The sequence below is a fragment of the Paracoccus wurundjeri genome (genome assembly GCF_030678915.1).
GTDB classification, from domain to species: domain Bacteria; phylum Pseudomonadota; class Alphaproteobacteria; order Rhodobacterales; family Rhodobacteraceae; genus Paracoccus; species Paracoccus onubensis_A.
The window spans coordinates 111,651-226,993 of sequence record NZ_JAUUTZ010000005.1; the positions used below are offsets into that span (position 1 = coordinate 111,651).

108 protein-coding genes (2 of these 108 cut by a window edge) are annotated in these 115,343 nt (G+C 60.9%); 38 read left to right on the forward strand and 70 right to left on the reverse strand.

Annotation, left to right across the window (positions count from 1 at the left end; genetic code table 11):
- The 16 genes from phnD to Q0601_RS07070 form a co-directional block, all read right to left on the reverse strand.
- On the reverse strand, positions 1-712 hold the 5' portion of the coding sequence (gene phnD / locus Q0601_RS06995; RefSeq protein ID WP_305288572.1) for a phosphonate ABC transporter substrate-binding protein. Its footprint begins 191 nt before the window's first position; 712 of the gene's 903 nt are visible here — the first part of the coding sequence; the start codon lies at positions 710-712; the stop codon falls past the left edge of the window.
- A gap of 16 nt (positions 713-728) precedes the next feature.
- Positions 729-1,535 carry a phosphonate ABC transporter ATP-binding protein gene (phnC, locus tag Q0601_RS07000; RefSeq protein WP_305288574.1) on the reverse strand — a complete coding sequence of 269 codons (807 nt, stop codon included), beginning with the start codon at positions 1,533-1,535 and terminating at the stop codon, positions 729-731.
- Between the two features lie 77 nt (positions 1,536-1,612).
- Positions 1,613-2,809, reverse strand: coding sequence for an alpha-D-ribose 1-methylphosphonate 5-triphosphate diphosphatase (locus Q0601_RS07005; protein ID WP_305288576.1), 1,197 nt, complete (start codon positions 2,807-2,809; stop codon positions 1,613-1,615).
- Entirely contained in the window at positions 2,796-3,548 is a 753-nt protein-coding gene (locus Q0601_RS07010; RefSeq protein ID WP_305288578.1) for a phosphonate C-P lyase system protein PhnL, read from the reverse strand. The genes Q0601_RS07005 and Q0601_RS07010 overlap by 14 nt, the downstream gene beginning before the upstream one ends.
- Positions 3,549-3,557: 9 nt before the next feature.
- A complete protein-coding gene (locus tag Q0601_RS07015) occupies positions 3,558-4,385 on the reverse strand; it encodes an ATP-binding cassette domain-containing protein (protein ID WP_305288580.1) in 828 nt (275 codons plus the stop codon).
- Complete coding sequence (locus tag Q0601_RS07020) at positions 4,382-5,296, reverse strand: alpha-D-ribose 1-methylphosphonate 5-phosphate C-P-lyase PhnJ (protein WP_305288582.1); 915 nt, start codon at positions 5,294-5,296, stop codon at positions 4,382-4,384. Before Q0601_RS07020 ends, Q0601_RS07015 begins: the two co-directional genes overlap by 4 nt.
- Positions 5,293-6,447: a carbon-phosphorus lyase complex subunit PhnI gene (locus Q0601_RS07025; protein ID WP_305288585.1), complete on the reverse strand. Its 1,155-nt coding sequence runs from the start codon at positions 6,445-6,447 to the stop codon at positions 5,293-5,295. The genes Q0601_RS07020 and Q0601_RS07025 overlap by 4 nt, the downstream gene beginning before the upstream one ends.
- A complete protein-coding gene (phnH, locus tag Q0601_RS07030; RefSeq protein ID WP_305288586.1) occupies positions 6,447-6,977 on the reverse strand; it encodes a phosphonate C-P lyase system protein PhnH in 531 nt (176 codons plus the stop codon). The genes Q0601_RS07025 and phnH overlap by 1 nt, the downstream gene beginning before the upstream one ends.
- Complete coding sequence (gene phnG / locus Q0601_RS07035; protein ID WP_305288587.1) at positions 6,977-7,456, reverse strand: phosphonate C-P lyase system protein PhnG; 480 nt, start codon at positions 7,454-7,456, stop codon at positions 6,977-6,979. The genes phnH and phnG overlap by 1 nt, the downstream gene beginning before the upstream one ends.
- Positions 7,453-8,196 (reverse strand): phosphonate metabolism transcriptional regulator PhnF, encoded by a 744-nt coding sequence (phnF, locus tag Q0601_RS07040; protein ID WP_305288590.1) that lies wholly within the window; start codon positions 8,194-8,196, stop codon positions 7,453-7,455. Before phnF ends, phnG begins: the two co-directional genes overlap by 4 nt.
- 182 nt (positions 8,197-8,378) lie before the next feature.
- Entirely contained in the window at positions 8,379-9,758 is a 1,380-nt protein-coding gene (locus Q0601_RS07045) for a M20/M25/M40 family metallo-hydrolase (RefSeq protein WP_305288592.1), read from the reverse strand.
- Between the two features lie 141 nt (positions 9,759-9,899).
- Positions 9,900-12,038 carry a TonB-dependent siderophore receptor gene (locus Q0601_RS07050; protein WP_305288594.1) on the reverse strand — a complete coding sequence of 713 codons (2,139 nt, stop codon included), beginning with the start codon at positions 12,036-12,038 and terminating at the stop codon, positions 9,900-9,902.
- A gap of 143 nt (positions 12,039-12,181) precedes the next feature.
- A complete protein-coding gene (locus tag Q0601_RS07055; RefSeq protein WP_305288597.1) occupies positions 12,182-12,982 on the reverse strand; it encodes an ABC transporter ATP-binding protein in 801 nt (266 codons plus the stop codon).
- Positions 12,979-14,016 (reverse strand): FecCD family ABC transporter permease, encoded by a 1,038-nt coding sequence (locus Q0601_RS07060; protein WP_305288599.1) that lies wholly within the window; start codon positions 14,014-14,016, stop codon positions 12,979-12,981. The genes Q0601_RS07055 and Q0601_RS07060 overlap by 4 nt, the downstream gene beginning before the upstream one ends.
- Complete coding sequence (locus Q0601_RS07065) at positions 14,013-15,053, reverse strand: FecCD family ABC transporter permease (protein ID WP_305288600.1); 1,041 nt, start codon at positions 15,051-15,053, stop codon at positions 14,013-14,015. The genes Q0601_RS07060 and Q0601_RS07065 overlap by 4 nt, the downstream gene beginning before the upstream one ends.
- Entirely contained in the window at positions 15,050-16,048 is a 999-nt protein-coding gene (locus Q0601_RS07070; protein WP_305288602.1) for an iron-siderophore ABC transporter substrate-binding protein, read from the reverse strand. Before Q0601_RS07070 ends, Q0601_RS07065 begins: the two co-directional genes overlap by 4 nt.
- Positions 16,049-16,400: 352 nt before the next feature.
- Here Q0601_RS07070 and Q0601_RS07075 point away from each other — a divergent pair, with 352 nt between their 5' ends.
- A complete protein-coding gene (locus Q0601_RS07075; RefSeq protein WP_305288604.1) occupies positions 16,401-18,728 on the forward strand; it encodes a membrane-bound PQQ-dependent dehydrogenase, glucose/quinate/shikimate family in 2,328 nt (775 codons plus the stop codon).
- Between the two features lie 98 nt (positions 18,729-18,826).
- Here the strand turns inward: Q0601_RS07075 and Q0601_RS07080 are convergent, their stop codons facing one another.
- From Q0601_RS07080 to Q0601_RS07110, 7 genes are all read right to left on the reverse strand, one after another.
- Positions 18,827-20,491, reverse strand: a complete 1,665-nt coding sequence (locus Q0601_RS07080) for an alpha/beta hydrolase (RefSeq protein ID WP_305288605.1) — start codon at positions 20,489-20,491, stop codon at positions 18,827-18,829.
- A 315-nt stretch (positions 20,492-20,806) separates the two neighbouring features.
- Positions 20,807-22,594, reverse strand: a complete 1,788-nt coding sequence (locus tag Q0601_RS07085) for a gamma-glutamyltransferase family protein (protein ID WP_305288606.1) — start codon at positions 22,592-22,594, stop codon at positions 20,807-20,809.
- A 9-nt stretch (positions 22,595-22,603) separates the two neighbouring features.
- Positions 22,604-23,368, reverse strand: coding sequence for an aspartate/glutamate racemase family protein (locus Q0601_RS07090; RefSeq protein WP_305288607.1), 765 nt, complete (start codon positions 23,366-23,368; stop codon positions 22,604-22,606).
- Positions 23,365-24,123: an ABC transporter ATP-binding protein gene (locus Q0601_RS07095; RefSeq protein ID WP_305288608.1), complete on the reverse strand. Its 759-nt coding sequence runs from the start codon at positions 24,121-24,123 to the stop codon at positions 23,365-23,367. Before Q0601_RS07095 ends, Q0601_RS07090 begins: the two co-directional genes overlap by 4 nt.
- Positions 24,123-25,127 (reverse strand): ABC transporter substrate-binding protein, encoded by a 1,005-nt coding sequence (locus tag Q0601_RS07100; RefSeq protein WP_305288609.1) that lies wholly within the window; start codon positions 25,125-25,127, stop codon positions 24,123-24,125. Before Q0601_RS07100 ends, Q0601_RS07095 begins: the two co-directional genes overlap by 1 nt.
- Positions 25,128-25,174: 47 nt before the next feature.
- Positions 25,175-25,948 carry an ABC transporter permease gene (locus Q0601_RS07105; RefSeq protein WP_305288610.1) on the reverse strand — a complete coding sequence of 258 codons (774 nt, stop codon included), beginning with the start codon at positions 25,946-25,948 and terminating at the stop codon, positions 25,175-25,177.
- Between the two features lie 23 nt (positions 25,949-25,971).
- The gene (locus Q0601_RS07110; protein WP_305288611.1) at positions 25,972-27,147 is read right to left on the reverse strand and encodes a M24 family metallopeptidase; all 1,176 of its coding nucleotides are present in this window, start codon (positions 27,145-27,147) and stop codon (positions 25,972-25,974) included.
- Between the two features lie 92 nt (positions 27,148-27,239).
- On the opposite strand from Q0601_RS07110, the gene Q0601_RS07115 reads away from it, so the two are divergent.
- Positions 27,240-28,148, forward strand: a complete 909-nt coding sequence (locus Q0601_RS07115; protein WP_305288612.1) for a LysR family transcriptional regulator — start codon at positions 27,240-27,242, stop codon at positions 28,146-28,148.
- 194 nt (positions 28,149-28,342) lie between these two features.
- Here the strand turns inward: Q0601_RS07115 and Q0601_RS07120 are convergent, their stop codons facing one another.
- Positions 28,343-29,560, reverse strand: a complete 1,218-nt coding sequence (locus Q0601_RS07120) for an SGNH/GDSL hydrolase family protein (RefSeq protein ID WP_305288613.1) — start codon at positions 29,558-29,560, stop codon at positions 28,343-28,345.
- The gene (locus Q0601_RS07125) at positions 29,557-30,750 is read right to left on the reverse strand and encodes an MFS transporter (RefSeq protein ID WP_305288615.1); all 1,194 of its coding nucleotides are present in this window, start codon (positions 30,748-30,750) and stop codon (positions 29,557-29,559) included. Before Q0601_RS07125 ends, Q0601_RS07120 begins: the two co-directional genes overlap by 4 nt.
- A gap of 109 nt (positions 30,751-30,859) precedes the next feature.
- On the opposite strand from Q0601_RS07125, the gene Q0601_RS07130 reads away from it, so the two are divergent.
- The 4 genes from Q0601_RS07130 to Q0601_RS07145 all read left to right on the forward strand — a co-directional run bounded on the left by Q0601_RS07130 (position 30,860) and on the right by Q0601_RS07145 (position 34,134).
- Positions 30,860-31,696, forward strand: coding sequence for a LysR family transcriptional regulator (locus Q0601_RS07130; RefSeq protein WP_305288617.1), 837 nt, complete (start codon positions 30,860-30,862; stop codon positions 31,694-31,696).
- Positions 31,697-31,877: 181 nt separating this feature from the next.
- Entirely contained in the window at positions 31,878-32,825 is a 948-nt protein-coding gene (locus tag Q0601_RS07135) for a bifunctional helix-turn-helix transcriptional regulator/GNAT family N-acetyltransferase (protein WP_305288619.1), read from the forward strand.
- Positions 32,822-33,721, forward strand: coding sequence for a DMT family transporter (locus Q0601_RS07140; RefSeq protein ID WP_305288621.1), 900 nt, complete (start codon positions 32,822-32,824; stop codon positions 33,719-33,721). Before Q0601_RS07135 ends, Q0601_RS07140 begins: the two co-directional genes overlap by 4 nt.
- A complete protein-coding gene (locus tag Q0601_RS07145) occupies positions 33,718-34,134 on the forward strand; it encodes a thioesterase family protein (protein WP_305288623.1) in 417 nt (138 codons plus the stop codon). Before Q0601_RS07140 ends, Q0601_RS07145 begins: the two co-directional genes overlap by 4 nt.
- Before the next feature lie 257 nt (positions 34,135-34,391).
- Here Q0601_RS07145 and Q0601_RS07150 read toward each other — a convergent pair whose 3' ends face one another.
- The gene (locus Q0601_RS07150) at positions 34,392-35,444 is read right to left on the reverse strand and encodes a ketopantoate reductase family protein (RefSeq protein ID WP_305288625.1); all 1,053 of its coding nucleotides are present in this window, start codon (positions 35,442-35,444) and stop codon (positions 34,392-34,394) included.
- A 154-nt stretch (positions 35,445-35,598) separates the two neighbouring features.
- Between Q0601_RS07150 and Q0601_RS07155 the strand changes: the two genes are divergently transcribed.
- Together Q0601_RS07155 and Q0601_RS07160 are read left to right on the forward strand one after the other, a co-directional pair.
- On the forward strand, positions 35,599-36,096 hold the full coding sequence (locus Q0601_RS07155; protein WP_370656100.1) for an ArsR/SmtB family transcription factor: 498 nt from the start codon (positions 35,599-35,601) through the stop codon (positions 36,094-36,096).
- Positions 36,093-36,563, forward strand: coding sequence for an SRPBCC family protein (locus Q0601_RS07160; protein ID WP_305288627.1), 471 nt, complete (start codon positions 36,093-36,095; stop codon positions 36,561-36,563). Before Q0601_RS07155 ends, Q0601_RS07160 begins: the two co-directional genes overlap by 4 nt.
- Before the next feature lie 145 nt (positions 36,564-36,708).
- Here Q0601_RS07160 and Q0601_RS07165 read toward each other — a convergent pair whose 3' ends face one another.
- Positions 36,709-37,152, reverse strand: a complete 444-nt coding sequence (locus Q0601_RS07165; protein WP_305288629.1) for a MarR family winged helix-turn-helix transcriptional regulator — start codon at positions 37,150-37,152, stop codon at positions 36,709-36,711.
- Positions 37,153-37,273: 121 nt separating this feature from the next.
- Here Q0601_RS07165 and Q0601_RS07170 point away from each other — a divergent pair, with 121 nt between their 5' ends.
- Both Q0601_RS07170 and Q0601_RS07175 read left to right on the forward strand, forming a co-directional pair.
- A complete protein-coding gene (locus tag Q0601_RS07170) occupies positions 37,274-37,699 on the forward strand; it encodes an organic hydroperoxide resistance protein (RefSeq protein ID WP_305288631.1) in 426 nt (141 codons plus the stop codon).
- Between the two features lie 110 nt (positions 37,700-37,809).
- Entirely contained in the window at positions 37,810-38,307 is a 498-nt protein-coding gene (locus tag Q0601_RS07175) for a hypothetical protein (RefSeq protein WP_305288633.1), read from the forward strand.
- Between the two features lie 20 nt (positions 38,308-38,327).
- On the opposite strand, the gene Q0601_RS07180 is transcribed toward Q0601_RS07175, so the two are convergent.
- Entirely contained in the window at positions 38,328-39,083 is a 756-nt protein-coding gene (locus tag Q0601_RS07180) for an SDR family NAD(P)-dependent oxidoreductase (RefSeq protein WP_305288635.1), read from the reverse strand.
- 171 nt (positions 39,084-39,254) lie between these two features.
- Here Q0601_RS07180 and Q0601_RS07185 point away from each other — a divergent pair, with 171 nt between their 5' ends.
- The gene (locus Q0601_RS07185) at positions 39,255-40,130 is read left to right on the forward strand and encodes an AraC family transcriptional regulator (RefSeq protein ID WP_305288637.1); all 876 of its coding nucleotides are present in this window, start codon (positions 39,255-39,257) and stop codon (positions 40,128-40,130) included.
- 89 nt (positions 40,131-40,219) lie between these two features.
- Here Q0601_RS07185 and Q0601_RS07190 read toward each other — a convergent pair whose 3' ends face one another.
- On the reverse strand, positions 40,220-41,566 hold the full coding sequence (locus Q0601_RS07190; protein ID WP_305288639.1) for an alpha,alpha-trehalose-phosphate synthase (UDP-forming): 1,347 nt from the start codon (positions 41,564-41,566) through the stop codon (positions 40,220-40,222).
- Positions 41,567-42,508: 942 nt separating this feature from the next.
- Between Q0601_RS07190 and Q0601_RS07195 the strand changes: the two genes are divergently transcribed.
- The 4 genes from Q0601_RS07195 to Q0601_RS07210 all read left to right on the forward strand — a co-directional run bounded on the left by Q0601_RS07195 (position 42,509) and on the right by Q0601_RS07210 (position 46,202).
- Positions 42,509-43,780 (forward strand): NAD(P)/FAD-dependent oxidoreductase, encoded by a 1,272-nt coding sequence (locus Q0601_RS07195; protein ID WP_305288641.1) that lies wholly within the window; start codon positions 42,509-42,511, stop codon positions 43,778-43,780.
- A gap of 97 nt (positions 43,781-43,877) precedes the next feature.
- A complete protein-coding gene (locus tag Q0601_RS07200; RefSeq protein WP_305288643.1) occupies positions 43,878-44,705 on the forward strand; it encodes a TIGR02587 family membrane protein in 828 nt (275 codons plus the stop codon).
- Between the two features lie 11 nt (positions 44,706-44,716).
- Positions 44,717-45,109: a hypothetical protein gene (locus Q0601_RS07205; protein ID WP_305288644.1), complete on the forward strand. Its 393-nt coding sequence runs from the start codon at positions 44,717-44,719 to the stop codon at positions 45,107-45,109.
- 220 nt (positions 45,110-45,329) lie between these two features.
- A complete protein-coding gene (locus Q0601_RS07210; RefSeq protein WP_305288645.1) occupies positions 45,330-46,202 on the forward strand; it encodes an SDR family oxidoreductase in 873 nt (290 codons plus the stop codon).
- Between the two features lie 133 nt (positions 46,203-46,335).
- Here Q0601_RS07210 and Q0601_RS07215 read toward each other — a convergent pair whose 3' ends face one another.
- The 3 genes from Q0601_RS07215 to Q0601_RS07225 form a co-directional block, all read right to left on the reverse strand.
- A complete protein-coding gene (locus Q0601_RS07215; protein WP_305288646.1) occupies positions 46,336-46,836 on the reverse strand; it encodes a YciE/YciF ferroxidase family protein in 501 nt (166 codons plus the stop codon).
- Positions 46,837-47,017: 181 nt separating this feature from the next.
- Complete coding sequence (locus tag Q0601_RS07220; RefSeq protein WP_305288647.1) at positions 47,018-47,629, reverse strand: cysteine hydrolase family protein; 612 nt, start codon at positions 47,627-47,629, stop codon at positions 47,018-47,020.
- Between the two features lie 45 nt (positions 47,630-47,674).
- Entirely contained in the window at positions 47,675-47,908 is a 234-nt protein-coding gene (locus Q0601_RS07225; protein WP_305288648.1) for a hypothetical protein, read from the reverse strand.
- A 216-nt stretch (positions 47,909-48,124) separates the two neighbouring features.
- On the opposite strand from Q0601_RS07225, the gene Q0601_RS07230 reads away from it, so the two are divergent.
- Positions 48,125-49,903, forward strand: a complete 1,779-nt coding sequence (locus Q0601_RS07230; protein ID WP_305288650.1) for a thiamine pyrophosphate-requiring protein — start codon at positions 48,125-48,127, stop codon at positions 49,901-49,903.
- 180 nt (positions 49,904-50,083) lie between these two features.
- Here Q0601_RS07230 and Q0601_RS07235 read toward each other — a convergent pair whose 3' ends face one another.
- Positions 50,084-50,662 carry a BON domain-containing protein gene (locus tag Q0601_RS07235; protein WP_305288652.1) on the reverse strand — a complete coding sequence of 193 codons (579 nt, stop codon included), beginning with the start codon at positions 50,660-50,662 and terminating at the stop codon, positions 50,084-50,086.
- Between the two features lie 153 nt (positions 50,663-50,815).
- Complete coding sequence (locus Q0601_RS07240) at positions 50,816-51,001, reverse strand: DUF3008 family protein (protein ID WP_305288654.1); 186 nt, start codon at positions 50,999-51,001, stop codon at positions 50,816-50,818.
- A gap of 67 nt (positions 51,002-51,068) precedes the next feature.
- Here Q0601_RS07240 and Q0601_RS07245 point away from each other — a divergent pair, with 67 nt between their 5' ends.
- The 4 genes from Q0601_RS07245 (at position 51,069) to Q0601_RS07260 (ending at position 55,900) form a co-directional block, all read left to right on the forward strand.
- The gene (locus tag Q0601_RS07245; protein WP_305288655.1) at positions 51,069-51,287 is read left to right on the forward strand and encodes a sigma factor-like helix-turn-helix DNA-binding protein; all 219 of its coding nucleotides are present in this window, start codon (positions 51,069-51,071) and stop codon (positions 51,285-51,287) included.
- A gap of 274 nt (positions 51,288-51,561) precedes the next feature.
- Positions 51,562-53,751: a pyrroloquinoline quinone-dependent dehydrogenase gene (locus Q0601_RS07250; RefSeq protein WP_305288657.1), complete on the forward strand. Its 2,190-nt coding sequence runs from the start codon at positions 51,562-51,564 to the stop codon at positions 53,749-53,751.
- 201 nt (positions 53,752-53,952) lie between these two features.
- Positions 53,953-54,738, forward strand: a complete 786-nt coding sequence (gene otsB / locus Q0601_RS07255; protein ID WP_305288659.1) for a trehalose-phosphatase — start codon at positions 53,953-53,955, stop codon at positions 54,736-54,738.
- A gap of 121 nt (positions 54,739-54,859) precedes the next feature.
- Positions 54,860-55,900 carry a DNA topoisomerase IB gene (locus Q0601_RS07260; protein WP_305288661.1) on the forward strand — a complete coding sequence of 347 codons (1,041 nt, stop codon included), beginning with the start codon at positions 54,860-54,862 and terminating at the stop codon, positions 55,898-55,900.
- A gap of 6 nt (positions 55,901-55,906) precedes the next feature.
- Here the strand turns inward: Q0601_RS07260 and Q0601_RS07265 are convergent, their stop codons facing one another.
- The 9 genes from Q0601_RS07265 to Q0601_RS07305 all read right to left on the reverse strand — a co-directional run bounded on the left by Q0601_RS07265 (position 55,907) and on the right by Q0601_RS07305 (position 64,824).
- A complete protein-coding gene (locus tag Q0601_RS07265; RefSeq protein ID WP_305288663.1) occupies positions 55,907-56,224 on the reverse strand; it encodes a hypothetical protein in 318 nt (105 codons plus the stop codon).
- Between the two features lie 48 nt (positions 56,225-56,272).
- Positions 56,273-57,124 (reverse strand): hypothetical protein, encoded by an 852-nt coding sequence (locus Q0601_RS07270; RefSeq protein ID WP_305288665.1) that lies wholly within the window; start codon positions 57,122-57,124, stop codon positions 56,273-56,275.
- 537 nt (positions 57,125-57,661) lie between these two features.
- Positions 57,662-58,642 (reverse strand): BMP family protein, encoded by a 981-nt coding sequence (locus Q0601_RS07275; RefSeq protein WP_305288667.1) that lies wholly within the window; start codon positions 58,640-58,642, stop codon positions 57,662-57,664.
- A 360-nt stretch (positions 58,643-59,002) separates the two neighbouring features.
- Positions 59,003-59,173, reverse strand: coding sequence for a hypothetical protein (locus Q0601_RS07280; RefSeq protein WP_305288669.1), 171 nt, complete (start codon positions 59,171-59,173; stop codon positions 59,003-59,005).
- An 11-nt stretch (positions 59,174-59,184) separates the two neighbouring features.
- Complete coding sequence (locus Q0601_RS07285; RefSeq protein WP_305288671.1) at positions 59,185-60,819, reverse strand: L-lactate permease; 1,635 nt, start codon at positions 60,817-60,819, stop codon at positions 59,185-59,187.
- Between the two features lie 37 nt (positions 60,820-60,856).
- Positions 60,857-62,455 (reverse strand): gamma-glutamyltransferase, encoded by a 1,599-nt coding sequence (gene ggt / locus Q0601_RS07290; RefSeq protein WP_305288673.1) that lies wholly within the window; start codon positions 62,453-62,455, stop codon positions 60,857-60,859.
- Positions 62,456-62,728: 273 nt separating this feature from the next.
- Positions 62,729-63,496: a GntR family transcriptional regulator gene (locus tag Q0601_RS07295; protein ID WP_305288675.1), complete on the reverse strand. Its 768-nt coding sequence runs from the start codon at positions 63,494-63,496 to the stop codon at positions 62,729-62,731.
- Positions 63,497-63,736: 240 nt separating this feature from the next.
- Positions 63,737-64,438 carry an RES family NAD+ phosphorylase gene (locus Q0601_RS07300; RefSeq protein WP_305288677.1) on the reverse strand — a complete coding sequence of 234 codons (702 nt, stop codon included), beginning with the start codon at positions 64,436-64,438 and terminating at the stop codon, positions 63,737-63,739.
- Positions 64,435-64,824: an MbcA/ParS/Xre antitoxin family protein gene (locus Q0601_RS07305; protein WP_305288679.1), complete on the reverse strand. Its 390-nt coding sequence runs from the start codon at positions 64,822-64,824 to the stop codon at positions 64,435-64,437. Before Q0601_RS07305 ends, Q0601_RS07300 begins: the two co-directional genes overlap by 4 nt.
- Before the next feature lie 298 nt (positions 64,825-65,122).
- Between Q0601_RS07305 and Q0601_RS07310 the strand changes: the two genes are divergently transcribed.
- The 7 genes from Q0601_RS07310 to Q0601_RS07340 all read left to right on the forward strand — a co-directional run bounded on the left by Q0601_RS07310 (position 65,123) and on the right by Q0601_RS07340 (position 72,116).
- Positions 65,123-66,625 (forward strand): ABC transporter substrate-binding protein, encoded by a 1,503-nt coding sequence (locus Q0601_RS07310; protein WP_305288681.1) that lies wholly within the window; start codon positions 65,123-65,125, stop codon positions 66,623-66,625.
- Positions 66,626-66,710: 85 nt separating this feature from the next.
- Positions 66,711-67,652 (forward strand): ABC transporter permease, encoded by a 942-nt coding sequence (locus Q0601_RS07315; protein ID WP_305288683.1) that lies wholly within the window; start codon positions 66,711-66,713, stop codon positions 67,650-67,652.
- A complete protein-coding gene (locus Q0601_RS07320; RefSeq protein ID WP_305288685.1) occupies positions 67,652-68,515 on the forward strand; it encodes an ABC transporter permease in 864 nt (287 codons plus the stop codon). Before Q0601_RS07315 ends, Q0601_RS07320 begins: the two co-directional genes overlap by 1 nt.
- A gap of 1 nt (position 68,516) precedes the next feature.
- Positions 68,517-69,641, forward strand: a complete 1,125-nt coding sequence (locus Q0601_RS07325) for an amidohydrolase/deacetylase family metallohydrolase (protein ID WP_305288687.1) — start codon at positions 68,517-68,519, stop codon at positions 69,639-69,641.
- A 15-nt stretch (positions 69,642-69,656) separates the two neighbouring features.
- Positions 69,657-70,658 carry an ABC transporter ATP-binding protein gene (locus tag Q0601_RS07330; protein ID WP_305288689.1) on the forward strand — a complete coding sequence of 334 codons (1,002 nt, stop codon included), beginning with the start codon at positions 69,657-69,659 and terminating at the stop codon, positions 70,656-70,658.
- Positions 70,655-71,617, forward strand: coding sequence for an ABC transporter ATP-binding protein (locus Q0601_RS07335; RefSeq protein ID WP_305288691.1), 963 nt, complete (start codon positions 70,655-70,657; stop codon positions 71,615-71,617). Before Q0601_RS07330 ends, Q0601_RS07335 begins: the two co-directional genes overlap by 4 nt.
- Positions 71,607-72,116, forward strand: a complete 510-nt coding sequence (locus tag Q0601_RS07340; RefSeq protein WP_305288693.1) for a RidA family protein — start codon at positions 71,607-71,609, stop codon at positions 72,114-72,116. The genes Q0601_RS07335 and Q0601_RS07340 overlap by 11 nt, the downstream gene beginning before the upstream one ends.
- Here Q0601_RS07340 and Q0601_RS07345 read toward each other — a convergent pair.
- Positions 72,104-72,844 (reverse strand): IclR family transcriptional regulator, encoded by a 741-nt coding sequence (locus Q0601_RS07345; RefSeq protein ID WP_305288695.1) that lies wholly within the window; start codon positions 72,842-72,844, stop codon positions 72,104-72,106. The genes Q0601_RS07340 and Q0601_RS07345 overlap by 13 nt on opposite strands.
- Before the next feature lie 144 nt (positions 72,845-72,988).
- Here Q0601_RS07345 and Q0601_RS07350 point away from each other — a divergent pair, with 144 nt between their 5' ends.
- Positions 72,989-74,212 (forward strand): aminotransferase class V-fold PLP-dependent enzyme, encoded by a 1,224-nt coding sequence (locus Q0601_RS07350; protein WP_305288697.1) that lies wholly within the window; start codon positions 72,989-72,991, stop codon positions 74,210-74,212.
- Between the two features lie 301 nt (positions 74,213-74,513).
- Positions 74,514-74,672, forward strand: a complete 159-nt coding sequence (locus Q0601_RS07355; protein WP_305288699.1) for a hypothetical protein — start codon at positions 74,514-74,516, stop codon at positions 74,670-74,672.
- A gap of 467 nt (positions 74,673-75,139) precedes the next feature.
- On the opposite strand, the gene putP is transcribed toward Q0601_RS07355, so the two are convergent.
- Positions 75,140-76,627, reverse strand: coding sequence for a sodium/proline symporter PutP (gene putP / locus Q0601_RS07360; protein WP_305288701.1), 1,488 nt, complete (start codon positions 76,625-76,627; stop codon positions 75,140-75,142).
- A gap of 700 nt (positions 76,628-77,327) precedes the next feature.
- Here putP and Q0601_RS07370 point away from each other — a divergent pair.
- Both Q0601_RS07370 and htpX read left to right on the forward strand, forming a co-directional pair.
- Entirely contained in the window at positions 77,328-77,729 is a 402-nt protein-coding gene (locus tag Q0601_RS07370; protein WP_305288703.1) for a VOC family protein, read from the forward strand.
- Between the two features lie 224 nt (positions 77,730-77,953).
- On the forward strand, positions 77,954-78,877 hold the full coding sequence (gene htpX, locus Q0601_RS07375; protein ID WP_305288705.1) for a zinc metalloprotease HtpX: 924 nt from the start codon (positions 77,954-77,956) through the stop codon (positions 78,875-78,877).
- A gap of 238 nt (positions 78,878-79,115) precedes the next feature.
- On the opposite strand, the gene Q0601_RS07380 is transcribed toward htpX, so the two are convergent.
- Genes Q0601_RS07380 through Q0601_RS07395 form a run of 4 tightly spaced genes read right to left on the reverse strand, consistent with a single transcriptional unit; the run spans position 79,116 to position 83,186 of the window.
- Positions 79,116-80,096 carry a GlxA family transcriptional regulator gene (locus Q0601_RS07380; protein ID WP_305288774.1) on the reverse strand — a complete coding sequence of 327 codons (981 nt, stop codon included), beginning with the start codon at positions 80,094-80,096 and terminating at the stop codon, positions 79,116-79,118.
- A 38-nt stretch (positions 80,097-80,134) separates the two neighbouring features.
- On the reverse strand, positions 80,135-81,121 hold the full coding sequence (gene proX / locus Q0601_RS07385; RefSeq protein WP_305288707.1) for a glycine betaine/L-proline ABC transporter substrate-binding protein ProX: 987 nt from the start codon (positions 81,119-81,121) through the stop codon (positions 80,135-80,137).
- 23 nt (positions 81,122-81,144) lie between these two features.
- Positions 81,145-82,098 (reverse strand): ABC transporter permease, encoded by a 954-nt coding sequence (locus Q0601_RS07390; RefSeq protein WP_305288709.1) that lies wholly within the window; start codon positions 82,096-82,098, stop codon positions 81,145-81,147.
- On the reverse strand, positions 82,098-83,186 hold the full coding sequence (locus tag Q0601_RS07395; RefSeq protein WP_305288711.1) for a quaternary amine ABC transporter ATP-binding protein: 1,089 nt from the start codon (positions 83,184-83,186) through the stop codon (positions 82,098-82,100). The genes Q0601_RS07390 and Q0601_RS07395 overlap by 1 nt, the downstream gene beginning before the upstream one ends.
- 115 nt (positions 83,187-83,301) lie before the next feature.
- Between Q0601_RS07395 and Q0601_RS07400 the strand changes: the two genes are divergently transcribed.
- Genes Q0601_RS07400 through Q0601_RS07415 form a run of 4 tightly spaced genes read left to right on the forward strand, consistent with a single transcriptional unit; the run spans position 83,302 to position 87,755 of the window.
- A complete protein-coding gene (locus tag Q0601_RS07400; RefSeq protein WP_305288713.1) occupies positions 83,302-84,012 on the forward strand; it encodes a GntR family transcriptional regulator in 711 nt (236 codons plus the stop codon).
- Positions 84,012-84,917 carry a dihydrodipicolinate synthase family protein gene (locus tag Q0601_RS07405; RefSeq protein WP_305288715.1) on the forward strand — a complete coding sequence of 302 codons (906 nt, stop codon included), beginning with the start codon at positions 84,012-84,014 and terminating at the stop codon, positions 84,915-84,917. The genes Q0601_RS07400 and Q0601_RS07405 overlap by 1 nt, the downstream gene beginning before the upstream one ends.
- 1 nt (position 84,918) lies before the next feature.
- Positions 84,919-86,418, forward strand: a complete 1,500-nt coding sequence (locus Q0601_RS07410) for an aldehyde dehydrogenase (RefSeq protein ID WP_305288717.1) — start codon at positions 84,919-84,921, stop codon at positions 86,416-86,418.
- Positions 86,415-87,755: an NAD(P)/FAD-dependent oxidoreductase gene (locus Q0601_RS07415; protein ID WP_305288721.1), complete on the forward strand. Its 1,341-nt coding sequence runs from the start codon at positions 86,415-86,417 to the stop codon at positions 87,753-87,755. The genes Q0601_RS07410 and Q0601_RS07415 overlap by 4 nt, the downstream gene beginning before the upstream one ends.
- 9 nt (positions 87,756-87,764) lie before the next feature.
- Here Q0601_RS07415 and Q0601_RS07420 read toward each other — a convergent pair whose 3' ends face one another.
- The 8 genes from Q0601_RS07420 to Q0601_RS07455 all read right to left on the reverse strand — a co-directional run bounded on the left by Q0601_RS07420 (position 87,765) and on the right by Q0601_RS07455 (position 96,008).
- Positions 87,765-88,499: an SDR family NAD(P)-dependent oxidoreductase gene (locus Q0601_RS07420; protein ID WP_305288722.1), complete on the reverse strand. Its 735-nt coding sequence runs from the start codon at positions 88,497-88,499 to the stop codon at positions 87,765-87,767.
- The gene (locus Q0601_RS07425) at positions 88,496-89,230 is read right to left on the reverse strand and encodes an SDR family NAD(P)-dependent oxidoreductase (RefSeq protein ID WP_305288775.1); all 735 of its coding nucleotides are present in this window, start codon (positions 89,228-89,230) and stop codon (positions 88,496-88,498) included. The genes Q0601_RS07420 and Q0601_RS07425 overlap by 4 nt, the downstream gene beginning before the upstream one ends.
- Complete coding sequence (locus Q0601_RS07430; RefSeq protein WP_305288724.1) at positions 89,230-90,345, reverse strand: mandelate racemase/muconate lactonizing enzyme family protein; 1,116 nt, start codon at positions 90,343-90,345, stop codon at positions 89,230-89,232. Before Q0601_RS07430 ends, Q0601_RS07425 begins: the two co-directional genes overlap by 1 nt.
- Positions 90,346-90,425: 80 nt before the next feature.
- Positions 90,426-91,490 (reverse strand): FAD-binding oxidoreductase, encoded by a 1,065-nt coding sequence (locus Q0601_RS07435; protein ID WP_305288726.1) that lies wholly within the window; start codon positions 91,488-91,490, stop codon positions 90,426-90,428.
- A 15-nt stretch (positions 91,491-91,505) separates the two neighbouring features.
- Positions 91,506-92,741, reverse strand: coding sequence for an aromatic ring-hydroxylating oxygenase subunit alpha (locus Q0601_RS07440; protein WP_305288728.1), 1,236 nt, complete (start codon positions 92,739-92,741; stop codon positions 91,506-91,508).
- A gap of 451 nt (positions 92,742-93,192) precedes the next feature.
- Positions 93,193-94,317 carry a mandelate racemase/muconate lactonizing enzyme family protein gene (locus Q0601_RS07445; RefSeq protein ID WP_305288730.1) on the reverse strand — a complete coding sequence of 375 codons (1,125 nt, stop codon included), beginning with the start codon at positions 94,315-94,317 and terminating at the stop codon, positions 93,193-93,195.
- 45 nt (positions 94,318-94,362) lie between these two features.
- A complete protein-coding gene (locus Q0601_RS07450) occupies positions 94,363-95,457 on the reverse strand; it encodes an alcohol dehydrogenase family protein (protein WP_305288733.1) in 1,095 nt (364 codons plus the stop codon).
- Positions 95,454-96,008 (reverse strand): TetR/AcrR family transcriptional regulator, encoded by a 555-nt coding sequence (locus Q0601_RS07455; RefSeq protein WP_305288735.1) that lies wholly within the window; start codon positions 96,006-96,008, stop codon positions 95,454-95,456. The genes Q0601_RS07450 and Q0601_RS07455 overlap by 4 nt, the downstream gene beginning before the upstream one ends.
- Before the next feature lie 356 nt (positions 96,009-96,364).
- Between Q0601_RS07455 and Q0601_RS07460 the strand changes: the two genes are divergently transcribed.
- Together Q0601_RS07460 and Q0601_RS07465 are read left to right on the forward strand one after the other, a co-directional pair.
- A complete protein-coding gene (locus tag Q0601_RS07460; protein ID WP_305288737.1) occupies positions 96,365-98,416 on the forward strand; it encodes a TonB-dependent hemoglobin/transferrin/lactoferrin family receptor in 2,052 nt (683 codons plus the stop codon).
- Between the two features lie 18 nt (positions 98,417-98,434).
- Positions 98,435-99,514, forward strand: coding sequence for a siderophore-interacting protein (locus Q0601_RS07465; protein ID WP_305288739.1), 1,080 nt, complete (start codon positions 98,435-98,437; stop codon positions 99,512-99,514).
- Positions 99,515-99,737: 223 nt separating this feature from the next.
- Here the strand turns inward: Q0601_RS07465 and Q0601_RS07470 are convergent, their stop codons facing one another.
- From Q0601_RS07470 to Q0601_RS07520, 11 genes are all read right to left on the reverse strand, one after another.
- Positions 99,738-100,526: an ATP-binding cassette domain-containing protein gene (locus Q0601_RS07470; RefSeq protein WP_305288741.1), complete on the reverse strand. Its 789-nt coding sequence runs from the start codon at positions 100,524-100,526 to the stop codon at positions 99,738-99,740.
- Complete coding sequence (locus Q0601_RS07475) at positions 100,523-101,527, reverse strand: ABC transporter ATP-binding protein (RefSeq protein WP_305288743.1); 1,005 nt, start codon at positions 101,525-101,527, stop codon at positions 100,523-100,525. The genes Q0601_RS07470 and Q0601_RS07475 overlap by 4 nt, the downstream gene beginning before the upstream one ends.
- A complete protein-coding gene (locus Q0601_RS07480; RefSeq protein ID WP_305288745.1) occupies positions 101,524-103,080 on the reverse strand; it encodes a gamma-glutamyltransferase family protein in 1,557 nt (518 codons plus the stop codon). Before Q0601_RS07480 ends, Q0601_RS07475 begins: the two co-directional genes overlap by 4 nt.
- Positions 103,077-103,958 (reverse strand): polysaccharide deacetylase family protein, encoded by an 882-nt coding sequence (locus tag Q0601_RS07485; protein ID WP_305288747.1) that lies wholly within the window; start codon positions 103,956-103,958, stop codon positions 103,077-103,079. The genes Q0601_RS07480 and Q0601_RS07485 overlap by 4 nt, the downstream gene beginning before the upstream one ends.
- Positions 103,958-104,758: an SDR family NAD(P)-dependent oxidoreductase gene (locus tag Q0601_RS07490; RefSeq protein ID WP_305288749.1), complete on the reverse strand. Its 801-nt coding sequence runs from the start codon at positions 104,756-104,758 to the stop codon at positions 103,958-103,960. Before Q0601_RS07490 ends, Q0601_RS07485 begins: the two co-directional genes overlap by 1 nt.
- Before the next feature lie 24 nt (positions 104,759-104,782).
- Complete coding sequence (locus Q0601_RS07495; protein WP_305288751.1) at positions 104,783-105,625, reverse strand: ABC transporter permease; 843 nt, start codon at positions 105,623-105,625, stop codon at positions 104,783-104,785.
- Positions 105,622-106,548, reverse strand: a complete 927-nt coding sequence (locus Q0601_RS07500) for an ABC transporter permease (RefSeq protein WP_305288753.1) — start codon at positions 106,546-106,548, stop codon at positions 105,622-105,624. The genes Q0601_RS07495 and Q0601_RS07500 overlap by 4 nt, the downstream gene beginning before the upstream one ends.
- A 40-nt stretch (positions 106,549-106,588) precedes the next feature.
- A complete protein-coding gene (locus Q0601_RS07505; RefSeq protein WP_305288754.1) occupies positions 106,589-108,097 on the reverse strand; it encodes an ABC transporter substrate-binding protein in 1,509 nt (502 codons plus the stop codon).
- Positions 108,094-108,897 carry a GntR family transcriptional regulator gene (locus Q0601_RS07510; RefSeq protein WP_305288755.1) on the reverse strand — a complete coding sequence of 268 codons (804 nt, stop codon included), beginning with the start codon at positions 108,895-108,897 and terminating at the stop codon, positions 108,094-108,096. The genes Q0601_RS07505 and Q0601_RS07510 overlap by 4 nt, the downstream gene beginning before the upstream one ends.
- Positions 108,898-109,226: 329 nt before the next feature.
- Entirely contained in the window at positions 109,227-110,819 is a 1,593-nt protein-coding gene (locus tag Q0601_RS07515; protein WP_305288756.1) for a DHA2 family efflux MFS transporter permease subunit, read from the reverse strand.
- A 3-nt stretch (positions 110,820-110,822) separates the two neighbouring features.
- Positions 110,823-112,046 carry an HlyD family secretion protein gene (locus Q0601_RS07520; protein ID WP_305288757.1) on the reverse strand — a complete coding sequence of 408 codons (1,224 nt, stop codon included), beginning with the start codon at positions 112,044-112,046 and terminating at the stop codon, positions 110,823-110,825.
- A 286-nt stretch (positions 112,047-112,332) separates the two neighbouring features.
- Between Q0601_RS07520 and Q0601_RS07525 the strand changes: the two genes are divergently transcribed.
- The gene (locus tag Q0601_RS07525) at positions 112,333-113,004 is read left to right on the forward strand and encodes a TetR/AcrR family transcriptional regulator (protein WP_305288758.1); all 672 of its coding nucleotides are present in this window, start codon (positions 112,333-112,335) and stop codon (positions 113,002-113,004) included.
- A 171-nt stretch (positions 113,005-113,175) separates the two neighbouring features.
- Here the strand turns inward: Q0601_RS07525 and Q0601_RS07530 are convergent, their stop codons facing one another.
- Both Q0601_RS07530 and Q0601_RS07535 read right to left on the reverse strand, forming a co-directional pair.
- A complete protein-coding gene (locus tag Q0601_RS07530; RefSeq protein WP_305288759.1) occupies positions 113,176-114,069 on the reverse strand; it encodes a DMT family transporter in 894 nt (297 codons plus the stop codon).
- A 553-nt stretch (positions 114,070-114,622) separates the two neighbouring features.
- Positions 114,623-115,343 carry the 3' portion of an amino acid ABC transporter ATP-binding protein gene (locus Q0601_RS07535; RefSeq protein ID WP_305288760.1) on the reverse strand. It continues 17 nt past the right edge of the window, so the window shows 721 of its 738 coding nt (coding positions 18-738); its start codon lies beyond the right edge, outside the window — the gene reads right to left on this strand; the stop codon is at positions 114,623-114,625.

Sequence of the window (115,343 nt, forward strand, 5' to 3'; positions counted from 1 at the left end):
CGGTACGCACGGTAACCGGGCCGTTGGTGATCTCGGGCGATTCCCAGATCCAGCAGATTTCGCCCTCTTCGATCATGCCCTTCGAGACCATGCGCTGCGGAACGCCGTTCACCTCGTTGTTGATATTGGTCGCGGCGGCATCGAACTGACGGTTGACGACCCCCTGAACTGCGGCCTCATGGCTGCCCGAAAACGTCGTCGCACTGAAGAATGTGGACGGATCATAGCCTTGCTGCGCCAGATTATAGCTTGGCACGGCATAACCCGACGTCGAGTCCGGATCGGCAAAGGCCAGAACCTTGCCCTCCAGATCGTCAAGGCTGTCGTAACCGGCATCGCAGCGCACCGCGATGATCGAATAATAGCCGGTCGATCCGTCCTCCTCCTGCGAGGCGAGGATCGGGCGCACGCCACCCTCGGTCTCGGTCCAGGCGGCGGCATAGGCGGAAGAGCCAAGGCTGGCGAATTCGATCTGACCAGCGGCAAGCGCCTGCACGATACCGTCATAACTGCCGGCGGTATAGATCTCGACCTCGACGCCGAATGTCTCGGCCAGATAGGCCCGCCAGGGCTCCCATCGCGCCATGCGGTCGGCTTCGTTTTCGGACGAGGTCACGCCGATGCGCAGGATGCGGTAATCCTCGGTCCAGTCTTCGGCCATGACAGGCAGGGCCGCAGTCGTCAGCAGCAGAGTAACAACTAGGGTTTTCATGGGGTGCTCCGATAATTCAGGCCAGCTCCAGCCGGCGCAAGGATGTCGAGGTGACGGACTCGTCGATCTGACCCAGACCGTCGGTTCCATAAAGGTCGCGCACGACATCCGGTGTCAGCTGTCGGGCGGTTCCGTCGAACATGACCCGCCCCGCCCGCATCGCGACGATTCGGTCGCAATAAGCCCGGGCAGTGTCCAGGGTATGCAGGTTGACCAATACGGTCAGCCCGTCTTCGCGATTGATCCGGCGCAGGGCATCCATGACGCGGGTGGCGTTGCCGGGATCCAGGCTGGCGATGGGCTCATCCGCCAGCATGACATGCGGGCGCTGGACCAATGCGCGGGCGATGGCAACCCGCTGTTGCTGGCCGCCCGACAGGTTGCCTGCCCGCTCAAGCGCCTTATGCGCCATCCCCAGCCGATCCAGCGCATGAAAGGCCAGTTCCCGCTCGGAATCGCTGAAACGCATTGTCATGGACGAGATCAAGCCGTGATCGGCAATCCGTCCGACTAGCACATTGGTCAGCACATCCAGCCTGTCGACCAGATTGAACTGCTGGAAGATCATCGCGCAATCGCGCCGCCATTGCCGCAGCGCGCGCCCGCGCAGCCCGGTGATCTCGCGGCTGCCGAAGTGGATGCCGCCCTCGCTGCGCTCAACCAACCGGTTGATCAGCCGCAGCAGCGTGGATTTTCCGGCTCCCGACGGGCCGATGATGCCGACGAACTGGCCCGCCGGAATATCAAGCGAAACCCGGTCCACCGCCCGCGTATCGCCAAAGCGGCAACAAATGCCGTCAAGGGAAAGCATGTTCTGTTCCATGCAAGCAGTTTCTTCCGGTTCTGCGACGATCAGATATCGTCCGAATGAATTTTTGACGACGATTTCGGCAGCGAAGGTCAGGATGCCGTTTCAAATTCGGCAGTAACGACCTGCGGCTGGTGGTGCAGGCTGCCATCGGAAAAGATGAACCGCCCGCCCCGCAGCGTCGCCCGCACATGACCGATACCTTCGTCGCTGGCGACCACCAGATCGGCACGCTTGCCGATCTCGATACTGCCGCGATCGGGCAATCCCAATGCGCGCGCCGCATTGGCCGAGGACAGCCGCGCCGCGCCAGCCAGCCCGTCAGGATCGGTTCCCGCCAGTTCCAGCACCGCCGGCAGCATGGCGGACGGGTGGTAATCCGAAGCCAGAATGTCCAGCAGCCCGTGACTATGCGCCTCGCGCGCCGAGAGATTGCCCGAATAACTTTGCCCGCGCAGCGCGTTCGGGGCCCCCATCGCCGTAGCCAGCCCATGGGCACGGGCTTCGCGCGCGGCATCCTCGGTCACCGGAAACTCGCTGATCGACACGCCGAGATCGGCCATCATGGCCACCTTTTCGATCGTGTCGTCGTCATGGCTGGCCAACCCCACCCCATGCGCGCGACAGGTCGCGGAAATCGCCGCCAGCGTCGCCGCAAGTTCCTCGGCCGGGCGGGTCCGCTCGGCGATGCGCAGGGTAACGGCATCCGTGGCCTCGGCCTCGGACAGTCCTTTTTCCCGCATGGTCCGCTGGATCACCCGTTCCAGATCGCGATACTGGCCCTGTCCGGGGGTGTGATCGGTCAGCGAAATCAGCGAGACATGGCCTTCTGCGATCAGTGCCCCGATCACCTCAAGCGCCTTGGGAAAGGTAATCTCGAAACGCGCATGGACACGGTGATCCACAAGAAGATCGTCGCGCATTGCATTCAGCGCCCGGATCACCCCGCTGGTGTGGTCATAGCTGCGCAGATGCCCGTAGGTCGAAGACGGGCTAAAGGACAGCGCGGCATAAGCCGTGGTGAATCCCGACCCGGCCAGCTTGCGGTCCAGATCGCGCAAGCCCAGTTCCATCGGCATCCTGACGCTTGGGCGCGGTTCGATCTCGCGTTCGATCATGTCGCCATGCATGTCGATGAAGCCGGGCAGCAGCAGCAGACCGTCGCCCCGGATGGCAGCGCCGGGCACCGCGCGATCGGCCAGTTCGACGATCGCCCCGTTCTCGATACGGACCGAGCCGGTCGGCAGCACCCGGTCCGGCAACACCACCCGAAAATCACTTAGCCACATTACTGGTCTCCTTGCTGTCAAGATTCAGTTCGGCATCGATCAGCCCGGCAACATCGCCCGGATGGTGAAAGACGCCGATCATCGCCACGCCCTGCGCCTTCAGCGCCGCCAGGCGCCGCACCAGTGCCGCCCGTGCGCCCGCATCCAGCGAGGCGGTCGGCTCATCCAGCAGCAGCAACCGCTGCGGCAGGATCAGCGCGCGGGCCAGATTGACCTTTTGCTGCTCGCCCCCGGAAAAGGTCGAGGGATAGGCCGCCCATAGCTCGCGCTTGACGCCGAATTCGGCCAGTGCGGCCCGCGCGACAGCCAGCGCCCCGGCGGCGGGCCGCCCGGCAAGGCGCAGCGGTTCGGCAACCAGATCCTCGGCCGGGACGCGCGGGCGGGCGTTCAGGAACTGGGTGACAAACCCGATCTCGCGCCGCCGCAGCAGCGCCACATCGACATCGGCGGCGCGGGCAAGATCGATCCGCCCTTCTGCGGTGTTCAGCCAGACATGACCCGCCTGCGGCAGATAGCTGCGGTAAAGCGTGCGCAGCAGCGTCGACTTTCCGGCACCGTTATGGCCGGTCAGCAACAGGAACTGCCCCGGCATTATCCGGAAACCGATCCCCGAAAAGGCATCCAGCCGCTGCCCCAGATGATGCATGTCGAAATGCTTGGCCAGCCCTTCGACCTCGATCACGGGCAGGTTCGGCGCAAGGCTTGCAGAGGCGGCGGGCATGGCGGTTTGGACGGTCATTTTCAGCCTTTACAGTTTGGCGTGGACAAGGGCCTGGGTGTAGGGATGCTGGGGATCCTGAAAGATCTGGTCGGCCAGCCCTTCCTCGACTACCCGCCCCTTGCGCATGACCATGACCCGGTCGGCCATGGTGCGGATGACGCCCAGATCGTGACTGACCAGCACCATCGTGATCGCCCGGTCGCGCTGCAGCCGCTTCAGCGTGTCCAGAACCAGCGCCTGAACCGAAACATCCAGCCCGGTGGTCGGCTCGTCAAGCAGCAGCAGTGCAGGTTCCAGCGCGATGGCCTTGGCCAGTTGCACCCGTTGCTGCATACCGCCCGACAGTTCGACCGGGCGGGCATCCATCCGCTCCAACGGGAATTCCGAGGCATCCAGCGCCTCGCGCGCCCGCGACCTCAGCACCGAGAAACGGCGCTCGCCCGCGATCAGCAGCCGCTCGGCGACATTGCCCGATGACGAATTTTCCATCAGCAGCCCCAGATGCGGGTTCTGATAGACGATGCCGATATGGCGCGCGCACAACATCCGCCGGGCGTAGCGGTCAAGATCGAACAGATTTCCTGCGGATCCCGGAATGGCCAGCCGGTAATCGCCGCTATCCGGGCTGTCTTCCAGATTCATCATCCTGAGCAGCGTCGATTTGCCCGAGCCGCTTTCGCCGACGATGCCCAGAACCTCGCCGGGGTAGACGGTGGCGGATACGTCCTGCAAGGCGACGACCGTGCCGAAACGACGATTGATTCCGGTCATGGACAAGATCGGCGCTGCGCTCATCAGACGCGGCAGATCGCGGGTCGGGCTCTGGGCGGGGGCGTCCATAGGATACAGGGTCACGTCATCGCTCCGTTCCGGTACCAGGTTGCACCGATTTCGACCGCCTCGCCTTCGGCGCGGCGGATCGCCTTGATGCCGAAATGGCTGTCGGACAGTTCATGCCGCGAATCTCCGCCGGTCTGCGGGATCTCGTTCATGAAGAAACCGGTCACGCCCGAGCGGTGGCAGACAAGACTGGCGTGATCCTCGACCCGGAAGGGAATGTCTGCGAAAGCCAGCGGTTCGACGCGGGTAAAAGGGGGAACGGCGAAGATACGCTTCTCGCGCCCAGCCGACAGGAGCGTCAGGTGACGCGACATGTTCAGCTTGGGCAGATCCCAGCGTGGGATCGGCGACGGCGTCATGACATGCCGGCCATTGACCATCGCCGGATAAGATGCCCCCTGCATGATCCGCCCCGAGCGCACGATCTGTTCATACAACACCAGCCACAGCCGCCCGTAATCGGCATCGGCATGCATCTGGCGGGCCACCGACATGTTCGGCTGAACCGGCCGCAGCGGCTCGGGATTGGGGACCTGCAGGACAAGGATCTGATCCTCGCGCAGCATCTCTTCGGGGATGCGGTGGCGCGATTGCAGGATCGTGGCTTCCTGCGTGTCCCAGGTGCCGCGAGCACCCGTTACCTTCTCGACGAATTGCCGGATTGAGACGGCGTTCACGCTGTCATCCGCGCCCTGGTCGATCACCTTGACGACCGAGCCGGGGTTGACCAGCGTCAGGGTCACCTGCAACCCGCCCGTGCCCCAGCCGCGTGCCATCGGCACCTCTCGGCTGGCATAGGGGATCTGGCAACCGGGGACCGCAACGGCTTTCAGCATGGCGCGGCGTAACTCTCGTTTAGCAGAGGGATCCAGAAAGCCATAGCTCATTGCCTGCCATGGCCGGGTCAGTTCGCCAAGCGCGGTCATTCTGCGGTCTCCCCGATCTGTTCAACGGAGTCTGGCAACGTGGCAGGGGCACTCGCCCCCCCGGCATCCCCGGAAGTATGTGGGTAACGGGCATGTGGGCCAGTCTCCGTGGTGACCGCGCTGCGTGCCTTGGCGTCGCGCATTGCATCCAGTGAGGACTGGAAGGTGACGTAATGTGGCAGCTTGAAATGGATGCAGAAGCCCGAAGCCTCGACCGGTTCGGTGTGATAGAGAAAGAATTCCTCTTCGGTCGGTGCGCCCTTGGTCGCACCAGCCGCATTCAGATCCAGCGTCGCGGCCGAGATCACCTTGACCTCATTCCAGCCAAGCGTGGCGGCAAAGCCCAACCGGATCCGGGTCCCGCCATTCTTGGCAGCAACCTCGGCCTGCGAAATCTTCACCCGCCCTGCCGAAAAAACTGTTCCGCGCGGATGACGGACACGCAGTTCGGCCTCGGCCAACCGCAATTCGTTGACGGTGGGATGAGCATTGCCATAGCCCCGCATGGCGGAATAACCCAGCGCCAGCACGCCACCGCTATCGGCGCGGGCAAGGCTTTGCAGGCGGTGCGCGCGCGGGGCCGGGAACAACAGCGGTTCCCTTGTCAGATCCGGGATCGCATCGGGGGCGACCTGTTCGCGCGGGGGATCGGCGACCAGACCCTGCGCCTTCTGCCATGCGGCAAGCGAGGGATGGTGCGGCGGCGCGGGGTGATCAGCTTTCTGAACCGGGGCGGAGCTCAGGGGCTGGTCCTCAAGCACCCCGGTGGCAAGGATGCGATGTGAATAATCCAGCGTCGGACCAAGGATTTGGCCGCCGGGAATATCCTTGAAAGCGGCAGAAATGCGGCGAAGGGTGAAAAGCCGGTCCTGCGTCACCGGCTGGGCGATGGCCAGACGCGGCTGGGTGGTCCGCCATGCGCGCAGCAAAAGCACCGCCTCGTACAGATCGCCGCCTGTCTGGGCCAGCGCCAATGCCGCCAGTTCGGGTTCGTAAAGCGACGCCTCGCCCATCACCCGATCCACCAGCCAGGGCAGGCTGCGGGCAATGACAGTCACCCGGTCGCGGTCGACAGGCCCCAGCCCTTCGCGGTAAAGCCGTTCCGCCTGAGCGATGGCGCGTTCACCTCCGCGGGTTGCGACATAGGCCATCAAAGCACCTCGATATGGGTCGAACGCGGCAGACCGATCACCTGCGCATTCTCGACAAGAAACAGATCGAATCCCATCGGATAGGGTCCGCGCGCATCGCGCAGCGACCAAAGCGCCGGATTCACCAAGGGAGCGATACGGATCCCGGCCTCGATTCCCGGACCGGTCAGCCGCAGCGACGGGCCGCCCGTCAGCGTGGCCGCCAGCAGCAATGTCGCGCCGTCTTCGGGATGCAGGGCCGATCCAACCGATGCGCTGCCCGCTGCGGTCAACGGATCGCCCGAAAGAAACAGGTAATCCGCCAAAGCGGGCTCCTCCATCCGGCAACCGGTCCGCGCAAGGGCCGGGATCAGCGCCGGATCGTCGGTAAAAACCGCGCATTCCAGATCGACCAGCGCCAGTGCGGCTGAACGCAACCCCGGTTCGGGCAGGTTGTGGATCTGCCCGGGACGCGACAATGAACCGATCAAAGCTTCGAAGGCTGCATTGTCGCGGATTTCGTCCTGATCAGGACGCGGGATGACATTCATCAGAAAGTCTCCATCTCGACGCGGGTGGCCTCGACCGCACGCAGGGTATCGCGATCCCTCTCAGCGATATCTGCCGCCTCTTCGTTCAGGAAATCCGCGATCATGCCTGACTGTACGTTTTCCTGGGCGGCCGCATCTACTACCGCCATGGCCATGGCGCGTTCCAGATCGCGACCAGTTACCATGCCATAGCCTTCTGTCCCTGACGGCAGGCGCAGATGCGCTTCGGCAACCAGAACCTCGCCCAGATGGAAATCCGTGCCCTGCACCGTTTCGCGCATCGGCAGCATGACAAGGCCGGTGCCGCTTTTCAGGATCTCGGGGGCAGGCAGCGACGGCAACAGCGTCTCGGCCAGCGCCTTCAGCCGCGCAACATCGGCCCGCGCGAGCGTCTCCAGCAGTCGCGCGTGATTTCCCGACCCGGGCGCGACCGGGTCATCTTCCTGAAACATCCTATCCTCTTCGGTTTTACCGGTCATGACATGTGATCCTGATCCCCACCGGTTGGCAAAGGATCGGCATCCAGCGTGAACTGCACGCGCTCCGCCGACCAGATTCCCTGCGAATGGCCGATAGGGCGGCCTTCCATATCCACATCGGTCTTTTGCATGACCATCACCGGTAGCGCCGGATGCTGAGCCAGCAACAATGCTTCGTCTTTCCGGGCGCGGCGAGCGAAGACGCTGGTCGAGCGGCGGAGGTAATCGGCAATCCCATAAGCGCGATAGATATCGGTGATCTTCTCGCCACGGCTCCGGCGCTGCCCGAAATCGGCAAACCTCTCTGCGGGGTGCCATGACAGGCCGATGCTGATTGGCACGTCATCGGCCAGCCCGCGCGTCAGTACCCGATGCACCGGCGCGCCTTCGGGCAATTCCAGCGCACAGGCCACGGCGGCAGGCGCCGAAACCTGCCCGACCTCGATCACGTCACCCCCCGGAGCGACGCCTTGATCCCGCAGATTCTGGCGGAAACGTGTACGCCGGCCGATCTGATAATTGATCAGCGGCGCCGCCTCGACAAAGGTGCCGCGCCCCTGTTCGACGCGCAACTTGCCATCGACGACCAGCGCATCGATGGCCCGGCGTATCGAATGGCGGCCGATGCCGAAATGGCGGCAAAGCTCGGGCTCGGTCGGCAGCCGTTCGCCCGGCGCGTATTCGCCGCGCATGATATCTTCGGTCAGTCGATCCCGGATCATTTGCCAATTGGTCTGCATGCGCCCGCCCCAGTCATTCGGCGTCCAGTCATTCGGATGAATTATCCATATCGGCGCGGTATGACAGTCCGGTGAAGAAATGACCCCTGAAACGCCCTTACCATGCAGTTTCACAGGAACGACACAAAACGATCATCCAGCGCAGCGCATTGTCTGCCGCGCCAGACGAATTGATCCGCCGTTCAGACCTTGGCGCAGCGGTTTCCAACGGAGGAAAGCAGTGCCGCGCCGGTGCGGATGCCATCGTGGAAACATTCGATCCTGAGATTTTCGTTCGGGGCGTGATTGGCTTCATCCGCATTGGCATAGGGCAGCACGAAGGCGGGAATGCCGAGAATCCTGGTGAACACGTAATCCGGCAAACTGCCCCCCACGCAAGGGAAAAGCAGCGGTTCAACGCCCCTTGCCGCAACCACCGCCTCGCGAAGCGCCCGGGCATATTCCGAATCCATGGCCGTACGCGAAGGCAGCATACCGCCACGCGGCACAACCTCCACATCGGGCGCATGACGCGCGACATGGGCCGAGACCTTTTCCAGCACCTGCGCCGGCGTCATGGCGTCGACAAGGCGAATGTCGCATTTGGCGATCGCCTCGCAGGGCAGGACCGACTTCGAGCCCTCGCCGCCATAACCGCCATGCAAGCCGTTGATGGTCAGGGTCGGGTGAAACATCAGACGGTCATAGAAGGGGCGGTTCTTCGGTTCGTCGAGTTCCTTCAGACCCAGTTCCGCCATATATGCCGGCAGATCCAGCGGCAGTATCGCTGCCGCTTGCCGCTCTTGTTCGGTCGGTGGAATGATCGGGTCATGCAGACCCTCGATGGTGATCAGCCCTTCCGGCGTCTTCATTGTCGCAAGCAGATGGACGAGTTTCCAGATCGCATTCGGCATGACCCCGCCGTAATTGCCCGAATGCGCGTCGCGGTCGGCGGTTCTGGCGATAAGGTCGAAAGACACCATGCCCCGCACCCCGAAGGTGATGATCGGCAAACCGGAATCATGAAGCGGCCCGTCCGCCGTCACCACCAGATCGGCCTTCAGGCGATCGGCATGCGCCTGTACGAATTCGGCAATATGCGGGCTGCCGACTTCCTCTTCGCCTTCAAGCAGGAAAATCAGATTGCAAGGCAGTTCACCATGAACCGCCAGATGTGCCTCGATCGCCAGAATCTGTGCCAGATGCTGACCCTTGTTGTCGCCCACGCCCCGCGCATAGATACGCCCGTCCCGGATCGTCGGCTCGAATGGCGGGCTGTGCCACAGCTCAAGGGGCTCGGGGGGCTGCACATCGTAATGCCCGTAAAGCAGCAAGGTCGGTTTCGCCGGATCGTCACCATGTCGGCCAAGCACCATCGGGTGACCCCTGGTCTTCACGGCTTCGACCTCCATGCCCAGATCGGTCAGCATCCCGACCAGCATCCGGGCGACCTCGGCGATTCCCTTGTTCTGGGCACTGATGCTGGGGTGGCGAACATATTCCAGAAGCCGGGCCAGATGCGCCTCGCGTTGCGCCTCGATATGATCGAAAACGGCCCCGAGGCCGGGAAAAGTCATGCTCATGTCGTACCCTCCTGCTTGCGGCTCAGAGGAACCGCACCCAAGCGGTCAATCTCCCCCGACCAGCCCGGAGGCGCAAGGCATACCCGCCCCTTACGCTGTGCCGGCGTGATCAGTCATGCGCCGCGCGGATGGCACGTGACCTCAGAAGCGGTGGCGCAGCGTGACCGCGACGTTGCGGCCCGGGTTATAGTAATCCGTAGTGGCCGAGCCGACGACATGCTGTTCGTCCAGAAGATTACTGATATTGATCGCCAGATCGGTATCTTCCCGCACCTGATAGCTGAAGGCCGCATCAAGAATGGTGGCCGCTTCGCTTTTGCCGCTGTCATTGGTGGCGTTGAAGAAATACGATCCGATATAGCGCGCGCCCAGACCAAAGGTCATGTCGCCGCGCGATCCGCTGCCGGGCAGCGTGTAATTCACCCAAAGCGAGGCGATGTGGTTCGGCGCCGTTGTGAATTCATTGCCCGAGATATCTCCGCCGCTGCGTGTACTGCCACGGACGACCTCGGTATCCATGTAGGAATAGGCACCGATGATGCTGATATTTTCATTGATCTCGGCCTTGGCTTCAAGGTCGAGGCCGCGAACCCGTGCCTCGCCGATCACTTCGCGGGTGATCGAGCCATCGTCTTCGACCACGGCGATAGTGACATTATCCTTGGTCAGATCGTAGATCGCGGCCGAAAACAGCGCATTCATGCCCTGCGGCTGATATTTGGCGCCAAGCTCGTATTGTTCGCCACGTTCGGGTTCGACGCCTATCGCGGGCGGGGCCACGGATTCGACATAGCTGACATAGGTCGAGATCTCGGGCGTGATCTTATAGGTCAACGCGCCTCGTACAGAGGTTTCCGAGAAATCGTCGCTTTCACTGCTCCCGGAAAGAGAGTCGCTGCTTTTCAGGTCCAGCCAGTCATGACGAATACCGGCCGTCGCGATAAAGCGATCATTGAAGGACAGGTTCTGTTGCAGGAACAGCGACTGGGTTTGATAATCGGTCGTGGTCGACTGATAGGCGACAAGTTCGCCCGGCCCACCGCTATAGATCGGGTTCGCTATGTCGATCGGCGCTGTCAGGCCCGAATAAGACGTGCTGCTGGTGGTCGCATCGCGAAACTCGACCCCGACCAGCGTGCTGCTGTCAAAGCTGGCGAAGCTTTTGTCATATTGCAGCATGGCATTGCCGATCAGCTCTTCGGCGCTTTCTTCGGAACCGAAATACCAGCGCTGGACCTCGGTCCCGACGCGGTCGGCGTTATCCGACAGGTAGATATAACCGAAATTATCCGTCAGATCGCTGTAGCGCAAGTTGGCGCTAAGGCTCAGGCCGCCGCCGAAATCATGTTTCAGCATGCCGGTCACGCTGCTGCGTTCGACATCGTGATAATTGAAATCGGGTTCGCCGAAGAAATCGCTTCGGTCATATTCGCGGTCCAGCGGATAACCACCGCTGTTCGGGGTGCCTTCGCGGTCCAGATAATCGGCCACGATTGTCAGCGTCGTCGCACCCGAAGGCTCCCATGTCAGGCCGCCCATCAGGAAGGTCTCGTCATCCTGCGAATAGTCGTATTCCAGCTCGCTTTCCTGCAGCTTGCCGGTGAAGCGATAGGCAAGGGTCTGCTGCGAATCCAGCGTGTCGCCGAAATCAAAGCCATATTCCGCATGACCGTTCGAACCGCCGGTGGCGTAAATTTCCGAGAAACGCTCGAAACGCGGCTGCTTGGTCACGAAATTGACCGAACCGCCCGGATCCGAGGTTCCGAAAAGGGTTGAGTTGGCGCCCTTGATGACCTCGACCCGCTCATAGGCGAGGGGTTCCTCGCGCACGCCGCGCATCGATCCCAGTGTCATGCCGTCGCGATAGGTCGTCGCCTGAAAGCCCCGGACGAGGTAATAGTCATTGCGGTCATCCGAGCCGTAATAATCGGTATGCACGCCCGCGCTATATTCCAGCACCTCCTCGACGGTATTGGCATTGCGATCCTTGATCTCCTTGGTGGTAATGACCGAGACGGAGGCCGGCGTGTCAAGAATGCTGGTCGCGACCTTGCCGCCGACCCACAATTCGCTGGCGACGACCGAATTCTCGTCGTCATCGGCCTCGCCCTCGGCATAGATCAGGATCGGTGACAGGCGATAGGGGGCGTCTTCGGTCCCGGCTCCCGTGTCCTGCGCCCATGTGGGCGTCGCGATCAGTGCGGTGCAGCCAAGAAGGGCCGCGGTCAGGCAGCGACGTGACAGGCAGAGAAGCGTCTGACAAGGGATAGCGACCGGCATAGCCTATTACCTTAGTTTTTTGCTTGGATTTATGACTGGTTTCTAAGCCAGCCGGGCGTGAGGAACAAGAAGATTTGGTCCGGACGGACGATACCCCTAACGCGCGAGGATTTTCGGCAACAGAACCCCGAGGGTTGTGCGCCTCAGGTAGCCCGGTGACGGCCGATGGGCAGCATCATCGGACGCCCCGAGACCGGATCCGGGATGACACGGCTTTTCAAGCCGAAAACCGTTTCCAGATTCGCCTCGGTCAGCACCTCTTCGGGGCTGCCTTGCGCGTGCAGCCGGCCCGCCGCCATAGCGATCAGCCGATCCGCATAGCGCGCGGCAAGGTTCAGATCGTGCAATACCATGACGATGGTCATGCCACGCGCGCGGTTGAGATCGGTCAGCAGATCCAGAACGTCGATCTGATGGCTGACATCCAGAAAGGTCGTCGGTTCGTCCAGCAGCAGAAGATCCGTTTCCTGCGCCAGCGCCATGGCGATCCAGACCCGCTGGCGCTGCCCCCCTGACAATTCATCCACCACGCGGTCCGCAAGCTCGCCGGTATGGGTCGCGTCGAGTGCGGCGGCAATCGCGGCATCGTCGGCCTTGCTCCAGCGCGATATCAGCCCGTGATGCGGATGGCGCCCGCGGCTGACCAGATCGGCGACGGTAATGCCCTCGGGCGCAATAGGGGATTGCGGCAAAAGCCCAAGGGTCCGGGCCAGTTCCCGTGTCGGGTGATGATGAACCGACTTGCCGTCCAGCAGCACCTGACCGCGACTCGGCGCTATCAGCCGTGACATACACCGAAGCAGGGTGGACTTGCCGCAGCCATTGGCGCCCACGATTGCGGTGATCCGTTCCGGCTGGATCGTCAGATCCAGATCGTTCAGGACGGTATTGTCGGCATATCCGGCCGAAAGTCTTTCGGCGACAAGGCTGTGAGACCGGGTCATAGCGAACCTCCGGCGCGATTCACGCGCACGATCAGATAGATAAGATAGGGGGCGCCAAGGGCACCGGTGACCACGCCCACCGGATAGCGGGAGGGCAATGCAAATTGCCCGATATAATCGCCGATCAGCACCAGCGCCGCCCCGACCAGAGCCGCAGGCAGAAGAATCGAACCGTTCGGCCCGACCATCCGCGCGGCAAGCGGCCCCGACAGAAAGGCCACGAAAGCGATGGGTCCGGCCGCCGCCGTCGCAACGGCGATCATGCCCACGGCAGTAACGATCACCAGGATACGGGTCACCCCGACCCGTATGCCCAAAGCCGCGGCGGTATCATCCCCCATCCGCAAAGCGTCAAGGTCGCGGCCACGGGACAGCAGCACGCCCCCGAACAGCATAAGAGAGACAAGCAGGGGCAGAGCCTGCGACAATTGCACGCCGTTGAGGCTGCCGGTCAGCCAGCGCATCGCCTCTTGCAAATCCCATGATGCCGCTCGTGACAGGATATAGGCAATGAAACTGTCGGTCATGGCCGAGATACCGATACCCACCAGAATCAGCCGCGTTCCCGCAACGCCGTTCTTGAAGGAAAGCCCATAAACCAGAATGGCGACAGCAAGCCCGGCCAGCACCGCGAAGACCGACACCGCCAGCCCGTCCAGCGACAGCACCACGATGCCGAAGACGGCGGCGGCGCTCGCGCCGGAACTGACACCGATGATGTCGGGGCTGGCAAGCGGATTACGCAGCATGATCTGGAAAGCGACGCCGCCCAGCCCAAAGCTGATGCCCACGAGGATCGACATGACCGCACGCGGCAGGCGCAATTGTCCGATCGTGAAACTGGCGCCCTGCACCTCTTGGCCCAGCAGCACCCGCAGAACATCGCCCGGCGGCGTGAATGACTGACCCAGCATCAGCGTCAATGCGAAGCCGCAGGCCAGCAGCAGCACCAGCAGCAGGATGATATTCCGGCGGCGACGCGCGCGCAAAAGGCGGCCGGCGGCGACGGAATGGGAAAGCACAGAGGCGCTCACAGCTCGCGCACCCTCTGGCGGCGGACGATCCAGATGAAGAACGGAGCGCCGACGAAGGCTGTGACGATGCCCACGTCAAGCTCGTTCGGGCGCGCGATGATACGGCCGATCACATCGGCCAGGATCAGAAGCGATGCACCGCCAATGGCCGAGAATGGCAGCAGCCAGCGGTGATCAATCCCGGCCAGAAGGCGGCAGAGATGCGGCACCACAAGCCCGACAAAACCGATCGGACCGCAGACCGCCGTGGTCGCGCCGCACAGAAGAATAGCGCCAAGCGCGGCCATGGCCCGGGCGATCGCCACACGCTCTCCCAGCCCCGCCGCCAGTTCATCGCCAAGCGCCAGGGAATTCAGCTTGCGGGCCGACAGCAGGCTAAGAACGAAGCCCAGAACCAGAAAAGGCAGGACAAGCCGGATATCGGCGAATGTCGATCCGCCGACGCCGCCGATTGTCCAGGACCGCACATTGCCCGCAATGTCATTGCGCGGCAGCACCACGGCAATGGTAAAGCTGGAAAACGCGACCGAGGTCGCGGCACCCGCCAATGCCAGTTTCAGAGGCGTCGCGCCCCCCCTTCCCAGCGAGCCGATGACATAAACAAAGGCCGCCGTCGCCCCTGCGCCAAGGATCGCCGCCCATATATAGGCAGAGGCGCTGGCCAGTCCGAACCAGGCCATGCCGATAACAACCGCCAGCGAGGCACCCATATTCACGCCAAGTATGCCGGGATCGGCAAGCGGGTTGCGCGTCACTCCCTGCATGATCGCGCCGGCCAGCCCAAGCGCCGCCCCGGCGATCGCCGCCATGACCGTGCGCGGAATGCGGACGGCCACGGCAGCCTGACCGATTGTGTCGGCCCGTCCCTGCAACCCGCCGATGATCTCGGCCCAGCCGACATCGCGCGTTCCGACTGCCACCGATATCGCGCAAAACCCCAAAAGCAGCAGTACCGTCGCGGCCAGCACAAGGGCGCGCGTCGAATTGGACCGGCCAAGCCGCCATTGCGCCGCCTGTCCCATTCGCGGCCCGCTCATTCCGCCTTGCGTGCCGCGTCGCCCAGCAGGTCGAGATAATCATCAAGCACCCACGAAATCGAAAGCGGTGTCGGATTGGCGGCGGTCCCGATCGGATTCATGCCCAGCATCACGACAGATCCGCGCGAAATCGCCGGCATATGCGAGGTCAGGGGATCGGCCTGCAACGGCGCCAGCAGCTCTTCCCCGCCATAGGTGACAAAAATGTCCACATCGCTGAAGCGGTCGATCTCTTCGGCGCTTACCTGACCCGAGAATTGGCCCGGATTGGTCGCCCCGATCACGCTTTCGGGCGAATGCATGCCCAGATCCTCGAAAAACTTCACGCGCGTGTCATTGCCTGAATAGAAGCTGACAGTGCTGAGATTGCCCGGATCGAGATGGGTGATAAACATCGCCGTCTTATCATTGATCTCGGGATGTTTCGCGACGCTTTCTTCTATTTCAGCCTCGATTTCGGCGATCAGCCGATCACCTTCGGCCGCCATGCCAAGCCCCGCGCTGTTCAGCCGGATCATGTCACGCCAATCGGTGGACCACGGCCCGTCCGGATAGGCGACGACCGGGGCAATCATGCTGAGAGTGTCGTAATCCGACTGGCTAAGCCCGGAATAGGCAGCCAGGATCACGTCAGGCTCTGTCGCCGCGACGGCCTCAAAATCGATGCCATCGCCTTCGTTGAACAGAACCGGAATATCGGCATCCAATTCCTCCAGACGTTCGCTGACCCAGGGCAGCAGCCCGTCGCCATCGTCGTCGCCGAAGGTGGCGGCGGCAAAACCAACGGGCACGACCCCCAGAGCCAGCGGCACTTCGTGATTGGCCCAGGCAACGGTCGCCACACGCTGCGGCTTTTCCTCGATGACCGTGCTGCCCAAGGCATGCTTGATGGTTATGGGATAACTGTCCGCACCGTCCTGAGCCGCGGCAAATCCTGGTGCGATGACCATGACCACCACAGCCCCAAGGGTTGCAAGAGAGATTGATCTGATCATCGGAGAAGGCCACATAGCTGACTGTTTATCTCAACTTTCATATTCCAACAGGAGCGTCAAGTGACGTGCCGTCCGAGTATCGAGGAAATCCGCTCGCTTTACCGATGAGGATGCCTTCTTGTGATCAGGAGTGGCGGCGTGACGCCGGTCCGGGTTCGTATTCACCGCCAGACACGGCGTCAGCCGGCGGGCAAAAGACGGATATATGTTCGAACCCTGCCAGCGTGGCCGACCAATCCGCGAATCCCGACAAAGCACCCCGTCGCATATGTGCCAGAACCGCATGAGCGTGTTGCAGCCACGTGGCTTTGGTCGTAACCTCGCATGAAGCAACCGGCTTTCGAGGTTCCGTATGCGTGCCGTGGTCTCGTTCGTCCTTTTCGCTGTCGGACTTATCCTCGTCCTTGGCGGGCTGTATCTGGTTACACTGGGTGGCAGCCTGTTCTACTCCGGAGCCGGGATCGCCCTGATCGTCACATCGGTGCTGATATGGTTGCGCGATCCGCGGGCGCGGATCGTCTATGCCCTGTTCCTGATCGTCCTTGCCGCCTGGTCGCTGTGGGAAGCTGGTCCCGATTGGTGGGCGCTTGCCGCGCGCATGGGAATGTTCCTTGTCTTCGCATTGCTTCTTCTCCTTCCCCTGCATCTGCGCGGGCGGCGTTTTGGTCCGGGATGGATCGGACTGTTCGTCGTTACCGGCATCACCGGGCTCGGGCTGCTTGGGACGACCCTTCTGCCCGATCCACATGATATCGCCGGGCAGCTTCCGGCCGAGAACGCCAATCCCGACGCTGCAACGGGCGATGACGATCCCGAGAGCTGGACGGCCTATGGCCGCAACAATTATGGGCAGCGCTTCTCTCCGCTTGAGCAGATCACGGCAAATAATGTCGACCAGTTGCAACCTGCATGGACCTATCGCACAGGCGATGTCAAAGGGCAGGATGACGTTGGTGAATTCACCTATCAGGCGACACCAATCAAGATCGGCGATACCCTTTATCTCTGCACCCCGCATAACTGGGCCGTCGCCCTCGACGCGGATACCGGAGCAGAGAAATGGGTCTATAAGCCCGATATCGAAACCGATCTGAACCGCCAGCACCAGACATGCCGGGGACTCAGCTATTGGCCTGGCGAGAATGAAGCCTCTGCGCCGCAGCAGAACACCTGCTCGCAAAGGCTGTTCCTGCCGACATCGGACGCGCGGCTGCTGGCGCTCGACCCGGAAACCGGAGAACTCTGCGCGGATTTCGCAGAGAATGGCGCGCTGGACCTGATGCACAACATGCCGTTCCGGCAATCGGGTTATTACTATTCGACCTCACCTCCGGTGGTGGCGGGCAATACCATTGTTATCGGCGGTGCGGTAAACGACAATTACGACATAGATTCACCTTCCGGCGTGATCCGGGCATATGATGTCGGCGACGGAAAGCTGCTCTGGAACTGGGATTCGGGCAATCCGACCGAAACCGCCCCGCTGGATCCAGACGATCCCGATCAGAAATATTCCACCTCCTCTCCCAACAGTTGGTCCATCGCCAGCGCCGATCCCGAGCTTGGACTGGTTTACCTGCCGATGGGCAACCGCACGCCGGATCAGCTTGGCAAATACCGCAGCGAGGCCGAGGAAACCTATGCCACCTCGGTCACCGCACTTGATCTGGAAACCGGTCAGCCGCGTTGGGTGCATCAATTCGTGCATCATGATCTCTGGGACATGGACACGCCTGCTCAACCCAGCCTCGTTGATCTTGATTTGCCTGATGGACGCGTGCCCGCGCTCGTCGTGCCGACGAAACAGGGTGATGTCTACGTCCTGAACCGGGAAACCGGCGAAGCGGTTCTGCCCGTGACCGAACGGCCCGCCCCTCAGGGCGCCATTCCGGACGACTTCACCGCGGCGACGCAACCTGCCTCTGCCCTGTCCTTTGAACCCGAACCGCTTACCGAGGCAGGGATGTGGGGCGCGACGGCCATCGACCAGATGCTTTGCCGGATCGCCTTCCGGAAATTGCGATACGAGGGACGCTATACACCGCCATCCTTGCAGGGCAGCATCGTCTATCCAGGTAATTTCGGGGCTTTCAACTGGGGCGGCATTGCCGTCGATCCGCGAAGACAGGTGATGTTCGGCATGCCGCTGCAACTGGCCTTCGTCTCGAAATTGATCCCCAAGGACAGCCTGAGCGCGGATACCCGGACGAATGTCGGCGAACAGGGCGTCAATTCCAATGAGGGCGCGGATTATGCCGTGCAGATGGGTCCCTTTCTGTCGCCGCTTGGCATTCCCTGCCAGCAGCCGCCCTGGGGCTTCGTCGCCGGGGCCGATCTGCGCAGCGGAGAAATCCTGTGGCGACATCGGAACGGCACCAGCCGCGACATGACCCCTGTTCCCCTGGAATTGAAACTGGGGATGCCCGGCATCGGCGGGCCGGTGATCACCGGTTCGGGTGTGGTGTTTATGGCGGCAACGATCGACAATTATCTGCGTGCCTACGATCTGACGACCGGAGCAGAGATCTGGCGCTCGCGGTTGCCCGCAGGAGGGCAGGCAACACCGATGACTTATCTTGATAGCGAGGGGCGGCAGATGGTCGTGCAGGTGGCTGGCGGGCACGGCTCGGTCGGAACGAAACTTGGCGATTACGTCATGGCGTGGCGCCTTTCGCAATAGCAGTGCAATTCACCATATGGCCGTCTCTTCCGGCAGAAGCAGCCACCCGCCGGACACGCCTCGTATATGACTGGACTAAGCCCTCGCCGGCGCATCGGTCAGGAACCGTTTTCGCAGCCCACCAGCTCCCCATGCCCGCAATGCGCCTTGAGCCGCTCGGCCGCCGACCCGTCCCATCCTTCGGGTTCGGTCACGGCGGACCAGGCGTCGATATAGTCGCGAACATGATAGTTATGCCCATATCCGGGCGGAGTCGAGGTGCTGCGCAGCAGGTCGACCGTCAGCTGAAGCTGCGTCACGATGGGCGTAAAGGACAGTTCCGGCGACACATCCGGCGCTTTCGCCTCGCGCATCCAGACAGGTTCGCGCCACAATGCTGTGGGGCTGTAGAAGACAATCGGATCGCTGGCGTATTGCATGAACAGCACCCGCATACGCCCCCAGGCCCTGCCCGAGCGCAAGGGTTTTGCATATTGGCTGGAATAGCGGATGACCCGCCCGTCATCGACCGCCGGCAGCACAAACGGACTGCCCGCCTCTCGCGCCGCATTCGCCTGATTCCATAGCGTCGAGGGAAAAGGCGGCCCGGCCCAAAGCGCACCATCGATCGGCTCGTTCATCATCTGAAAGACGTTGAAAGCATGCATCGACGACCAGGAGCCCAGGGAAATACCGTGCATGTAAAGCCTTGGCCGCCGGTTATCCGGCATTGCCGCCCAATGTTCATAGACAAGCCGCATCAATGCCTCGGCCTGATCGAGGCCGGAATCGGTCTCGAAGATGAGCGCAAGCGGGCTTTGCAGATAGGAATATTGCACCGCCACCGTCGCGACATCGCCGTCATGCATATATTCCAGCGCGTCATAGCTGGCCGGGTCCATCCAGCCCGTGCCGGTTGGGCTGGACACCACAAGCACCTTGCGTTCAAATGCCCCGACGCGCTGCATTTCCTGCAAGGCAAGCCCGGCCCGGACCTGCGGATCGCTGTCCTGCGCCAGACCGACATAGATACGCAAGGGCTCTTTCGCGGGGCGGCCGTTGAACGCGGCGATTGCCTGCGCCGAAGGCCCGTTCAGCACGAAATTCCGGCCCGGCCTGCCCATCAGATCCCAGGATATCAGCGATTTGGACGATCCCGGTTGCCACGGCTCCGCCGGCGGGGGCGTTTCGGGATGGGTCAGATATTGCGCGGCGGCATAAGAACTGTCAGCCATGCGCAGCCCGGCATTCACCATTCCGTCGCGGGTCACGATCAGCACAAGGATCGCACATAGGAGCAAGCCCAGCACATTCGCGCTGCGCACCGGAATATGCCGGGCCAGCCGCCTGCGCAGCAGATTGAACAATCCCTGAATCAGCAGGCCGATCACATACAGCACCAGAAAAACCGCCAGCGCGATGACCGCTGTCTGCAGCGTATTGGCGACCTCGAGTTCGGGAAGCCCCATGCGTTCGCGGAGACCGTTCTGCCAGCCCCGCGCATGTGCGATACAAAAGAACAGCGTGGCCAGCACCGGTACCGCGACCAGCACATGCGCGGCGACCGCCCATCTTCCGCGCAGCACCGGAATTTCAAGCGAGCGCCACAGCGCCAGAACGAATTGCGTCAGCATATGGCCCATCGCCATCGACGCCCCGGCCAGCACACCCTGAAAGAACGTGCCGCACGGAATCAGCGATGGCGTCAGCGAGGCCGCAGCCAGCAACAGGCCCACAAGCAGGGGCAGGACCGGAACGATCCGCATCAGACCCTGCCAGTTCATCCGCGCCATCCCTGACCACCTATTTCGCCCATCAGACGCATAATGCCCCTCTTTCTGAAGAGAATGGTGATTTCGGGACGTCTTGTCGACGCGCCATCCGAGCACCCCGGCGGAATTTTGTCACCTGCTTTGCCATGACGGCAGAGCGGGCGCAACATGATGGCGCCCGCGCAGAATATCCATGCTTCGTGGTGACAAGGGCGGATCGTGCCCGGACATCATCTGGGGCAGCGGAACTGACGACCGCAGTTATCAGGCTCCGCGCATGACCGCCGGAACAAACAGGCATCGCATGAGGTCAAAACCTGACCCGCCTTAGCGCCCCACCGCGTAGGCCTGCATCAGCCTTGGTGTCGCAGCGGCTTGCAATGTGCCATCGGAGTGGCGCAGCGCGGCGGTCAGGCGTCCAACGCTCCAGGCTTCGGCAACCGTTACCCCGTGGCCCCGCCGACGCAGCCCTTCGATCGTTCCGGCACCGATACTTTCCTCGATCACAAGACGGGCAGGATGGGCGTCCCTTGGAAAGAAGGACGCCTGAAAGTGCTGTGAATGAAAAAGCGGCGCATCTATCCCGGCTTGCAGATCGTAGCCATGATGAACCATGCGCAAAAACCATATCAGCTGCCATTGGTCCTGCTGATCACCGCCCGGCGTCCCGAAAGCAAGCGCCCGTCCGTCCTCATTGAAAGCCAGCGAGGGCGTCAGAGTCGTGCGCGGACGAGCCCCGGGGCGAAGTGAAGAAGCCAGGCCATCCTCCAGCCAGAACATCTGCGCACGCGAATTCAACGCGAAGCCCAGTCCCGGAATCACGGGACTTGACTGCAGCCACCCCCCGGATGGCGTCGCCGAAACGATGTTGCCCCACCGGTCGATCACATCGATATGAACGGTATCGCCTCGCATTTCGGTCAGATGGGCCATCGTGGGCTCGCCGGTCGCGGGATCATCTTCGATGCCGGACTGGCGCATGGCGCGTGCAATGGCGGCATCGGCCAGATACTCATAGCCCGGGATACGTCCCGGACGTTGTTCAAGCGAGGCCGCTTCCCCGATCAACGCAGCGCGTGCGCGACCGTAATCCTCGGATAAAAGCGTCGTCAATGGAATGTCGAAGAAATCGGGATCGCCGAAATAAGCTTCCCGATCCGCCCAGGCGAGTTTGATTGCCTCTGTTACGGTATGTACGAACTCTTCGCCCAGCGGATCCAGTTTCGCCAGATCGAAGTTACGCAGGATCTGCAATGCCATGAGCAGTACCGGCCCCTGCCCCCACGGACCGGTTTTGTGAATGCTCCAACCGTGGTAATCAATGGATACCGTGGGCTCCATCCGCGCCTGCCAGCTGGCGATATCATCGCGGGTAAGCAACGCGGACTGACGCTGCCCGGTGACATCCATGACCCGTGCGGTTTTCAGAAAGGAACCGATGGCGTCGGCCACGAAGCCATTGCGCCAGACCTGACGGGCGGCATCGATCCGTGCCTCCCGGCTTTCGCCCGTGGCTTCGGACAGGATTCGTTCCCATGTCGCCGCCAGCGCCGGATTCCGGAAGGGCTGAAGCGGCTGAGGAACCTTGCCGCCCGGTATCCAGACCTCGGCCGACGAAGGCCAATGCTGCTTGAAAAAAGGCTCGAGCCCTTCGATGGTCGATGCCACGCCCGGCAACAGGGGATGCCCCTCACGCAGATACCATATGGCAGGAGCAAGCACATCCTCCAGTTCCAGCCGGCCATGGTCGCGCAGCAAAAGCATCCAGCCATCGAAGGCCCCGGGCACCACCGTCGCCAAAAGGCCCGAGCCGGGAATGAGGTCGATGCCAAGCGCGCGCATCGCCGCGGCGCTGGCCGCTTTCGGGGCAGTTCCCTGAGCGCAGATTACACTCGGCGTGCCGCCCGACGGGCGAAGCAGGATCGGCAGGTCGCCCGCCGGGCCGTTCAGATGCGGCTCGACCACCTGCAGCACGAAACCGGTCGCCACCGCGGCATCGAAGGCGTTGCCGCCCTTTTCCAGAATCGACATTCCGACGGCGCTGGCGATCCAGTGGGTGGAGGTGACCACCCCGAAATTACCGCGGATCTCGGGGCGGGTAGTGAAGCAGACCATGGGAATTCCTTACTCTGGGATGAAAGGCTGACGGCGTGCCGTATCATGGGCAAGGCGCACCAGATGGGTAAAGTCGAAAACCGGAACCGGCACCGCCTTCTGGATCATCGCGGCATAGGGTGGCAACAGCGAGCATTCGAGCAGGATCGCCCCCAGATCGGGCGTCTGCGCCGCCAGGCGGCGGGCTACGGATACCGCCTCTTCCTCCTGTCGGTCGACGTCAAGCGTGGTGCGGTCCTGCCATGCGGTGGCCGCAAATTCGGGACAGCCTTCCATGCCGATCATGGCGCATCGTGCCGGGTCGACGCCCGCCAGCGCGAAATGCGATGGTCCAAGCGCAGAGGCTTCCGCGGTGATGATGCCCAGACGACGAGAGGCCGGCAGGCCGGACAGGATGAAGGGAGCCAACAGCAAAGACGAGCTCCAGACCGGGATGGAAACCGCCTCGGCCAACATCTGTTGATAAAGAATCGCAAAGCCGCAGGACGTGGTTATGGCCAGGCAGCCTTGCCGTTCCAGTTCCTTCGCCCCCTCGATCCAGGGTGCCGCCAGCCCGGCCAGACGCTGGCTGCCCGCCGACAATTGCGACGCCATGCGCACCGTCACCTCTCCCGATGCGCCGGGCACCACCCGGTGCAGCACGGGAAAATCGAAACTTCGCGCATTGCCGATCGCACCGGGAGGGCGAGGGAAACGCCCTTCAATCATCAGAATACCGACCCGGTAACCGTAAAGATTAGCACCGCCGGCCATCACGCGTCCGGATCCACTCATGCGGTCATCCCCTCGGCATCCATCAGCATGCGGATATCGTTCGAGGCTTTTTGAAAAGCGGGGTCGGACAAATTTGAGAATGAACGCGGCCGGGCCACTTCGACATCCACGATATCGGTGATCCTACCCGGCCGGGCGTCCATTACCACCACCCGGTCGGCAAGGAATACTGCCTCGATGATGGAATGCGTGACCAGAACGATAGTCTTGCCCGTCTGCATCCAGACACGCTGGATCTCCAGATTCAATTGCTCACGCGTCATCGCGTCCAACGCGCCGAAGGGCTCATCCATCAGCAGAAGCGAGGGATTGTGGATCAACGCCCGGCAAAGGGCCACGCGCTGCTGCATGCCGCCGGAAAGCTCGTATGGGCGACGCTGCTCGAATCCTTGCAACCCTGTCAGTTCGATCAACCTGCGCAGTTCCTCTTCCATATCGGGGCGTTGCAGGTGGCGGATTTCCAGTTGCAGGCGGATATTCTGTTCCACTGTGCGCCATGGAAGCAGGACCGGCGTTTGAAAGGCGATGCCGATACCGTCAGACGGACCGGTTACGGGTTTTCCCGCCACTTCCGCCTTGCCTTCACTTGGTTCAAGCAGACCGGCGATGATCCGCAGAAGCGTGCTTTTTCCGCAACCCGACTTGCCGACAATCGCAACGAATTCGCCTTCGGTAATACTCAGATCAATCCCCTCAAGGGCCCGGAAACTCTCGAAACTCTTTCCGATGCCGCGAAGCGCGATGGACTGACTCATTACCTTTCTCCGACAAATTCGTTTGTATAGAACGTATCCACCGGAAGCTCGCGCGGAAGCCCCACATAATTGAACATCACATCCTGTGTCGCCTCCCAGTCAGAGGCTTCCATCCAGCCGAAAGGTTTGCCTTCGGTGGCCTCTGTCGTCAGGCTGGGAAAGGTCAGCTTCAACTGGTGCAACAGAATATCGCGGTTGCGCTCTTGCTCGGGCAGGGCGGCGATCAACGCATCGACTGCCGCCTCGGGGTCGGCCTGCGCCATCTCGAAACCTTTTGCGGTCGCGGCCACAAAGGCGGCCACCGCTTCGGGGTTATCGGCAAGGAAATCGGTGTTGGCGACCAGACCGTTATTCATCTGCTCGATGCCATAATCCGACATCGGGAAATAGTGGACCGGCATTCCCGCGGCCTCCAGCTGCGCGACCTGCACATTGTAATTGGCGGGGATCGCATCTGCGCGGCCCTGAAGCAAAAGCGTGTTCTTCGCCGCAGTCGCGGGATTGATGACCGATATGCTGTCGGGATCGACATTTTCGCTTGCGAGCAATGCCGGAAAAACAAGCCCGGTGCTTTCCGCAGGTCCGTAGGCCACCACCTTGCCCGCCAGTTCGGTCGGAGAGTTGATCGGCGCATCCTTCGGAGAAATGACGCACATCACATTCGACAACACCCGCGCCACGGCGATGACGGGCATGCCTTTCTCTACTCCCTGAACCATCGTGCCGAAATCCACGAAACCAATGGGATCCGCTCCTTGCGCGATAAGCTGCACAACGGTCGCGGAGCCCTGCCCTTCGCCAATGGTCACATCCAGCCCGGCTTCCTTATAAAACCCCTCTTGCAGCGCAAGATAGAACGGTGCGTGCGAGCCATAGATCGACCAGTCCAGCCGAAAGCTGATCGGCGTCGTTTCCTGCGCCTGCAAGGCGCCGGCATTGCCGCCCAGTAGCCCAAATGCGATTGCGGCACCCATCATAAAGCGACGTGTCAGTATCGGTTTCATATTCATCTCTCCTGTCGGTTTTCTTGTTTTGATTTTGGGCAAACCGGTCACAGCCGGTCCTTCAGGCGAACGGTGGCGTGCCAGGGGATCATCATCTTCTCCAGCCATTCGACGCTGTAATACAGCACCACCCCGATCACGGTCAGGCAGATCAGCACGGCGAAGAGCAATGAGGTATCCAGCGACGCATTGGCCTGAAGCAGCAGATAGCCAAGGCCCTGCGTCGCTCCGACCCATTCCGCGATGACCGCGCCGACGATTGAAAAGGCCACCGAAACCTTGATGCCGGCGAAGATCGAGGGCAAGGCCATAGGCAGGCGGAACTTCCAGAATTTCTGTAATCGCGACGCTTTCATGCTGTCGGCCAATTCGATCATCTCGCTTTCGATAGAGCGCAGCCCAACGACCGACGAGATCAGCACAGGAAAGAAGGCCACAAGAAAGGTCACGCCAATTTTCGGGCCCATGCCCAGGCCGAACCACACGGTGATAAGCGGAGCCAGCGCCACCTTGGGAAAGGTTTGCGACAGCACAAGCCAGGGCATCAGCGTTCTATCCAGGATTTTCGACGAAACGAGCGCAATCGCCAGCGGAATGCCGATGACAATCGACAGGAAAAACCCCGCCAGACTGATAAAGGTGGTCACTCCGCTGTGCCACATCAGATAACCGAAATCGCCGGTCAGCCGGTCGAACACATCATGAGGAGAAGGCAGCAGGTAAGGCGGCAGATGAAGCAGGTAGACCCCGGCAAGCCATGCGCCAACCAGAAGCATCAGCATAGCGGCGGGATAGAGGGTATCCTTGAGAAGATCTTTCATCGCCTGTCCTTCCTTTTGCGGCCTTAGCCCGCGGTCAGCAGTTCCCGCGGGCTGTTTGCGAAGCAGCGCGCGCCTTCGGACGTCACGGCGAAGGTTTCCGACACCACCAGCCCATATTCGTCACGCCATAGCGCGGGAATAATATGGAAGGTCATGTTTTCTTCCATCACCGTAGTGTCGCCTGCGCGCACCGAACAGGTCAGTTCACCCCAGGTCGGTGGAAATCCGATACCTACAGGATAGCCCAGCCGGCCTTCCTTCTCGATGCCATGCCGCTTTACCACCCTATCCCATGCTGCATATACGTCCTGCAGTTCCACGCCCGGGCGGACGCTGTCCAAAGCGGCCTCCAGCCCCTCGCGAATGATTTTTACGGTTTCGACCAGTTCGGGCCGGGGATCGCCCACCATCACGCAACGCGATAACGGCGAATGGTACCGGTGTCGGATTCCACCCATTTCGATATAGAATATCTCACCCTCGACCAGTGGTGCGTCGGTCCAGCTCAGATGCGGGGCAGACGCGATCTCGCCCACCATGGCATTCGGGGGCTTACAAGGGAAAGTCCCGCCGAATTCCGCGGTCCCGGCGGTCGTGACACGGTAAAGCTCGGCCATCACCTCGCATTGCCGCACACCGGGCCGCACCAGCCTTCGCGCCGCATCCATCGCGGCGGTAGCGATCTGGCCCGCCTGCGACATGAACTCGATCTCCTGCGGGGATTTCACCATCCGGCAGCGATTGACCAGCAGAAATCCGTCGGCGAATTCGCCCTGGCCCAGCCCTTCGGTCAGGATCCTGTTCCATTTCGCGGTATAGTAATAATCATCCTGCTCGGCGGCGATGCGGCCTTTCTCAAGCCCGCGCTCTTTCATCACCTCGACCAAATACTGCATCGGATGCAGATCCGCAGAGCCGACATATTTGTCGGGATAGGCGACGACATTTTCTTCCGAAAGATAGGCGGTGAACTTCGCACCCACGGCATCCATCTTGCGCCCGAACCAGAACGGCTCCTCTGCGTCCAGCGCCACCACGACCATCTGCGGAGTATAAAATGACCAGCCGTCATATCCCGTCAACCAGAACTGGTTGGCAGGGTTGGAAACCAACAGGACGTCGAAACCTGCCTTACGCATGGCTTCCTTGGTACGGCTGACTCGCCGACGATATTCATCATGTTCGAAAATCAGGTTCATTCATCGCCTTCCTTCGTTTTGACCAAAGTCGAACCCGGGAAAGGCCATGCTGTCTATTGAAAGATATTCACGGATATCATAACCATTTTGGAATGCTTTATCCAAACCTGCGTCATCTCGAGATTTTTCTGTCGCTCTGCGAGTCGGGCACAGTGACAAAAACCGCTCAACGCCTGAATATTACGCAGCCGGCAGTCAGCAAGGCGATTTCCTCGCTGGAGGAAATGATCCAGATTCGCCTGTTCGAGCGGCGGCGCAATCGCCTGCATCTCACCGCCAATGGCCGGCAAATCCGTGACGAGGCGGAACGTTTACTGAATCAGGTAAACGCCTTCGGAACCGAGATCGAGGCCCTGCAAACCGCACGTCGAGGCAGCGTCAGCATATTGGCTATTCCATCCCTGGCGGCGGGTGCGGTGGCGCGGGCAGTAGGTGATTTTTCCGTCAGTCATCCCGGGATTCATGTGCGCTTTGGCCTGGCCATGTCACATGAGGTAAGCGGGATGGTGGCACAGAATCGGGTGGATGTCGGACTTGTCCATGGCTCAAGCGGTCTGCCCGGTTTGCAGGAGACTTTCGTCGCCGAGACTCATGTGCAATGCCTTATGGCCGCGACCCATCCGCTCGCGCAGCGCGGCGCTTTGGGTCCGGCAGATCTGGTGCATTACCCGCTGATCTCTTTCGATGCCGTGGCCCCGCTTAGCGCACAAATCCGCGAATCCTTCACCCGTGAAGGGCTGCGCCCAACCATCCGCGCGGAAATCAACGCCGCGCTTCTTGCAATCCAGGCGGTACGAGAGGAAATGATTGCTTTCGTGGATCCGTTTTCCATCGACCCCGGCCCAGATCTCGTATTGCGCCCGTTTCAGCCACGGATTGCGCTGGCAATCCATATCGTCACGCCATTAAACAAGACGCCATCCCTGCCGGTAGCCGCTTTCTGCGAAACGGTGCGTCATGCAATCTTCCGCGCCGTAACGCGGCGCGATGCATCCGGCTGATCTTACCGCGTCATTAATATGGATTGGGCCGGGCCCCATCAGTGAACGACAGCAGGAATCCTGCCGCGGCACCACAGAAAAACTATCCTTTCAATAACTTGAAGGCATTACCGCCCCCTTGGATGCTCAGGACCAAAATCGCCACGCCGCTTCGCCTCCTGAACCGTATCCAAAGCTGCGCCGCGCAATGCCCGCTATTCCTCTCGCCTCAAAAGTTCCAACGAAATGGCGGCTGCCATTGCCTCATTCCCTGCCGCGCCCGGATGCAGCCGGTCTCCACTGTCATAGGAAGGGTTCAGCCGCGATGGATCATCCGGATCGCGCAACACGGCGTCGAAATCGACCAGCGCATCGACCAGATCGGTCTTCCGCAACCAGTCGTTGAATTCACGGCGAAGCGCATCTTTCCCGACACTCCAATAGGTGGCTGCAAGCGGCGTGTCGGGCAGCGCGCCGCGAAATGGCGGGACCGTTCCCACGATCAGACGCACACCCTGCGCCTTGCTCTTCGCGGCAACAGCGGCAATGCCTGCCTGAAGACGTTCAAGCGTCATCGGGGTTTCGTCGGGTGCAAAGGGCGAACCGGGCCAGGCGATATCGTTGGTGCCAATCAGAAGCACCACAGCGTCGATTCCCGGCACGGCGAAAGCATCGCGGTCGATCCGCGCCAGAATGCTTTCTCCCATCCCGTCCGAAAGCAGCCGGCCACCGGATATACCGGCATTGATCACCGCGACGCCTTCCGGGACAAGCCGCCGGGCCAGGAAATCCGGCCAGCGCACATCCTCGTTCATCGCCGCACCATTGCCATCGGTAATGGAATCCCCCATCGCGGCCACGACCATCTCGGCCGGACGGTCGGTCAGCACATTGGCAAGGGTCACGCGGGCGGTGATCTCTTCTTCAATGCGATTCCCGTCCAGCACGAAACCCGTTTCGCGCGCGTCCCAATGGAAATCCTGCGCGACCGCGTCCTTGCCATAGCGCAGGGTAACCGCAAGGCGCTGGCCCGCCCTGACCGGCAGCGCCACCGGGTCAGAGACGATCCGCGCTCCCGGCGGTATGATCACCTTGGGCTTGCCACCGAAGAGAACGGGCAGTTCCCGCCCCTCCAGCATGGCGCCTTCACCGCCGGGCGCCACCATGACGGCATCGACCGGCAAGGGTTTGGTGCCGTAACTGTTCGACAGGGTGATGCGCAGGCTGTCACCGCCCCAGGCAAGGGTCAGGGGCTGGCGAACGGTTTTCCCCGCAATACTGTCGGGCAGGCCGGTGGGAAAATCGAATTCGGTATTCCAGACCGCTTCCGGGCTCGCAGCCCAGGCCGGAACCCATTCCCGCGGCTGGGCCGATACGGTTCCGGCGGTCAGGGTGAGTAGCATCGCGGTAATCGTTGTTGCGATCGGTTTCATGATCTTTCCCGGGATCTGAAGGTTGCTAGGGTCAGCAGCACGGCCAGGACGGGCATGACCGCGCCAAGCGGAAACAGGCTTCCAAGCCCCCATCCCGCCGCAATCGCGCTGCCGCCGATGGCCGCACCAATGGCATTGGCAAGGTTGAAGGCCGAGATATTCAGGGTCGACGCCAGTTCCGCGCTTGCGCCTTCGGACCGGCTCAGCATGAAAGACTGAAGCGGCGCGAGGGTCGAAAAGGCCGCCACTCCGAACAGGAAAAGCGAGATCGCCGCGGCGAACGGATTCCCCATGCCAAGACGCATGGCCAGTATCACCGCCGCCAGCCCTGCCAGAGTGCCCACCAATGCCGGACGCAACCCGCGATCCGCCAGACGTCCGCCAAGGATGTTGCCCACCACGATGCCCGCGCCGAACAGCAGCAGGTATCGCGAGACATGCGCCGAAGAAACCCCGCTGATCCCGGTCAGGATCGGGGCGATATAGGTAAAGACCAGAAACACCCCGGCATAACCAAGCGTCGTGGTGGCAAGCGCCAATAACGGTGCACCGCGCAGAAGCCGTGCAAGGCTGCGCCAGTTTGCCGGTGTTTCACTGCGGGTACCGGCGGGCAGCGACAATGCGCTGGCGACAAGGGCCAGCAGGCCGATGCCGCTCACGCTCCAGAAAGTCGCGCGCCAGCCGAGTGCCTGACCCAGTTCGGTGCCGAAGGGCAGACCCAGCACCGTCGCGAGGGTCAGACCGGTAAAGACCAGCGCAATGGCCGATGCCTTGCGTTCGGGCGGGACCAGACTCTGCGCGACGACCGTCCCGACACCAAAGAAGGTGCCATGCGCAAAGCCGCTGATGACGCGCCCCAGCATCAGCAGCCCATAGCTTGGGGCCACGGCGCACAGGATATTGGCAAGGATAAAGATCGCCATCAGTGAAAGGATCACGTTGCGATGCGGCAGGCGCGCCGTGGCAAGGGTCAGCAGCGGGCCGCCAAAGGTGACGCCAAGCGCATAGCCGCTGATCAGCAGACCCGCCGACGGCACGCTGACCGAAAGCGACTGTGCCACCTCGACCAGCAACCCCATGATCACGAATTCGGTCAGGCCAATCCCGAAAGCACCGATGCCAAGCGCGGCAAGGGCCCAGCGGGCATTGCGCCCGGTCCCGATCTGTCCGGCGGCGAGGGTCGTTGTCATGATGCATATCTCCACTTGTTCGGGTGGAAGATCGGCACAGCAGACTTGAGAAACCAGACGCTGAAAACTACAAGCAATTGTGCCTGTTGTTCACAGATGGATAAGGCGAATGCGCGACACCAACCGGCTTGCGGAAATCGAGACCCTGTTAAGCGTCATCGCAGAGGGCAGTTTTTCTGCCGCCGCAAGAATGCGTGGAATGACGCCATCGGCCGTCTCCAAGATGATGGCCCGGCTTGAGCAACGGCTGGGCGTCACGCTGCTGAAGCGCTCGACCCGAAAGGTTCAGGTGACCGAGGAAGGCGCACGTTTCGCGCGGCAAGGCCAGGCGATCCTCGAAGCGCTCGACGCGGCAGAGCACGAGGCAAGCTGTGGTCGGATTGCGGGCAGCGTGCGGATCGCCACCAGTGCTGCCTATGCCAACAATATTCTGGCGCCGATCCTTGGCGGCTTATTGCGAACCTATCCCGAGATTCGCATCGATCTGGTGATCGGCGACAATGTCAGCGATCTTTACGGTCAACCGATCGATCTGGCGGTACGGGCCGGACCGCTTGACAGCTCGAACCTCATGGCTCGCCATCTGGGGCAGAGCGAGATTGTCGAGGTCATGGCCCCATCCCGGAACGATGATCTGCCATCATCGCTTCGGATCGGCTTTTCCTATACCCGCCGCGACATCACATGGCGGCAGGGATCACCGCGCCTGCAGGTCAATGACGGGGCGACCATCGCGGCCCTTGTTGCCGCCGGCGCCGGTGTCGCACGCGTGGGCCGCTTTACCGTCGCCCGTGAACTGGCGGCAGGAACCGTTGCGCTTTGCGATCCGCATGCAGAACCGGTTTTCGAGGATTTTCATCTGCTCTATGTCGGGCGCGCCAAGACGCTTCCGCGCCGAGTCCAGGCGGTGCTGGACTATCTCGCCAAACATGGCCGGGTCGATTAGGTCAGCTTTAAACGAAGCGGACTCCCTCTATCCGCTATCGATCATCGCATAAAAGGAGCGGCCAAGCTGCCTTGCAGCGATGCGGCGTAGCCCTCGAACATCGCCGGCGCGGAATCCGTCATTGCGTTGCGCCTTCAATCCTATATATTGACATAAGCAACATATAAATTGATTTGGCATCATGAATATGATCCAGGATGAAAATCCCAGCGATTCCGAGATTGCCTCCGTCCGGCTGTTCAATCGCTTTCACACAAGGCTGGTCGGCGCATTGAACGATCGCCTGCTGGCCTCTGACTACTCGCTGCCTCAGGTACGCATCCTCTATGAAATCGCGAATGCGCGGCCCGATGCGCCACCGTCGGCCCGCGAGCTTGGCAAGGCTCTGCGGATGGATACCGGCTATCTCAGCCGCATCGTGTCCGGGCTGGAAGGTGAAGGGCTCGTCATGCGGACGCCATCTTCCGACAACGCGAAGCGGCTGGCACTGACGCTGACCGATCGCGGCGCCGCGGTGTTCAACGGGTTGAATGCGGCATCGGCGGAAGAGGTCGCGGCACTTCTTGCTCCGCTTTCCAAAACGGAACGCAGCCAGCTTGTGGGCGCAATGCACCGCATCCGCCGGCTATTGGGGGACGACCCGGACGACAGGACTTTCATCCTCCGTGACCCCCGGCCCGGCGACCTGGGGTGGATCATGCATAGGCAAGGCATGCTTTATGCCCGCGAATACGGCTGGGACTGGACATTCGAGGCTCTGGTCGCCGAAATTGTCGGGCAATTCGTGAAAGAATTCGCTCCCGATCGGGAACGGTGCTGGATCGCGGAAATGGAGGGCGAGGTCGTCGGATCGGTCTTCGTCGTACGTCAGGATGACGAAACCGCCAAATTGCGCTTGCTTTATGTCGATCCGGCGGCGCGGGGCCGTGGGCTTGGGCGACGGCTGGTCGAGGAGTGCATCCGCTTCGCGCAGGCAAAGGGCTACAGACGAATGGTCCTGTGGACCAACGATATCCTGATCTCTGCCCGTCGCATCTATGAGGCGGCGGGGTTCACGCTGATCGAGGAAGAGCCGCATCACAGTTTCGGAAAGGATCTGGTCGGGCAGGTCTGGGGGCGTAATCTGTGAGACTGGCCCTTCTGGCAGCGGCGGCGACAGGCGTGCAGGTCGGCTCTGCCCTCGTTGCCAGCGAGGCGGTCGTGGCGGAAGTCGGCGCGGGGCGTCTTGGCTTTCTGCGATACGGCCTTGCACTGATCTTCCTTCTGCCCTTCGCACTGCGATCTATCGGGCCTTCGGTCGGGAAACACGACCTTCTGCCCATCGCCCTGATCGGGATCGGCCAGTTCGGCGTTCTGATCGCGCTGCTGAATGTTGCCGTCCTCTACTCCAGCTCTGCCCGCGTTTCGCTGGTCTTCGCAACGCTGCCCGTGGTGACGCTGGCGATCGGCTGGGCAAGGTCGGATTCGGGCGTGACGCCGCGTATCTTTGCCGCAATCATCTGTTCGGTGATCGGCGTGGCCGTGCTTCTGGCTGGCGATGCCTTGTCAGGCCGATTGGCGGCGTCCGACCTGATCGGATCGGGATGCGCGGCGCTTGCCACTCTGACGGCGGCACTTTGTTCGAACCTCTACGGCCCCTATCTCCGCCGCTACGGCGTCGTGAAAGTCAGCGTGATCGCCATGGCCGCATCCCTTGCCCCTCTTGGGCTGATGGGAATGATCGAGGTGCATGGAACGGCTGTCGCGGACTGGCCGGCCGCAACCTTCTTCCTGATCGGCTTTATCGGCCTGTCCAGTGGCATTGGCTACCTGATGTGGCTCTACGCGCTCGCCAACGCCCCGGCGGGGATCGTCACCGCATTCCTCGCCCTCAGCCCCATCACGGCGGTTGCCTTCTCGGTGATCTGGCTGGATATGCGGGTCAACGGCGCGCTTGCCGTGGCCCTTGTCCTTATCATCGGCGGATTGGCCTTCACCGGTATCCGCCCTCAACCGAAACCGGAAAACAGGATACTTCCCGAATGAAGGATACATTGATCGCCGGGCTTACCCATGAAGCCGAAATCACCGTCACGCAGGAGATGCTGGTGCCGAATGTCTCGGCCGAGCTGGGCGCCTTCGCCGACATGCCGCCGGTATTCGCCACGGCCATGATGGTCGGTTTCATCGAGGCGACCTGCATCGAATGCCTGCGCGGCCATCTTGGCGATGGCCAGCACACGGTTGGAATCCATATCGATGTCAGTCATTTGGCGGCGACTCCAAAGGGCATGAAGGTCCGCGCCGTGGCCGAACTGGAGAAGATCGACGGCAGGAGGTTGACCTTCCGGGTACAGGCATTCGATGAAGCGGGCCTGATCGGACAGGGAAGCCATCAGCGGGCGGTCATCGATGTTGAACGCTTTGTCCAGAAGGTGAACGAGAAGGCGGCACGGTAGGACCCATAGCTGCCATCGGCGATATGCGTCGCATCCTGTCGTCGGGGGCCAGAGACGGCCGATTTCCGCGCCTGCGCGATATTACGTTGGATTCCGGGCATCATGCCGAGGGGGCGAAAGCCCTGGCGGATGCTCCGATCCGCCAGGGCCTTCGATAATTTACCCGTCATTCGTCCTTGCCGCCCGCCCGAAGCAAGCTCCGCGATCTGCGGGGTTGCCCGCGGGATTTTCGGCCTGTCCTTTGAGGGGTGTTTGTTCTACGCGGGTTCCGTGACGTTCTGCGCCAGCCTTGCATCCACCACGGCGACGATCTCGTCGATATCGGCAAAGGGCATGCCCACGGCTTCGCCCAGCTTCTGCACGATCTTGTCGACCCGCTCGATCTGCGTCGCCCCGTCATAAACCGCACGCGCAGCCGAAGAGGGCTTCAGCAGACCTTCGGCCGCATTGGCATATTTCTCAAACGGCACCTGATCCGCCGGATCCGCGCCCAGCTTGCGGGCGATCGCATCCACATGACTGTAAATGGCCCGCGACTTCTTTAGATCGGAATGCACGGCTTCACGAATGGCCCGTGCGTCGCCGGGCGTGATGCAACGGTAGTTGCCGGTCAGCAGCATCGACCATTTCGCCAGCGGTACGAAAAGCGAATCGAAGACTTTCAGCTTGACCGGCACATCCTTGCCATCAAGCGTCACAGCGGCGATGTCGTCTTCCATCTGGCGCAACATCCGGTTGTGACCGTCATCCGCGAAAGCGGCCGCCTTGAAATTCGTTGGCAGGCCGACATGCAATATGTTCGCCTCCTCCTCGGGTGGCCGGAATGCCTGCGGATCGGGACTGCAAAGGCTCATCAGCCCCGGCTCGAAGCCATCCCAGACCCGCGGCGCGGAATAGGCATCCTCCAGCATGGCATGGTCAATACCGCTGATTCTGCGAAGAAAAGGCAGGGGCGGCATGTTCATGATCGACAGGCAGGGGCGCCCCGATTGCGCGATATCGGCCATGAGCGGCCGCACGCCGGGGGCTCCGTATTGCGGCTCTTGCATGGCCAGCGCGACCAGATCATATGCCGCCGGAGTCGCCTGTTCCGGCGTGACCGCACCGACCCGGCCGGGCAGATCCACCGACCGGATCGCACGATGCGTGTCTTCGCCTCGTAGCTGGATACGGACTTCCGTGCCATTCTTGTTGATAAGACTCGCTGTGGCGGGACGACACACCAGATCCACCTCGTGACCCGCCATTGCCAGTTTCGTACCCAGCAGCGATCCATAGGAAGCTCCTAGTATCAATATCTTATACGCCATTCCAGCTCTCGCTCTTTTCTGTTTTCATTTCCAGGAAGGACCGCATCCGCAATTTTTCCGCATCCACAAGCTTTCGGCTACGGTATACCTTCGGGTACAAAAATTGCGAATCCTGCCCTTTTTCCGTCAGATTGTTATCAAGAAATGAAGGCAGGTGGTCAAGCTGATCATAAGCTGTATGACGCGGATCGCATTTATACGAAAACGCACATCGGCAATGTCGCAACAGGTTGGTTCGGGGCCGATCCTGTTCGCACCGTCGGTTTTTTGTTTCCCATATGGTGAATTGTTTGTTATAGTTTACCATATGGAACACTATAATCTCACTTTGGACACTGCGTTTCATGCGCTAGCGGATCCGACCAGAAGGGCGGTGATCAATCGCCTGGCAGAGGGGGACGCACCGGTCAAGAAACTTGCAGAGCCCTTCGACATGGGGCTCCCCGCCTTCCTGAAACATCTTCGCGTGCTTGAACAAAGCGGACTGATCACAACGCAGAAATGCGGTCGCGTGCGAACATGCCGGTTGCAGCCCAAACGACTGTCGGAAGCAGAAGCGTGGCTTTCCGAGCAGCGCGAGCTTTGGCGGGCGGGTGCCGACCGGCTTGCCGCCTATGTGGAAAATCAGATGACAGAGGATGATGACGAATGACACCCCAAAACAATGAGCTATCGATTTCTCGGCTTATCAACGCTGCGCCGGGCAAGGTATGGAAGGCATGGAGCAAGCCCGAGCATCTTGCGAAATGGTGGATTCCCGATCCGATCGAATGCAAGGTGGTCAAGCTGGACCTGCGCCCCGGAGGCGGGTTCGAGACCCGGATGCGCGAAGGAAATGGCGATTTCAAGCCGCATGTCGAAGCCTGTTTTCTTGATATTGTTCCCGAGCGGCGGCTGGTATGGACAACGGTTCTTGCAGAGGCGTGGCGGCCGATCGAGCCTTGGCTGGCCTTGACCGCGACCATCACATTATCTGCCGAAGCGGATGGCACCCGCTATTCGGCGCATGTGATGCACAAGAACGCATCCGATAAACGCAAGCATGAAGAAATGGGGTTTCAGGAAGGATGGGGGACCACAATCGACCAGTTGGCAGCCTTCGTGGAGCGGCAGGGCTGAAGCCTCATTTCCCGCCGCAGAATGGCAAATAGGGTACCAGCCGGCCTTACGGCACTATGGCGGGCTGATCCGGTCGCCCTGACTGGCTGACAGTCATGGATGGCCCTGACCGGCCATCGCCGGCGATCCTCGCCTGACCGTGGCCTCAGGAGGCGCTTTCCTTGCCCGTCAGCGCCTGATGCAGGCGCTGGACCTCGCGGTTGAGGGCGATCATCTCTTCCGCCGCCATACCGGCGCGGTTGAAAAGGGCTTCGCCAAGGCAGCGGCTTTCGGTCTTCAGTTCAAGGCCGCGCGCTGTCAGGGCGACCAGAACCCCCCGCTCATCATCCTGACGCCGCGTCCGGGTGACCAGCCCAGCCGTCTCCAGCCGTTTCACCAGCGGCGTGATCGTGCTCGGCTCCAGATCCAGCCGGGCTGCAATCGCACTGATGCTGCGCCCGTCCTTCTCCCACAAAACGTTCAGAACCAGATATTGCGGATAGGTGATCCCCAACTGGTCCAGCAGCGGCTTGTAAAGGCGGTTGATCGCCATGGATGTCGCATAAAGCGAAAAGCACAGCTGATCTTCAAGGGTCAGGTCATGGGTCATGGCTATGCTTATCACGGAATTTGTTATCGCGACAATAAAAAAGCTGGACATGGGGCTTCACCGCTCTTATGAAGAATATTATCGCTATAATAATTATTGTGATATTCAAATGGAGATGATCATGTCAGTCCAGGTTCTCTACCAAACCCAAGCCACTGCAACCGGAGGCCGCGAAGGCCAGGCCCGCAGTGAAGACGGCCGCCTGGAGGTCGCCCTGTCGACGCCGAAGGAACTGGGTGGCGCGGGCGGTACCGGCACCAATCCTGAACAGCTTTTCGCTGCCGGTTATGCGGCATGTTTTCTTGGCGCGCTCAAACTTGTCGCCCAGCAGCAGAAATTGAAGATCCCGGCCGATGCCGCGATCACCGCCACCGTGGGCATCGGACCGCGCAGTGAAGGCGGTTTCGGCATCACGGCCGATCTTTCGATCAGCCTGCCAGGCATCGCGCGCGAGGATGCGCAGAAGCTGGTCGACGCAGCGCATCGGACCTGCCCCTATTCGAATGCCACCCGGAACAATGTCGCGGTCGGCCTGACGATCATCTGAGGCGGCTTCCGCAAACGCGGGCCATCATCACCAGCGCCGAACCCCTTTGGACCAGACGCCGAAGGCGGTTCGCCGCCAGACACTCATTGATATTAGCAAAGGAAGCAAAGATGTTCGGGATCACACCCCTGGGTTGGCTACACACGCTTGGAAGCCTGCCGGCCATCCCCCTTGCAATCTACATGCTTGCGCGTCACGGACGGATTGTGCCCCGATCCAATGCGGGCAAGCTTTATTTCATCTTCATGCTGATCGGAGGGCTGACCGTTTTTCTGGTTGCAAAGCAGCCGGTGAGCAATGGCATTGCGGCCGTGACACTGATCCTGCTTTTCGCCGGCTACGGCGTTGGCCGAATTGCGGGATTGGGACGCGCCGCCCGGTATTTCGAAACCATCCTCCTGACCATCACGGTCTTCCTGCTGCTGGTGCCCTCGGTTTCCGAGACGCTGAGACGCGTTCCGGATGGCAATCCGATTGCGGCTGACCCGGGTTCCCCGATCCTGCTGGGCGCGCTTGGTACATTGTTCGTCATGCTGATTTTGGGGCTGGTGGGGCAGATCATATATCTGCGCAGGACCGCCACACAGGTCAGCACCGTTTCGGGCTGACCTGTGCGGCTGCTGCCGGTTCAGATTGCCTGACCGCCCGAAACCTCGATCCGCTGCGCGGTGACCCAGCGGTTATCGTCGGACAGCAGGCTTGCCACCATCGGGCCGATATCGTCGGGCAGGCCCACCCGGCCAAGCGCTGTCAGCCCGGCGAATTTCGCGTTGAGATCCGGATTGTCGCGCACGGCCCCATTACCGAAATCGGTCTCGATGGCGCCGGGAGCCACCGCGTTCACGGCGATGCCGCGCGCGCCCAGTTCCTGCGCCATATAGCGGGTCAGCACCTCGACCGCACCCTTCGCCGCCGCATAGGCCGAGAAACCCGGAGAGGAGAACCGCGTCAGCCCGGTCGAGAAATTGACGATCCGGCCGCCATCGGCAATCAGCGGCAACAGCGCCTGCACAAGGAAGAACACCCCCTTCACATGCACATCGAACAGGCCGTCGAACTGCGCTTCGGTCGTTTCGCCGATCGGAACGAATTCGCCGTGACCGGCATTGTTGACCAGATGATCGAAGCTGTCGCGTCCCCAGATTTTGCGCAGGCTGTCGCGCAGCGTGTCGGCAAAGGCAGGGAACGACGCCATCTCGGAGACGTCGAGTTGCAATGCCACCGCCTTCCGGCCCAGTGCCTCTATTTCCGCGACGACCTCCCCGGCCTGCGCCGCGTTGCCGCGATATGCCACGATGACATCACCGCCATGGCGGGCGATGGAAAGGGCGGTGTTGCGGCCCAGACCGCGGTTGGCGCCGGTTATCAATGCGATCTTGCTCATGTCTTTTTCCTCATGTTGAGCGGATGAAAGGAAGATGGGGCAGAAAGGCGTGGCAGAGTTGCCCATTCCTCGCGCAATCTTGCCTGTTTCCGTGAAATCAGCGGATATCTCTTGCATATATGGCCGACATCCTTGCCTGATACTGCAAGCGGGTTACTCTGGGGCCAACTGATGCGCAGCCTTCTTGATCTTGTCCGCCGTCATGCCGATGGCTATGCCGACCGCTTCGGTTTCGCGCCGACGCCCTTCCCCGGGCTTGGCGTGGTGCGCATGCTGCACCCCGGCGAATTGCAGGTAACGGTGCAAAAGCCGCTGATCGCGATCTGCCTTCAGGGCCGCAAGCGTGTGATGATGGGCACATCGCGCTTTGACTATGGCGCGGGCGAGGCGCTGCTGATCACGGCGGATGTGCCGACCACCAGCCAGATCCTCGAAGCCAGCCCCGTCGTGCCCTATTACGCCCTCGCGCTAGAGCTGGACCCGGCGATTCTGCGCGCTCTGTCCGCCGAGGCTGATCTGCGCCCTGTCAATGCCGCCCCGATCCGGATCGAGCCGGCCGACCCGGATGTGACCGATGCCGCATTGCGGCTGATGCGTCTGCTGGACCGGCCCGCCGCCTTGCCGGTGCTGGGCGAGGCGCTGCTGCGCGAGATGCATTACTGGCTCCTGACTGGCCGCCACGGCGCCGCGATCCGGGGGCTTGGGGCGGTCGACAGCCATGCCCATCGTATCGCCCGGGCAGTGGCATTGATCCGGCAGGACTATGCCCGCGCGCTTCGGATCGGGGATCTGGCGGCAGCGGCGGGGATGAGCGAATCCTCATTTCACCAGCATTTCCGCACGATCACCACCTTGTCGCCGTTGCAATTCCAGAAGCAGCTGCGGCTGATCGAGGCCCGGCGCCTGATGCTGACGGATGGCGCGGGCATCGCACATGCCGCTCATGCGGTGGGCTATGAAAGCGTGCCGCAATTCACCCGCGATTATGGCCGCCTGTTCGGCCTGCCGCCGGGCCGCGACATGCGTGAAGCCCGGCTGAGCGCCTGAGGCGCGACCCGGCTCACGCATGTGGACGCGATTTTCCGGCATCATGGAATATGATGGAAGTTTACCGCTACGGCAGGCGTCAGAGAGCGTCACTTGCCAAGCGCCGAAAGATAGGCCGACGACCACCAGTTGACGTCATGCCGTATAATCCCTTCGAGAAGCGCCGAATGGCGGCGGCGGCGCTCGGCAAGGTTCATATCGATCGCCTGCATCATTGCCTCGGCCAGTTCACCGGGATCATACGGATTGATAAGCAGCGCATCCTGCATTGTCTCGGCAGCACCCGCGAAATGCGACAGGATCAGGACGCCGGGATCGGAGACGTCCTGCGCCGCGACATATTCCTTGGCGACCAGATTCATGCCATCAGCCAGCGGGGTGACCAATCCGACACGTGCCTGCCGGTAAAGTCCAGCAAGTTCATATCTGGGAATCGTACGGTGAATATATCGGATCGGTGTCCAGTTCACGGTGGCGAATTCGCCGTTGATCCTGCCGGCCAAATGCTCGGTTTCTTCGCGGATGTCGCGATAGGCGGTGACTTCTTCGCGGGTCGGTGGCGCGATTTGCAGGAACGCCACCCTCTCGATCAGGTTGGGATTATTGTTCAGCATCAGTTGAAACGCGCGGAAACGCTGTGGAATACCTTTGGAATAATCCAACCTGTCCACTCCGATCATCATCTGCGAATTGGTCAGGCCGCGCATCCTGTCTTCCTCGCGGGCATCGCAGGCATCGGCGATGAAGCCCTTCGCATCGATGCCGATGGGAAAAACCCTGACTTGCACCTTGCGCCCCGAAAGACGGACGAAACCCTTTTCCAGTGGCTCGATTTCCGCAATTTGCCGTCCGCTTTCCAGAAAATTCGCTCTGTCGCGCTCTGCTTGAAAGCCGATCAGGTCGTATTCCGACAGCCAGTCGAAAAGTTCCGCCGGATTCGGCAGAGTCGAACAATCCGCCGGGCTGGGAAAGGGAATATGCAGGAAGAACCCGATACGTGCGGCCACACCCCGTTTGCGTAATTCCGACGCCAGCGGGAAAAGCTGATAATCATGCACCCAGATACGGTCGTCTTCGCGCAGATGCGGCAGCATCAATTCGGCGATACGCGCATTCACATGACGATAGCCGTCCAGATACTCCGGCGCGATACGCATCAGATCGGCGCGGTCGTGAAAGGCTGGCCACAGCACCGAATTCGAGAAACCGAGATAATAGTTCTCATAATCCCGGGGGCCTAGATCGAAGGCCGCCCGCTGGAACGAGGCTCCGCCCTGAAAGGTTAATTCAGCCGAGGTTTTCCGGTCATGATCGCCCGAGAAACCGACCCAGAGCCCGCCGGATTGGCGCAACGCATCCTGCAAGGCGACGACCAGCCCGCCCGATGGGCTATCGCCAAGAGGGATCCGGTTCGAAACGACGACAAGGCGTGACATCCGTCTATTCCTCACTGGGTTGCAGAGCGATGTTATTTCGGGCGGATTCTTATCGAAATCAATAAGCTGAGCGAAATTCCAGTCCCTTCCGGATCAAATCATATACGTCACCGCACAGCAAGCCGCACCGGGCATCGTCCGGCCTCATCGGCAGATCACGGTCAGAAGACGCTATATCGGTCGTAACGAATACCGCCCTGCGGTTGAGGCGGCAAAACAGGTTGCACGGTACAAACTAAACAGAAACGGAGTAACGATGTTCCCGTGAAAATCCTCGTGCCGGGCCGGACTCCGCGCCAAACCCCTACGGGTTTCTGACGGAAACATCGGGGCGAGGGAGGGTGACAGGTCCGACTTCTATCCCTGTGGCGACAACATCATTTCGCCGGACAAGATCTGATGAGCAGATCGTTATCCATACGCGGCCAGCAGATGCGCCAGAGACAGACATCGCATTTCCCTTTGGATACCCGGATGGCGCGCCGGGATCGCAGCGCGATCCTGAAGTCAGGCAGGAGGGACCAACGACCTGGCCGGCCGACTTCATGCCGACGGCCATCCGGGTCCGAAACAACGCGACGGATACAACATCTCCGGTCAAGTCACGAGGGTCAGAGGCCGACCTGGCCGAACAGGGAACATCATGTTGCGATCCGAATGTCTCGATGTCGTTCCGGTCGTGCTGAAACCTCAGGCGCCGAAGATTGTTCCAGACAGGCGCAACTTCCTGACGGGCTCAGGTTTTTCGCCGCTGCATCCGTTATCCGGGTCTCCGCGCCGGCAGAGTTAGGCGGATGGTCTGGATTGCGGCGCTGCCTTGGGTGTTGCAGGCTTGGCGAATGACAGATCATCGGCCCCTGACGGCTGAAACCTTCCGGATCGCAATGGCCGGATCGCTACCGACGGATCGGAACAGCCTGCCGAACAATACGAGGATATGATATGCGCCAGAAAATCGTCGTGATCGGAGCGGGTTTCGCAGGTCTTGAGCTTGTCTCGAGGCTGAAAGGCACGGATTGCGATATCACCCTGATCGACCGCCGCAACCATCACCTGTTTCAGCCGCTGCTGTATCAGGTCGCGACAACGGTCCTGTCCACCGCCGAGGTCGCCTGGCCGGTTCGCCGCCTGTTTCGCAAGCGGAAGGACGTGACGACCCTGATGGCCGATGTGACCGATATCGATCGTATGCGGAAAAAGGTGATTTGCGCGGATGGCACCAAGGTGGATTATGATTGGCTCGCGGTGGCCACGGGCGCGGGGCATACCTATTTCGGGCATGACGAATGGGAAAGATTTGCGCCGGGGCTGAAGACGCTCGAAGACGCCACCACGATCCGCCGCCATCTGTTGCAGGCATTCGAAAAGGCCGAACTCACGGGCGACGATGCTGAACGGCAGGCATTGCTGACATTCGTCATCATCGGCGCGGGACCGACCGGGGTCGAACTGGCCGGCAGCATAGCCGAACTGTGCCACCGCGTCCTGCCATCGGATTTCCGGCGTATCGATACCCGCGCCACCCGTATCATCCTTGTCGAGGCGGGCGACCGCATTCTGGCCGGTTTCGATCCGAAACTGTCTGAATATGCGGCCTCGGCGCTTCAGCAGCGGGGGGTTCAGGTCAGGACCGGCGCGCAAGTCACCGATATCACGGCCGAAGGCGTCAGGATCGGCGATGCTTTCCTGCAATCCCGAACGGTACTTTGGGCCGCAGGGGTCCGCGCCTCGCCCGCCGCCGAGTGGCTGGGCGCCGAAACCGACCGCGCGGGCCGCGCAAAGGTAAGCGAAACCCTGCGGTTGCCCGACGATCCATCCGTTTTCGTTCTGGGCGACACCGCGCATATCGTCAGTGCGGGTTCGATGGTTCCAGGCGTCGCGCCCGCCGCCAAACAGCAGGGCGCTTATGCCGCCAGAGTCATCAGGGCGGCGTTACGTGGGAAACCCGCCCCGCCGCCATTCCGCTACCGGCATCAGGGCGATCTGGCGACGATCGGACGAAACGCGGCGATCATCGATCTGGGCAGGCTCACCCTGTCGGGACGTCTGGCATGGTGGGTCTGGGGAATATCCCATATCTATTTCCTGATCGGGACCCGCTCGCGCATTTTCGTTGCGCTAAGCTGGCTCTGGAGTTTTCTGACACGGCAGAATTCGGGCAGGCTCATCACCCAATCCGACAAGGTCGTGCCGCGGAACGACAGGCAAAGCTGAGCTTTCGCCAACCACTTGACGGCCAGTGGCAGGCAAGGGAACAAATTCCACGGCATGAGGTTTCACCTCTGCATCGCGACATGAGGCTTGCAATCCGATGAACTCGCTTCCGGTCGACCCCCACAATCAACGCGCCTTGCGGGATATGGGCCGGGCGGCGGCTGGTGCGCTGCTTTTCTCGCTGCCGATGCTGATGACAATGGAGCTTTGGTATATCGCGCTCTATATCGAGCGATGGAAGCTGCTCTTGTTCCTGTTCTCGTCATTTCCCCTGCTGATCCTGCTGTCGCGGATGATCGGGTTTGAAAAGACCACGGGCTGGTCCGAAGCCATCAAAGACAGTATGGTCGCGGTCGGCATCTCGTTCTCGACCTGTTTCGTCATTCTGTTCCTGCTGGGTGTCCTGTCCTCCGATCTGAATCTGGACAACCTGACCGCCGCGGTCGCGGTGCAACTGGTTCCGGCCTCGATCGGCGCCTTGCTGGCCCGCAGCCAGCTTGGCGTCGAAAAGGCCGAGGACAACGAACGACCGGAAAGCTATTCGCGCGAATTGTTCCTGATGGCGGTCGGTGCCCTGTTTCTTGCATTCAATGTTGCCCCCACGGAAGAAACGCTGCTTATCTCTTACAAGATCACCTATCTGCATACGCTTGCCATCCTTGCCGTCTCGCTTCTGATCATGCATGGCTTCGTGTTTTCGCTTGGCTTCGCAGGTGGCCGCGAACTGACGGATGAACTGACCACGCCCCGCGCGTTTCTGTTCTTCACGTTGCCCGGATATGTGATCTCGGCTCTGCTCAGCCTCTATCTGCTGTGGATCTTCGGCTCGCTGGATGGATTGGCGCCGGGCGCGATAAGCAAGGCGGTTGTCGTGCAGGCCCTGCCCGCCTCGATCGGCGCTGCCGCGGCGCGGCTGATCCTGTGACGGAGGAAAAGATGGCTGACAACAGCAAGAGAGATTCCAGACAAAAGCCGCTGGCCGAGACGGTCGTCGGCATCTTGTCCGCCGTGCTGGTCTTTGCGTTCGTGATCTTTCTGGCCCATCAGGCCATCACCGGCGACAGGTCTCCGCCTGACCTTGAGGCCATCCCTGAAACCGCGCTGCGGCAAGAGGGCAAGACGCTGCTCAGGGTGAAAATCGTCAATCGCGGCGAAAGGGCCGCCGCCGATGTCACGGTCCGGGCGGAAATGCCCAAGGGTCCCGGCCGGGAGATCCGCTTTGACTATGTTGCCGCAGGATCGAGCCAGAGCGGAGCTTTTCTTTTCGACAGCCCGGATGTGGCGGCAGAAGATATTCGCCTGAGCATTTACGGTTTCGTCGAACCCTGATCGCGCATCGTTCCGGCATCCGATCCGCCGCTAGCGCGCGCCCGGTCATCGCAGGACGCAAATAACCGGTATGGGAACATGATCGCGCCTTACCGGTTTCCGGCGCAGCGTCCGGGAAAACGACAGGACGCGCCGACATGTCCTTCATGTGACGGATGCGGCGGCTGTAGCCACGCTTTTTGCCCGCAGCCGCATCGGCAAAACGGAATTGGAGAAAACGATGCAAAGCCATCCTCAGGAAAAGCACATTCATCCGCCCCTGCCCGAACAGCAACAGGAAATGCCCGGTCTGACCGAAGAGATGACCCCTCGTCCCGACCACGGCGAGGAAAGCTATCGCGGCAGCGGCAGGCTGGAGGACAAGGTGGCCATCATCACCGGCGCGGATTCGGGGATCGGCCGGGCAGTCGCCATAGCTTTTGCGCGTGAAGGGGCGGATGTCGTCATCAATTACCTTGAAGAGGATAATGACGCGCGGGAAACCGCCCGCTGGGTCGAGAAGGCCGGGCGCAAGGCGCTGGTGGCGCGGGGCGATATCTCGGATCAGGCTTTTGCGCGAACGCTTATCGACAGGACCATTGCGGAATGGGGCCGCCTTGATATCCTCGTGAACAATGCCGCCCATCAGGCGACATTCGAACGGCTGGAGGATATCACGGCCGAGGAATGGGAACTGACCTTCCGCACGAATATCCATGCCATGTTTTACCTCTGCCAAGCGGCGCTAAAACATATGAAACCGGGATCGGCCATCATCAATACATCCTCGATCAATGCAACCAGCCCGTCGCCCACGCTGCTGGCCTATGCCACGACGAAAGGCGCAATCGCCAATTTCACCGCCGGACTCGCGGGGCTTCTTGCCGATCGGGGAATCCGCGTCAATGCGGTTGCTCCGGGGCCGATATGGACGCCGCTGATCCCATCGACCATGCCCCCCGAAAAGGTCAGGAATTTCGGCAGGAACACCCCGATGAAACGCCCGGGGCAGCCCGCAGAACTGGCCGCGACCTATGTGCTGCTTGCCTCCCCGGAATCGAGTTATACGACCGGTGCGCTCTATGAGGTGACAGGCGGCCGGGCAATGCTATGACGCCAGAGCCGCGCGGTTGCGGGCAATTCCGGCCGCGCGGTGATCCGGCCGTGCCCCGCCATGGGCGCTTTTTCCCATTGTCGTCACGCATGGCGCAGCAGCGCCATGCGAACGGTGAGACGGCCGGCTGCAATCAACCCACAGCTTCGACAGCTTCCTGATTTGCGGATTTGTCGGCTATGCCCGTCAGTTTTTCGTCGGCGGCAGATTCCTCGTCCAGGGTTCTGGACAGCAAGTCCTCGGCTTCCGACAGACCCAGCATCCCGGCCCAGCGTTTCAGGGTTCCGTAGCGGGTGATTTCGTAATGTTCGACGGCCTGCGCCGCGGAAATCAGCCCGGCATCCAGCGCCGGAGAATCCTTGAAGGACTGCATGATCTCTTCGCCTTCCTCGATGATGCCGTCGATGGCAGGGCAGGTTTTTCCGCGCGCCTGCTTGTCGATCAATGCGAAGACGTTCTGAAGGCGTTCCACATGGGTCTCGGTTTCCTCGCGATGCGCTTCGAAAGCCGAGCGCAGCTTGTCGGACTGCGCGCCGCGCGCCATCTTGGGCAATGCCTTCAGAATCTGACGTTCGGCATAATAGATGTCCCGGAGCGTATCATGAAACAGATCGTCAAGTGCCTTGGTCTTCATCGGAGTTTCCTTTCGTTTTGGCCGCCATTGGTGGCGGACGGCCAGACAAACCGGAAAATCCGCAGGATGTTCCTGGCCGTCGTCACAAACCGGCATCTGTGCTCCCAAGACGATCAGCAAGGGCATTCGGGGTCAGCCGGATATATGCCCACCCGGAGTTTCCGGCGGCACGCAAAACCCGTCACCCACGAGGCCGCCACTGATCCATCAATTCGGCCAGCGGCGCGGTTTCGATCTGCCTGCCGAAACGCGATTCATAGATCCGCATCGCCGCGTCATGTGTGGGATCAGCCGATGAACAGACCGCGTCCGAGATCAGGATAACCCGATAGCCCCGGTCGATTGCGCCCAGCACCGTGGCAAGGACACAGATTTCGGTCTCACCGCCGGTAATGATCAAGGTCGAAATCCCGGCCGCCTGTAAAAACCCGTGCAACCTGCCATCCGGCCATGGCGAGTAAAGCTGTTTGTCGAACTGCCGCGCGGGTGGGACATGGCGCGCCAGCGCAGAAGGCAGTTCCAGCCAGTCGGCGGAAAGGCGGTCGCGCAGCATCTGCGGCCAGGCGGCATAGTAACGCGCCCATGTCCCGGCATATTTTTCGGCATCCGCCGGCGGAATGAAGCGCGTGAATATGGTGCGCGCCGCATGCGCGGCGGTCAGTTCACTCACCGCAGGCAGGATTTTTTCCATCCACGGCACAGCCCATGACGATCCCGGCCCGAAAAGCCGCTGCATATCCACGCAAAGATGCACCGCCTCGTCGCCGGGCGGCCCGAATCTGATCCCTGTCACGGCGTCAAATCCTTTCCCGTCATCATTCCCGTATCTCATTCATGGTCAATAATTGGCGGGCGGATCGCTTGCGGGAAAGGATTCGTCGGATTGTTCATCGACGATATCCCATCGCTTGGGCGGCGCCTGCATCTGCGCTCTGCCTGCGGGCCGGACATAATCGCCTCGACCCTTCCTTCTTTCGCGCCGCGATGGCGCGGACAACAGATTGCACGCCATCACGAGACCGATACCGGCGATGATGCCAAGGCAGAAACTTAACGGATCGGTTCGTCTCATATCATAGGCCTTTCCTGAAACAGAAGGATCACGCGGCAATTCCCGGGCCGGGGCTGTTCCTGATCGGCGAAAAACAGAGACGATGCGTGATTGTTCCTGAATCTCTGATGACGCGAAATGCCGCATCAACCCGGGATAACCGCAGTTCAGCAAGTTCGGAACATATGATGCTGCGGCCTGTTACCCGCCCTTTCGCCAAATAACAGGAAGCACCCCATGGCAACCACGGTAGGAGATATATTCTGGCAGCGCCTGAAAGACTGGGGGGTCAGCCGGGTCTTCGGTTATCCCGGCGATGGTATCAACGGATTGCTGGGCGCCTTGCAGCGCCGGGACGGAGATATCGAGTTCGTTCAGGTCAGGCACGAGGAAATGGCCGCTTTCATGGCCACCGCCCATGCGAAATTCACCGGAGAGCTGGGCGTTTGTCTTGCGACATCCGGTCCCGGCGCTTCTCATCTGCTGACGGGGCTGTATGACGCCCGGATGGATCATATGCCGGTTCTGGCCATTGCGGGACAGCAGGCGCGAACCGCATTGGGATCGCATTACCAGCAGGAAATCGATCTGGTTTCGATGTTCAAGGATGTGGCCGGTTATGTGCAGCAGGTCGCCCTGCCCTCGCAGACGCGCCACCTGACCGACCGCGCCCTGCGCATCGCTATTGCGAAAAGGCAGGTTGCCGCACTGATCTTTCCGAACGATCTTCAGGAAACCGAATATGAAGACCCGCCGCGCATGCATGGTTCGGTGTTCTCGGGCGGCGGATATTCGCATCCCCGGACAGTACCCCATCCCGAAGATCTGAGCCGCGCCGCAGATGTGCTGAATGATGGCAAGCGTGTCGCCATGCTGGTCGGCGCAGGCGCGCTGCAGGCATCGGCCGAGATTCGCGCCGTAGCCGAGACATTGGGCGCCGGCGTGGCCAAGGCATTGCTGGGCAAGGCTGTCCTGCCTGACGATCTTCCCTATGTGACCGGCTCGATCGGCCTGCTGGGCACAGAGGCAAGCTGGGATCTGATGTCCGGCTGCGACACATTGCTGCTGGTCGGCACGGGCTTTCCCTATTCCGAGTTTTTGCCCGAAGAGGGCGCGGCCCGGGCGGTTCAGATCGATATCGATCCGTCGATGTTGTCGCTGCGCTATCCGGCAGAAGTCAATCTGGCCGGCGACAGCGCCGAAACGCTTCGCGAGCTGTTGCCACTGCTCAGGCCCAGAAAACCGGGGGCGTGGCAGCGCCGGGTGGAACGAAGCGTTCAGAAATCGTGGAAAACGCTGAAAGAACGCGCATATCAGCCCGCCGATCCCGTCAATCCGCAATTGCCCTTTTGGGAACTATCCGCCCGTTTGCCGGATAATGCCATCCTGACCTCTGATTCCGGTTCTTGCGCGAACTGGTTCGCCCGCGATGTCAGAATGCGCGACGGCATGATGGCATCGCTGTCCGGCGGGCTTGCATCGATGGGGGCCGCTGTTCCCTATGCCATTGCGGCGAAATTCGCCCATCCCGACCGCGCGGTCGTCGCCATGATCGGGGATGGAGCCATGCAGATGAACAATATGGCGGAATTGATCACCGTCGCGAAATACTGGCAGGATTGGTCATCCCCGACATGGATCTGTCTGGTTCTGAACAATCAGGACCTTAATCAGGTGACCTGGGAACAACGGGTCATGGAAGGCAATCCGAAATTCGAGGCCACCCAGACGATACCCGATATCCCCTATCACCGTTTCGCCGATCTGATCGGGCTGAAAGGCATTCTGGTCGATGATCCCGACAAGGTCGGCAGCGCCTGGGACGAAGCCTTCGCCGCGTCCCGCCCGGTGGTGATCGAGCTGCGCAGCGATCCCGAAGTGCCACCGATGCCACCGCATCTGACCTTCAGGCAACTGCGCAATTTCGCCGCCGCGACCATCTCTGACACCGAACGCGCAGGCATTCTGCGAAACACGGCGCGGCAGGTTCTGGGAAGATCGGGTAATGGTCACTGATACCACGGCAACGGCCGGACCGGCCCTGATATCACATGCCGCCCCGAAAGCCGGTTACCATCGATCCTCGACCGAATTGAACCCCGTCAACGGCCCCATCTTCGCCCGGCGGCACGTTGTTTCACATAGCCGGCGCGACCGGGATATGCGTCCGCAAGCCCGCTGGAACTCCATATGCCTTCAGAACCCCGGCCCGGCAGAGAACCGCAGGTTATTCTGAACATGCACAACGCCGGAAATCGACTCGGCGCATTCCCCGGCGCGGCGTTTGGCTTGCCTGGAGTCGACATAACCGTTCAAGGTGACCTCGGCCCCGACCACCACGACCTCCATCCGCCGGGCATCAAGCAGATCGTCGTCCATAAGCCGCTCGTTGATTTCCTCGAAAAGGCGATCATCCGGGCGGATATATCCACGCGGACCTTGCCCCCGATGATCAGCATCACGAGCAGCGCCAAAATCGGAGCTCATCCCGCCGCTCAAACGGGGTCCCTTTTCGGCGCTGGTCAGCATCGTCGTGCCATAGGCGTAACACGCAGGCAAAGGATCTTCCCGGATATCTCCGCTGCGGCGACGCCCCCCCGTGCCGGAGGTCCAACCGGCGCCGAAATTGGAACTCATCCCACCGCTCAGGCGCGGAGCCTCGTCATGATTTCCCTGCCGCGCGGGATGGAACGGATATCCGGGCCGGAAGCGATACCGGTCCTTATAAATCCGTTCATCCGAATACGGACGACAGGGCTTGCGGGATCGGGTCATCTTCAACTCCTTGTTCGGCGAATGCTGACCAGCCGTTCAGGCATCTGTCCGATGGATCGGAAACCCGTACCGATACGCCTTTGCTATCCGCGATCAGCAGCCGGGAAGCGCAATATGTCCTATCTGCGTCCACGAGCAGCCGGCGGACCGGTATCAGCTTCTTTTATGCTCTGGCTTACCCTTGCGAGGGGTGCTGGCGAGTTCTTCCAGTTCCTTCTCGCTCATGGATTCCACCATTTGCCGGGAAGCACCCTTCAGATCGCTCTTCTTGGCCTCTCCGCGCTTTACGGCCAGGGCAGCCCCGGCAGCCTTCTGCTGAGCCTGTGATTTCGCAGGCATGACAACCTCCTGATTTTGGGTTTCCGTCAACCTGCAAGCTTCGCTTATGTTCCAGCGGAATTATCACATGGCGCGGCATGTCAATCATCCATCTGAGAATTATAGGAAATATTCACCGCCCACGCATTATCGCGATACTCTCGTTCTGGTGATCATGATGGGCGAAAGCTATGAAGATGCCACCCGGATTTGCGGGGTCACCATAGGCACCATCAAAAGCCGCATTCACCGCGCCCGGGCCATGACATTGCAAACATTGGGCGAAACCACATTGGCGGAACCGTGAATGCAACCGGCATATGGGGAACGATTTCTTTTCGTTCACTGGTATGGCCCTTTTGCACGGCGATCCGTCCTGACGGTTGGAACAACTCCGCCAGCCACCTGTTCCTGCTTCCTGCGCCCATGAGCGGCACCTGAAGGCGATGTCAGCAAAGCCAGAAAGGATGAACCTACGTGGCTGCCCGAAAACCGGCAGGCAAAACGGTTTGCGCGACGAAATCCGGTCATCGCCCTTCGAAACCTGCATCAGGAGTATCCGCAACTCAGGAGGATGTATCATGATTCCAAGATTTCCGACCCTCTGGCTTCTGGCGCTAAGCGTTGCGGTTGCGCCGGTATTTGCTCAGGACGATCAGCCATCGCCAACGCCGGATAACCCGCCCGCCGAAACGCCCGCACAGGAAGCAGATCCCGAACCGGGGCCGGCAGCGGAAACCGATGAAAGCGCCGCGGACATCCCCGGCACTGCGGAAACCACAGCGGGCGAAACGCCCGCTGCTGATCGCGCAGCCACCGATATCCCCGAACAGGCAAGCGAGGATTGGCCCTTATACGGCGGCGGCGCGCCTGCGGCGCGCTACTCTCCGCTTGACCAGATAAACGCCGGCAATGTCGCCGGGCTCGAACGCGCTTTCATCTATCGCACCGGCGATATGCCCGAGGGCACGGCGATGGACAAATATTCGCCCGAGACCACTCCGCTCAAGATCGGTGATGATCTCATTCTGTGTTCGGCGATGAATGTGCTCATATCGGTCGACGCGGCCACCGGCGACGAAAACTGGCGTTTCGATCCCGATGTGCCAAATGAGGCTATCCCCTACGGCGCCAGTTGCCGCGGCGTCTCGACCTATACCAATCCGGATGCTGCCGAAGGCGACCGTTGTTCCACGCGGGTGATCGAGGGGACGCTTGACGCCAGGCTGATTGCCGTCGATCTGAAAACCGGCGAGCCCTGTGAGGATTTCGGCGAGAACGGAACCGTGGATCTCTGGCAGGACATCGGCGAGCGTGTACCAAGCTGGTATTCCGTAACCTCGCCGCCGGCAGTGGTGCGCGGAGTGGTGGTAACCGGCGCGCAGGTCAGGGACGGTCAGGCCGAAGATGCGCCCTCGGGCGTCATGCGCGGCTATGACGCCGTAACCGGCGAATTCCTATGGGCGTGGGATCTTGCCGCGCCCGACGCGCATCGCGACGGACCACCGGAAGGCGAGGTTTATACCCGCGGCACGCCCAATATGTGGACCACCGCGGTCGCCGATGAAGAACTGGGTTATGTTTACCTGCCACTGGGTAACTCTTCGGTCGACTATTACGGTTCGAACAGATCTGCCGAGGAAAATGAGTTTTCCACCTCGCTCGTGGCGCTGGACGCCACCACCGGCGAGGAAGTCTGGCACTTCCAGACCGTGCGCAACGATGTCTGGGATTATGACCTTGGCAGCCAGCCGACGCTGATCAACTTCAGGGATACCCCTGCCCTCGTATTGCCGTCGAAACAGGGCGATATCTACATTCTGGATCGCGAGTCCGGTCAGCCGCTGACACCGGTCGGTGAACTGTCCGGGCTTCCCAAGGGCGAAATCGAACCCGACTACATTTCGGACACCCAGCCCGTTTCCGAATGGCACAGTCTGCGCAAACCGCCGCTTGAACCGAAGGACGCCTGGGGCTTCACCCCGATCGATCAGCTCTGGTGCCGGATCCAGTTCCACCGCGCCAATTATCAGGGCATCTATACGCCACCTTCCAGCGAACGTCCGTGGATCCAGTATCCCGGCTATAACGGCGGCTCTGACTGGGGATCGGTGGCTGTCGATCCGGAACGCAATATCATGATCGCCAATTACAATGACGTTCCCAACTACAACCGCCTGCTGACGGAACAGGAAGTCGAGGAACGAAATCTTACCCCGATCCATATGAAGTCCGGCAGCGAGGCGGAGAGCGAGAATCCGCAGGAGCCGAATGGCGAAAACACGGGCAAGCATTCCGAAGGCGACGGCTCTCCGCAAAGCGGCGCGCCCTATGGTATCGAGGTGAACGCCGGCTGGCGCAATCCGGTCACCGGCATCCCCTGCACCGAGCCTCCCTATGGCGGGATCCGGGCCATCGATCTTGATACCGGCGAGACCATCTGGGACACGGCGCTGGGCACCGCGCGCGAAAACGGGCCATTCGGCATTCCTTCGCGCCTGCCCTTCAAGATCGGGACGCCCAATAATGGCGGGCCGGTGGTCACGGCCGGAGGGATAGCCTTTATCGGTGCCGCCACCGACAATCTTTTCAGGGCCATCGACATCGAAACCGGTGAAACTTTATGGAGCGACGTGTTGCCTGCGGGTGGTCAGGCCAACCCGATCGTCTACGAGGTCGACGGGCGCCAATATGTGATGATCGCAGCGGCCGGACATCATTTCATGGAAACGCCCATCGGCGATTACCTTATCGCCTATGCCCTGCCTTGAGACGGGGATACCGGGACAGAATTCCCCGATCACCGCTCCCCGCGATCGGGGTTGGCAGTTTCGTTCCGATACAGGACGCATTCGCGCGACGCCGTGGGTGCGTCCGCAATCATGACCGAACCGGATCATTGTAGCTCGTGCGGAAGCCACGCGCTTCCGGAACGGCTCAACTGGATTTTCGGCGGCAGGTCCGGCAACATCGTGAAGACGGATATCATGTTCCAAAGCGGCGATATCCCGCATAACAAGGAGGAACGTCAGTTGCAGCCACCAAACCTGCCGGAAAACGCCGCGCTGTTTCTGGATTTCGACGGTTGTCTGGTAGAGCTCGCCCCTACTCCCGATGCGGTTGTCGTACCCGGCGGGCTGCCCGCGCGGCTGGAACGGCTATACAGGCGGCAAGGCGGCGCCGTGGCACTGATTTCCGGCCGTAACATTGCGGATCTGATCCACTACCTGCCCGGATTTCCCGGTATGATCGCAGGCGGTCACGGCGCCGAATTGCGGCTTTCCGGCGGTCGGATCGAGACAATAGCGGCAGCGCGATCCGATATCGTCAACCTGCACGACCGGGTCCGGAAGCTTGCCGCGAGCCATGACGGATTGCTTGTGGAGCCAAAACCGCATGGCGTCGTAATGCATTATCGCGCCGCGCCGGATCTCGCCGGATGGGTGGCCCGGGCGATGGAGGGATTGGCCGCGGATTTCCCCGAACTGGCCATACAGCATGGCAAGATGGTCATCGAATTGCGCCCCAGGGACGCAAGCAAGGACCGCGCCTTGTCCCGGCTGATGGCGATGCCGGATTTCGAGGGGCGTCCGCCGGTCTATATCGGCGACGATCTGACGGACGAGGCGGCGATGGCCGAGGCGCAGGCGCGCGGTGGCCTTGGTATCAAGATCGGGACGGGTGAGACCTGCGCCCTTTACCGTCTTAAGGGTCCGCGGGCCTTGTCGGATTGGCTGGACCTCTCGCTTGACGATTGACGCATTGAAAGAACGCCCGTGGCGCGGATGAAATGTCCCCGGCCGCAATCATCAGAAAGGGGCGGGCATGTTCCACCCCCGCGAACCGCCGGAATTCATCATGTCAGGATGCCCGCCAGATATGTCAGACCCGCGAAATGCCGCGAAAAAGGCGGGCCTGATCTATGTGAATGACGACCTGCCCGGCATCACCCGTATCCGTGCGGGCAAGGGCTTTTCCTATCGCGACCCCAAAGGGCGCCGGATCGCCGACAGGGCCGAGCGCAACCGGCTTGCTGCAATTGCCGTGCCTCCGGCCTATCGCGACGTGTGGATCTGCCCCGATCCGCGCGGCCATATCCAGGCCACGGGCCGGGACGCGCGCGGGCGGAAACAATATCTCTATCATCCCGATTTCCGCGCATTCCGGGAACATGCGAAATTCGATCACATAGTGGAATTCGCGCAGGTCCTGCCGACAATCCGCGCACAGCTCCGCAAGGACATGGCACGAAGGGGGCTGTCGGCGCGTAAAGTTCTGGCGACGGTGGTTTTTCTGCTTGAAGACACCTTGATCCGGGTCGGCAACGACGATTATGCCCGTCAGAACAACTCTCGTGGCCTGACCACGCTTCGCGGCCGTCATGTTCAGCTCCACGCCAGCAAGGTCCGGTTTCACTTCAAGGGCAAAGGCGGCAAGGAATGGGATCTGAGTGTCCGCAACCCTCGCGTCGCCCGGATCATTCGCCTGATACAGGATTTGCCCGGACAGCACCTGTTCCAATATCTGGACAAGGACGGCGCAAGACAGAAAATCAGCTCGACCGATGTGAACGATTATCTTCGCGACATCTCGGGCCAAGAGGTGACGGCCAAGGATTTCCGGACCTGGGCCGGTACGGTTCTGGCCATGCGGGAGCTTTCGCGATATGCGGATTTCGAAAGCGAAGCGGACGCGAAACGCAATATCGGCGAAGCTGTCGCGACCGTCGCGGATCGACTGGGCAACACCCCGGCGATCTGCCGGAAATGTTACATCCACCCCCGGATAATCGACGCCTATCTGTCCGGCAAACTCGGATCGGAACGGCGTGGCGAACAGAACAACCGGCGGCAGGTGACAGGGCTGAGATCCGATGAAAAACGGGTGCTGAAACTTCTGGGCGGCAAGCGGCAAGCCTGATCCCGATTATGTGGCAATGACATATATGATGACGAGGATCACGACCACGAAGCAAATCACCCCCGCTACCCTCCAGCCATCTCCATTGGCCGCTTGGGTCCCGAAACCGCGATCCGGCTGCCCGGGCGTCTGTTCGTCCGACCGGCCGGAAATCTCTGACCGGCGCGCATGGCGGACCTGTTCGGCTGTAGGAGGAAAGCCCGAAGCCTCGTCATCCGTTCCAAGCGGCGCGGCGGCGGGATCGGGGAAATCAACCTTGTCCTTCGCCCGCCCCCGATCGATATCCTGACGCAGCCGTTCGGAGTGATCCGTTTTTCTGACCATGCGTGACTCCCTGTGGCCGCTCGTCAAACAGAGGAAGTTGGCCGGGGATCATCCATCCCACCAACCGCCCCGCCCTATACAGTGCTGAACATGTTTCGCGGCTTCATCATCCTGATCGTCATGCTTCGATTGGCCGGCATCCCCCTGCCGCTTCTGCCCGGCGCTGCAGGGGCCCTTGACCGTACCGTCATCGACCGAAACGTCATCGGCCCTCGGGTCGGGCGCTTGGCCCGGATCGTGGTCACGCAAAGGAAGCGGCCGGGGCAATGGCGTTGTCCCGGCATGTTTTGGCGTTTTCCCGGTACTCAGATGACGAAGTTTCAACTTCGTCCTTCCCGGTTCATCCACCAGCAAATCCTTGTGATCCAGATAGAACTCGCCCACGATTCTGGCACTGACGCCGGCAGCTTTCATCTTGTCGATCAGTCCTTTTTCGGATCGCTCCTCGTCTTCGATGAAGTTATGGATAATCTTCCCGGCCACGCGTAACCGCGCAATATCCACGTATTTCTCGTACGGAACCCGGGTATTTAACAGAAACGACACAAGGTCGGCGACGACTTCCGCATCCGCAAGCGGTTCGTAAGTCCGCAAGCCCATATGACAGGCTTCCTCATACAGAACCTGATGCAGGACTTCGTGCTTCCTCCAACATTCAAGCAGGTTTTTCTGCAAGTTTTCAGCTTGTTCGGTGCTGGTAATATTTTCGCTTTCCCGAACGAGAGCCTTCAGTTCCCGATGCTGCTTCTTCAGTAATTCGAAGCCATCTTCTTCCACGTCATCAGCGGAATCCCGATCCATCCCGCGATCCGCCGCACCGGCAGACTGCGATATTGCGGCATCTGTCGCACGATCGGTCGCGGCAGCCGGTTTTGGCACCTGTTTTCTCTCTGATATCATCGCCTGATCCTCCCTTCGCGATGTTCCCTGAACTGCCCCTTGTCGACGAAGTGCCATAACCGGCTGCAACGGAAAATGTTCCCGTCCGATACCGCGCGCATCAGGGCAGCAATTCGCCGCGGAAATCTAAGAGCGGCCTGCACGGGGAACATCGGGAAAAGCCTTCCGGATTTTCCTGGAACCGGGCCAGACGAGCTTCGGCGGGTCGACGCTTGGGCACAAGATCGTCGAGGCAGCGATTGCGGCGCAAGCGATCCGGACACTGGCGCGCAGCCTTCCCGACAAAGAGCGCGACAATCGATACCGGCAATGCCCGCATTGCCTTGGGGCCGCAACGCAGCCGACTATTTCTCGCCTTACGGGGTTTTCATCGGCCCGGCTTGACGCGACCGGCAAAGCGACCTGTCACCAGTTTCTTATGCTTTACGGCACCGACGGCACTTCGGTTCTGTCGTGCGCGCCCCGCCCATCCGAATTGCCTATATAACCGGCGAGCCGACCCTTCATCCGGGGGTGGATGGTTGCTCGCCCGCCCGGTTACAATTCCAACTCGGGCCCGTCATACTCGGTGGAAACTTCGATCTCCTTGCTGATCACCTTTTCTTTCAGCGCCTCGATCTGCCGCCGGACATCCTCGGGAACCTTGTCCGAAAGAGTCAGTGCTACCGCATCGGGATTCTCCAATCCGATCGCCGTGACCGTGCCCGGCTTCCAATCGCCTTCCACAAAGTCCCTTACGGCCTCGACGCTTGGGATGCTGACATCGGCGATCGCCGAGCCGACGAAAACCTCGGGCTCCACCTCGGTCCAGTCGATCACATTGCCGAATTGCCTGGTATTCGTATCCCGCATAGCGTCGATGGCACCCTGACGTCCGGAATTCAGCATGGTGAAGATGAAATCTGCGCCTCGCTCGATTTCGGCCTTCGCCACACGCGCCGATAGATCGTCGTCGTCCTGATCTCCGGCAAAGATCGTCAGGAACTCGGCATCGGGATTGGTATGCATAAGCCCGTTATAGAATCCGCCGCGCCCTTTCAGGCCGGGCGTTACCCTGATGCCCGAAATATGGCCGACGACATTCGTCGTGGTCAGAAGCCCCGCCGCTGCACCGGCAAGCCATGCACTCTCTTCCTGAAGCACCTCATAGCTGGCCAGATTCGGGCCGCTTACATTGCCCTGCACCACGACAAATGCGATATCCGGAAACTCGGCCGCAACCTGCTTTGTGGCATCATTGTTTTGCCCGCCATGCGCGATGATCATGTCCGGCCCGTCCTGAGCCAACTGACGCAGAGCATCCGTCAGCAATTCAGGTTCGGGTTTGATGTCATCAATATAGCTGATCTTTGCGCCGAACTCCTTCTCGATCCTCATGAGGCCATTATACCCGGCTTCCATGAAGCCGTTATCTTCAATGTCCCCCGGCAGCAGCATTGCAACATTCAGATCATCCCGCTCAGCATAGGCCGCTGTTCCGGCCACTATTGCCAGTGCAGTTATCGCCGACATCTTCATTGCCGCCACCTCTCCTGTTGGTCATCAATGCCGCAATCAAACCAGATGAACCGGCGTTTTCGGAATGCCGGTTTTGTTAAGGTTAATTATAGAAATCGTTGAAAGTCTTTTTACGCGTGCATGCTATGGTAATTCTTCGCAGGGCTCATTTCCCACCCTTCACATGCCGCCGCATAAGTCCGGCATGGACAGGAACAGGCTAGACGAAAACACGCGATTAAAGGGCCAATTGACACCCCGGCCCGCCTTAATCCGGCGGCCCGGCGAGGAACGAGAAACGCCCGGCGTCGTCATGTCGACCCCGCAAACGATCAAGTTCCCGCCAGCCCGAACCCGTCATCGCCTGCCCCAAAACAGACCTTACCGTGTTACAAGCCTTAGTATCGGGGTTGTCAGCATGCTGGCCGTGAACAGCAGAAAGCCCGTCGCAGCCAATATCGACACGTTATGCATCAGCCCGACGTAAAGAAGTGGCACCGCTATGATCGCGACGATGCCCGCGATGACCTGGCATATGATTGATTTCGACATCCTGTTTCTCCTTATGCAACGAACAAGACAACAGCGCCGATAAGCAGCGCCACGATGGTGAACAGCGGAATCGTTACGCGAAGCACCTCACCTTCCCGGCCAAGGATTCCCGCAGTCGTCGTTCCCAGTAAAACATTGCCCGGTGCGATCATGTTGCCCGCGGCACCCCCAGCTGTCTGAGCGCCAAGGATAGCCGGTTTCAGCAGGCCCGTGGCATCGGCAGTCGAGCTTTGGAACGTGCCGAACAGCAGGTTGGAGGCAAGGTTGGACGTGGTCATGAATGCCCCCAGCCCCCCAACCACCGGAGCCAGGAAACCATAGGCGGGTCCGGTGGCGGCCGCCGCCCCATGCGCCAGAACCTCGATAGCGCCCGAGCCGGCCATCACGTTCGACATGGCAATCAATGCGATGACGGCAATTGTCGACGGGATCGATTTGTCCACCGTATTACGCACTATCCGGCCAAACGAGCCTTGTTTCATGACGCCGATGCGACGAAAGGCGACATAACCGATCAGTGCGGATGCCAGCAGGAACGACCCCGCATGCGTGAAAGGAGCCATCGAGACCGATGTCGCATCCCTGACAAATCCCAGATCCGTCACCGTTTCCGGGAAATCCACGCCAAATGCAAAGGCGCTCAGCGAGTTCTTCAGCGGAGAGACCAGCAGAATGGCGAAAGTGATCAGGACCAAGGCGTAATAGGGAATGAACGCCTGATTCAATGTCAGGGCGCGGGGCGAGGCGATTGCCGCCACATCTTGCGGATCGGAGCCTGTTCCGCCACCGCCATGCCCCGTCCCCTCGCGGGCCTCTTTGGTGAAGACGCTACTGGTGCGGGGTTTCTCGGCCCGATAGCGCGGCAGGCGCGCCAGAACGAACAGGGCCGCGAAAGCCACGCTGGACGCAACAAAGCCATTCAGAACATCGTTCCATTGCGACAGCGCCAATGTCAGCCCGCCCTGAATCGCGGACATGATCACGATAATCGGCAACCCATGCCACACCCCGCGAGCGCGATCGTAAAGCCAGCAAACAAGAATGCCGCCAAGCGCATTGAGGATCCAGATGAAAGCGGCTGCATAAAGGGCGGTTTGCGCCGCCAGCAGCGGCTCCATCGCCGTGACTTCCTTGAGGCCCAGCCATGCCACGCCCAAAGTGCCGAAAGTATTGTTCCACGCATGGCCGATCAGTGGAATGATAACCGCATAAAGCGGACGCACGCCGATGCCCACCAGCAAAGGCGCACATACGGCGATAGGAACGCCAAATCCCGTGACCCCTTGCAGGAACGACGCGAAAGCCCAGCCGAAAGCCATCACCTGTACCAGCGGATCGGGAAGAACATCGGCAATCCCGTGGCGCAATCGTTCGAAGGCTCCACCCTCGTCGCTGACCTCGTAAATCAGGATCGATGCCCAGACAACGTAAAGCACGGTGATCGCGCTCCACACACCCTTGACGCTTTCAAAACCGATGGTTTCCGCGGAAGCCCCGAAATAGAACCAGGCAATACCGACCGCGATCAACCAGGACACCGGGCCTGCCTCGGCCGCTCCCCATCGGCCTGCAAGCATCAGCGCAAGCAGGATCAGCAGCGGCAATGCCCCCGTCAACCAGCTTATTATGGTAACTGGTAGTTCCATGATTTCCTCCCTTTTTTGACGCCTCCTCCTCTTGGCGTCACCAACCCGCTGCGATCCCCTCTCCTCGCGGATCTGCCGCGCCCGACAGGACACCGTTATCCGGATCGATCCTGATCGCGGCCGCATGGCCGACAAGATCGCTCCAGGGTTCGATAACCTCTACCGGGTGACCCAGTTGCCCGAGCGAGGCGGTGACGGAATCGCCGAACAACGCCTCGATACGGAGATTGCGGGTTTCTTCGCCCCAGGTGCGGCCGTAAAGCCAGCGAGGGCTGTCTATCGCGACCTGCACGTCATCGCCGAAATCGACGAAGCGCGTCGCCACCGCCGTACTGGTCTGCGGCTGCCCTTCGCCCCCCATCGTGCCATAGACCAGCAGCGGTTTACCGTCGCGGAACATCATGCCGGGCATCAATGTATGGAAACAGCGTTTGCCGGCCTCCAACCGGTTCACATGCCCTTCGTCCAGCGAAAAGAACGAGCCGCGATTCTGCAGCAGGACGCCGGAATCGCCCGCGACAAGGCCGGAACCGAATTCGTGATAAAGGCTCTGGATGACCGAAACCGCGTTTCCATCGCCATCCACCACCACCGTTGCCGTAGTGTCCTGCCCCATCGGCACAGGCTGCGCCGGATGCGCCGAACTCATGTCGATACGGCCGGCCAGCTCGGCCGCGTATTCCTTTGACAGCAAATCGGCAAGCGGGATCTCCGCATGTTCGGGATCGGTCAGATAGCGATCGCGGTCGACAAAGGCGAGTTTGGTCGCCTCGACCACCAGATGGACATAAGCGGCAGGGTCCGATTTCAGTGCCGCCACATCGAAATTCTCAAGGATATTCAGGATCATCAGATGGGCGAAACCCTGGCTGTTCGGCGGGTGCTGAAAACAGCTGTAGCCGCGGTAATCGACCCCGACCGGATCTTCCCAGTTACCGCGGTGCCCCCAGAGATCCTCTGCCTGCCAGTATCCGCCTGCCGTATCCAGAGAACGGATGATTTCTTCGGCAACTGCCCCTTCGTAGAAACCTTTGCGCCCTTGCCGGGCCACGGCCTCCATCGTTTCGGCCAGGGCGGGAAAACGCATGATCTCGCCGGTTTTGGGTGCACGCCCCTCGGGCATGAATATGCGCGCGGTCGTCTTGTGCGCGGACAGGACATCGGCGGTCATCGTGGTGAAAGCAGCCTGCCCGGCGGAAACCGGATATCCGTCGCGGGCATAGGCAATCGCCCCCGCAAGATCGTCCGCAAGGCTGAGTTTGCCAAAACGCTCATGCGCCATGCACCAGCTGTCGACGGCTCCCGGTACAGTCACCGCCGACATGACGCCACGCGATGGAATCACGTCATGACCCGCCTTGCGGTAAAGCTCGCGGGTTGCGGCGGTAGCGGAACGCCCCGATCCGTTCAAAGCGTGCAAAGCATCAGTGCCGGCATCGTAAATCAGCCAAAAGGCATCTCCGCCCATGCCGGTCATATGCGGATAGACGACGCCAAGCGTCGCGTTCACCGCGATCGCCGCATCAACCGCCGATCCTCCGTTCTGCAGCACTGAAAGCCCTGCAAGAGACGCCAGATAATGAGGCGAGGAAACCATTCCTCGCGTTGCCATTGTCGTGGGGCGTGACGTTTTCAAAGCTTTTCCCCTCCCTTTGTGGAATAACAGATACCATAACTGACATGGCAGTTATGACAAGAAAAACTATGCGCCCTATTTGCGCACCATATGAAATTCACATAAATTGAGATGATTTTATTTTTAATTACAATATGATGGTTGTCAGATCGAAATTCATCAATCACAACACGGACACGCAGCCCTTGGGCGAAAAGCAAAAAGTTCGGGGGGCTTTATTTCACTGATTCCCTGAAGCGTGAACGATCTGCCCGGCCCCGGAAAACTGCTGATTCAGCTGCGCTTCATAATCGCGCGCCGGGTCTGATAGGTATATTCCTCGACATAATCGATCAGTCGGTCCAAAGCCTTGCGGGCAGCGCGTTCGTCATTTGCGGCGATGGCCTTTGCGATAGCTGCATGTAACCGGCAAACCTTGGTCAGATCACCGAATTGCTGAAAATTCAGAAACCAGAAGCGCCGTGTCTGCGCCTGTAGCGGCCCCATGGCATCCGCTGCGTAAATGTTATCCGCGGAACTTGCGACAAGCGTATTGAACTCCCGGTCAGCGGCGATGAATAACGCCTCGCTGCTTTCAGCGGCGGCTTTTTCGAACCGCAATTGAAGTTCCGAAAATGCCTTGCAGATTCCCGGATCGGCCAGTCTCGCGGTTCGGCCGACCAGAATACGCTCCAACTCCCGGCGCACCTCGATCAGTTTGAAGTGATCATCGACGTCTATGGCCGAAATCACCGCACCCGAGCGTGGATGGATCGTGATTGTCCGCTCTTGCGCGAGCCGCTTGAGCGCCTCGCGCACTGGCGTACGACCAATGCCGAGTTCGGCGCTCAGGGATTTTTCCGAAACCCGCGTCCCCGGAGGCAGTTTGAGCGTCACGATCATTTCTTCAATCAGCCGATAGGCGAAATTGGCCTGGGTTTCATTCGGGGCGGGGCTTTCCGCCCGGCTTGCGCCGCGTGATGCCGTAGCCCCGGCGAAAGCGTCGTTGCTGCCGGCAGCAGCCGATTTTGCCGATTTTTCAATCTTCCTGCCTGATGTCATCCGGCTGCTTCCTCCCCTGCCCAACGCGATCCCTTCTCTGTGTATTACCCGATCATTCGCCTGACATGCTAATTTTCGCCCGGAACGGAGCCGGAGGGTTCATCGAAAGCTTTTCCCATCGCAGAGGACGTCGAATTGCCCGTCTCGGCCAGGACCCGATGAACATGAATGTTCGCAACAATCCCGCGCCCTCGGCCCTCGCATTCCGATGGCAGAATGGCTCGGCGGAATAAATGAAAGTCAGGCGACTGCAATGATCGAATAATCCGGCGTACCATTCCAAACAAGGTCCCAGGACCTGCCCGGGCGGACATTCTGGATTGCGCGGGGCTCGAAGCAAACCAGACAGTTTCCACCCGGCGCGGGTGCTCGCACAGATGGGTAAATCAGCCCGCGCGAGCCCTCTTGCCGCAGATGTTGAGCGAGGCTCTGACCTTCAGGATATCCGATGTCCGGATCCGCGTTGAGCGATGGATGATTCGGCTCATCGGTGATGTCATCGAACACGCCGATGAAATCCGCCAGCAACTCGACATAGCGGGCGCTGTCTACAAACGACCCCGTGTAACCAAGTTCCCGCGTACGGTGCCACGCGACTTCGCTGACAGAGACCATGACGTCCCAGGCGCAATACCAGGCGCCACGCTCCTCGGAGTTGAAGCGGTTTCCGCCCGCTCGTGTATAGGTGAAGGCGGCGTTGACATGCGTGTCACCATAGATGCGCATGTCGCGGCTCCGGCGGTGCCAGGCAAGTTCGCGCGGATCGAGATGAGGGTTCCTGCCCCGCTCAGCCAGAAGGCGACCGCTGGTCAGCCCCTCGATCTCTGCAAGGATCTCGAACTCGTCGTCGGTATCGACGAGATTCCGGAGCGCAGGCGGCTTGTGGTAAGTGGCGGGTAAAAGGCGAACGAGACCGCGATCGGAAATCCCGGTTTGTCTCATGCGCCGCCACGCAGAGCATCAAGATAGGTCCGGACGGCAAGAAGCTGGGGCAGACCACCCTCGATCACGGTGTCCAAAGGCCGGCTGCCGCCGAACAGGGGGCCAGTGTTCCGCCGCGTGAACCAGCGTCTTGCAAGTGGTTCGGAAAAATAGAGTTCGAGTGACTTGTAGATGCCAATTACCGCGCTGAGGCGCAGCAGTTGATCCTTGGTCAACTCTCCTGCGAAATCAGGTTTCTTGGCACGCTTCCATGTGCTTTCCGACATATCCGCAAGACCCGCCGCCTCTTTCAGGCTGAGGGCCCAGGCATCGACAATGCGTGCATAGGCTTGCAGTGCAACCGCATTGATCCGAGCGGGTTCGCGGGTTTTGGCAACAACTTGCATCTCGATCTCCTTTGCGCCCAATATAGTCCATATGGACCAAATGTAAAGTTCATATGATCCATATCATGTGATCAAACCAGACCGCATCCGATCATGATCATCTTCGGCCTGAACGCTCTTCTTGTGAATCATCGCGGTCCTGGCCTGGCAGAAAGATGCCATCGTCGAAGGGTCGCATCATCAAAGCATGCTCGCTTATATTCCATAATTATAGATGATAGTTGACACTTATGAATGCCATCCTTTTACTCCCAATTACGAACTATACACCATTATAAGAGAATACAGGGAGCCTCAGATGACATTCCGCGCCACATGTCTGGCCACCGTCTTCGCATTTTGCGCCGCCGGGCCGCTTGCCGCGCAGGGCAAGATCGACGTCGCCATCATCGGCGATCCGGATACGTTCGACCCGATGGTGTCGACCAAGGATGTGGTCAGCATCGTCACCCAGCATTTCATGGAAACGCTTTATACCTTTGACGACAACTGGCAGGTGGTGCCCCTGCTGGCGTCGGATATGCCGACGATCAGCGAGGACGGCACCACCTATACGATCCCGCTGCGCGAGGGCGTCAGTTTCCACGATGGTTCAACCATGGATAGCGGCGATGTGGTCGCCTCGCTGAACCGCTGGAAAGAGGTCGCAAGCCGCGGCATGGCCATCGCCGACCAGATCAACGGCATCGAGGCCACCGGCCCGGCCGAGATCACCATCACCCTAAGCGAACCCTATGCACCGCTGACGACGCTGCTGGCCTTTTCCAATTCCGCAGCGGTAATCTATCCCGAAGAAATTCTGGCCGACGAGATCGACGAACCAATCGGCACCGGCCCATACAAGATCAAAGCGCGCCAGCCCGACCAATATACGCAACTGGTCCCTTTCGACGACTACAGCCAGCCGGGTGCAGCTGCGGGCGAACGCGCGCAGATCCCAGACGAAATACGCTTCATCCCGGTGCCGGACACCAATACGCGGATCGAGGGGCTGCTGTCGGGCCAGTTCGACTATGCCGACAGCCTGTCGACCGAAGCCTTTGAACGGATCGAAGCCTCTGACGTGGCCGAGCCGGTGCTGCTGGAACCTTTCGGCTGGTCGCTTTTCGCGGTGAATCACAAGAAGGGACTGATGACGGATCTGAACATCCGCCGGGCGGTGCAGGCTGCGCTTCCCTATGACGACATGCTGTTCGCGGCTTTCGGAGACGAGAAGTTCTTCCAGACCGACGGCGCACTTTATCCCGAGGGCTGGTCGTGGCACAATGAGGCGGGCACCGAGCTTTACAACCAGAACGACCCCGAAAAAGCGGCGGAATATCTGGAAGAGGCAGGCTATGACGGCCAGCCGCTGCGCATCCTGACCTCGCGTCAATATGAATTCCACTACCAGATGGCCGAAGTCGCCCGGATGGCGTTGGAAATGGCCGGGTTCACCGTGCAGGTGGACGTGGTGGACTGGGCAACGCTGGCGCAGAATCGTGACAATCCGGACCTTTGGGACATCTATATCACCCACTCGCCCTTCCTGCCGGAACCGACCCTGACCTCGTCCCTCTTCGCAACCGCCCGGGAAGGCTGGGCCAATCCCGAGAAAGAAGAGATCCTTGACCGCTTCACCCGTGAAACAGACCCCGAGGCGCGCAAGGAAATCTATGCCGAACTGCAGCAAAAGGTCTACGAGGATGTCGGCCTGATCAAAATCGGCAATTTCAATGTCGTTCAGGGCAAATCACGGGCGTTATCGGGTGTGACCCCCTCGCCGTGGCCGGTTTTCTGGAACGCCAGGAAGGAACAGTAAAGCAAACCGGCAGGGCCGTGCGCCGCATTCCGCGGCCCTGCAATCCACCCCGAAAGCAAGATCGCAACGGATCGAGTCTCCTCCCATGCGCAGCTATCTTTTTCGCCGCCTGATCGGTTTGATCGTCGTCATCTTTCTGGTGCTGACCATCGCCTTCGTGCTGGTCCGTCTGGCGCCGGGTGATCCAGCCTCGCTGATGCTGGGGCCGGACGCCACTCCGGAAGAAGTGATCGCCCTGCGCACAAGGCTGGGACTGGACCAGCCTATCGCAGTCCAATACCTGACCTTCCTGGGCAATGTCCTGCAAGGCGATCTGGGTCAATCGCTGTTTTTCAATCAGTCGGTCACGTCTGTCCTCGCCAAGCGGGCGGAACCCACGATCTTTCTTGCCCTGTTCTCGCTGCTGGTGGCGCTGGTCATCGCCACGCCCATCGGCATCTGGGCGGCCTATCGGCGCGGCTCTATTCTGGACCAGACGTCGATCACCTCGGCGATGCTGGCCGCCTCGGTCCCCAGCTTCCTGACCGGTCTGGTTTTCCAGCGCTATCTGGCCACCGATCTGGGCTGGTTCCCGGCCTCTGGATACGGTGATGCGGGCGCCAGCTTCGCCGAGCGGATGCGCCATCTGATCCTGCCCGCGATCACGCTGGGCATCACCAATTCCGCACTGATCCTGCGCTTCACCCGCGCCTCGATGCTGGATATCCTGGGCGAGGATTACGTCCGCACCGCCCGCGCCAAGGGCATGACCGAGCGCCGGGTGGTGCTGCGCCACGCACTGAAGAACGCGGGCATCCCGATCATCACCGTTGTCGGCCTGACCTTCGCGCTGCTGGTCTCGGGCGCGGTGGTGACCGAGCGGGTCTTCAATCTGCCTGGCATGGGCAATCTGGTGGTGAATGCCGTGCTGCGCCGGGATTATCCGGTGATCCAGGGCACGCTGATCGTGGTCGCGGCGCTTTACGTGCTGGTGAATCTCGCCACCGATCTTCTTTACCTCGTCGTAGACAAAAGAGTGAAATACTGATGGCCGGTACTGCTTCCTCCACCGTCGTGGCGCCCAGCCTGCGCAGATTGTTGATGCAGCGGCCATCGGTCGTGATGGCGCTCGTGGTCTTCGTGGCGATCGCCACCGCCTGCTTCCTGCTGCCCGCCCTCGGCGTGACCAGCACCGGCGGCATGTCGGTCAGGAACCGCCTGACCGGTCCCGGCTCCGAATATCTTCTGGGCGCCGACGCTTTCGGCCGCGACGTCCTTGGCCGGCTTATGGTCGCGGGCCAGACCTCGCTGGGCATCGGGCTTGGGGTAGCGTTGCTGTCATCCGCCGCCGGGATCGTGATCGGCCTGATCGCGGGCTTCTTCCGCAGGCTGGATATGCCGCTGTCCCGGCTGATCGATGCCCTGATGGCCTTTCCCGATATCCTGCTGGCATTATCGCTGGTGGCGATCTTCGGCGGCTCGATGGGCAATGTGATCCTGGCGCTGTCCATCGTCTACACCCCGCGCATAGCCCGGATCGTCCGCGCCTCGACGCTGGTGATCCGCGAACTGCCCTATGTCGAGGCCGCCCGCGCCCTGGGCACCCGTACACCCACGATCATGGTGACGCATGTGCTGCGCAATATCGTTTCGCCGATCCTGGTCCAGGCAACCTTCATCTTCGCCTATTCCATGCTGGCCGAAGCCGGTCTGTCCTTTCTGGGCGTCGGCGTCGACCCGAAGATCCCCACCTGGGGAATCATGGTGAACGAGGGCCGCCAATATATCGACAACGCCTTCTTCCTGATCCTCTTCCCCGGCCTCGCCATCGCGCTTTCGGTGCTGTTCCTGCAGATCGTCGGCGACGGGCTGCGCGACGCGCTGGACCCCAAACTTGCAAAGGAAACCTGACGTGCCGCTGAAACTGATCAATTTCAAAGCCATGGGCTTTGATTCCGCGCCCGAAGAGATCTGCATCGACGCGTCCGGAAATATCTCGGCAAGTCCCGCCGAAGGCGCCGAGACGCTGGATCTCGGTGGTGCTTACCTGTCACCCGGCTGGTGCGACCTGCATGTTCATGTCTGGCATGGCGGCACCGATATTTCCGTCCGCGCATCGGAAGCCGGCCGCCCCACCGGAGTCACTGCGATGGCCGATGCCGGATCGGCGGGCGAGGCCAGTTTTCACGGCTTGCGCGAATATGTGATCGACCCGGCAAGCGAGACGATCAAGGCTTTCCTGAACATCGGCTCGATCGGTCTTGTCGCCTGCAACCGCGTGCCGGAACTGACCGACTGGCGCTCCATCGACATCGACAGGACGCTTGCGGTGATCGAAGCCAATCGCGACGTCATATGCGGCATCAAGGTGCGGGCCTCGGGGGTCATCGTCGGAAGCTGGGGGATCACCCCGGCCAAGATCGCCAAGCGCGTGGCCGAAATGGTGAACATGCCGCTGATGGTGCATGTCGGCGAGCCCCCTCCCCTGATCGACGAGGTGTTCGAGCTGCTGACGCCCGGCGATATCGTCACCCATTGCTTCAACGGCAAGGCGGCAGGCTCGATCCGGGACACCGAGGCGCTGTTCAGGATGGCGCAGGATATGGCCGGGCGCGGCATCCTGATGGATATCGGCCATGGCGGCGCATCCTTCAATTTCAGGACCGCGCGGGATTCCATCGCCGACGGGCTGCGGCCCTTCTCGATCTCGACCGATCTGCACCAACGGTCGATGGAAAAACCCGTCTATGACATGGCAACCACGATCTCGAAGCTTCTGGCCGTGGGGCTGAGCTTCGAGGATTGTATCGAAGCCACCACCAATGCTCCGCGCTCGGTCCTCGGCCTTTCCGGCAGGGACGGGCTGACACCCGGCAAGCGGGCCGATTTCACGGTTTTCGATCTGGAGGATGCACATATCGACGTGATGGACAGTCAGGGCAATCACATGGTCATGGACCGGGTGATCGAACCGCGCATGACCGTTCTGGGCGATGACGCCCGGCCCGCCGCACGGCGTCTGCCGCCGGAAATCTGACGGAAGGAGAACGCGATGGAGATGCCTGACGAAACGATCCTGTCAGTCGAGGGATTGCGGGTCGGCTTTGGCCGCGGCCCCGCGGCCGTCACCGCCCTGCGCGATGTCAGCTTTACCCTGGCCCGGGGCCGAACGCTGGCATTGGTGGGTGAAAGCGGATCAGGCAAGTCTGTCACCTCGCTGGCACTGATGGGGCTGCTGCCGCCATCGGGCAGAATTCTGTCGGGCCGGTTGAATTTCCGTGGCCGCGACGGCAAGATCACCGATCTGACCCGGCTGGACGCGGCTGGTTATCGCCGCCTGCGCGGTCCTGGCCTGTCCATGATCTTTCAAGAGCCGATGTCATCGCTGAATCCGCTCTTTACCATCGGCGACCAGATCGGCGAGATGCTTCTGCTGCATGGAAATCTTTCGGCCACCGCGCGCGACAAGCGGGTGATCGAGATGCTGGAGCTGGTCGAAATCCCCGGCGCTGCAGCCCGTGCCAGGGCCTACCCACATGAATTATCGGGCGGCATGCGTCAGCGGGTGATGATCGCCATGGGCCTGATCTGCAACCCCGATCTGTTGATCGCGGACGAGCCCACGACGGCGCTGGACGTCACCATTCAGGCGCAAATTCTTGACCTGATGTGCAGACTTCAGCGTGAACTGGGCATGTCGATCCTGTTCATTACCCATGACATGGGCGTTGTGGCGGAAATGGCCGATGACGTCGCGGTCATGTATGCGGGCGCAGTCGTGGAGCAGGCCGGGGTTCTGGACCTGTTCGACCATACCCGCCACCCATATACGCAAGGATTGCTGACATCGATCCCCCGCGAAGATCTGCCGGCGGATGAACGGCTGGTGCCGATCCCCGGTTCGGTTCCTGCCCTGGCGGCGCTTCCGCCGGGATGCGCCTTCGCGCCACGGTGCAGCCATGCACAGCCGGAATGCCGGCAGAAAGTTTCCCTTGAGGAAAAGGCGCATGGTCACCTGTCCGCCTGCATCTTCGATTTTGCGGGGGCGGCATGAGCGACGCACTGCTTCAAATCCGCAACCTGACCAAGCGGTTCGAGACAGCCTCGGGCACCGTTCACGCGGTCGAAGATGTCAGCTTCGACATTCCCCGCGGCTCGATCATGGGGCTCGTCGGCGAAAGCGGTTCGGGCAAGACGACCCTGGGCCGGACGCTTCTGCGGCTGGTCGAGCCGACCAGCGGCGAAATCCGCTTCGATGGCACCGATATCACCGGACTGGACGACCGGAGCATGCGCGACATGCGCCGGCGAATGCAGATCATCTTTCAGGATCCCGTATCCTCGCTGAACCCACGGCTGAAGGTCGGCGACCTGATCGCCGAGGGGCTGCGCGCCTTCGGTATCGGCAGGCGGCGCGAGCGCCGCGACCGGGTGGCGGCGCTGCTGGAAGAGGTCGGCCTCAGCCCCGATCACATGAACCGTTATCCGCACGCCTTCTCGGGCGGGCAGCGGCAGCGCATCGGAATTGCGCGGGCGCTGGCACTGGAACCGGAATTCATCGTCGCCGACGAAAGCGTTTCGGCGCTGGACGTGTCGATTCAGGCGCAGGTGCTGAACCTGCTGCTTGATCTGCGCGAAAGGCGGAATCTGACCATGCTGTTCATCGCCCATGACCTGTCGGTAGTGAATTATCTCTGCGATCGGGTTGCGGTACTGTATCTGGGCAGGTTGATGGAAATCGGGCCAACGAACGCCATCCAGCACGTCTCGGCCCATCCCTACACACGGGCACTGAATTCAGCGATCCCAAGGCCGGATCCGCGCGCCGCCCGGACCCGAACGCTTCTGGAAGGCGATATTCCCAGCCCGCTGGTCCCTCCGTCGGGCTGCGTCTTCCGCACCCGCTGCCCGCATGCCGCCGAACTTTGCGCCTCGGGCATACCTGACGCGCATGTTCTGGACGGCCAACACCAAAGTTACTGCAAGAGAACCGAGGACCTTTATGGACACTGACGCGTTAGCGACCACCCCCGAGACCCGCCTTACCGCTTTGGGCATCACCCTCCCCGGGGCCGCCCCTTCGCCGATCGGGTCTTTTCGCAATATCCGCTGTTCGGGCAACATGATCTACGTCTCGGGACAGGGACCGGTTCACGCCGATGGCACGCTGATCCGTGGCAAGGTCGGAAGCGAAGTGACGGCCGAGGAAGCCCGCGAACATGCGAAACTGGTTGCGCTCAACATTCTGTCGGCACTGCGCGACGCGCTTGGCTCTCTGGATCGGGTGCGTGGCGTGGTCAAGCTGCTGGGACTGGTCAATGCCGACCCAGATTTCGAGCGACACCCTTTCGTCATCGATGGCGCCTCGGATCTGCTGGCCCAGATCTTCGGTAAAAACGGCATTCATGCGCGGTCGTCCTTCGGGGTCGGATCATTGCCCAACCGCATCCCGGTCGAGATCGAGGCGATTTTCGAAATATCGCCCCAACCCGCCGACGATCAACCGCGATGATGCACGCCAAGCGCCCTTTCCACCGACCTTGCGGCCTCGCGCACCTTGCGCGAAACCAGCTCGAACTTCTCGGGCACACGATGTTTGGGCATGACCACAGACAAGGTCAGTTCACAGGTGCCGTCCTGCCCCCGAACCGGCGCGGCGATGCAGGCCACCTGATCCTCGGAGGTGTCGATCTGGACCGACAGCCCTTCAAGGAAATCGGCCCGCGACATCTGGGCCAGTTTGACCGGATCGGTCTCGGCCAGCCCGGTATTCGACGGCCGCGCGCAGTCGCGGAACACGGCCAGCCGCGCATGATCGGGCAGATGTCCGATCAGCAGCCGTCCCGAAGCCGTCCAGTTCAACGGCACCCGCGTTCCGACATCCGAAGTGACGCGAAACGGCCCGGTGCCCTCGGCCATCGCAATCACCTGCATCATGCCTTCGTCGCGGGCGCAGATCTGCACCATCTCGCCCACCTGTTCATTCAGTGCAAACATCGCCCGTTCGGCCTCGCTGAAGGCGCTCATCCGGGCGCGATAGGCAAGACCGTAGCGCATCAGGCGCGGCCCCAGCCAGACACGGCCATCACCGCTGCGCGACAGCATCATCCTTTCCTCGAGCTCATCAATCAACTTGTAAACCGTCGAGGGCGGCGCTCCGGCCATCTTGGCCAGTTCATAGGCGGTCATCGGGCGGTGCCACTCGGTCAGGATGTCGAGGATCTGCAGCGCCCTATCCATGCCGCTCCTGCGCGATCGGCGCGCAGGCGTGTCTGTTTCCTCTGCCGCTTCAATGCCCATCACATCGCACTCCCAACAATATCCACAATTTCGGCATAACTATCGCAGTTATGGAATTCATCACAAGGATCAAAAGAGAGTACCATGCGCAAAAATTCCGAATACACGGCCGACTGGTCCTGGCATGACGCCAACGGTTATGACCGGATCGTCAATGTCTCGGGGACGATGACCGCACTTGGCGGATCGATCACAACAGAGCGCGTCGCAACCGCGACCGCGGCCGCCATGCCTCGCTTTGCCCGTATCCACGAGATGCAGGCACGCGCTTCAGAGGTGATCGCCCGGCTGACCGGATCCGAAGCAGGCTTTCTGACGGCTTCCGCCAGCGCCGGGATCACGCTTGCGGTGGCTGGCGCAATTACCGGCATGGATCCGGCGCGCGCCGAGGCGCTGCCCGCACACTCCGGTCCGCGCAATGCGGTCGCGGTACAAATGGGCCATCTGTGCGAATATGGCGCTTCGATCTCGCAGGCCATCGCTTTGGCTGGGGCAGAGACGCGGATCGTCGGACAGGCGACTCTGGTCAAGGATTATCAGCTTGAGGCCGCTTTGGACGACAGCTGTGCCGCCGCGCTTTACGTGGTTTCACATCATGTCGTCGATTACGGAATGCTTCCCTTCGACACTTTCGTCCGGATCGCGCATGCCAAAGGAGTGCCGGTCATCGTGGACGCGGCCTCCGAATACGATCTGAAAGGCTTTCTGGCAAAAGGCGCCGATATCGTCATCTATTCCGGACACAAATTCCTGGGCGGCCCCACCTCGGGCATCGTCGCTGGCCGAAAGGATCTGGTCCGGGCCACTTATCTGCAGAATATCGGCATCGGCCGCGGCATGAAGATCGGCAAGGAAAGCATCGCCGGTACCATTGCCGCAATGGAGCAATGGATGGAACGCGACCACGACGCCATCCGGGCCGCCGAAACCCACGCGCTTGAAATGTGGCAGGCAGCCTTGACCGATCTGCCCGGCATCACGCCGATCCGGGTTCCCGATCCAACCGATAACCCTCTGGAACGGCTACAGATATGGATCGATCCGGCCAAAGCGGGTGCATCGGCCGCACAATTCGCAGAAATCCTTGGCCGCAGCGATCCCCCGCTGATCGTGCGTGGACACAAGATAGAGAAGGATTATTTCCAGCTCGATCCCTGCAACCTGATGGAAGGCCAGGCGGAACTGGTCCGCGACATTCTGGTGCAGGTTCTGTCCGATGCCAGTGCCGCGGCAGAGGTCGATATCCGCTCAGCGCTGGCCGCCGCCCGCAATGGCGGCACACAGGCCTATCTGAACTGGCTCGCCTGACGATCCAAGCACGGGGATGTCCGGCGCGGTCCGGACGTCCGGCCAATGCCGTCGCCGCTGAGCCTGATACCCCATGTCCGGCACCAAGCGGCCGACCCTGCCGGAAAGCCCCAGTGTCGCAACGGGTATCGTTACCCCGTTTTATCCGGATGTGACCAACAGCCGGCATGGCTGCTGTATGACTGTTTGCGCAAGGCTCCGCCGCATAGGGTTTCGAGCAAAACGCTTTAAGGGTATAGTCAATCCGGCAGCTACGCATCATGGCCGGAAGCTAGCCTGTTAACCACCAAAGGACCAGAAAATGGCAGCAAATCCCAAACTAAAGCGCTTTCGTGAACTCACCCAGGAAATCCAGACGAAGCGTGAGGAAGTCACTCGTCTCCGTGACGAGGTGGAAGTCGCCAAGGCCGAGCGCGCAAAACTCAAAATAGAGATCGATGCCGAGAGAGCCAATCCCTGATTGGCAAGCATAAAGGCATGTCTGGCAGGGGCCTCTCTCACGAGAGGGCCTTGCATTTAATCTGCCCTTCGACTTGCGGCTTTGAAATCGCTTCAACATTCATCCGGCTCGCACAGGCGCGGATTTCATCGGCGGCCCGGCTCTATGGCAGGAAGTTCGAGGGAGCAGAAAAGCGAAACCCTGCGCCGTATTCGCACGGCAGCCTGGATAGCCAGAAAATTTTTTCTGAACAACACACTATCCCACCGCATCACCGAAGCAATTGAAAGGTAGTGTTCATCTTGCAGGCATTCATTCCGGATGATCGATGACTGCACAATCACAATATTATCAGTACCGTTCTGACACGGTGCCGGTGATGAACGCCGATACCTTGCCGACATCCGTGAAAGAAAGCCGCCATCCATTCGAAACGGCGTTTTCCGGGAAGGAAGGCATCCAACCTTGTTGGAGGATGCCTTCAGATTTCAGGTCAGCGGACGGTATTCCCCCGCCGTCTCGGTGGCCCGGCTGACCATTACGATTGCCGCCCATGACAGGATGAAACCGGGAATGATCTCATAGATGCCCGGCCCGCCCAGAAAGCTGGCATTCCAGCCAAGTGCTATCCAGATCATGACAGTTACCGCGCCAGTGATCAGCCCGGCGACCGCACCGGTCCCACTCATTTTGTCCCAGGTCAGCGACAGGATCATCAAGGGGCCGAATGCGGCGCCGAATCCCGCCCAGGCATTGGCCACCAGCCCCAGAATATTGGATTCCGGATCTCCGGCGATCAGCGCCGCCACGATGCCGACCGCCAGAACACAGATTCGGCCGACCATCACCAACTGCTTCTCGCTCGCCTCGCGATTCAGGAACAACCGATAGAAGTCCTCGGTCAGTGACGAAGACGAAACCAGCAACTGGCTGGAAATCGTGCTCATGATCGCCGCCAGCAAGGCAGCATAAAGAAACCCGGTCATCAGCGGATGGAACAACAGGTTCGACAGGACGATGAACAGCGTTTCGGGATCATCCAGCGTCATGCCCGTCCGTTCGACATAGGCACGTCCGAAAATCCCAAGACTGACCGCCCCGATCAACGAAATGGCCATCCAGCCCATGCCGATATTGCGGGCCGTGGGAACGTCCCGAACCGAACGGATGGCCATGAAGCGCACGATGATATGCGGCTGCCCGAAATAACCCAGCCCCCAGGTTACCGCCGACAGGAAGCCGAAGAAGGTCAGGCCGCTGAATAGCGACAGGAAGTCGGGATTTATCGCGGTAACGGTTGCCGCCGCCTGTCCGATGCCTTCGCCCTGCCCTGTCGTCAGAATGACCACCGGCATGATCACGAGCGCCAGCATCATGATACAACCCTGAACGAAATCCGTCAGGCTGACCGCGAGGAATCCGCCGATCACCGTATAGGTCAGAACGATGATCAGGGTGAACCAGACGCCAACCGCGTAATCGCTCATCCCACCAATATTGAACAGATCACCGAAAGCGCTGGAAAATAACTTGCCACCGGCGACCAGCCCCGAAGCCGTATAAACCGCGAAGAACACCACGATAATAATGGCCGACGTCATGCGCAGCGCCAGCGCGCGGCTTGGAAACCGGTTCGCCAGAAACTGTGGCACGGTCAGCGCGTTGTCGTAACGCTCCGTCTGCTCCCGCAGGCGCGGGGCGACGACGATCCAGTTAACCAATGCACCGACGAACAGGCCGATACCGATCCAGGCCTCGACAAGACCGGCGGCGTAAAGCGCACCGGGCAGGCCCAGCAGCAACCAGCCGCTCATATCCGATGCACCTGCCGACAGCGCGGCCACTGCAGGGCCCAGCTGGCGGCCACCCAACATATATTCTTCCGAATTGGATGTCGACCGCCGCGCCGCATAGACACCGATCGCAATCATCAGGCAGAAATAAAGAAACAGACTGATCCAGATGCCGATAGCCATGATTTTGGTCTCCCTTTCAGCTTCTTTCCTCGACCTCACACGATTGGAACCCGGGCGAAAGGGATTTGGGAAACTTTCACTCCGGAAATGCCCGCACCGCCGAAACTCTCACCAATGGCGCCAGGTTGGAAACTCATTCAGGATGTTGATCAATTATATTAATCTGTCGCCATATCAGGATAGGAGCAGTTAACCTGACCAGCAAGCATCTGTTTTGGCTTTCCAACGAATCCTGAAAAGCGATCGAACCGCATCGCCGGGCCGGAAAACCGTGGGTGGACGATCGTAGAGTTATCCTGGGCATTCCGCATGTGTTGAAGACCGGTCGCGGCGGCGGGACGTTCCGGGCGGATACAGCCCGTCCATCACGGTTTACAACCGTTATCATCGCTGGGTGCGGCGGGGTATCCGGCATGTCGGCAGCTTTGCGGCTGGCTGCGCTGGCGTCAGTACCATTAACCAGCCATCACCGAGCAGGGAATGCCCTCCTTGACGTCACTGCCTGCCGGCTTCGGATTGCGTGGCGACAGAGTGCTGGTAAAAAGCCGGTTTGGCACAGCTTCCCCAGGCCCACCCTGCATGTGAAGCGCAGAGTTCAGGTCGCCTCGACCGAGCGGTTTGCGGAACATTGCTGCCGTTGATCGCACAGATGTGCTGTGTCAGAATACTGACAAATCCTTGATCGGTAAGGAGCATAGCAATGCATGGAATTGGCTACACGATGGTTGGAACCACTGATCTGCCACGCGCCTTGGCATTCTATGATCCGCTTTTCGAGGCGATGAACCTCGATCAGTGCTGGAGAGATGAACGTTCGGCATCCTGGGGTAAGGCTGATGATGAATATTTCCCGCGCTTCTTCACAGGTTACCCTTTCGACGGCGATAATGCCGGTGCCGGAAATGGAACGATGACAGCCTTTCTATGTGCACCTGATCTCACCGACCAACTTCACGCCTTGGCACTTCGAAATGGTGGAACATGTGAAGGAGCGCCCGGGCGGCGTCCTCAGTATGGAGACGGATTCTATGGTGCCTATGTCCGCGATCCGGACGGCAACAAGCTGGCGTTTGTTTGCTACGATGCCGCAATGCCTTCCTGACCAGGACCAGTTGCTGCCGTCGGTTTTGGGCTCCAAGCGACACGTTGCCTTGCAACAACCTGATCGGGCACCGGGCGCCTCGGACCCGCAAAGCCTGCCCCGGTCATTCATCCGGTCACGCATCCAGGAAGTGCGGCTTGCCAGTGCGTCAGGCGCAGATGCTTGCACATGCCGGAACCCTCTCCATATTTCCATTACCTGAAGATGGAGGTCCGGAGATATCTATGGGCTATGTAAAGACAGCGATGCTGATGGCGGCGATGACCGCGCTCTTCATGGGCGTGGGTTATCTGATCGGTGGATCGGGCGGCGCGGTCATCGCGCTCGTGGTTGCGGCTGCGATGAACGTTTTTACCTGGTGGAATTCGGACCGCATGGTCCTGCGTATGCACAACGCCCAGCCGGTGACACCCGGCGACCGGATGGGGCTTCATGCCCTGACAGCCGAACTGGCGCGGAATGCCGGCCTGCCCGAGCCCAAGGTCTATCTGATCGACACGCCGCAGCCCAACGCCTTCGCCACCGGACGCAACCCCGCCAATGCCGCGGTGGCCGTGACATCGGGCCTGATACACAGCCTGACCCGCGAGGAACTGGCCGGCGTCATCGCCCATGAACTGGCCCATATCCGCAACCACGACACCGCGATCATGACCGTTACCGCCACCTTCGCCGGTGCGATTTCGATGCTGGCCAATTTCGCGCTGTTTTTCGGCGGATCGCGGGAACGGCTCGGGCTGGTGGGCACGCTTATGATGATGTTCCTTGCCCCGCTCGCCGCCGCGCTGGTGCAGATGGCGATCAGCCGGACGCGGGAATATGCCGCCGACAAGGCCGGGGCCGAGATCTGCGGCCAGCCGCTCTGGCTGGCCTCGGCGCTGGAAAAGATCGCCATGGGCGCAGCCCGGATCGACAACCACGCGGCCGAGCGCAACCCGGCGACAGCGCATATGTTCATCATCAACCCGCTGCACGCGCATAAGCACGACAATCTCTTCGCCACCCATCCTGCAACCGGGAACCGCATTGCCGCTCTGCGCGCGATGGCGGGGCAACGCCGGCAGCGCCCCGTTGCCGCTGACCAGCCCACCGCCGCCAGCCGCATTCCGGCTTCGGGGAAGCGCAGAGGGGCCGGACCCTGGGCCTGATCCGTCATGCCAGTTTGGCGAACCTCGCGGCGATCAAATCGGAATGACCCGCGGATCGATGCTCTCACCAGTCTCGATCTGTGGTCGGCACAGAGCAGACTTCCAGTGTTCCTCTGAAAAGCCGCAATTCAGTAGCAGGCAGGCCCCGGCCCGAGGCGGGACCGGCGGTTTGATCGAACGCATGCCAGCCCGCCAGTAATCAGATTATCTATTTCCGTTCGCTGATTTATCTTCAATCTCACGACAGTTTGCTGCGATGCTTGATTGGCGAAACGCCGAACCGCATGCGGAAAGCCTTCGAAAAGTGAGAAGTCGAGGTAAAACCGCATGACATCGCTATCTGCGATAATGAATCTTCGGATTGCAGGATCAGACGGCGCGCACGGTCCAGCCGCAGTTCCATGCTGTAGCGTTTGGGAGTGGTGTTCAGGTATTTGCCGAACAGACGCTCGAGCTGGCGGGCCGAGATGCCGATTTCACGAGCAATCAATTGCGGTGCCAGTGGTTCCTCGATATGGTCCTGCATGATCCTGATGGCGCGGACCAGATATTCGTTCCGCATACCGTGCCGCGACTGAAGCGATACCGTTTGTGCCGCGGTTCCCTCGCGTACGGCATTGTAGACCATCTGGTCCGCGACGGTTGCGGCAAGCTCCGCTCCGTGATCACGGGCGATCAGGTGCAGCATCAGGTCGGCGGCAGCGGTGCCGCCCGATGCCGTCACATGCGGAGCATTGGCGACGAAAACGTTGCGGACCAGTCGCACCTCCGGGAACTTTTCCATGAACAGATCGTGATATTCCCAATGAATTGCGGTTTCCACGCCATCCAGAAACCCGGCTTTCGCAAGGACATAAGCACCCGAACAGATCGCGCCGATGGCAACACCGCGCCGCTTTTCGCGGCGCAGGAAGTTCAGCGTTTCAGCGGAGATACGATCCTGAACGTGCAAACCAGAGATCACGTAAAGCCGGTCATGGCGATCCAGCGGCTCTAATCCGCGATCGGCCAATGTCACCGACCGGTTCGAACAGACGGCGGTCTTGCCATTCTCGGAGATCAAAGACCAGCGATACAGTTCCTCGCCCGACACCAGATTGGCGATGCGCAGCGGTTCGAGCGCACAGGAAAACGCCAGATGCGAGAAATTCTCGACCAGCAGGAACACGAAATGCGCTGTTTCAGGCGCAGCACTGCCTGGAACGGCACGATCATGAATGCCGGGTTGGGCACCCTTTCGGCGCCCATCCGGTTTCGTCACTTCGCGGCTCCTCGCGCGGCCTCCAGCCAGCCGTCATATTCCTCCTGATGCGAAGCGATCCAGTCATCGACATGGCGGTCGATATCCTCGGATGAATCCTCGCCATCGGCGATCAGCTTGTTCTCGGCCGACACGTCATTGATGTCGATCGCCGCCAGTTCGAACAGTTTCGCGGCTGCCGGATTCTCTTCAAGGAAGTCGTTCCGGGCGACAACCCGGATGCTGTCCACGACAAAGCCGAGATCCTTGCCGTCATAGACCGTCTCGCCCTCCTGTCCGTCAGGCAGGGCCGAGAACGGCACCTCCAGCCATTCGACATCCTCACCCGGCACCAAAGCGCCCGAGACCCAATAGGGTGTCCAGGTGAAATACAGGATCGGATCGCCATTCTGCTGCCGGGCGATGGTGTCGGCGATGATCGCCGTATATTCGCCCTGATTATGGGTCACCGTATCGCGCAATTCGAACTCGTCGAGCTGATGCTCGATCACGCGCTCGCAGCCCCAGCCCGGCACGCAGCCCGCCAGATCGGCCTTGCCGTCGCCATCCGCATCGAAACGTGCCGCCACCTCGGGATCCTTCAGATCGCCGAGATTCTGGATGCCCTCGTCATAGCTGGCCTTGTCCACCAGATAGCCCTGAAGCGCACCCTCGATCAGCGTGCCGACCTTGCTCATCACTTCGTCGCCGCCGGCCTCCTGATAGAACGTGTCGTGCAGTTGGTTCCAGCTCGCCGGGTAAAAATCCGCATCTCCTGTCCCGATGGCAAGATGCGCGGTTTGCGCCAGTACCTCCTGCGGCTCCTCGACCTCATAGCCAAGATCCTCAAGCGCCCGGAACAGAACCCGTGCCTGAAACATCTCTTCCAGCAGGGGCTGGATGACCGGATGCACCGTTACCCCTTCGCCCGGCATGTCCTGCGCAAAGGCCGTGCCAGTCGCCAGCGACAGCAGCGCCGTCGTCGTCAGCATGATGTGTTTCATCTTTTTTCTCCCTTGTTGCGCCGTCATTGCGGTTTTTCGGATTTGCGTCCGGTCAGGCGCAGGATCAGCCCGACAGGTCCGCTTTGCCACCAGTGGCGATGCCCGCGCTCGCGGCCCGAGCGGCCCAATCCCTGGGTGATCCTGTCGAGGACGATTGCCAGCAATACGATCCCCAAGCCTCCGACGATGGCCTTGCCCGCATCCAGCCGGCCCATCGCCCGCAGGACCTCGTTGCCGAGCCCCTTGACCGAGATCATCGAGGCGATGACCACCATCGACAGGGCAAGCATGATCGTCTGGTTCAGGCCGGCCAGGATCGTCGGCGTGGCCAGCGGCAACTCGACCTTGAACATGATCTGCCGCGGAGTCGCGCCAAAGGCACGCGCCGCCTCGACCACGCTGGAGTTCACACCGCGGATGCCCAGTGAGGTCAGCCGGATCAGTGGCGCGATGGCGAAAATGATCGTCACGATCACGCCCGAGACATCGCCGATGCCGACCAACATCACCACCGGCACCAGGTAGACGAAGGCCGGGATGGTCTGCATCGTGTCCAGAACCGGGCGGATCGCCGCCTCGAAACCGTCGCTCTTACCGGCAAGGATGCCAAGCGGCAGGCCGATCACCACGCAAAGCAGCACAGCCGAGATGACAATGGCCAGTGTGGTCATCGCCAGCCCCCATGCTCCCGGCGCCAATAGTCCCAATGCCAGCAGGCAAGCGCCGACCAGCACCGCGACCCGGCGTCCGGCGGCCTGCCAGGCCAGCAGCACGACGATGATCAGCATGATTGTCGGCGGCACCGATTGCAGGGTAGTATCGATCAGTGAGATGAGCCCGTCGAAAAAGGATTTGATCGGCTGAATGGTATCGCGATTGGCAATCGCCCATTGCTTGATGCCATCCGTTCGCCCGTCGATATCCAGATCGATAGAGGCGAAGGGATTCAACCAGTTGAAAGCTTCGTCTTCAGCCATCAGACCCGTCCTCCGGTTTCGGTTCCCGCATCCTGACGGCCCTGAATGCCGCGCAACAGCGCGCTTTTCGTCACCACTCCCAGATCGGCGCCATCAGCCTGCACCAGGATGGGATTATCGCTGGTCACCGCCAGATCGACGAGCGCGTTCAGCTTGTCATCGGGATGTGCGACCGGCCAGTTTATCGGATCGGCCATGCCATGCGCCTGCCGGTATTGTTCCAGCGGCTGCATCACCCGCGCCGCCGTCACCAGATCCAGCTTCGAGATCCCCGCCACGAAATCCGCGACATAATCATCGGCGGGTTCGGTCACGATCTGCTCCGGCGTACCGACCTGTACCAGAATGCCGTCCTTCATGATCGCGATCCGGTCACCGATCCGGATAGCCTCGTCCAGATCATGGGTGATGAACACCGTGGTCTTGTGCAGCTCGGCCGACAGTTTCATGAACGTATCCTGCAACTGCCGCCGGATCAGCGGGTCAAGCGCCGAGAACGGCTCGTCCATCAGCAGGATCGTCGGATCGGCCGCGATCGCGCGGGCCAGCCCCACGCGCTGCTGCATGCCCCCTGACAACTCATCGGGATATTTGCGTTCCCAACCGGTCAGTTCCACCGCATCGATCGCCTGCTGCGCCACCTTTCGGCGGGTCGCTTCACCGATGCCGCGCACCTCCAGCGAGAACACGACATTCTCGCTGACCGTCCGATGCGGCATCAGCGCCATGTTCTGGAACACCATGCCGATTTTCTCGGCCCGCAGGGCGCGAAGCTCTTTCGCCCCCATCTCGCCCACATTCCGCCCCTCGATCACGACCGAACCCGCGGACGGTTCAATCAAGCGGTTGATGTGCCGGATAAGCGTGGATTTACCAGAACCCGACAAGCCCATGATGCAGAAAATCTCGCCCCGCCCAACCGCGAAAGAAGCGTCGCGCACACCCACGATGCAATCATAGCGCCGGCGGATTTCGTCCTTGCTCAGCCCATCCTCGACCACCGCCTTCATCGCTTGCGCCGAGCGGTCCCCGAATATCTTCCAGATGCCATCGCAGCGAATAACGGCTTCGTTTGTGTATTGGGTCATGCAAATCCTCCCTCGTTATAAAAATCACATATTGCAATTGTAGACAACATGTATTTTTATATGTTGAAATTGAATCCAATGCAAATGGCTGGATTCCATGGAGGAGAGCAGGAAGATGGGCAAATCCAGAAAGTCGCACTGCATCGAGGATCTCAAACGGCGAATCCTGACCGAATCGCTGGCTCCGGGCGCCTATCTGGATGAGACGATCCTGTCCGAGGAATACGAAATATCGCGGCCTCCGCTGCGTGAAATCCTCAGCCAACTTGCAGGTGAAGGCTATGTCGTTCTGAACGAGCGGCGCGGCACGCAGGTCGCACCGATGACCCACCGGACGATGCGCAATTTCTTCATGGCCGCGCCGATGATCTATGCTGCCGTCAGCCGTCTGGCGGCGCTGCACGCCACCCGCGCCCAGATCATGCAGCTTAAGGACACACAGCTTCTGTTCCGGGCCGCGATTCGTGACGGGGATACGGCAGAGCGCGCAATCAAGAACGAACGTTTTCACGCGATCATCGGCGATATGGCGGCGAACGAGTATCTGACGCCCAGCCTGCGGCGATTGCTGATCGACCATACGCGGATCGGCATGACTTTCTACGAATCGAATAATCCGCGAACCGCCGAACAACGACGCGTTGCGGCCGATCAGCACGACCAGTTCATTGAGTTGATAGAGGCCGGCGATGCGGACGGCGCGGCAGGATTAGCAATCGAGCATTGGGAGCTGTCGCGCTCTGAAATGGAGTCATTTGTCACGCCGCCCGGCATGGACATCCCACTCGGTCCTGTCCGGGACGAGACAGGCAAGAAGGGAACATAATGAAGTTCGAAGGTATCTATACGCCGGTCATCACGCCCTATACCGAAAGGGGCAAGATCGACCGGGACGCATTCGCGGCCATGATCGAATATCTGATCGATGCGGGCGTACACGGCATCATCAATGGCGGTTCGACCGGCGAATATTACGCCCAGTCGATACAGGACCGGATGGATCTGGCATTGTTTGCCAAGGAAATCATCGGCGACCGGGTGCCGCTGATCGTCGGCACCGTCGCGATCCGGCTTGAGGATTCGATCGCCATGGCCGAAACCGCCGCACGGATCGGCGCGGACGCGGTGCTGATCGGCTCGCCCCCCTATGCGGTCCCGACCGAGCGTGAAAACGCCGTGCATACGCTGGCCATCGACCGGGCGGCGAATTTACCGGTGATGCTGTACAATTATCCGGGCCGGATGGGCATCAACATGGGCGAAGAGTTTCTTGACCGCGTGTCCCGCAGCCGGAACATCTGCGCGATCAAGGAAAGCTCGGGCGATATCAATCGCGTGCATCTTCTGGCCCGCGACTATCCGCATATCCGGATGTCCTGCGGGATGGACGATCAGGCCCTGGAATTCTTTGCATGGGGTGCCCGCAGCTGGGTCTGCGGCGGCTCGAACTTCCTGCCGGCCGAGCATCTGGCGCTGTACCGCGCCTGTGCCATGGATGGCAATTTCGACAAGGGCCGCCGGATCATGTCTGCACTGATGCCGTTGATGCGGGTGCTGGAACAGGGCGGCAAGTTCATCCAGTGCATCAAGCATGGTTGCGAGATGAACGGTCAGCACGCCGGAGCTCCGCGCCCTCCGCTGAAACCGCTGAACAAGGATGACAAGCGCCAACTTGAGCAGGTCGTGCGCGTCCTCAAACAAACAATTGCCAGTATCGAAGCGGAGAATTGAGATGTCGGATATTTTGACCAAAAGCGAATATCAGGCGATTGCGAAAGGGCTGAGCCTGCCCGTGAACAGCTTTGTCGATGGCAGTTTCCGCCCGGCAAAATCCGGCGCGACATTCGACACCATCAACCCGGCGACAGGCGCGGTGCTGGCTCAGATCGCGGCTTGCGGCAGAGAGGATGTGGATTTCGCGGTCGAAAAAGCCCGGGACGCATTCGAGGACGGCCGCTGGTCCCGGTTGCATCCGTCCGAGCGGAAGGAAGTGCTGATTCGGCTGGCCAAGCTGATGAAACGCAACATCCACGAACTCGCTGTGATGGAAAGCCTCGACAGCGGCAAGACCATCTATGATTGCGAAACCGTGGACCTGCCAGAAACGATCAACTGCCTGATCTGGCACGCGGAATTGATCGACAAGATTTATGATCAGGTCTCGCCGGCCTCGGACAACCATATCGCCATGATCCTGCGCGAACCGGTCGGTGTGGTCGGTCTGGTGCTGCCGTGGAATTTCCCGCTTCTGATGCTGGCATGGAAGATCGGCCCGGCGCTTGCTGCCGGCTGCTCGGTGATCGTGAAACCGGCAGAGGAAACCTCGCTGACCGCGCTCCGCATGGCCGAACTGGCGCATGAGGCGGGGGTGCCGCGCGGTGTGCTCAACGTCGTGACCGGCACAGGCCCCGAGGTGGGAGAGCCTTTGGGGCGGCATATGGATGTGGATGCGGTGTCCTTCACCGGCTCGACCGAGACCGGGCGGCGCTTCCTGCGCTATGCCGCCGAGTCCAACCTCAAGGAGATCACGCTGGAATGCGGCGGCAAGAACCCGGCGATTGTGCTGGATGATGCCGAAAACCTTGACCGCGTGGCGGCGCATATCGTCAATGGCGCGTTCTGGAACATGGGCGAGAACTGCTCGGCCTCGTCACGGCTGATCGTACAGACAGGAGTGAAGGAAGAGCTGCTGACCCGCATCCTCGCCCATGCCCGCGAATGGCCGATGGGCGATCCGCTGGACCCGGAAAACCGGGTGGGTGCCCTGGTCAGTCAGGCGCATTTCGACAAGGTCCGCAGCTATCTGGAAATGGGCCACGAGATCCTGATGGGAGGCGAGGTCAAAGACGGGTTTGTACCGCCGACCATTCTGGATATCACGGACCGCGACGCCGCCCCTGTGCGCGAGGAAATCTTTGGCCCGGTCCTGTCGGTCCTGACCGTCGGGAACATGGAGGAAGCTATCGCGCTTGCCAATGACACCGAATACGGACTGGCCGCCTCGATCTTCACCGGCAATGTCAAACGTGCCCTGCGTGGCGCGCGTGCCATCCGCGCCGGAACCGTGACCGTGAACAGCTTTGGCGAAGGCGATATCACGACTCCTTTCGGCGGCTATCGCGCCTCGGGCTTCGGCGGGCGCGACAACGGGATACAGGCGCATGACCAATATACCCGGATCAAGACGATCTGGATCGATCTGACCGACGATCTGGACGAGGCCGTCATTTGAGCGCGAGACGCGCCAGAAGACTTCCCCTTCATCGCGGCCCCGCTGCATGGAGTGCGATCCTGCCGGGCCAGCCTGCACCCGTATCTCTTGCAGGCAGGCTGACCGTGGATTTCGCCGTGATCGGCGCGGGTTTTGCAGGATTGTCGGCAGCCCGCCGCCTGCGCCAGCTGAACCCGCAAGCACGCATTGCCGTGCTGGATGCCGGACGGCTGGCCGAGGGAGCCTCGGGGCGCAATTCCGGCTTCATGATCGATTTGCCACATGACTTGTCGTCGAAGGATTATTCCGGCAGCGGCGATGACCACACCGTGATCCGGTTGAACCGGCAGGCAATCTCCTTCGCCCGTGAGGCGATAGAGGAATATGGCATCGATCCGGCTTTCTTTGATCCCTGCGGCAAGGTGAATGGCGCGGTCAGCGGGAAAGCCGACGCCCATAACCGCAGCTATGCGGCGCATCTGGAAAAGCTGGGCGAAAGCGCGCGGATGCTGGACGACGAAGAGATGTTCCGCCTGACGGGCAGCCGCCACTATCGCTCGGGATTGTTCACGCCGGGAACGGTTTTGATCCAACCCGCCGGATATATACGCGGGTTTGGCGCGGGTTTACGCCGGGAAGGCGTAAGCGTTTTCGAAAATTCGCCGGTGGTTCAGATCGGGCGGACCGGCCCGGATTGGTGCCTTCACACGCCCAACGGCCAAATCACGGCGGCAAAGCTTATCCTGGCGAATAACGGGCATCTGGAGAGCTTTGGCTTTGCACGCGGGCGGCTGATGCATGTCTTTCTGTTCGCCTCGATGACGCCGGATCTGGACTCCGATGCACTGGCACGGCTGGGCGGCGCAGCGCGGTGGGGCATCACACCCTCTGACCCGATGGGCACGACCATGCGCCGGATCGATGGCCCGCAAGGCGGCAACCGGATCATCACCCGGACCTGCGCCCTGTTCGAACCTGGGATGCAGGTCAGTGCGACCGCTGTCAGCAGAGCCGCAGAGATCCACCGACGCAAGTTTCTGGACCGCTATCCGCAATTGCACGATATTGGCACGGAATACCAATGGGCTGGGCATCTGTGCCTTAGCAGGAACGGCGTTTCGGTCATGCGCGAACTCGAACCCGGGCTGTTTTCCGCCTGTTGTCAGAACGGCCTGGGAACGACTCGCGGCACATTGACCGGGATTGGCGCGGCGGAACTGGCATCCGGGCATGAATCCGAGATAACGCGGCATTTCATCGCCGAGGCCGAGCCGACCAGACTTCCGCCCGAACCCCTCGCCCGGATCGGCGCCAATGTTTATCTGAAATGGCGCGAATGGCTCGCGGCGAAGGAATAAGCTGTCCGCTCAGGGCAGGCTCAGTTTCGCCATCCGTCCTCCGTCCACGGTCCAGATCTGACCGGTAACGAACCCGGCCTGATCCGAGGCCAGCCAGGCGACAAGCGCCGCGACCTCTTCCGGGCGGCCCGTACGGCCGACGGGGTGGATATGGGCAAGCCGTTCGCGAAAACTGGCTGGATCATCCATTCCGGCAATGAAATCGTTGTTGAGATCCGTGTCGATCCAGCCCGGAGCCACAGCATTGCAGCGGATCCCGTCAGTGCCGAAATCCACGGCGACGGCGCGGGTCAGGCCGTGCAACCCGGCCTTCGAGGCACAATAGGCCGCATGGCGGGGATTGGATCCCAGCCCCTCGATCGAGCCGATATTGACGATGCTGCCCCCGGTCTTCCGCAGATGCCCCCGCGCCGCGCCGATCAGCAGGAAAGGCATTGTCAGGTTGACCGTCAATGTCCGCTGCCAGTCGTCAAACGACATTTCATCAACCTCGGCTTCCTTCATCATTCCGGCATTGTTGACCAAAATGTCCAACCGCCCGCCACGCCCGACAACTTCATTCACTACCGCCGCCGCGCAAGCCGGATCGGTGAAATCGGCCCTGATGCTGGGGAAACCCGGCGCCTCGCCGCGCTGCGCGGTAAAGACCTCGGCCCCGCCGTCACGCAGCTTGCGGGCCGTCGCAAGACCGATGCCGCTACGACCACCTGTTACCAATACGACTTTACCGGAAAAATCAGTCATCCTACGGGCTTTCCTCCGTTTACCTCGACAAGCGAACCGCACAGATAGGATGCCGCGTCGGAAGCCAGGAACAGCACGACCTGAACGATATCTTCGGGTTCCGCTATCCGGCCGATGGGCACTGTTTTTCCAAGCTCTGCAACCGCCGAGTCGGGCTCAAAGCCGCGCCGGGCGAAACCGCTGCGCAGCATTGGCGTGTTGACCTCGTTCGGGCAGACCGCGTTGACACGGATGCCCTGCCCCGCATGATCCATCCCCATGCATTGCGTCAGGGCGGCAAGCGCGGCCTTGGTCATGCAGTAGACCGCATGTTTCGGGCCGGGGCGCAAACCCCAGCAAGAGGCGATATTGACGATTGCGCCCCCGCCCGCCTCTGCCATCAACGGAATGGCGGCGCGGCAAATGCGGAAAGGTGCCTCGACATTCACGCCAAGCGACAGTGACCAGTCGTCGTCTGAAGTTTCAGTGACGGTTCCCCGCGTTATGACGCCCGCATTGTTCACCACGATATCCAGCCCGCCAAGCGCATCCCGAACGGCGGAAGGAAGGGTATCGGCATAGCCCGGATCCAGAAGATCGCCGGGCAGGCACAGATCGGTCTCGACTCCATCAAGATCACGGTCGGCGGCGGCGACGCGTGCGCCCTCGTCCCGGAATGCCGTCAGTAATGCGGCACCGATCCCGCCCCTCGCCCCGGTCAGCAGAACGGTCTTACCGTCAAAACGTTTTATCAATTGCCGCCTCCGAAGGACATGACAGGATCGCCGAACAGCGTCTCGTCCGGCGTCACGCCAAGACCCGGCCCGTCCGGCAGCACGATGTGACCCTCCCGGATGGCAATGCCGTTTTCGGAGTCGTAATGGGTGTCGATATAAGGTGCCGCGATCCAGACACCTTCGTTCAATCCCGGCAGAACCGTCGCGCCGATATGGGTGCAGGCGGCGGCGATGATATCGCCACCCCACGCATCGTCGCATGTATGCGGCATCGAGCGCGCCTCGCAGATATCGCGGAAAGCGGCCATCTGTTGCAACCCGCCGATCCGCGTCAGTTTCATGCCGAAGCCATCGCACAGCCCCTGTCCGATAACGCTCAGCACCGTTGAAAGATCAACCCCCCGCTCATCGATGTAAACACCGTGCTGCAACTGCCTGCGGATGGAGGCAATTTCCTCGAGGGTATTGCAGGGCTGCTCGAGGATAAAGGGAATCTCCGGACATTCCCGGCTGATCCGCAAGCAGTCACCGGTGGTCAGAGAGCGGTTGCCATCCACAGCCAGCCGCACCTTGCGACCGACCCGTTCCCAGACCTTGCGCACAACCTCTATGTCGGTTTCGACCGGACGGCCGCCGATCTTGATCTGCAAACGCGGATAGCCTTCGGCCGCTTTTTCTGCGGCAAGTCGCGCCACCTCGTCGGGCTCTCCGACGCCAAAGGAGTAATAAGAGGGCACATGCTCTGTCGCAGCACCGCCCAGAAGATCGGCCACGCGGGCGCCATAATGCCTGCCCATCAGATCGTATATGGCGATATCGACAGCCGCCTTGGCATAATTGTGCCCGTTCAGCCTCGCATCCATCCGCCGCCGCAGGATCACCGGCTGCAATGCGGGCGCACCGATCAGACCCGGCGCGATTTCGGCCAGAGCGGCGCGCGCGCCCGTGGCGTGATGGGGTTGATAGGTCGGGCCGACGGGGCAGGTTTCGCCCCACCCGACCAGACCATTATCGGCCACGCATTTCACCAGCGTCGTATCAAGGGTTTCGACGACCGAAGTGGCGATGCGAAACGGACCGCCGACAACCGGCAATTGATGAGAATAGACGTGAATTTCCGCAATCCGCATGACACCTCGCAATCGGGGCGGCTGGCCCCCAACGGTTTCAAATGAAAACTGCTCCGCCGGTCGGGCCGCCGGAGCCATCGTCAGGCGTCGATCTCGACGCGCCCGATGGGATGCGAGCAGCAGGCAAGAATATAGCCCTCTTCGATCTCGTCATCGGTGATACCGCCGTTATGGACCATGTGGACCTCGCCACTGGTTTTCAGCACTTTGCAGGTGCCGCAAAGTCCCATGCCGCAGCCGACCGGGATCGGCAGGCCCGTGGCGCGGGCAACGGTCAGAACGGTGTCGGTCCCGGCGCAGGCGCCCGACAGGCCGGTTGCCGTAAAGCTGACCTCGGCGCTTTCGGTTTCGCTGGGCACATGATCCGGGAATTCGATCAGTGCCGACGGATCATTGGCAGGTGCGGCGAAGGATTCCTGATAATAGCGCTCCATGTCGTGGCCGAGCGAATGCAGGATGTCGCGCACCGCGTTCATGAACGGCTCGGGCCCACAGCAATAGACCTCGCGGTCAAGGTAATCGGCGCACATTGCCCCAAGCATTACCTGGTTCAGGATGCCGCGATAACCGGTCCAGACATCGTAAGCGTCGGATTGTTCGACCACGAAATGCAATTGCAGCCCGGTAACACGGCTTGCCATGTTTTCAAGCCTGCGCCGGAAAATCAGGTCAGCGGGGCGACGGGCGCATTGGATAAAGCAGATATCGGGATCTTCGCCCCGTTCGTACAGCGTCGTCGTCATGGACATCATCGGCGTGACGCCAGAGCCCGCCGAAATGAACAGATATTTCCCGTCACCCTGATCCTTCAGGTAGAAAAAGCCTTTCGGACCATAGATTTTCAGGCGCATCCCCGGCTGCAAATGATCCAGCATCCAGCGTGTCCCGACCGAGCCGGGCTGTGCCTTGACCGTCACCGTAATGTAGGAACTGGAAACCGGAGAGGACGAGATCGTATAAGTCCGCTGCACATTCCCGCCGGGCACGGGCAGGTCCAGCGTGACGAACTGCCCCGCCTTGTAGCTGAACCTTGCCCCGGAAGGCGGCCGGAAAGAGAAGGTTTTCACATCCGGAGCCTCGGGGATGACCATGACGCATTCCAGCGGCTCGCTGTCGTTCCACGGCGGCGTCTGCTCGTTCGGCATCGGGATCATCCGCGCTCACTCCGCAGCAATCGCCGCCTGCCCTGTCAGACGATCACGCATCCGGTTACAATACCAGTCGACGAACTGGTTCACGCCGATTTCGTGAATCGGGCTATACGGCCCCGGTCTGTATCCGGGCGTATTCACACCCCGCTGGTTTTCCTCGACGATCCGGCGATCTTCGTCATTGGTGGCGATCCAGACTTTCGTCAGGCGCTCGACATCGTAATCCACGCCCTCGACCGCATCCTTGTGGACCAGCCAGGTCGTCGTGACCTCGGTTTCCTGCGGGCCGATCGGCATCATCCGGAAGGTGATGACCTTGTCCGACAGGAAATGGTTCCAGCTGTTCGGATAGTGGAAATACAGCAACGCGCCCGCGTCGTTGAAAGGCACCGTTCCGACCCGTTTGGCGCAGGCGGGCTTGCCGTCCATCGTATAGCTGACGGCATTGCCCAGAAAGGGCATACGGACGAAGCGCCACTGCTCTTCCGGATCCATCAGAAATTTCGACGGCAAACCGGCAGCCTCGCAGCGCTTGATATGTTCGGTACCGATATTCGTTTCTCCCTCCTCAACCTCCAGAATCAAACTGGGGTCTTCGGGAAAGGTAATGCACAATTCAGGGTGATTGCTGCTGCAGTGATAGCATTCGCGGTTGTTCTCCATCACCAGCTTCCAGTTGCCCTGCTCGACGATCCGGGACTGATGGGCAACCTTCAGATTGGGAGTGTCATGCGGCGTCATGTATTCCGCCGCCTTCGCCTCCAGCAGGGATGTGTCCGGCGCCTGATCGGCAAGGCAGATATAGACCATCCCCTGAATCTCGCGGCAATGCACCGCACCCAGCCCGTGATCTGCCGGGTTGAAATCCGGTCCCATGTCGCGCGCCCAGAGCAGACGGCCGTCCAATTCGTAAGTCCATTGGTGATAGGGACAGACGAGTTTCGGCGCCGTACCGCTATGTGCGGTGCAAATCCGGCTGCCGCGGTGACGGCAGGAGTTGTGGAAAGCGCGGATGATCTTGTCTGCGCCCCGGACGATGATGACCGAGTAGTCGCCAAGTTGCACGGTGACATAGCTGCCGGACTTGGGAAGCTCGGCCGAAGCCGCGCCAAAGATCCATTCACGATACCAGATATGCGCCAGATCGCTTTGGTAGATGTCAGGATCATTGTAGAAGGGCTGCGGCAAGGAATGCAAAGGACGCCGGGCATCCAGAAGTAAAAGCAGGTCGATATTCGGCATCATGGCACTGTACCTTCGAAAACGTGGGTATACCCCCGATCCTGCCCGCCCGGTCGAATCGGTGCTTGTCTGAAAACGTCGGGAATGATGCCGAAATCACCACCGGGAATCAGCTATTCGTGTTCCGGGTCTTGCTTCGGCGGCGGGCCAGTCGTCACGAAATATGGCAAAAACAGCTGAATTGCAGTTTCGCTCAACCGGACAGGATAAGCAGGCATTCCCGGCGGCATATGGCTGAGCCGTAAAATGATCATATTGCCCCGCCAGAGCAGGACGGGGCGCCTGACGGAAAGCTGTGATCGTTTTATGGTCGTTTTGGTTATATCAGGGCATTTCCGAATGGGCTTGCAAACGCATAAGCTACCTTGGTGCCAAAGAAGAACCTCTGGAAGCATCCCGACCGTCAATCTGGTGGCGAATACCTTTCTCGAGGCAGTTGATCATCAGCGGCCGATCAGACGGCCCAGGTCGCGATCGGATCGCCCAGCACCTCCCGTTTCACATCAATCCCCAGCCCCGGCGCGAGGGGCGGCAATACGCCACTGTCTTTGACCGGTGCGTCGAGATCGGCGGTCTCGACCGTGACCATATCGCGGGTATCGAGCACGCAGCGAAGCAGCGGCTTCGGCACGGTCGCGCCCATGTGGATGATGCCCGCAAAGGCGATGGCAGAGCCTACGGTGTCCTGCACCGTCATGGTCAGGCCCGCCGCACGGCAGATGTCACGGTGACGGCGCGCATGGGTCAACCCGCCCGCCTTGGAGATCTTCAGCCCGATCCCATCGGCCAGATCCCCGGCGGCGATCATCGCGATATCCGCGTCCTGCTGGGCCAGTTCGTCGATCATGATCGGCACATTGCACCGCGCCCGCAGGCTTTCCGTCTCGCGCCACGAAGCGCAGGGCGCCTCCAGCACAAAGTCGAGTCCCCCGGGCAACAGTCGCAGCATCCGCAGCGCCGTTTCGGGTGTCAGCCCCCCATTGGCGTCCACAAGGAAAAACTCTCCCGGCTGCCGGTCGGCCAAGCTTGCAGCGATGCGTTCGGCGTCCAGTTGCGGGCCGCCTTCGGCCTCGCTGGCGCCGATCTTGATCGAATGCCCCATATAGCCCCGGGCGCGTTGCTCGGCCACGCGTGCGCGCATGTCATCGGGCATGCCCGCATAGATCGACGAGATCGTGGGCAGCGGCTGGCCGGTGCTGCCGCCGAGCAATTCGCAAACGGGCATTTCCACGGATTTCCCGAACAGGTCCCAGCAGGCGATGTCGATGGCGGCCTTGGCGTGGTTGTGGCCCACAAGCGCCTCGTCCATCGCGTCGTTGATACGGTCCACCGCACGGGGATCGCGGCCCAGAAGATGCGGGGCGATCTCGGCGATGCCGGCGCGGGCCCCGGCGCCATGGGCCGCGATATAGGTCGAGCCAAAGGGCGTGGATTCGCCCCAGCCCTCCAGCCCGGTATCGCTGGTGACGCAGACGATGGAGGCGTCGAAGCCGGTATATGTCCGGCCCGAGGACAGCCGGTAAACACCCCCGGAATAGGGAAGCTCGACGGTATAGAGGTCTATTCTGGCGATTTTCATATGCATCTCTTCAGGTAACCGGCATCTCGCCTTGGGAAAGTATGATCATCGCGTAGCGACATCCGGCGGCACCAGCACCAGCTTTCCGGTATGTTTCTTGGCCAGAAAATCCTCCTGCGCCGTGGCGATGTCTTTCAGTGGATAGGTCCGTGCCACGAGCGGCCGGATCTCGTCATTCTCGATATAGGACACCAGATCCGGGAAAACGCAGTCGTCCTGCCAGGTCGAACCGAACAGGGTCAGGTCCTTGAGATACAGCGTCCGCAGGTCCAGTTCGGTCATCGGCCCGGCAATCGCGCCGGCAGTGATATAACGGCCACCACGGCAGAGAATATCCAGCAGGCCGGGCCATTGCGCCCCGCCTACAAGATCGACGACGACATCCACCGTTTCCCGTCCTAGCACTTTCACAAAGTCATCATTACGATCAAGGACCCGGTCCGCCCCAAGCGCGGCCACCTCGCCCGCCTTGGCCTTTGACGCAACAGCCGTGACCGTGGCTCCGCGCCGCTTGGCAAGTTGCACCGCGGCAGAACCAACCCCGCCCGACGCGCCGGTGATCAGCACCCGCTCGGGTCCGAGCAGAACCCGGTGCAGCATGTTCTCGGCCGTCGAGTAAGCGCAGGGGATCGAGGCCAGCTCGGCATCGGTCCAATCGCAATCGACCTTATGGGTGAATTCCGAATGCGCCACCGCGAATTGCGCGAAACCGCCGTCGCATTCCGAGCCATAGGTAATGCAGTGGAATGGCCCGACCTCGCGCAGGGGCTGCATGGTCTGGACCAGCACCCGCTCGCCTATGCGCGCCGGATCGACAGCCTTCCCCACCGCGACGATATGGCCGCAGACATCGGCCCCCTGAATGCGCGGGAACTCAAGTGGGATGCCGGACCAGCTGGCATCGTCGTCGTTAACGCTCTGAAACCCGCTTGCCCCGCCCGTTTCGGTGTCGGCATTCACCATTTTGGAGTACCAGCCGATGCGGGTGTTGATATCGGTATTGTTCATGCCCGCCGCCGCGACCCGGATCAGAACCTGCCCTTCCCCCGGTTGGGGCACCGGAACATCGTCACGATAGACAAGCTGATCCAGGCCGCCGTGACCGGCCAGTTGCACGGCATGCATCCTTTCCGGAATCATGTTGGAATTCCCTCTCTGGTCAGAAGTGTCTTTGCCGCATGCAGCGCGGCACGGGTCGCCTCACCCGCATCGCGGGTCATTGCCGCCTCGGTTTGCCCTTCGTGGACAAGGAACAATGCCTCGGCGAGATCGTCGTTTTTCCTATCCGGTGCGATCCGTGCCAAACGCCGGAGAAACTCGTCCTTGATGTGGTTCTTGTGTTCGGCAACAACCTCGCGCACCTCCCGGTTGTCCGGATGGGCCGCTAGCGCGTTCAGGAACAGACAGCCATTCGTGCCACCCTGTCCGAACCATTCCCCAAGCCGTTCGAAGATGTGGAGCACGTGCCCCTGCCCGTCCTTGGCGCCGCCCGCAATCCATTCGAGATAGAGGTCATGGCGATATTTCAGGGCGCCGACAACCATGGCTTCCCGGCTCGGATAATATTTGTAAAGCGTGCGCAGCGAAACCTGCGCCGCATTTCGCAGATCATCGACACTGGGCGCGGCAAATCCCGATTTCGCGAAACTTCCGCTCAGGCGACGGGCTATTTCGGTGGCTGTATCACTCATATTCACACTGTAGAACGAACGTTTTACATGTCAATATCGAATAATCAACCGCGCGGATTTGAGGCTCTTCGGCAATAAGAAAGGGGGCGCTCGATAAGCATCCCTTCCTGTTATCGCTTGCTTCTGATCTCATGCTTTGGCCGGCGCCATAAGCCGGTCGGGCTGCCTCCGCAACTTGGCACCCATCGATATGAATCCCCACAAGCCTCGGAACCCGCCTCGATTACTTGACTATAATAGTCGGCATCGCTAATCCGCTTACAACCAGCAAGCGATTTATCCAGCAAGCCGACAATCAGAATAATCAATGCCATCCGGTCGTATCGCACGAATGCCGGATGGAAGGGATTTCGCGCATGTTTCGCCTGTCAGTCCGCACCTTGCTTCTGGGTTCTTCTCTTTCATTCATCGCTATCGGCCACGCCGCTGCCCAGCAGATCACGGGCGCGCAACCGCTGGTCCTGAACCCCATTACCCTGACCACTCTGGATACGCGGGTCGAAGGCAGCGCCATCGAGGCATTGGCCGGCATCAGCACCGTCAACGGCGAAGAACTGTCGCGGCAGCAACCGGCAGGCGCCGCCGAGATCCTGCGTCGCATACCGGGCGTGGCCGCGACGCCCAGCGGGGATGACAGCTCGGTCGCGGTCAATATTCGCGGCTTGCAGCAGATGGGCCGCGTCGTGGTAACGGTGGATGGCGCAAGACAGGATTTCTGGCGTGTCGGACATGGTTCGGGCTCGTTCTATATCGATCCCGACCTGCTCAAGCAGGTCACGGTCATCCGCGGACCAAGCTCGAACAGCTATGGCTCGGGCGGGATCGGCGGAGTCGTGGCGTTCGAAACCAAGGACGCCTCGGATCTGCTGCTTGACGATGAACGCTGGAGCCTGACACAGCGTCTGCGCTATGGCTCGAATGGCGAGGGTTGGGGAACCACGACGACCGCCGCCGCGCGTCTGGGTGCGGATATCGATGCGCTTGCTTCATTCAACTATCGCGACAGTGATCCCTACAAGGACGGCAATGGCGACGAAGTGCGCTGGACGGGCGAAAGACTGAGCTCGGGGATCGCCAAGCTGAACTGGCGGCCTTTGGCCGGGCATGAACTGAAATTCACCGCAATGCGCCAGAAGAATGACGATGTCATCTCGGGGTCCAGCGGATCGACCTCATCGACGCTCAGCCGTTACAACGCGGATACCACCACCGACACGCTGAGCCTGTCCTATAATTTCGACCCCGAGGAAAATGACCTGATCGATCTGGAGGTCAAAGCCTATCATGTCGGCACCGACAACCGGCAACATCAGGTCTGGCCCGAAGACAGCATCGGCGAGCAACGGTTCTACAAGGTTATCAGCAATGGGCTTTCGGCGCAGAACTCGTCACGGTTCTCGGCCGGGGGCTGGGACCAGACCCTGTCGGCCGGTGTCGATTACAACCTGATCAAAGGCAGCTCCGATGCCGATCATTTCGGCGCGGGCCGTCAGGAACTGTGGGGAACATGGCTGCAATGGCAGGGCAAGCGCCATATTTTCGAGGTGATCGCCTCGCTGCGCTATGACAGCTACGAACTTCAGGGGCGCAGCAAGGAAACCGAAAACGCGCCCGAACGCGACGTTTCGCTTAGCGGCAACCGCTGGTCGCCACGCCTGTCTCTGGGGGCCGAAGTCACGCCGGGGGTGCAATTGTTCGCATCCTATTCCGAAGGCTATCGCGCGCCGCATCTGCAAGAAGTCTTCCGCAAGAACGGCTCGCATGGCAGCGGCTATGAGCCCAATCTGCTTCTGCGCCCCGAAACCGCCAAAAGCTGGGAGATCGGCGCGAATATCCAGCGCGATGGCCTGTTCATGGAGGGCGATTATCTGCGCGCGAAGGTTACGGCCTTCCGTTCGGATGTCGAGGATTACATCGACACGACGCTTGTGAACGGTGTCACCCGCTATGACAATGTCGGCAAGGCGAAGCTGGACGGGATCGAAATCGAGGGCAATTACGATTTCGGTCGCGGCTATGTCGATCTGGGTGCATCCTTCGTCAATGCGCGAATGGTCGATGGCGAGAACAAGGGGCTGACCCTGTCGGATACGCCGCTGGACAGCGTAACCGCGCGGCTGGGTCTGCGCGCATTTGGCGACCGGATGGAATATGGCGTCGAATATCAGCATCTTGGCGATGTGACGCGGGTCACCTCGGTTTCCGAGACTTTTTATCCCAAGGTCGATCTGGTCAATCTCTTTGCCACCTGGCGCGAGACCGACGATTTACGCATCGATTTCGGAATCGATAACCTGTTCGACAAGGCATATACCGACGCTCAGTCGGGCTGGTCCACAAGTTCGGATGTCGATCAGGGCCGGGGCCGCACCGTCCGCGTCGCCTTCACGAAACGCCTGGGCGGTTAAGAAACAGAAAGTCAATCGATGACCGAGCTGATTTGCCACGCCGAACTGACCCTGCCGAATAATGGCGGCTATATCGCCGCCATTACCGACAGGCTGGCCAGCTTTCAGGCACAACCCGAACCCGCCGCGCCCGGAGTGACACGGCTGCGCTATGCTTTTGGCTGGGCAGAGATCGTCGTGGACGGGCGGCAGGTCAGCTTGCGCGGCGGCGCCCCCGATCCCGACGGGTTGGCGCGGCTGAAGGATCTGATGGCCACCGCCTTCAAGCTTTATGCCAAGACCGATGCTCCGCAGATCCGGTGGCAAGGCGACCGCGCGGACGACCGGCGGCTGGATTCCTTCAGGCTGATGCGGGTGATCTCGGCGGGCAATCTGACCCCGCATTTGCGCCGTATCCGTCTGAGCGGTGAAGGGTTGGATCGTTTCGCCGCCTTCGGCAACATGCATGTGCGCTTGCTTCTGCCTTCGGATGCGGTTCCGGTCCCGGTCTGGCCGGTGGCCGGAACCGATGGGCTGGCATGCTGGCCCGATCCTGATCGCAGACCCCTGCCCCGCGTTTACACGATCCGGCGAATGAATGCCGCCGCGGGCTGGGTCGATATCGACATGCTCATGCATGACAGCAACGGGCCAGGCGCGTCCTGGGCACGGAACGCGCAGCCCGGTGATCCGGTCGGCATGATCGGCCCACTTGGCCGGCCACTGAATTCCGATGCACAGCATTTCATCATGGGAGCGGATGAATCCGGCCTGCCCGCACTGGCGCGGCTGCTTGAGACCCTTCCCCCGGCGGTGACCGGCACCGCCTTTGTCGAAATCACCTCTGCCGATGAATGCCAGCCGATCGACAACCGCACCGGTATCCGCGTCGATTGGCTGTTGCGCGACCCGAATATCGCGCCGGGCGAGAAACTGGCCGGCCGGATCATGGCGGAAGGCTGGCCCGACCGGACCGACAGCTTTGGCTGGTTCGCGGCGGAGGCCGGGCGCGCTCTGACGATCCGCCGATTCTGGCGGTCCGAACTTGGACTGGGTCGCGATCAGACGCTCGCCGCCGCATATTGGAAGCAGGGCCGTGCCGGGCTGATGGCCGGATAAGGCGCTTCGGATTTCACCTGAGCCAGGCCCCCGCAGTCAGCCGTTTCGCCCGTGCCAAAGGCTGTCGGCGGATCGTCCTGTGAACTGACGATATCTGGTCTCTGCCCGCCCCAATTATGAGGCCGCAGGATCGCGCAGGCTCTCCGACATTGGGAAGCGAGGAAGATCGGAAAACAGCCGGGGAAACGTCAGAAATTTGTGGGTTCGATTCTGAAAAATGATGTCACAGCCTTGGCACGGCGGCCAGCAATTGCCGTGTATATTCGTGCCGGGGCGTGCTGAAAATGTCATCGGTCGGGCCCTGCTCCACCACTTTTCCGGCCCGCATCACCAGAATGTCATCCGCAATATGCCGCACGACGGACAAGTCATGAGAGATGAAGATGTAAGCCAGACCAAGCTCGGATTGCAGATCCAGGAACAGGTTCAGGATCTGGGACTGGATCGAGACATCCAGCGCGGATACCGCCTCGTCACAGATGACGGCCTGCGGATCCAGTGCGAGGGCGCGGGCGATGACGATGCGCTGTTTCTGCCCGCCCGAGAATTCACGCGGAAGCTTGCCCCCGGCCGAACGCGGCAACCCCACCAGATCCAGAAGCTTCTGCACCCGGATACGACGATCGCGCGCGGTGCCGACGCCGTGGATCTGCAACGGCTCTGCAATGCTGTCGGCAGCCGACATGCGCGGGTTCAGTGCCGAGACCGGGTCCTGAAACACGATCTGCAACCGGCGCATCGTCGCCATTCGTTCGGATCGCGACATCCGGGCGCGGTCGTGGCCGTCAATCAGGATCTGCCCCTCGGTCGGTTCCTGCATGCCCATCACCGCATAGCCGGTGGTGGACTTTCCGCTGCCCGATTCACCCACGATCGCCACGGTCTTGCCCGGCATCAGGTCGAAGCTGACACCGTCCACCGCGCGCACATGATCGGTCACCCGGCCCATGATTCCGCTGCGGATCGGAAAATGCACCTTGAGTTCGTGGACCGAGACGATGGGAGTGCTCATGTCAGCTCCGTTGCGACGCGGTCATGATGCCAGCAGGCTGTCTCGTGGCTGACGCCGACCGAAGCCAGAGGCGGCGCCTTTGCGCGGCAATGATCGGTCGCCAGCGGACAGCGGGGATGAAAGCGGCAGCCGCTGGGCCAGTCCCGGATATCGGGAACCGCCCCGGCGATGGCGGGCAGCGCCTGCTTGCGCGGCCCATCAAGGCGCGGGATCGTGCGCAACAACATCGCAGTGTAGGGATGTCCTGGCCGGGCGAACACCTGCGCCACACTGCCGGTTTCTACGATGCGGCCGGCATACATGACCGCTACCCGGTTCGCGCTTTCCGATACCACGCCCATATCGTGAGTGATCAGCAATACGGCGCTGCCGGTTTCCCTGCGCAGATCGGCCATCAGCTCAAGGATCTGCTTCTGGATCGTCACATCCAGCGCGGTGGTGGGTTCGTCCGCGATCAGCAGGATCGGCTGGCGGATCATCGCCATGGCGATCATGACACGCTGACACATGCCGCCCGACAACTGGAACGGATATTGGCGGGCGCGTATCTCGGGGCGGTCGATGCCGACCCGGGTCAGCATGTCCAGAACGCGCGTCCTGACCTCTGTCGATGTCAGCGTATCGTTTCGCGAGAGCGCCTCGGCGATCTGGCGACCGACCGGCATCAGCGGATCAAGGGACGCCACCGGCTCCTGAAAGATCATGGCCAGGCGGTTTCCGCGCAGACGATTCATCTGCCGCTCGGAAAGCTGGTCGATCCGCTCGCCCTGCAGGCTGATCTGGCCGCCAGACAGATGCGCCGCGTCAGGCAGCAGGCGGATCAGGCCAAGCGCGGTCATGCTTTTGCCACAACCGGATTCGCCGACAAGAGCCAGCGTCTCGCCCGCCGCGATGGATAACGAGGTGCCGTCCACCACCGGGTTGCCGCCGATCTCGATGCGCAGATCGGTGCAAGACAGCACGGGGGTCTGGGCTTGCGTTTCCCGGGGCACCGACATCATGGCGCATCCATATCGGCGGCAACGGCGGCCGACCACGGGTGGTTGGGGTGGACCATGCCCTGAAGGCGGCCGTCGGGACGACGCTCGACCGCGCTTGGGACCGCGAACTGAACGGGGTAGAGCACGTCATCCACCACCTCGACATCGTGGTTGCGCGCGATAAGGCCGGCAGATTGCTCGGGTGCGCGGCGATCAATGCGAATGCGTGGCTCGGACGCGTCCAGCCGGGGATGCGACAGGGCCCGCCCCAGATCCATGCCGTGCCGCATGCGAAAGGCCAGAAGCTGCGCCAGCGCCGGCATGATCTGGCGACCACCTGCAGCGCCGATGGCCAGCAATCCACCCTCTGCCGTTTCGGCCAGAACAGGACACATATTGGCCAAGGGCTGCGCACCCGGCGCCAGAGCATTCGGCGTGCCGGGCCGCGGATCGAACCACATCATGCCGTTGTTAAGCAGCATCCCGGTACGCGCAGAGGTCACCTTTGACCCGAAACGTGACAGCAGCGTGTTGGTCAGCGATACGGCGTTGCCCTGTGCGTCGATCACTGACAAATGCGTTGTGCAGCCCGGATCGATAGCGCCCTTCGCGTGCCCCATCTGCGTCAATCGCCGGGCATAAGCGCTGCGGATCGCATCGGCAAAGGCTGCGTAATCCGCCGCTTGCGGTTCAGACCCCGCCGCTTCCTCCAATTGCGCCAGAACATCCAGCAGCGCCGGGCCACCCGACAGACCGGGCATCGCCAATACCGTGCCACCGGCCCAGGCCCGCCGCAGAGGCGTACCCCATCGCGGACGATACGACGCCAGATCCTCGGCCGTCATGCTGCCGCCCAGCGCTTGCATGTCGGCGATCAGGTCCCGGGCGATCTGGCCCTCGTAGAAATCCTGCGGCCCTGCTTGCGCAAGGCGGCGCAGGGTCGCGGCCTTTTCGGTCAGTGGCAGGCGGCGCGGGCCGCGCCCCTCGCCAAGTGAGGGCGCATGACCGTCGGGCATGAAGATCCGGGTCGACATTGCATCGGTCAGCAAATTCCCCGCATCGATGGCCAGGCAAAGCGCCGTGAACCAATCCACGGCCAGCCCCTTGTCGGCCTCGGCGATGGCAGGCGCCAGGGCATCGGCCCAAGAGATTGTGCCATGGGACTGCAGGGCTTCGGCCAGTCCTGCGACGGCACCCGGTACGCAGATCGAATGCACCCCGATCAGATTCTTCTGCCCCTGTACCTGCGGCCAACTGAACCAGTCGTCGTCATGGCCGGGGACCAGCGGATAGTCTTCGGGGCGCAGCGAGCGCGGCGAGATCATCGAGAAATCCAGGCTGCGGGCCGAACCGTCCTGCCCGTCGCGCCAGATCAGAAAACCACCGCCGCCGATCCCGCTAAGCCAGGGTTCCACCACGGACAGGACCAGCGCTGTGGTGACCGCCGCGTCCATCGCATTTCCGCCGCGCGCCAGCACATCGGCGCCCGCCCGCGCGGCGACCTGATGCTGGGCCGCAACCATGCCGCCACGGCCCTCGGCCATGACCTTGCCGGGTTCCCAGGTCGAGGTCATGCGCCCGCCTCCCGATCCAGACGTGCCGCCAAAGTATCCAGCCCGGTTTCCACGACAAACCGCCCGGCATTTGCGGTCAGGTGCCACTCTGCGATCCGGGAGGCGGTGGCGAACCAGACATCGTCCTGCGCCGCGATATGGGTCAGCACGCGTTCCAGCATCGCGACCCGCTGTGCCCGACCCGAGACCCAGGGATGCACGGTGATCGTGAACAACTGGCAGAAATCGCGCCCGGCCTCGAATTCGTCGCGCCATCCGGCCTCGACTGCCCGGGCGGGTTCGGGCGGCCAGCGATCTGCACCGCCGCCCTGAAATTTGAAATAGATCGCGTCGTCGATCTGCCATTGCACCGGCACCTGCACAAGGCCGCCGATCTCGTAGGGATGGTCATAGCCCATCAGCGAACTGTCATAGCGCAGCCCGCGACTCTTCAGGGCAGCGATCATTGCGGGCGTCATCTCCCACGCGGGCGAGCGGAATCCGCAGGGAACCATGCCGGTCTGTGCCTTGAAAACCTCCAGCGACCGGTCCAGCGCGGCCTGGAACTGATCATCCGTTATCTCGGCCACCAATTCGTGCAGGTGACCATGCAGCCCGATTTCATGGCCGCGTTCGCATAGGGCGGGCAGCAGTTCGGGGTGAAGTTCGGCCACGACCGAGGGGACGTAGAAGCTGCCTTTGATCCCCACCCTGTCAAGCATGTCCAGAATGCGCCAGATCCCCTCGCGCGGGCCGAAGCGGCGTTGTTCCAACTGACCCAGATGCGGCGGCAGGCCAGCGCGATGGGTCCAGAGATAGGGCGCCTCGGCATCGACATCGACGCTGAAGCAGGCTGCCGACCGTTTGCCCTCGGGCCAGATATAACGCGGACGATCCATCACAATGCCCTTTTCTTGTCCTGATGCACAAGGATTGTGCCTGCGGATCCGCCGCCATCGACCGACAGCGTCGCCCCGGTGATATAAGAAGCCGCGTCCGAGGCCAGGAACATCACTGCCGCCGGTGCATCCTCATAGCGCGAGGCGCGGCCCAGCGGGATTGCGCCGGTGACTGCGTTCACATGCGCCTGCGGCAGCGGGCTGCTGGTGCTGCCGGGGGCAAAGCCCGGCTCGACCGCGTTGCAGCGGATGCCGTATTCCGCCAGTTCCACCGCAAAGCCCTTGGTCAGGCGGTCCAACGCCGTCTTGGAAATCGAATAGGGCGCTGCCGTCGTGCGCATCTTGCGCGACGCACCCGAAGAGATCATCACGATATTGCCCTGCACCTGTTGCCGCACCATCTGCGTGGCGATCCCCCGCGTCAGAAGGAATGGCGCGCGCAGGTTGATGTCGAAGATGCGATCCCATTCGCCGGCATCCACATCCAGCAGGAACCCGCTTGGATAAACGGCCGCGTTATTGATCAGGATATCAGCGGCGCCCCATTCGCGGCCCACCATCGCGACAAGATCGTCGATCGAGGCGGCGTCGGTCAGTTCCGTCACATGTGACAGCACGGGGCGCGACAGGCTGGCCGCGACATCGGCCATTGTGACCTGATCGCGGTCGGACAGCAAAAGCGTCGCCCCGGCGGCATCGAACGCTTCGGCGATCCAGCGGCCGAAAATGCCCGCTGCCCCGGTCACGATAACGCGCTTGCCTGTGAAATCGGCGCCGGGCAAAGGCAAGGGTCGGGTCATGGGACGGGTCCTTTCAAGGGTGGCTTAGCGTCGGCCTTCGACGACATCGCGGACGTGATCGCCCAGGACATTGACCGACAGGATCAGAAGAAACAGGAACAGGCCCGGGAAAACGGCGATCCACCAGGCAGTAGTGACGTAATTGCGCCCCGTCGACAGAATTGCGCCCCAACTGGGCGTGGGGGGCTGCACGCCAAGGCCCAGGAAGGACAGGCCCGCCTCGAACAGGACCATCAGGCCGAATTCCAGCGTGACGACGACCATGATCGGGCCGATGATATTGGGCAGGATATGGCGCAACAGCACACGGGGCGTCGACGCGCCCATGAAGCGCGACAGACGCACATAAGGCAAGTTCATCAGGCCAAGCGTCTGCCCATAGGCGACGCGCGCGTAGCGCGGCCAACGGGTGAATGCCAGCACGGCGATGACGTTGATAAAGCCCGGCCCCAGGATCGCGACGGTGATGATCGCCAGCAGAATCGCGGGCACCGACAGGACGATATCGACCAGACGCATGATGATCGTGCCGATCCACCCGCCCAGCCAGGCGGCGATCATGCCCAGCGCGGTGCCGATCGTTCCACTGACCAGCACCGACAGCGCCGCCACCGTCAAAGAGACCCGCGCGCCATAGATCAGCCGCGACAGCAGATCGCGGCCCAACTCGTCCGAGCCCAGCAGATAGGTGATGTCGCGCAGCTCTGTCCCCGGCGGCCTTTGCCGGCCGAGCAGGTTCTGCGCCTCGGGATTCTGCGGCGCGATCAGCGGCGCCAGCAGCGCGGCAAGCACCAGCACGGCAAGAATGGCGACAAAGATCCACAGCCGGGGCGGCAGCCAGCGGCGCAGGCGCGAGGAGCCGGTCACGTCCGCCCCTCCAGCCGGATGCGGGGATCGACCGCGCTGTACAGCAGGTCGGCCGCGAGGTTGAGAAGGATCGACACGAAAGCCCCAAGCAATACGATGGCCTGTACGATCGGAAAATCACGCGCGGCGATGGACTGGATGGTCAATTGACCAAGGCCGGGCCAGGCGAAAACTGTCTCTACGATGACCGCGCCGGACAGAAGGTTCGCGATTTCCAGCGCGGCGATCGAGATCACCGGGATCGCGCTATTGCGCAGTGCGTGGCGGCGCACCGCCTGCCCAAGCGACAGCCCCTTGGCGCGGGCGGCGCGGATATAGGGCTTGGAAAGCTCGTCCAGAACGGCAGTGCGGGTCACGCGGGCAAAGGTCGCCATGCTTAGCAGGGAAAGGCAGAACGCCGGCAGGATGACACTCTCTGCCGCGCGCGCGCCGGATGTGGGAAGCCAGCCCAGAGTGACGGCGAATAGCAGGATCAGGATGACCCCGCTCCAGAACGTCGGCAGGCTTTGCCCCGCGAGCACGAAGCCCATCCCCAGCTTGCTGAGCGGATGGTTGCGCCGCATCGCCATGAAGACGCCAAGCGGCGCCCCGATGCCAAGTGCCAGCAGCAATGCGACCCCTGCCAGCCAGATTGTATAGGGCAGGCGAGACTTGATGATCTCGGCGACCGGCACTTGCTGGACAACGGATTGACCCAGGTCAAGGCGCGCCAGATCGGTCATGTAATCCGCGAACTGCACCAGCATGGGCCGATCAAATCCCAGATTGCTGCGCAAGGCGTCGATCGCCTGCTGGCTTGCGCCCTCTGACACCAGCAACAGGACCGGGTCGCCCGAAAGGCGTTGCAGGAAGAAGATCAACGCCATGACCCCGAGGATCGAGACCACGGCCTGTAGCAGACGCCGAACAAGAAATCTGCTCATGCGGCGCCCTTTGCGTTACCGGGGTGCCCGGCGCCTTCGGTCATTCCGACCAGCCCATCCGGTTCAGGAACAGGCTTTCGTTCGGCGTCGGCGTCCATTCCAGATTGTCCGAAGCACCATAGATGATAGCGGCCTGATAAAGCGGCACCTGCGGGACCTCTTCGGCGATCCATTCATGAATCTGGCCATACAGCTCTTGCCGCCGGTCGGGATCCATCTCGGACCTTGCGCTTTCCAGCAAATTGTCCAGATCGTCATCATGGACCCGCGACCAGGAAGAACTGGAATGCAGCAGTGGATACAGCACCCCATCGGCATCCTGGCAGGCGCAGGACCAGCGGCCAAAGCCAAGATCGGGCGCCTGCTCGGGCGGGCTTTGCGATTTTTGCAAGTAGGTCGCCATATCGGTCATTTCGATATTCACCGTCAGCCCCACCTCGCCCAGCATCTGTTGCAGAGCCTGAACAATCCGCTGGTCGAAGACCGGTGATGTGGCAAAGCTGAACGGACGCGTGGCGGGCTCGCCCACTTCGGCAATAAGGGCGCGTGCCGCATCAGGGTCATAGGGCACGCCCTCCAGCCCTTCGATCCAGCCGACATGGGCGGGGGTCAGCATCTGGCCGACGGGATTGTCAAAGCCGCCAAGAAGTCCCTCGACCAGCAATTCGCGATCAATGGCGTGGGCGATAGCCTTGCGCAGGCGCGGATCGTCCAGCCCCGGCTTGTTCCGGTTGACGTTGAGATAGGCGACGCGTTCGGTTAGCGCGGATACCGGGCTGACCCCGTCGGCCGCCTCGAGCTGCGCGGCCAGATCCGGGTCCATCCCCACCACAAGATCGGACGCCCCCGATGTCAGGTTGGCCACACGGGTAGAGGCGTCCGGCACGGCGCGGAACACCGCTGCGGGGAAGGCTCCGGCGTCTCCCCAGTAATCGTCGTTACGGACCAGACTGACCTCGACCCCGCGCTGCCAGCTGTCGAATTTATAGGGACCGGAACCGACCGGGGCCAGATTGAAAGCCTCGCGGCCCATCTCTTCCACGATGGCCTTGGGAACGATGGACAGCTTGACCAGTTGCGCGAACAAGGCTGGATAGCCGGTCGCGGTAGTCAGTTTGACCCGCCCATCCTCCAGCACCTCGGCATTGGTGATGCTTTCGAACTGCGACAGCTGCGGCGATCCGAATTCCGGATCGGTGATGCGCTTTACCGAATAGACCACATCCTCGGCCGTCAGAGGGCTGCCATCGTGAAAGGTGACGTCATCGCGGATGGTGAAAACCGTTTCAGTGTCGGAGACCTGTTCCCATTCCGTGGCGATCTGGGGGATGATCTCGCCTTCGTCGTCCCGTGTCAGAAGGTTGTCGAAGATGTTGCGGTAAACATAATAACTGTCGGGGTTCCATTGCAGATGGGGATCAAGCGATGTGGGTTCATCGACAAGGTCGATCACAAGGCGCTCGGCATCCGCCAGGGCTGCCAACGGGCCGGCAAGGGTTGTCGTTGCGGCGAACAGGGCCGCAAACAACGTCCTGGTAACAAGTCTCATGCCGAATCTCCTTTTGCGGAACGGGTTCTGGTTGGTTTGCCAGATCGAACTGCGGCAGCCGAGGCCGTGCCGCGACGTAAAGGCTGCCCGGATGTCTGCGCAGTTCCCAAAGCGGTAGCACTGCGGCTGAGCGCACGGGTAACCCGCAGGTCGAACGCATGGCGCATTTGCTCCAGGATCTGCAGCGCCGGGGGGCCATCGCCATCCGCAAGCGCGATGGCAAGCTCGGCCAGCGGCAAGGGATCACGCGAAATGCCGAAAACCTGATCCATATGCCGATCTGCACGCAGACAAAGATCCCAGGTGTCAATTAACCAGCCGCGCATGCGTGGTGCCGCGATCACCTGAGCCACCAACAGCATCAATGCGCGTTCCTGATGCAACAGGGCCTGCTGGTTGGGAGCCTGCGCCTGACGCGTCGAGGTCCGGTAAATCGTGGCGCGCAACCTTAACTCGTCGCTCAGGCCAGAAGGTGGCGCGTGCTGAAGCAGGGCAGGCTCAAGACAGGCCCGCGATGCGATAAGATCGCCCAAATGCGCCGCTGAAATCGGCAGGATCGTCGAGCCGCGCCGCCCGTCGGGTGCAATCCAGCCCGCTGCGGACAGCCGTATGACCGCGGCACGAACAGTCGCTAGCCCATAGGCGAACCGCGTGCTCAGCTCTGCTTCGGACACGATCGAGCCCGGCGGCAGCTGACAGTCGATAATCGCGGCTTGCAACGTGGCATGCGCCGCTTCGGACAGGCTGTCGCGCCGCCGAGGCGCCGACGTTACGGCAAAGGGTGATTGCTTATCATACATGTTTTGATACTGGCAGAGGATTTCAACATGTCAACTCTGTAGTATTAACATTTCAATTTTGCCCGGTCAGAATTCACGAATGCCTGAAAGATCAGAAATGCACGGGTCAGAATGCCGCGATACCGGGCACCCGAGTACATTTATTCGACTCGCTGAGCCTTGGACCTCGCCCGTTCGGAATGCGAAACGCGGATGCCTGTGCCGTTCACGCGGGAACGGATCGCCGCGTCAGCCGGGCAATTTCAAAATAGCCGTCGCAGGGGCGAGCGGCGCAAGACCGGATGCACGGCCCCGCCGGACATATGCGTTGTTTCGGAAAACCGGTTTCGTCAATGTCCGCCGCCTCCGCCTCCTGGCGCGGGCTTCTGGACAAAAAGCAACAGTAGCGCCAGCCCGGTGAAGAGTAATGTCAGGACCACGAAGATATCGGCAAGGGACATAACCATCGCCTCGCGCCTTGCGAGATTGGTCAATGTCGAGAGCGCGGCGGCCGAGGCCCCGCCGCCAAGGCTTGAATAGGCATCCCCAAGCATGACCATTGTCTGCTGCGCCGCCTCGTTCGAGCCGTTCACGCTTTCAGCGATGCGCGCATAATGGAAATCTTCGCGATTGCCAAGCACCGTATTGATGATTGCAAGGCCCACCGCACCGCCGAGATTGCGCGTCAGGTTGAACAGGCCCGAAGCATTCTTCACCTTGTCGGGCGGCAGCATCCCCAGCGCGATATTCGACACCGGCACCATGCAGAGCATCAGGGAAATGCCGCGCAATATCTGGGGCAGGAATATCTCCCAATAGTCCCAGTCCGCGGTGATCCGGGTCATCATCCAGCAACTGAAAGAAAAAATGGCGAAACCAACCCCCATCATGAGCCGAGGATCGACTGTTTGCGACAGTCTTCCGGCGACAGGTGCGGTCAGGAACATCGCAAGGCCGGTGACCATCATCGTCTCGCCGATCTGCAACGCGTTGTACTCGCGTATCCCGGAAAGATATACAGGGAAGATATAGACCAGCCCGTAAAGCCCGATCCCGAGACCGAACGAAAACAGCGAACCCATAGCAAAATTTCGGTCAGCGAATGCGTCGAGCCGGACGATGGGTTCTTTTGCCGTGAAGGCGCGCCAGAAAAACAGGAAACCGCCTGTCAGCGTCACCGCCGTCATCATCACGATTGTTTCGTCTGCGAACCAATCGTCGCCCGAACCTTCTTCCAGCACATATTCCAGCGCCCCCAGAAACAGGGCGAGGCCCAGAAATCCCCACCAGTCGAAGCGGTGAAAAAGGCTTAGGTCGGGTTCGTCGAAATCGATCAGAAGAAAGGCTGCGACAGTGACAATGATACCCGGGATCACATTAATGAAAAACAGCCAGTGCCAGCTGAGATACTCGGTCAGATATCCGCCCAATGTCGGGCCAATGGTTGGCGCAAGGGTCGCGACCAGGCCGATCAGCGGCGTGACGATATGCATTTTCGAGCGCGGGAAGATCGTGAAGGCACTGGCGAAGACGATCGGGATCATCGCCCCGCCGATAAAGCCCTGCAATGCGCGCCACAGGATCATCTCGCCGATCGAGCCCGACAGCCCGCACATCAGGCTCATCAGCGTGAAGCCGCCCGAGGATATAAAAAATACCCACCGGGTTGAAAGCATCCGTGAAAGATAGCCTGAAAGCGGGATCATGATGACCTCGGCGATCAGATAGGCGGTCTGGACCCACGGAATTTCATCGCCCGATGCGGAAAGACCCGCCTGAATCTCTGACAGCGAAGCCGAGACGATCTGAATATCCAGAATCGCCATGAACATGCCCAGCACCATCAGCAGGAAAGTCACAAGCCGGCGCAGATCGATACGATCCTCGTCCGGGACGGGGACGGCCGCCGGTGCGGGCGGTGTATCGGTGGTTCCAGCGGTCATGGATCAGCCGCCATGCTGCGCGACCGTCACCCCGGACTTGTCGATTGCACTTATCTCCGGGCTGTCCGGCATGTCGCCTTTTCCCGGACTGTCGGGGTTCGGCACAGGCAGCAGTGGTTCATCCCGGCCGGTACGGGTATCGATTTCGGCGATGACGGACATGCCCGGACGCAGCGGCAGGCGCGCGCGGTCCTGCGCATCGATCACGATCCGTACCGGAACGCGCTGCACGACCTTGGTGAAATTGCCGGTCGCATTGGAAGAAGGCAGCAGGCTGAAGACCTGCCCGGTGCCGGCGGACAGGCTTTGCACCGTACCATGCAGGGTTTCTCCCGGCCAGGCATCGACTTGCAGAGATACCTCTGCCCCGGGGCGTATGCCCGCGATCTGGGTTTCCTTGAAATTCGCCTCGGCATAAATTTCGCCAACGGGGACCAATGTGCCGATACGGCTGCCGGCGGTGACATAGGAACCGGGCTCGATCTCGCGCGCGGTCAGGATGCCGGTGAACGGCGCGCGGATCTCGGTAAAGCTCAGATCGCGCCTGGCCTGCCTTACGCCGGTTTCCGCTGCCTTGATGTCAAGCTCTGCCCCATCATATCTGGCCTTGAGGACGACAAGCTCGGCCTTTGCCTGGGCCAGTGCGGCCTTGGCGCTTTGCACCTGAGCCGCCGCGGATTTTGCCGTGGCCTCGGCGGCATCGGTCGTGGCCTGAGTGCCCGCCCTGGTGGTTTGCAGCTCTTGCGCGCGCCGATATGCTTTCTGCGCGCCATCATTGGTTGCCCGCGCCGCTGTCAGGGCCGCCTGCGCCTGTTCGACAGCCGCATGACCCGAATCGATCTGCGCCCCGAGCTGCACCGCCGCACTTTTCGCAGAGGATAGGCCGTTCTCCGCATTCTCCAGTGCAAGCCGGTAATCATCGGGGTCAATCCGCGCGATCACCTGATCTTTCTGGACCGGGGCGTTCGGCGCGACCATGACCTCGGAAATATAGCCGGTTTCCCGGGCTTGCAGGATGATCAGGCTGGCCTGCAGATAAGCGTCGTCCGTTTCCTCGTGAAAGCGGCCGAAACTGAACCAGTGCCAGCCCTCATATCCGATCACGGCCAATGCCATGACCGCCAATATCGCAAGGATGCGTTTCGCCTTGCCGGATTTGGGCCGAGGGGCCTGCGCAGCATTTTGCGACGCGTCATCCGGAACTTCATCGTCCGTGGTTGAAGCCATTAGATAGTTCTCTCTGCCCGGATTTTGTCTGGATGGCCGTTGGTACTGCCGGATATCCGTGGGAATGGGATGAGTAATGCGGAAATATTAATATTGACCGAACGGTTCGGTCAATGCCAATCTGATGATCTTGTATTTACGCGCAAGGGTGAGGTCCGATCATCGGACATATATGCTGCTTTCTGGCCGGATGCGTTGATCGCATTCCGGATACTGAGGTAGGAGGGAACCAGAAGCGGTGCACTACCTTTCGTCGCAATGCCATAATCCGGGGCCGAAGACTGTCGTGAGTGAAAAAACCAGCAATACGGACGTTTCTTTGCCGGCCGATAATGCCGCGGGAGAAGACGAGGACAATCCGAAGCAGCAGCAAATCCTTGATGGAGCGCGCAAGATGTTCCTGAGCAAGGGTTTCGAAGGTACGTCGATGCAGGATGTCGCCCGCGCGGCAAAGGTCTCGAAGGGCACGCTTTACGTATATTTCGACAACAAGGAATCCATGTTCAATGCTCTGGTCCTGAAGGAATGCGGCAGGATGCACGAGACGGTACGCCGGATCGGTGTCGGGGTCGGCCCTGTCGAGGAAGAGCTGTGCCTGATCGCGCGGCGGATGATCGAGGCGCTGCTGGAGCGCGAGGTTCTGGCTGCGATGCGTATGATGATCGGTGCGGCTGAAACATTCCCCGATCTTGCGCGCAATATCTATGCGGCAGGACCGATGCGGACGATTCTGCTTCTTGGGGAATATTTCGAACTGCGCTGTTCCCAGGGGGATCTGCTGATCGATGATTGCAAAGAGGCCGGCGCGGAATTCGTCGACCTGCTGCTGGCGGGTCTGCAACGCCGGGCTCTGTTGATGGTTCCGCCATTTACGGATGCGGAAATCGACGCCCTGGTCAAGCGGCGTGTCTCGCGCTTTCTGGCCGCCTACGCCCCCCCTGATACCGGGAAAGAGTGATCCGCCGGCTGTATTGTCCTTGATCGTCCGGGTTGGGAAAATGGGCTGGGAAATACGCCCCCCCGCCGCTGCCTGATGGGGGCAGAGGCGAAGGTGATCCCGTTCTTCGCCAGCGATCCGGACAATGCGGAAGACCGTCGGAAGCATACGGACAGGCAATGACATGCCCGTTCATCCCTGCTTTCGACCCGGCAGCGTCATGGCGATAACGCCGGCCACAACACAGGCCAGCCCGATCCATACCGTTGATGAAAGCGTTTCCCCAAGGAAAAGGACGCCAATCGTAACGCCGATCGGCACACGGAGATAGGCTTGTGCCGTCGTTCCGACAGAGCCAAGCGTCTGCACGAGCCGGAAATAGATCACGAAAGCCAGCGCCGTGGAAAAGACCGAAAGCGCAAGGAGTGCCAGCACGGAATTGGCGCTGGGAACCAAGATCCATGGTCGGTCTACAATGAGACTGATCGGGGTGAGGATCGCCGCGCCGCAGATCAGCGAGCCAGCGGCCGGCATCGTCGGATCAAGGCCCCTGAAGTTTTTGCCAAAGATCGCCGCACCGGCATAGCAGATCGTGGCGGCGCCAATGGCCAGTTGCGCCCGCAACTCATGCCCGACGCCGCCAAGCGCTTCGACGCCGACGATCAGGCATATTCCCACCAGACCCGCGATAACGCCGAACAGCTTGCGGTTTGTGACGGCCTCGTGGCGCGTGACCATTGCAGTCAACAGAAACGCAAAGATTGGTGAGGTGGAATTGAGGATCGTCGCAAGGCCCGCACCGGTCGTTTGTTCCGCCCATGCGATCAAGGTGAAAGGCACTACACTGTTGAGACAGGCCTGAAACAAGAAGCGCACCCAAACCTGCCTGTTGGTGGGCAGTCTCAGCCCACGCAGATGGAGGATGGCGACAAGAATGGCCCCGGCAATGAGAGTTCTGGCCGCAATCAGCGTCACCGGAGGAATGGTTTCAACGCCAATCTTGATGAAGGTATAGGATGCTCCCCATAGCGTCGAAAGGCCCAGAAGCAACGCCAATTCCGCTGCCATGTTCGCTTTGCGGTCCATCGGATTACCGTTTTGTTGATGCCAGGTTGCTTTCTTGCCTAACGGGAAACGGGATCCGGATGTTTCGGCACCGATCGAACTATCATCCACTGACGGGCTTGCGTTCGGCTGCCAGGCTCCGGGCATGTCGAATGTCGCATCAGGTAATACGATAGCCGGGGTTGCAAACCTTATCGGGGATGCCGCGCGCGCCATCGCTGTCGCGGAGAGCCTAAATTTTGCGACGGACCTGGATTTTCCAACCGGGTCTCCGGTACTGATTTTCCATGGGAATTTCGGTCGCGAAGGTCAGTCGCGACAGTCTGACTTGCGTAACAGATTTTCACGATTGGAAGGCCGCTTCCATCTCCCGGCGCCCGAAAGCTGCCAGTCGGTTTCTTCTTCCTCCCGCCGGATCGGAAGAAATTCTTACTCGTGAGATGCGACGAATACGGCCGGAAGTCGCAATCCCACACGCATCTCTTAACGGCATCCATGTTTTGGCAGCAAACAAGCAAGCTGGCCCAGGCTCGTCATGCCGCCATTCCTTACCCATCAGCTCATGACATGAATTTCAATGACGAACCAATTTCGACAGGAAACGGCGGCTCCGCTCATCCCGGGGCGCATCGAAGAACTGTGCCGGCGGTGCGGTTTCGACGATTTCACCGGCTTCCATGTAGACGACACGATCGGCGACTTGCCGGGCAAATCCCATTTCATGGGTCACCACGACCATGGTCATGCCCCCGGCTGCGAGTTCGACCATGACATCCAGAACTTCACGGATCATTTCGGGGTCGAGCGCCGAAGTCGGTTCGTCAAACAACATGATCCGCGGTTCCATGCAGAGCGCACGGGCGATTGCAACACGTTGCTGCTGCCCGCCGGAAAGCTGACCCGGAAACTTCGCGGCCTGATCCAGAATCTTCACCCGTTCCAGATAGCGGCGGGCGCGATCTTCTGCATCACCACGCGCAATGCGTCGCGAAAGGATTTGCGGCAGGGCGCAATTCTCAAGCACGGTCAAATGCGGAAACAGGTTGAAGTGCTGAAAGACCATGCCGGCTTCACGCCGAACGGCATCAAGATTCTTCACACTATCGCCAAGTTCGATACCGCTTACGCGTATCTCGCCGCTATCATGCGTCTCCAGCCGGTTAAGACATCGGATCAATGTCGATTTGCCCGAACCCGATGGCCCGCAAACCACGACCCTCTCCCCCGGGTCAACGCGGAACCCGATATCCTTCAGCGCGTGATAGTCGCCATAAAACTTGTTCATTCCCTTGACT

Bases quoted from the DNA above. Each gene is read 5' to 3' on its own strand.
- phnC (WP_305288574.1), bottom strand. From the start codon at position 1,535: ATGGAACAGAACATGCTTTCCCTTGACGGCATTTGTTGCCGCTTTGGC.
- Q0601_RS07005 (WP_305288576.1), bottom strand. From the start codon at position 2,809: ATGTGGCTAAGTGATTTTCGGGTGGTGTTGCCGGACCGGGTGCTGCCG.
- Q0601_RS07010 (WP_305288578.1), bottom strand. From the start codon at position 3,548: ATGACCGTCCAAACCGCCATGCCCGCCGCCTCTGCAAGCCTTGCGCCG.
- Q0601_RS07020 (WP_305288582.1), bottom strand. From the start codon at position 5,296: ATGACCGCGCTTGGCGAACTGACCCGGCCATGGCAGGCAATGAGCTAT.
- Q0601_RS07025 (WP_305288585.1), bottom strand. From the start codon at position 6,447: ATGGCCTATGTCGCAACCCGCGGAGGTGAACGCGCCATCGCTCAGGCG.
- phnH (WP_305288586.1), bottom strand. From the start codon at position 6,977: ATGAATGTCATCCCGCGTCCTGATCAGGACGAAATCCGCGACAATGCA.
- phnG (WP_305288587.1), bottom strand. From the start codon at position 7,456: ATGACCGGTAAAACCGAAGAGGATAGGATGTTTCAGGAAGATGACCCG.
- phnF (WP_305288590.1), bottom strand. From the start codon at position 8,196: ATGCAGACCAATTGGCAAATGATCCGGGATCGACTGACCGAAGATATC.
- Q0601_RS07045 (WP_305288592.1), bottom strand. From the start codon at position 9,758: ATGAGCATGACTTTTCCCGGCCTCGGGGCCGTTTTCGATCATATCGAG.
- Q0601_RS07050 (WP_305288594.1), bottom strand. From the start codon at position 12,038: ATGCCGGTCGCTATCCCTTGTCAGACGCTTCTCTGCCTGTCACGTCGC.
- Q0601_RS07055 (WP_305288597.1), bottom strand. From the start codon at position 12,982: ATGACCCGGTCTCACAGCCTTGTCGCCGAAAGACTTTCGGCCGGATAT.
- Q0601_RS07065 (WP_305288600.1), bottom strand. From the start codon at position 15,053: ATGAGCGGGCCGCGAATGGGACAGGCGGCGCAATGGCGGCTTGGCCGG.
- Q0601_RS07070 (WP_305288602.1), bottom strand. From the start codon at position 16,048: ATGATCAGATCAATCTCTCTTGCAACCCTTGGGGCTGTGGTGGTCATG.
- Q0601_RS07075 (WP_305288604.1), top strand. From the start codon at position 16,401: ATGCGTGCCGTGGTCTCGTTCGTCCTTTTCGCTGTCGGACTTATCCTC.
- Q0601_RS07080 (WP_305288605.1), bottom strand. From the start codon at position 20,491: ATGAACTGGCAGGGTCTGATGCGGATCGTTCCGGTCCTGCCCCTGCTT.
- Q0601_RS07085 (WP_305288606.1), bottom strand. From the start codon at position 22,594: ATGGTCTGCTTCACTACCCGCCCCGAGATCCGCGGTAATTTCGGGGTG.
- Q0601_RS07090 (WP_305288607.1), bottom strand. From the start codon at position 23,368: ATGAGTGGATCCGGACGCGTGATGGCCGGCGGTGCTAATCTTTACGGT.
- Q0601_RS07095 (WP_305288608.1), bottom strand. From the start codon at position 24,123: ATGAGTCAGTCCATCGCGCTTCGCGGCATCGGAAAGAGTTTCGAGAGT.
- Q0601_RS07100 (WP_305288609.1), bottom strand. From the start codon at position 25,127: ATGAAACCGATACTGACACGTCGCTTTATGATGGGTGCCGCAATCGCA.
- Q0601_RS07105 (WP_305288610.1), bottom strand. From the start codon at position 25,948: ATGAAAGATCTTCTCAAGGATACCCTCTATCCCGCCGCTATGCTGATG.
- Q0601_RS07110 (WP_305288611.1), bottom strand. From the start codon at position 27,147: ATGAACCTGATTTTCGAACATGATGAATATCGTCGGCGAGTCAGCCGT.
- Q0601_RS07115 (WP_305288612.1), top strand. From the start codon at position 27,240: ATGCTTTATCCAAACCTGCGTCATCTCGAGATTTTTCTGTCGCTCTGC.
- Q0601_RS07120 (WP_305288613.1), bottom strand. From the start codon at position 29,560: ATGAAACCGATCGCAACAACGATTACCGCGATGCTACTCACCCTGACC.
- Q0601_RS07125 (WP_305288615.1), bottom strand. From the start codon at position 30,750: ATGACAACGACCCTCGCCGCCGGACAGATCGGGACCGGGCGCAATGCC.
- Q0601_RS07130 (WP_305288617.1), top strand. From the start codon at position 30,860: ATGCGCGACACCAACCGGCTTGCGGAAATCGAGACCCTGTTAAGCGTC.
- Q0601_RS07135 (WP_305288619.1), top strand. From the start codon at position 31,878: ATGAATATGATCCAGGATGAAAATCCCAGCGATTCCGAGATTGCCTCC.
- Q0601_RS07145 (WP_305288623.1), top strand. From the start codon at position 33,718: ATGAAGGATACATTGATCGCCGGGCTTACCCATGAAGCCGAAATCACC.
- Q0601_RS07150 (WP_305288625.1), bottom strand. From the start codon at position 35,444: ATGGCGTATAAGATATTGATACTAGGAGCTTCCTATGGATCGCTGCTG.
- Q0601_RS07160 (WP_305288627.1), top strand. From the start codon at position 36,093: ATGACACCCCAAAACAATGAGCTATCGATTTCTCGGCTTATCAACGCT.
- Q0601_RS07165 (WP_305288629.1), bottom strand. From the start codon at position 37,152: ATGACCCATGACCTGACCCTTGAAGATCAGCTGTGCTTTTCGCTTTAT.
- Q0601_RS07170 (WP_305288631.1), top strand. From the start codon at position 37,274: ATGTCAGTCCAGGTTCTCTACCAAACCCAAGCCACTGCAACCGGAGGC.
- Q0601_RS07175 (WP_305288633.1), top strand. From the start codon at position 37,810: ATGTTCGGGATCACACCCCTGGGTTGGCTACACACGCTTGGAAGCCTG.
- Q0601_RS07180 (WP_305288635.1), bottom strand. From the start codon at position 39,083: ATGAGCAAGATCGCATTGATAACCGGCGCCAACCGCGGTCTGGGCCGC.
- Q0601_RS07185 (WP_305288637.1), top strand. From the start codon at position 39,255: ATGCGCAGCCTTCTTGATCTTGTCCGCCGTCATGCCGATGGCTATGCC.
- Q0601_RS07190 (WP_305288639.1), bottom strand. From the start codon at position 41,566: ATGTCACGCCTTGTCGTCGTTTCGAACCGGATCCCTCTTGGCGATAGC.
- Q0601_RS07195 (WP_305288641.1), top strand. From the start codon at position 42,509: ATGCGCCAGAAAATCGTCGTGATCGGAGCGGGTTTCGCAGGTCTTGAG.
- Q0601_RS07200 (WP_305288643.1), top strand. From the start codon at position 43,878: ATGAACTCGCTTCCGGTCGACCCCCACAATCAACGCGCCTTGCGGGAT.
- Q0601_RS07205 (WP_305288644.1), top strand. From the start codon at position 44,717: ATGGCTGACAACAGCAAGAGAGATTCCAGACAAAAGCCGCTGGCCGAG.
- Q0601_RS07210 (WP_305288645.1), top strand. From the start codon at position 45,330: ATGCAAAGCCATCCTCAGGAAAAGCACATTCATCCGCCCCTGCCCGAA.
- Q0601_RS07215 (WP_305288646.1), bottom strand. From the start codon at position 46,836: ATGAAGACCAAGGCACTTGACGATCTGTTTCATGATACGCTCCGGGAC.
- Q0601_RS07225 (WP_305288648.1), bottom strand. From the start codon at position 47,908: ATGAGACGAACCGATCCGTTAAGTTTCTGCCTTGGCATCATCGCCGGT.
- Q0601_RS07230 (WP_305288650.1), top strand. From the start codon at position 48,125: ATGGCAACCACGGTAGGAGATATATTCTGGCAGCGCCTGAAAGACTGG.
- Q0601_RS07235 (WP_305288652.1), bottom strand. From the start codon at position 50,662: ATGACCCGATCCCGCAAGCCCTGTCGTCCGTATTCGGATGAACGGATT.
- Q0601_RS07240 (WP_305288654.1), bottom strand. From the start codon at position 51,001: ATGCCTGCGAAATCACAGGCTCAGCAGAAGGCTGCCGGGGCTGCCCTG.
- Q0601_RS07245 (WP_305288655.1), top strand. From the start codon at position 51,069: ATGGCGCGGCATGTCAATCATCCATCTGAGAATTATAGGAAATATTCA.
- Q0601_RS07250 (WP_305288657.1), top strand. From the start codon at position 51,562: ATGATTCCAAGATTTCCGACCCTCTGGCTTCTGGCGCTAAGCGTTGCG.
- Q0601_RS07260 (WP_305288661.1), top strand. From the start codon at position 54,860: ATGTCAGACCCGCGAAATGCCGCGAAAAAGGCGGGCCTGATCTATGTG.
- Q0601_RS07265 (WP_305288663.1), bottom strand. From the start codon at position 56,224: ATGGTCAGAAAAACGGATCACTCCGAACGGCTGCGTCAGGATATCGAT.
- Q0601_RS07270 (WP_305288665.1), bottom strand. From the start codon at position 57,124: ATGATATCAGAGAGAAAACAGGTGCCAAAACCGGCTGCCGCGACCGAT.
- Q0601_RS07275 (WP_305288667.1), bottom strand. From the start codon at position 58,642: ATGAAGATGTCGGCGATAACTGCACTGGCAATAGTGGCCGGAACAGCG.
- Q0601_RS07280 (WP_305288669.1), bottom strand. From the start codon at position 59,173: ATGTCGAAATCAATCATATGCCAGGTCATCGCGGGCATCGTCGCGATC.
- Q0601_RS07285 (WP_305288671.1), bottom strand. From the start codon at position 60,819: ATGGAACTACCAGTTACCATAATAAGCTGGTTGACGGGGGCATTGCCG.
- Q0601_RS07295 (WP_305288675.1), bottom strand. From the start codon at position 63,496: ATGACATCAGGCAGGAAGATTGAAAAATCGGCAAAATCGGCTGCTGCC.
- Q0601_RS07300 (WP_305288677.1), bottom strand. From the start codon at position 64,438: ATGAGACAAACCGGGATTTCCGATCGCGGTCTCGTTCGCCTTTTACCC.
- Q0601_RS07305 (WP_305288679.1), bottom strand. From the start codon at position 64,824: ATGCAAGTTGTTGCCAAAACCCGCGAACCCGCTCGGATCAATGCGGTT.
- Q0601_RS07310 (WP_305288681.1), top strand. From the start codon at position 65,123: ATGACATTCCGCGCCACATGTCTGGCCACCGTCTTCGCATTTTGCGCC.
- Q0601_RS07315 (WP_305288683.1), top strand. From the start codon at position 66,711: ATGCGCAGCTATCTTTTTCGCCGCCTGATCGGTTTGATCGTCGTCATC.
- Q0601_RS07320 (WP_305288685.1), top strand. From the start codon at position 67,652: ATGGCCGGTACTGCTTCCTCCACCGTCGTGGCGCCCAGCCTGCGCAGA.
- Q0601_RS07330 (WP_305288689.1), top strand. From the start codon at position 69,657: ATGGAGATGCCTGACGAAACGATCCTGTCAGTCGAGGGATTGCGGGTC.
- Q0601_RS07335 (WP_305288691.1), top strand. From the start codon at position 70,655: ATGAGCGACGCACTGCTTCAAATCCGCAACCTGACCAAGCGGTTCGAG.
- Q0601_RS07340 (WP_305288693.1), top strand. From the start codon at position 71,607: ATGGACACTGACGCGTTAGCGACCACCCCCGAGACCCGCCTTACCGCT.
- Q0601_RS07345 (WP_305288695.1), bottom strand. From the start codon at position 72,844: ATGGATAGGGCGCTGCAGATCCTCGACATCCTGACCGAGTGGCACCGC.
- Q0601_RS07350 (WP_305288697.1), top strand. From the start codon at position 72,989: ATGCGCAAAAATTCCGAATACACGGCCGACTGGTCCTGGCATGACGCC.
- Q0601_RS07355 (WP_305288699.1), top strand. From the start codon at position 74,514: ATGGCAGCAAATCCCAAACTAAAGCGCTTTCGTGAACTCACCCAGGAA.
- putP (WP_305288701.1), bottom strand. From the start codon at position 76,627: ATGGCTATCGGCATCTGGATCAGTCTGTTTCTTTATTTCTGCCTGATG.
- Q0601_RS07370 (WP_305288703.1), top strand. From the start codon at position 77,328: ATGCATGGAATTGGCTACACGATGGTTGGAACCACTGATCTGCCACGC.
- htpX (WP_305288705.1), top strand. From the start codon at position 77,954: ATGGGCTATGTAAAGACAGCGATGCTGATGGCGGCGATGACCGCGCTC.
- proX (WP_305288707.1), bottom strand. From the start codon at position 81,121: ATGAAACACATCATGCTGACGACGACGGCGCTGCTGTCGCTGGCGACT.
- Q0601_RS07390 (WP_305288709.1), bottom strand. From the start codon at position 82,098: ATGGCTGAAGACGAAGCTTTCAACTGGTTGAATCCCTTCGCCTCTATC.
- Q0601_RS07395 (WP_305288711.1), bottom strand. From the start codon at position 83,186: ATGACCCAATACACAAACGAAGCCGTTATTCGCTGCGATGGCATCTGG.
- Q0601_RS07400 (WP_305288713.1), top strand. From the start codon at position 83,302: ATGGGCAAATCCAGAAAGTCGCACTGCATCGAGGATCTCAAACGGCGA.
- Q0601_RS07405 (WP_305288715.1), top strand. From the start codon at position 84,012: ATGAAGTTCGAAGGTATCTATACGCCGGTCATCACGCCCTATACCGAA.
- Q0601_RS07410 (WP_305288717.1), top strand. From the start codon at position 84,919: ATGTCGGATATTTTGACCAAAAGCGAATATCAGGCGATTGCGAAAGGG.
- Q0601_RS07420 (WP_305288722.1), bottom strand. From the start codon at position 88,499: ATGACTGATTTTTCCGGTAAAGTCGTATTGGTAACAGGTGGTCGTAGC.
- Q0601_RS07430 (WP_305288724.1), bottom strand. From the start codon at position 90,345: ATGCGGATTGCGGAAATTCACGTCTATTCTCATCAATTGCCGGTTGTC.
- Q0601_RS07435 (WP_305288726.1), bottom strand. From the start codon at position 91,490: ATGCCGAACGAGCAGACGCCGCCGTGGAACGACAGCGAGCCGCTGGAA.
- Q0601_RS07440 (WP_305288728.1), bottom strand. From the start codon at position 92,741: ATGATGCCGAATATCGACCTGCTTTTACTTCTGGATGCCCGGCGTCCT.
- Q0601_RS07445 (WP_305288730.1), bottom strand. From the start codon at position 94,317: ATGAAAATCGCCAGAATAGACCTCTATACCGTCGAGCTTCCCTATTCC.
- Q0601_RS07450 (WP_305288733.1), bottom strand. From the start codon at position 95,457: ATGATTCCGGAAAGGATGCATGCCGTGCAACTGGCCGGTCACGGCGGC.
- Q0601_RS07455 (WP_305288735.1), bottom strand. From the start codon at position 96,008: ATGAGTGATACAGCCACCGAAATAGCCCGTCGCCTGAGCGGAAGTTTC.
- Q0601_RS07460 (WP_305288737.1), top strand. From the start codon at position 96,365: ATGTTTCGCCTGTCAGTCCGCACCTTGCTTCTGGGTTCTTCTCTTTCA.
- Q0601_RS07465 (WP_305288739.1), top strand. From the start codon at position 98,435: ATGACCGAGCTGATTTGCCACGCCGAACTGACCCTGCCGAATAATGGC.
- Q0601_RS07470 (WP_305288741.1), bottom strand. From the start codon at position 100,526: ATGAGCACTCCCATCGTCTCGGTCCACGAACTCAAGGTGCATTTTCCG.
- Q0601_RS07475 (WP_305288743.1), bottom strand. From the start codon at position 101,527: ATGATGTCGGTGCCCCGGGAAACGCAAGCCCAGACCCCCGTGCTGTCT.
- Q0601_RS07480 (WP_305288745.1), bottom strand. From the start codon at position 103,080: ATGACCTCGACCTGGGAACCCGGCAAGGTCATGGCCGAGGGCCGTGGC.
- Q0601_RS07485 (WP_305288747.1), bottom strand. From the start codon at position 103,958: ATGGATCGTCCGCGTTATATCTGGCCCGAGGGCAAACGGTCGGCAGCC.
- Q0601_RS07490 (WP_305288749.1), bottom strand. From the start codon at position 104,758: ATGACCCGACCCTTGCCTTTGCCCGGCGCCGATTTCACAGGCAAGCGC.
- Q0601_RS07500 (WP_305288753.1), bottom strand. From the start codon at position 106,548: ATGAGCAGATTTCTTGTTCGGCGTCTGCTACAGGCCGTGGTCTCGATC.
- Q0601_RS07505 (WP_305288754.1), bottom strand. From the start codon at position 108,097: ATGAGACTTGTTACCAGGACGTTGTTTGCGGCCCTGTTCGCCGCAACG.
- Q0601_RS07510 (WP_305288755.1), bottom strand. From the start codon at position 108,897: ATGTATGATAAGCAATCACCCTTTGCCGTAACGTCGGCGCCTCGGCGG.
- Q0601_RS07515 (WP_305288756.1), bottom strand. From the start codon at position 110,819: ATGACCGCTGGAACCACCGATACACCGCCCGCACCGGCGGCCGTCCCC.
- Q0601_RS07520 (WP_305288757.1), bottom strand. From the start codon at position 112,046: ATGGCTTCAACCACGGACGATGAAGTTCCGGATGACGCGTCGCAAAAT.
- Q0601_RS07530 (WP_305288759.1), bottom strand. From the start codon at position 114,069: ATGGACCGCAAAGCGAACATGGCAGCGGAATTGGCGTTGCTTCTGGGC.